Raw genomic sequence first — 109,989 nt, 5'->3', positions numbered from 1 at the left:
AGATGGCCCGGGACGTCCCGAATGCGGAGATCGGCCGGCTGCGGCAGGCGGCCGAGCATCAGGTCGATCTGGTGGAGGCGACGCACCTCGACCCCGGCATCAAGGACTTCCTGCGCGGCTTCCCGGTGGTGCAATCGGGCCCCGACGCGGGCAGCCACTACAGCGGCGGCGACAGCGTGACCATCGCGGTCGATGACCCGAAGGACGACCGCCCGGTGCTGCTGCACGAATACATGCATGTCTATCACTTCCGGCGCCTGCCCGGCGGCCGGGACAACCCGGATATCCTGACCTTCTACAGGCGCGCGAAGGCCGGGCACTTCTATCCCGCCGACGCCTACCTGCTGAGCAATCCGGGTGAATTCTTCGCCATGACGGCGAGCGCCTTCCTGCACGGCCGGCTGGCCCGCGAGCCCTTCACCCGCGCGGAACTGCGCCGGACGCAGCCGATCTATTACGGCTACCTCAAGGGACTGTTCGGCGCCCCGCACGCGGCGCAGCCGGGTCCGTCCCGCTTGGCCGAGACCGGGCCGCTGCCGCCGTGCGGTCCGCCTTCGACCGACCCAGGCGCAGGCCCGCCACCCACGGATAGACGGCCGGCAGCACCACGAGGGTGAGCAGGGTCGCCGAGATCAGCCCGCCGATCACCACGGTGGCGAGCGGCCGCTGCACCTCGGCCCCCGCGCTGGTGGACAGCGCCATCGGCAGGAAGCCCAGGGCCGCCACCAGGGCCGTCATCATCACCGGGCGCAGCCGCATCTCGGCCGCCTGCGTCGCCGCCGCCCGGGGATCGAGGCCGGCCCCCTCAAGGTCGCGGATGTAGCTCGTCAGCACGACGCCGTTCAGGATCGCGATGCCGAAGGTCGCGATGAAGCCGATCGCCGCCGAGATCGAGAACGGCATGTCGCGCAGCGTCAGTGCCAGGATGCCGCCGGTGGCCGCCATGGGCACGTTGAGGAAGATCAGCCCGGCGAGGCGGATGTCGCCGAACATCATCACCAGCAGCAGCAGGATCGCCGCGAGCGCGGCGGGCACCACCACGGTGAGCCGGGCGGTCGCCTCCTGCAGGTTCTGGAACTGCCCGCTCCAGACCAGCGAGTAGCGCGGCGGCAGCTTCACCTGCTGGTCGACGGCGGCCTTGGCGGCGTCCACGAAGCTCTGGACGTCGCGGCCACGGACATTCGCCTGCACGGAGATCCGCCGCTGCAGGCGCTCGCGGCTGATCTGCGCGGGGCCGGAGGCCACGTCCACGCTGGCGACCATCGACAGCGGCACCATCATGCGGCTGCCCGCCTCCCGGCCGGGATCGCCGGTGCCGGACCGGCCGACCGGCAGGGCGCGGATCCGCTCGATGTCGCTGCGGTCGGCGGGATCGAGCCGCACCACGATCTCGGTGATCGAATTGTCGTCGCCGTAGACGACGCCGCTGGTGCGGCCGCCGATGCTCTCGACCATGTCGAGCACGTCCGAGACGTTGATGCCGTAGCGGGCCGCCTTGGCGCGGTCGACCTGGATCGTGAGCGCCGGCATGCCGGCCTGCGCCTCGGCCTTCACGTCGGCCGCCCCATCGACCCCCGAGACCGTGCGCACGATGGCGTCGGCCGTGTCCTTGAGGGTCTTCAGGTCGTCGCCGTAGAGGCTGATGGCCACGTCGCCGCGCACGCCCTCCAGCAGGTCGTCCATGCGCATCTGGATCGGCTGGGAGAAGGCGTAGGCCACCCCCGGCACCTCCTCCTTGAGGCGCTTGTCGAAGGCCGCCACGAGGCCCTCCTGCGTGTCGGCGGTCTTCCACGTGTCGGGATCGGTGAGGGTGATGAAGCTGTCGGTCGATTCGACGCCCATCGGGTCGGTCGGGATCTCGGCGCTGCCGGTGAGCGAGACGACGCGCTTCACCTCCGGGAACGACTTCAGCACCTGCTCGATGCGGGTCACCGTGGCGAGCGAGGCGGAGAGATCGATGCCCGGCAGCTTCTCGGAGGTGACGACGATCGAGCCCTCCGACAGCTTCGGCAGGAACTCGCCGCCGAGGCGCGTCGCCAGCACGCAGGAGCCGGCGAACAGGGCGAGCGTCGCCAGCACGGTCGTGAGGGCGTGCCGCTCGGCGGCCTTCAGCAGCGGCGTGTAGGCGGCGCGCAGCCAGTGCACGAGGCGCGTCTCGCGCTCGCCGACGCCCCGGCCGGCGAGGAAGATCGCGGCGAGCGCCGGCATCAGCGTCATGGTGACGACGAGCGAGCCCGAAAGCGCCAGGATGACGGTCAGCGCCATCGGCACGAACATCTTGCCGGCCACGCCCTCCAGCGCGAGGATCGGCACGTAGACCAGGATGATGATCGCCACCGCGAACATCACGGGCTTGGCCACCTCGGCGGCGGCGTCCCGGATCAGGTCCTGGGGCGGACGGTCCGGGTGCTCGCCGCGGGCGCGCAGGACGTTCTCGACCATCACCACCGCGCCGTCGACGATCAGGCCGAAATCGATGGCGCCGAGGCTCATCAGGTTGCCCGAGAGGCCGAGCAGCCGCATGCCGGCAAACGCCATCAGCATCGCGAGGGGGATCGCGGCCGCCACGATCAGGCCGGCCCGGAGGTTGCCCAGCAGCAGCAGCAGGACCACGATGACGAGGACCGCACCTTCGAGGAGGTTGTGCTCCACGGTGTGGATCGTGCGGTCCACGAGCGCGCTGCGGTCGTAATAGGGCACGATCTCCATGCCCGGCGGCAGTTGCGGGCGAAGATCCTCGATGGTCTTCTTGACCCCGCCCACCACCGCGCTGGCATTGTCGCCGTACTGCATCAGCGCGATGCCGACGACCGTCTCGCCCTCGGCATCGTGCGTCACGGCCCCGAGCCGGACCTTGGGGGCCTCGACCACCTGGCCCAGGGTCGCCATGGTCACCGGCACGCCGCCCGGACCGGTGGCGACCACGATGTTGGCGATGTCGTCCGGCCCCTTGGCGAGGCCGAGGCCGCGGATCACCTCCTGCTGGTCGTTGTGCGCGATATAGGCGCCGCCCCTGGCCGCGTTGTTGTCGGCGAGCGCGGTGAAGACCTGGGCGAGGCTCACGCCGTAGCGGCGCAAGGCGTCGGCCGAGACCCGGACCTCGTAGGTCGGCATCTGGCCGCCGTAGATGTTCACGTCGACGATGCCCGGCGTCAGCTTCAGCTTCGGCGCGATCGTCCATTGCAGGGTGCGGCGGAGCTGCATCGGCGTGTAGGCGGGCCCGCGCAGCTCGAACTGGTAGATCTCGCCGAGGCCCGTCGCCATCGGGCCCATCTGCGGGTCGCCGACGCCCGCCGGCATCATGCCCTTGGCGGCCGGCAGGCGCTGGAACACCTGACTGCGCGCCTCCGTGATCGGCACGCCGTCCGCGAAGGTGACGTAGACCGCCGAGACGCCGGCCCGCGACGTCGAGCGGATCCCGGTCAGGCCCGGCGCCCCCGCCATGGCGTTCTCCACCGGGAAGGTGACGAGGCGCTCGACCTCCAGCGGACCCAGGCCCGGCGACAGGGTCAGGATCATCACCTGCTTGGGCGAGATGTCGGGCACCGCGTCGATCGACAGGCCTTCGAGATTGGCCACGCCCCCCGCCGCCGCCGCGAGGGCGATCATCAGCACCAGGAACCGGCGGCGGACTAGGAGGGCGAACCACGACCGCATCGGAGGCCTCAATCCGTCGAGCCGAGCAGGCTGCGCAGCAGGATCGCCTTGAGCCCGAAGCTGCCCTTCGTCGCCACGGTGTCCCCGGCCGCGACGCCGCTGCGCACCTCGACCCAGTCGGAGCGCTGGATCCCGAGCTGAAGGGCGCGCCGCTCGAACCGGTCCTCGGCCACCCGCACGAAGGCGATCGGCCCCTGCTCGGTCTGCTGCACCGAGGCCGCCGGCACGGTGACGCCGTCGCGGCCGAGATCCGCCGCGATCATCACCGACACGAACATGTTGGCCCGCAGCAGGTCGCCCGGGTTCTCGAGCTCGATCCGGGCGGGGGCCGTGTTGGTGCCCGGATCCAGGGCGGCGTTGACCGAGCGGACATGGCCGTCGAGGGCGGCCTGACCCGGAATCGGGTTCTCCACGGTGGCGGCATCGCCGGCCTTCACCCGCCCGATATCGGGCCCGTAGAGGCTGGCCAGCACGACGATGCGCGTCGGATCGGCGACCGTGACGGCGTCGCGGGTGGTGTCCACCACCTCGCCCAGGGTCACGCCGACGCTGGTCACGACCCCGGCGATCGGGGTCACGACCGCGCTGGTTCCGGGGGCGCCGCCCTCGGTCGGGGCGAGGCGCTGGTATTGCGCCCGGTACATCTCGGTGTTGGCCTCGGCCGATTTCACCGCCGCCTGAGCCTTGGCGAGATCGACCTGCCGGCGCTCCACCTCGGCCTGGGCGACGCCGCCGAACTTGAGCTGCTCGATGCCACGCTTGAGCTGCAGCGCGGCGACCGCCTCGGAGGCCCTCGCCTCGCCGAGGGTCGCCTGTGCGGCGAGGTAGCCGTTGCGGGCGTCGAGGAGACCGGCGGCGTCGAGGGTTACCAGGGTCTCGCCGGCCTGGACCCGGTCGCCGGGCTGGACCGCGAGGCTCAGCACCCGGCCCTGGGTGCGGGGCTTGAGGTGCGTCACCCGCCGCTCGTCGAAGGCGACGGTGCCGGGGACGCGCACCGGCAGGACGATCCGGCGGGTCTCCGCCGTCCCGAAGGCGAGGTCGATCCGCTTCTGCCCGGCCGCGTCGAGGGTGACGCGGTCGGGATCGGCCGGCGCGGCGTCGGCCTTGTCGGTCTCCGCCGCCGGTGTGCTCGGCGCGAGCGGTGCGAAGCCGAGGGCGGACAGGATGGGCGCGCGCTCGAACCAGCCCGCCGCAGCGAGGCCCGCCAGGACCAGCAGGAGGAGCACGCGGACGCCGCGGCGGCGCGGCGCGACCGGGGCGGGCGGCGCGGTCACCGCGTCGTCCGAACTCTCCGGCTCGACGGCTTCGGTTTCCGTGGCGCGGGGATGTGTCTCCGCGTTCAGCGTCATCGGCGTGCGCACCGATCGCCGGAGAGGGACGGGCTCATGCGTCGAACCCCGGACGCAGCACCTCGTCGCTCACGAAGCGCCCGGTCTCGACCTCGCGGACCACCACCTCGTAGCCCTCGCTGCGGAGTTCCTTCAGCCGATCCACCGAGACGTAGCTCCGCGTCTCCACGTCGTAGAGACGGGTTCGGGCGTACCGGTTGATGAGACGCCGGGGGCGCTTCTTCCTAGGCATGCGTGAAGCCCGCGGGATGGCGGCGGGCCGGGCGATGACGGCTCGGCTTCGAGGTTGGCCAACGAAGCCTACGGCAGAGCGCGACAGGCCCCCTCTCCCGTGCGGGAGAGGGTTGGGGTGAGGGATGAGAAGCTTCAGGATCGAGCACGCCGGCAGACCGCCGACAGGGCGCACTTCGTTCTGACAGTTCTCGACCCTCACCCTGTCCCTCTCCCGCACGGGAGAGGGGACCCACGCCCCATCCTGCTGCAGCGACACGAGCTGCGACTTTCCAATCCTGCGAAGGCGCGACGGAGGGATGCAGAGGGCTCTGCCTCTCCCCGCGGACGGCGATGCAGAGATCCGCAACGCGAGCCCATCGGGTCGCACGCATTCTGCGGGGCGGGGTCGGCATGAAGGCGATCCGGTGAGACAAAGCGGGCCGTGAAACCGGCGCCGGTACGCGCTAGAGTCATTCTAATAAGTTGGGCGAAGCCGATGGGGCGCCACTAAATTCGGGTTCATTGTTGCGTCGGCACGGGATCGCCCGGCTGAGTTAAGGCATAGGGACTTCAGCCAGGGGTGCGGGCGTGGCGCGGGTGCTGCTGATCGAGGATGATGCGGAGACGGCAGGCGTCGTGCTCGCCGATCTGCGCGGGCGCGGCCACGTGGTAACCTGGGCGGCGACCGGGCCCGAGGGCGCGCGGGCGGCCCGGGAGGGCGCCTGGGGGGCGATCATCGTCGACCGGATGCTGCCCGGCCAGGATGGGCTCGGCGTCCTCCAGGACCTCCGCCGGGACGGGGATCGGACGCCGGCTCTGGTCCTCAGCGCCCTCGGCGACGTGGATGAGCGGATCCGCGGCCTGCGGGCGGGCGGGGACGACTACCTCGCCAAGCCCTTCGCGCTCGGGGAACTCGCCGCACGGATCGAGGCGCTGCTCCGGCGCCCGGTGGACAGCCGCGAGACGCTGCTGCGGGTCGGCAGCCTGGAGATCGACCTGATATCCGGGACCGGCCGGCGCGGGACGCGCGACCTCGCATTGCTGCCGCGCGAACTCAAGCTCCTCGCCTATCTGATGCGCGCGCCCGGCCAGATCGTCACCCGGGCGATGCTGTTCGAGGAGGTCTGGAACTACCGGTTCACCCCCAAGTCGAACCTGATCGACGTCCATCTCGGGCGCCTGCGCCGCAAGCTCGAGGCCCATGGCGAGCCGCCCCTGATCCAGAACGTGCGCGGCCTCGGCTTCACCTTCACGCCCGATGCCTGATCTCCTGCGCTCCACAACCGTACGCTGGGCGCTCGGGATCGCCCTTTGGTCGGTGCTGCTGGCGCTGACGATGTTCGCCTTCATCTACTGGCAGACGGCCGCCTACCTCCGCGAGGAACTGGCCGAGACGCTGCGGCTCGAAGTCCGCGCCGTCGTCGCAGATCCCGCCTCGGCGGTCCTGCGGGTCGACACCTGGACCGCCATGGACCCGCACGCCAATCACTACGGCGGCCTGTTCGGTCCCGATGGGGCGCTCCGGGCCGGCAATCTCGACGCGATGCCCAAGCACCTCCCCCGCGACGGGGACGCCTACCGCGTGAGTGCCGTCGTGCAGGTCGCCTGGCGCCGGCTCGACGACGAGATCTGGGCGGCCGCCCTGCCCCTGCCCGACGGCAGCACCGTGGTGATCGCCCACGATTCCGACGAGATCGACCGCGTGCGGGTGACGACCCTGCGGGCGCTCGGCCTCGGCCTCGTGCCGACGCTGGCCCTGTCGGGCCTCGGCGGCCTGCTGCTGGCGCGACGGGGTCGCCGACGGCTGGCCGCCACCGAGGCGGCCTTGGCCGAAGTGATGCGCGGCGACCTGCGCCGGCGCCTGCCGGTCGGCAACCGGGGCGACGAATTCGACCGGCTGGCCGCGAACGTGAACCGGATGCTCGACGAGATCGAGCACCTGATGGGCGAGGTCCGCAGCGTCGGCGACGCGGTCGCCCACGACCTGCGCACGCCGCTGACCCGCCTGCGCGCCCGGCTGGAACGCAGCCGGACGCAGGCCAGGACGGTGGAGGAGTTCCACGAGACGATCGACCAGGGACTGGCCTGGATCGATCAGACGCTCGCCATGGTCACCGCGGTGCTGCGGCTCGGTGCGATGGAAGAGGGCCGCCGGACCGCCTTCGCGCCGATCGATCTCGGCGAGGTGGCCGCGGCGGCGGTGGATCTCTTCGAGCCCTCGGCCGAGGAGAAGGACGTGCGCCTCACCCTCGCGGTCGCGGCCGGCCTCCCCGCCATCCAGGGCGACCGCGACCTCTGCTTCGAGGCCCTGTCGAACCTCCTCGACAACGCGTTGAAGTTCACGCCGCAGGGGGGTGCCGTGAGCGTGCGCCTCACCCGCTTGGGCGGCACGGTCAGCCTCACCGTCGAGGATACGGGCCCGGGCCTGCCCGCGACGGAGCGCGGCAAGATCTTCCAGCGCTTCTACCGCTCGGAAATCGCCCGCCAGACCCAGGGCAACGGCCTCGGGCTGAGCCTCGTGGCCGCCATCGCCAAGCTCCACGACGCGACCGTGAGCGTCCACCCGGCCGCGACCGGCGGCTGCCGCTTCGACCTGTCCTTCCCCGTCGCGACGAACGGCTGAGGCGCGTCCCATCACGGTCGCGGCGATCAAGTCGCGCGACCGTGATGGGGCGTGCCGGCATGCACCCGCAGCGATCCCGGCCCACATGGCCGAATTTTAATCCAATGGACACGCGACCAACAAAGCCGATGAATATTATCTGAACATGCGAAGGACGGGACCGATACAGACAAAGGTCTTGGCCCAAGCGCTCAGATGGAGATCGACAAATGGCTTATCGCACATCCATGGCCGCGGCGCTCGTGCTGACCACCATCCTCGGGGGAACCGCCTTCGCCGCCGAGCAGGCCGCCCAGCAGCCCGCCACGCAGCAGACGGCGGTCGACAAGGACGTGGGCAAGCTGTCGAAGGACGGCGCACAGGCGTTCCGTGACCTCCAGCTCACGCGGCTCGCCATCTTCGAGGCGGATCCCGCGCAGGCCAAGGATCTGATCGGCAAGACGCAGGCCGCCTTCACGAAGGCGAAGACCGACGACGCCGTGTTCACCAAGGCCGAGGCCGAATTGAAGACACCCGCCGATATGGCCGGCCACACGGGCATGACCGCATCCACGAAGGCGCAGCCGGCGACGACCGCTGCCAAGCCCGCCTCCAAGGATCAGGTCGCCTGGGTTCCGGTCGACGCGCAGCTGACGCTCGGCGACGACTTCGTGGCCACACCCGAGAAGGCCTCGGCGGTGACCGAGGCGAACAAGAACCTCGCCAAGGGCGACCAGAAGGGGGCGATCGAGAAGCTCAAGCTCGCCCATGTCGACGTGAACTTCACGATGGCGGTGCTGCCGCTCGACAAGACCATCGCCGACGTCAATCAGGCGGCGACGCTGATCGGGCAGGGCAAGTATTACGAGGCGAACGCGGCCCTGAAGTCGGCGCAGGACGGGATGCGCTTCGACGTGATCGACGCGGTCGCCCTGCCGCAGACGGGCAAGGCCACGGCCGGCAATACCGCGTCCCCGCAGGCCACCGGCACGGCCACGAGCACCAAGGCCGGCAAGTAAGCCGCGGCGGCCCGGCGGCCGGGCTCAGGCCCGGCCAGCCCCGCGGAATGACGGGCGCCGCGACCCCGACGACGAGGCAGAGATGATCAGGATCAGCTCCGGCGCCCGGCTCACGCTGGGCCTGCTCGTCTGCGGATCAATGCCGGCCCCTGCGTGGGCCGGCAGGCTCCCGAACTTCGATATCCACGCGGTGTGCACGCTGGAGCACGACGCGGGGCCCGGTCCGGTCGACCGGGCGAGCTACCGCGGCTGCTTGTCCAACGAACGCGCGGCGCGGCGCACCCTACAGACGCGATGGCGCGTCTTCGGAGCACGGGAACGCCGGATCTGCCGGGAGGAGAGCGAGATCGGCGGCGCGCCGTCCTACGTGGCGCTGCTGACCTGCCTCCAGCTCGGCAGCGACGACCTGCCGATGCAGCCTTCGTGGCACCCCTCCAAGGGCACGCGTCCCCGATGAGATCGGGCCTCGGGACCAGTCCGCCGCGATGAGCGCAGTGTTCTTGGGCGTCCCGAAGACAATGCCATATTCGTGATCGATCAACGAGGAACGGGAGATCGCATCAAGACTTCGTGCCAGGCCAAATCAATGGAGGTTGATCATGCTCAAGACAACGGTGAGCGCCGCCCTGTGCTCGGCCTTTCTTCTGACCGCCGTCCCCGCCATGGCTGCGCCGCACGAGATGCCGCAAGGCAAGCGCGACGAGATGTCGATGAAGGACACCAAGAATCAGGTCACCAGTCAGAGGAAGGAAAACAAGGAAGCCAACAAGAACGTCGACAGCCTGATCACCAACAGGAAGTGACGGCGTCAGCCGGCGCGACGAACGGCGATAGCCAGGGCACCCGCGCTCAAGCGCTGCCCTGGCCTTTTCTCGAGCGGATCCTCAGCGGACTGGACGGCTGGCGCGCGTTGCGCCGCGATTGGACGGCGTTCAGTGGCCGGCATCGGAACGCCGGCCCTCGTATTCACCACCCGTAGTGCCAAGCGGCCCGGCGCCAGCCCCAATGGTGATGCCAGCCCCAGGGACGGTGCCAGCCATAGACCACCGGCCGGGCATAGTAGACCGGGCGATAGGCATAGGGCCGCCAGTTGGGCCTGCACCAGCCGTAGTAGCCCCGGTGGAAACCGGGCCCGCAGCCCTGGGCGGCCTCGGCCGTCCCCACGGACGCGGTGAGCGTGCCGAGCGCGAGGAGTGCCGCGCCTGCAAGTTTCATTCGCATTGTCGTCCTCCTTTCAAACCATGAGGTCTTCGAACCTGGCCTCGTCCCAAGACAAGTCCGACCGGATCCCGTCGGTTTCCCGCTCCGGGCCAGGAACCGGCATGAAACAGCCGCACCCCAGAAAGCGTTTCTTCACGAAAGAGTGCGTGCGCCGAAGCACAGGTCCAGGATCGGCGCCTTCCGGGACGGAGCCGCGACCTTGCGGAGGTCGCCCGTCGACTTCGAACAACGCTCATCCTGCGGCCGGAACCACAGGGAGAACCGGAGGAGATGCGGACGTCCGGCCTTCGCGTCTTCCCGGACGACGCACATCCGTGCCGTCATGGGCGGCCGCGCCGATGGCGGAGACGGCCAGGGCGAGGCCGTGAGACGCCCGCGCGCGCGCCGCACGACGCGCTTGGATTCGGCGGGAGGCGAACGGCCCGCCAATACCAGTACGAACCTGCGGCCAAGCCTGCGACAGCGGCGGGCTCGACCACGCTCTGTTGAATCCGGGCGTTCACGGTAAAAGCAACCATCGATCCGCAACCCCCCGAAGCGCGGATCCACCTTCGCCCGCCCGGTTCGCCGGTGCGGGCATTTTCATGCGCACAGGGTACGATCGGAGGCCCGCTGCGCCGACGGTGGCCGCCGTGCGTGAGTCGCCTCAAGCGCAGGTCCCCTCTCCTGAGCGGACTGCGATGTTCGCACTTCTTCTATCGGAAAGGCGATGAACGGGTCCGCGGCTCCCCTCCCCCTCTGCGGGGGAGGGTGGCCCCCGAAGCGGGTCGGGAGAGGGGAGCGACGCTGCAGAACACAGCACTTGGCCGTCATAAGGGCCGAGACACATTCTGAACCCGGGTTCCCCCCTTGCGGGACTTCGTCCCGACCCGACCCCTGCTTCGCAGGGGCCACCCTCCCCCGCAGAGGGGGGGAGGGTGGGCGCGCGGGGAATCTGAATCGCCATAACCGTCGACCTGACGACGATTCCAAACCCGAAGTGTGGGTTCGGCAGCCCACTCGGGAGAGGGGGCAGGTCGCGTTCTGTCGCGAACGTCAAGGCGCATCAGACCGTGCCGGCCACCAGACCCTCCGCGATGGTCCGCAGGGCTTGGTGGTTGCAGATCGTGCAGGCCCCGGGCGCGAGCGCGATGTAGCCCTTGCGTTGCCACGCCGAGAGTTGCCGGTTGGTCCCCTCGCGCGAGAGGCCGATCATGTGGCCGAGTTCACGCTGCGTGGTCAGCACCCGGATGCCGTCGCGCTCCGCGCCGCCGGCCAGCGTGATCAGCGCCTTGGCCAGACGCTGCTCCGCGCAGACGAAGGCATGGTCCGACAGCTGCTGGCTGGTCCGCCGCAAGCGCCCGCTCAAAATCGCGAGCAGCCGGACGGCGAGGATCGGAAATTCGTCGAGCAGGGGCATCAGATCGCGCCGCTCCAGTCGCAGCAGCAGGCAGCGGGTGGCCGCGAAGGCGTCGGCCGTCCGGGGGCCGTCATCGAGCAGGGCGATCTCGCCGAAGACCTCGTCCGGGCCGATCAGATTCATCACGAGCTCCGATCGGTCGTCCGGACCGGCCGCCGAGATCCGGACGTAGCCGCTCACGACCGCGAGCAGCCCGTGGCTCTCGTCGCCGCGCCGGAAGATGCGTTGACCGGAGCGGAACGTGAGGGGCTGGGCCCGGAGCGCGAGGCGCTCGATGACGCGCGGCGGGGCTTCGTGGAACAGGTTGTGCCGCGCCAGCACGGCCCGCTTGTCGAGCGCCGAGCCGACCTTATCGGACCGCATGGCGCGCGCTCACGATCGCGATCCGGCGGTGATCTGCGGATCCCCTCGCCCGCTGCGGCATGCCCTGTCGCGGCGCGACGGCGATCGATCCCTCCCGGATTGACGCATGTTTCAACGCACCCGATAGATACCGCCGGCGAACGCTGCCGTATTCAAAGCCGCCGATCGCCCTACGATTGGTAACGCAGTGTGCGAATGCTGTAAAACGATATCAAGCCGTCGCGTACAGGCCGCGAACAGCTGCCCGCGCTGCGGCGGTGCCGTCCACTCGGCCGTGTGAGGGCCGTCACACGTTCCGGGCGCCGACCACCGCTAGGGTAAGCACTCCGGAGGTTCCTCATCCCGAGCCTGAGGAGAGGGTCAGATGCGAGTGGCCGAACACCGAAACCCCGTCTCCCGCGATGCGTCACCGGCCGGGTTCCGGGATGCCGGCCGCCCTCTCCCCTATCGCGGCGACCCGACCGGGGACCATCGGTGCCCCGCCGCGTTCCCGGCCACCGTCGACGGGGCCCTCCGCCGCTTCGTCGAGCAGCTGGACGAGGGCTTGGCCATCGTCGACCGGCGCGGGCGCGTCCTGTTCCTCAATGCGGCAGCGAGACGGATGGTCAACGGCGACCATCTCGTCCTGACGGATGGCATCGTACGGGCGCACGAACGCAGCGCCGGCATGGAGCTCCACAGGATCCTCACCGACTGCGTGTCGCGGGGCTGCGAGATCTCCAGTCGGCTCGTCTTCGAGACCGCGACCCTGCTGATCGCCGCGAGCGCGCTTCCGCCCGAGGGGGGGCATTCGGAGACGTTCGTGCTCCTGCGCCTGATCAACCCCGCGACGGCCCCCCTGCCGAGCGCGCATGCCCTGCGGGCACAGTTCGGGTTCACGTCGACCGAGGCTGCGTTCGCCCTCGATCTGCTGGCCGGAAACGACCTGGCGGCCTGCGCGATCCGCCGGGGGATCACGCTGAACACGGCCCGCGCCCACCTGCGCAGCCTGTTCGACAAGACCGACACGCGCCGTCAGGCCGCCCTGGTCCGCCTCCTGCTGCTCTGCCCGCGGCCCATCCTGGGCTGAGGCTGCCCCGGGCGCCGGGCGAACCCCGCCTCACGGGATGAGCCCGAGACTGCGGCCGGCGTCGACGGGCTGCAGGATGCCGTAGCCGCGTTCGGCGTTCCACCCCGGGGGGCCGGATTGCAGGGCGGTCGCGCGCAGGGCCTGCACCATCGCGGCGGCGGATGTGGGGGCCGGCGTCGCGCGCGTGCGGAGTGCCGCGACGCAGCCGGCCGCGACCGCGCAGGCCGCCGAGGTTCCGCCATCCGGCGTGGACCGAGTCCGGCTCTGCGAGCCCAGGAAGTGGCTGTAGGCCATCAGGTCCGGCTTCCGCGGCATCATGCCGGCGATCGACGGCCCGGTCGCGGAATACCCGAGCCGCTCGCCCGCGACCGTGCAGGCGGCGAGGGTCAACACCTCCGGATAGGTGTTGGCCCCCATGATCGCCCCCTGCACCCGCTGGAGGCACGGCGCGGCGGGGCATTCGGGCCCGCAATTCGAGCCCGCGAACACCACGTCGATGCCGGCCAGCGTCAGGGCGCGGACATAGGCGCGGAACGGATGATCCGGGTTGTCGACGTAGCGGCCCGGATGCCCCTCCGGAAAGTCGAGGCTCGGGTGGTAGATGCCCCAGCTGTTGCTGACCACGAGGGCCCGGAGGCCGGCGGGCGGTCCCGAGAGCACCCAGCGGGTGATCAGGAACCAGTAGGCCTGGATGGCGGCCCCGATCGTTCCGGCCGCCCCGTGATCACCGGCCGCGCGGGCACCGAGCGCCGGGATGTCGAGCAGGGTCGCCCTCGGGGCCGCGATCAGCGCGTCGTAGGCGCACATCGTCCCGTGCCCGACCCGGTGCAGGCCCGGCACGGAGACCCGGGTCGGCGGCGACCAGGACTGGCCGGCGTCGAGACGCGGCGGCGTGCCGAGCCGTGCGCCGAGCCGCGCCAGGGCGATGCCGCCATCCACGATGGCGATCGCGACCCCCGTCCCGTCCAGGCCGTTCCGGGCGAGCACGTCGGTCCCGAGCCGCGCCTGCACGTCGACTGAGGTTCCGACAGCGCGGCTGCTGCCGCAGGTCAGGGTCGTGCCGATCTCGGCGTCGGAATAGATCGCGCCGCCGTCGAGTTCGGCGGGGATCTCGCCGGAGGCCGGCACCGGAATGGTGGCGCGGACCAGAAACCGGTCCGCGCGGCGCAGGTCGAAGGTCACGGGTGCGATCTCGCGTGCCCCCGCCCCGCCGCCGATCGGGACCGCCCCGAACGGATGGTGCAGCCGCACCCCCTCGGGGACCCGGTGCGCGCCGAGCCGCTCATGGGGCGGCTCGCCCGCGGCGACACGCTCGGCGGCCCCGATCAGGGCGGGGTCGCGGGGCCTCTCCCAGAGCACGCGCCGGAACGCGGATTGCGGACTCTTGCGTACCACGGGCGCCTCCCTGTTGCGCCGGAAAAGCCTGCCGCGCGCGGGCGGCGGTTCAGGCCCACTCCGCCTGCGCGGCCGCCAGCGTGTCCTTGTAGAGCCGGCACTGCTGGACGAAGGGCTTGAGCTGCCGGCCCACATCCAGGCCGACATCGACGTCCTGGCGGAAGTGCAGGCCCGCCAGGACGCGGTTGAAGCCGACCCGGGCAGCCAGCACCTCCAGAGCCTGGGCGTGGGCGGGGACGAGCTCCGCCAAGCAGGCGGAGGTCAGGCTGCCGATCAGCGCGTGCCCGGCGGGATAGGAGGCGTGGCCGGGCACCGGGACCGGCGGATACAGCATCGGGCACACCTGGGACGGACGCGGGCGTGCCGGGTTGCGCCGCTTCAGCATCATCATGGCCAGCTCGCCGCACCGGGCGATCAGCTTCATCAGCAGGTAGGTGTGCGGATGCGACGTCCTGCCGACGTTCAGCAGCTGCAGCCAGCAGACCTGAAAATTCTGGTTCTGCTGGACGATCTCGCCGAGTGCGTCCGGCCGCTCCGTGATCGCCAGGATCAGCATATCGTCGATCATCGGCTGGGTGATGGCGGCCGGCGCCGGCAGGGTGGTCGCCGTCTCCCAGGTCTTGGTGCCCACCTTCGCCTTCATGAACTGCGGCAGGATGGTGAGGGCGAGGAGATCGGGATCCCAGTCGGAGGCCCGGAAGGTCGCGGCCAGGTTCGCGGGGACCGGGATCTCTGCGAGCGGATGGTCCGTGCGCATCGCGAAGACCTGGGGACCGGACGCGCCTGCCGAGTCGGCCCAGTTGCCGCCCATCGGGCTCGCGCCGTTGCCGCCCACGGCGTCGATCCAGTTGCCGCCCATCGCACGCTCCCCGATTTGACATTCGGTCAGCTTGGGGCCGGCTGGGGCCATTATTGCGGCAATCCAGCCCGCTCCAACTTGTCGATAAAGCTCTCTAGCAAATTTTTTGAGAACGGACACCGTGTAGAATAAGCTTTCAGCCGAAAATCCGGCTGGATCGATTGAATTTCTCGGGCAACCAGCTTTGCTTCAGAAATTCGATCCAGAGACACCAGTGTCGCCGCCAGGATCCGCAACGTTGCGCATAATCTCGGATTGAGAAGAAACGCCTTTTGCGACCAAACCAGGGCCTCTTCATACTGTCCTTTCAGATAATGAGCCTGCGCCAGAAACATGAGATAGAAATAGGCTTGCACATCGACGGGGGACAGGCGCAGACCTTGCTCGGCCCGCGAGACGGCCGCATCGCCCTGCCCGACATAGCCGTGAACACCGCTGCTGAGCGTCCAGGCCATCGCGTTGCCGGGCGACGCTTCGAGCGCACGCTCGAAGATCAGCATCGCCTTGTCGTATGCGCGGAAGAACAACGCCTGCGTATGACCGTAGACCGCCAGCGCGAAGCCGTCGGCCGGATCGCGCTCGACGGCCGCCATCGCGAGGCGTGTCGCCTCCTCGGCCTCGGCACCCACGTCCGCGGCCCAGCCCTGCGCCATGTTGTGGATGTGCCAGAGCGCGGCATACGCGAAGGACGTCGCGTAGCCGTCATCCGCCAGCATCGCGCCCTGGAGCAGTTCGCGCGCCTTCGGAAATTCGGGGCTGCGCATGAGATACATGGCGTCGACCGCCTGGAGCACGAGCTCGTAGGCGTTCCGATTGTCGGATCGCTTGCGCAGCGCCCGCTTCAGCTCGGCTTCGCGGACATGGGGGGCGATGCTCCACAGGATGCGGGTGGCGATGCGGCTCTGCAGATCGAAGATGTCGACCCGCGATCCGTCGTAGCGGTCGGCCCAGATCACCGCGCCCGTCTCCTGATCGACCAGGCTGGCGCTGATCCTGAGCTTGTCCGCGCTGGCCGCCACCGATCCGCTCAACACGTAGCGCACGCCGAGGTCCCGGCTGACGCGCCTGCGGTCGATGTTCCGGCCCTGGTAGGGCAGCGTCGAACTGCGCGCGATGACCAGCAGCCCGCGCACGCTCTGCAGCGCCACGATCAGATCGTTCGCCAGCCCCATGCCGATATAGCCGGAGCCGCCCTTGCGGCCCTCCGTGCGGAAGGGGAGCACCGCGATCGACGGGACCTTGGCTTTCAGCCGGCGCAACGGGCGCGGGGTCGTACTGGATTCGGGCGGGTCGCCGTGGACCAGATAGGCCCGCACCGGTACGGCCATGTTCTTGAGGTGGGTCGGACCGAGATCGACCACGTTGATCCGCGCCCGCGATGCGATCGTGTCGAAGACCGGCTTGGAGATGATGATGCCGTCCGGCGGCGCGATCTCCTGCAGGCGCGCCGCGATGTTGACGCCCCGGCCGAACACATCCCCCGAATCGATGATCGTGGAGGCGACGTTGACGCCGATCCGGAACCTGATCTTGCGCTCGCCCGGCTGAATCCGTTCGGTTGAGGTGACTTCGCCCTGCAGCTGAATCGCGCATTCGACGGCATCCAGGGGGGAATCGAAGGACGCGATCAGGCCGTCGCCGGTGTTCTTGACGATATGACCGCGGAAACTGACCACGCAGGGGTCGATGGTGCGCACCCGGAGGGCCTGGAGCCGCGTATGCGTATCCTCCTCGGCGATCTCGGTCAGGCGCGCGTAGCCCACCACGTCGGCCGCCAGGATCGCGAGCGTGCTCCGGACGATCTTGTCGACCGGGCCGGCCAGCGCGCCCTCGTCTGCCATCCGTGGGTCCTCGTCGGCCATTCGTCGCGCGCGATCCCGAAGAAGCAGGGCTCACATATACAGATGATTATATCATACTCAAAACCGCCCAGGACGCCAATACGACGAACATACTTTCCGTGAAATGATTAGTACTTTATGCATTGCACGGCAGACGAATAATCGTTCAGGATCGTCGCTCGATGATCAGCATCAATTTGCGATGCAGCCGCGATGCTTCGAAGCCGCCCATGGTCTGTCGTTTTATGGCGTCCGATACAGTTTAGTATCGAATGCCTTGAGTGATACAGCCTTTCGCGCGCATCCTGGCTCGATCGTGGGCGTGCCGCTGGCTGCATAGCCAGGGACGAGAGCGCTTCGGCGCGAGCCTGGCCGATGGAAGCGCCGCCGACGGAGTGGAGACGTTCGCGATCTCAGACGTGCAAACCAGGCGCGATCACGCGGAGCGCCTGGCGGACATGCCGCTTGAGGCGCTGCACGCCGGAATCGTATTCGCGGTTATCCCAGCCCCGGATGCCGACGATATGGGGTTCGAAGGGGAGGCGCGTCGCGATGCGGAGAGACCGCTCCCGCATGAGCGTCTCGATGACGAAGTACATGGTCCGCTCGGTGATCGTTTCCTCGCCGGTCTCCTTGAAGCGATCGATGTTCGCGATCAGCTTCGTCCAGGCCGCATGGTCGAATCCGTAGAGGTAGAGATCCGACCATTTCTTCGGCAGTCGACGGATGTTGATGACGAGATCCAGATCCGAATAATCGTACCGGAGGATCTTCTCGAGATTGGCGATGCGGTAACGGCCCGTGAGCTTCCAGAACAGGTGCCCACGCCGCATCTCGTCGGCGGCACGCGGATGCCGGAGACCCTCGTCGATCAACAGCATCTCCGAGTAGCCGCGGCCGAAGAAGTCGTTCGAGGCGTCGGGCGGGATCCTGACGAACTCGACATGGCAGCGCGCAGCATGCGCTGGAAGGCCTTCATGTCGTTGCCGCTGTTCTCGCACAGATAGATCGTCTCGAGGGCCTCGGTCGCGCCCGATGCGACAAGGGCTTTGAAGGCATCGCAATACTGGCCGAGCCGGTCGTTAGGGCTCGTGACTCGTAGAGTTCGCATATCGACATGCGGTGTCACCGTCGCGGTCAGGATCAGAGACTGTTTCCGCATGGGTTCTCACGAGGGGGCAAGAGGTTCGAACGCGAAGGATCTACGCTCTGTCCGACGCGTCTCGTCCGGTTGCACACCCCAATCCCGTATCGTGCGAAAGTTGTCATCCTCGGGGACACTACAGCGGTGGATACTGGTCCTGACCGGCAGACGGCGACCTTCGTTCAGGTGAAGCCGTAGAGCCCCGCGGGATTGTCGACCAGGATCCGCGTCCGCATCCCGGCGTCGGGCACCCAGTCGGCCAGCAGGTCCAGCAATTGCGCATCGTCCGGCTTGGCGTCGGCCGGCGCGGTCGGATGCGGCCAGTCGGTACCCCACACGAGGCGCTCGGGGGCGAGCGCCACGTAGGCGCGGGCGAGGCGGCCGCGGTCCGCGTAGGTCGGCGGCCCGACCTTCGAGGCGATGTAGGCGCCGGTGAGCTTGACCCAGGCACCGTGCTTGTCGATCAACTCGGCGATGACCCGGAAGCCCGGATGATCGGGCCCGGCGGGCTCCGGCAGGTGGCCCATATGGTCGAACACCACCGGCACCGGCATGCCCTTCAGGGTGTCGGACAGCTCCACGATCTTGTCGCCGTCCGAGACGAGCTGGATGTGCCAGCCGAGATCGGCGATCTTGCGGGCGACCGGGACCATGTCGGTGATCGGCGCGCCGCCGGGCAGGCGCGTCCCGAACCGCACGCCGCGGATCCCGGCCGCGTCGAGGCGCTTCAGCGCGTCGGGCGTCACCGCGGCATCGAGCATCGCGATCCCCCGGGCGGTCGGCCCGAAAGCCTTCACGGACTCGACGAGGAGGCTGTTGTCGGTGCCGTAGGTCGAGGGCTGCACCACGACATGCCGGGTGATGCCGAGGCGGCGCATCAGGAGGCGATAATCGGCGACGCTCGCATCCGGCGGGCGGAGGGTGGCGCCGGGCGCGGCCGGGAAGCGCGCATCGTAGATGTGGTGGTGACAGTCGGTGGCGTCCGGCGGCACGGTGAGGGTCGGCCGTTCCGTGCCCGAGGACCAGGGCACGGTCTGCGCCGCGGCCGGTCGCAGACCGGCGGCGAGGGCCGCGCCGGCCATCAGGGTCGCGAGGTGGTGGCGGCGGGTCGTCGAGGGGGTCATCCGTCCGGTCCGGTCAGTGATGCGAGAAGAGGGTCTGGCCGGCAGCCGGCATCCGAACTGTGAGGATGCTGCCGGTCTGGGATTCGGTGATGAACAGGGTCGCCCCGTCGGGGCCGCCATAGGCGACGTTCGTGGTCGAGATGCCGGCGGGGGATTTCACCCGCAGCAGCGGCTCGGCGACGGGGGACAGACGCCAGATCGACCCGAACCCGGTATGGGCGACGATCAGGCAGCCCTCGGCATCGAGCGCGATGCCGTCCGGGCCGCCGAGACCGCCGTGCAGCTGCGCGAACACACCGACCTTGGCGACGAGGCCGCTGGCGTTCAGGGGGATGCGCCAGATCTGCTGGGCCCGGGTCACGGCCACGAACAGGCTGCCCATGGTGTCGTCGATGACGATGCCGTTCGGGCTCGGCACCGTGTCGACGAGGCAGGTCAGCTCGCCGGAGGGGCGCAGGCGGTAGACCCGGCCGGTCGGGTCCTGCAGCCCGGTCTGGCCCTGATCGGTGAAGTAGAGATCGCCGTTCGCCGCGAAGGTGAGGTCGTTGACGCCCCGGAAGCCCTCCGAGCCCGCGGTCTCCAGAAACGGCGTCACCGCCCCCGTGGCGGGGTCGAGGCGCATCAGGCCGCGCTTGTAGCAGGTGATGAAGATCCGCCCGTCCTGGTGGATCTTCATCCCGTTCGGCCAGCCATCGTATTCGGCGACGAGCTCCCACGACCCGGCCCGATCGATGCGGAAGATCCGGCCGAAGGGGATGTCGGTGACGTAGAGCCGCCCGGCCCGGTCGAAGACGGGGCCTTCGAGGAACGAGTCGATCGCGTGGCCGCCCCGGTTGGCGTCCGCCCAGGCGGTCGGCCGGGCCTTGCGGAAGCGGTCGGGCAGGCGCGTGAACAGTTCGGCCGTCACGGTCGGCGGGGGAGCGAAGAACGACATCGCGGAGCCTCGGGGTTCGATCGCGGGCGGCGGCTCAGGCGGGCAGCGCCGCCCCTTGCGTCTCGCGGGCATGGGCGCGGCTGATCAGGATCACGCTGAGCGCCGCGGCGGCGTCGAGGGCGGCGACGGGGAGCATGCCGAGGGGGAAGCTGCCGGTGGCGTCCCTCACGAGGCCGACCACGTTCACCATCAGGCCGCCGCCGATCAGGTTCGAGATGGCGTTGATCCCGGCGAGACCGGCCGCGAGCGTCCCCGGCGACAGCCAGCCGGCCGAGAGCGCCCAGAACGGCCCCTTGAAGGCATAGGCGCCCACGAGGGCGAAGGAGACCGCGACGACGGCGGTGGCGATCCCGCCGGTCAGGTTCAGATACGACAGGCCGAAGGCGGCGAGCAGCAGCGGGATCGCCGTGTGCCAGCGCCGCTCGCTGTGGCGGTCGGAATGGCGGCCCCAGACCACCATCAGCACCGTGGCGATGCCGTAGGGGATCGCGTTGACGAAGCCGGCCTGGAGATTGGTCAGCCCGAATGCCTTGATCATCTGCGGCTGCCAGACCGACAGGACGCTGCCCGTCGCCGAGGCCCCGGAGCAGACGAGCGCCATGGCCAGGAAGTACTTATTGCGGGCGAGCTGCCACAGGGAGATGTGGCCGATCGGCTTACGCCGCGCGGCTTCATCGTCGAGGCGCCCGATGAGCCAGGCGCGCTGGTCGTCGCCGAGCCAGCGCGCGTCGCGGGGCCGGTCGGTCAGGACGAACAGGCAGGCGATGCCGAGGCAGACGGTCGGCAGCCCCTCCAGCACGAACAGCCACTGCCAGCCCCTGAGGCCGAGGGCGCCGTCGAGTTCGAGGAGCAGGACCGAGAGGGGCGAGCCGAGGAAGGTCGCGAGCGGGATCGAGACCGTGAAGGTCGCCATGATCCGCGCCCGGTATGCGCCCGGCAGCCAGTAGGTCAGGTAGAGGATCGCGCCGGGGAAGAACCCGGCCTCGGCCGCCCCGAGGATGAAGCGCATCCCGTAGAGGGAATGGGGACCGGTCACGAGGGCCATGCCCATGGTGACGAAGCCCCAGGTGATCATGATCCGGGCGATCCAGCGCCGGGCGCCGACCTTCTGCAGGGCGAGGTTGCTCGGCACCTCGACCAGAAAGTACGCGACGAAGAACAGGCTCGCCCCGAAGCCGAACATCGCGGGGGTGAGCCCGAGGTCCTTGTTCATCTGCAGGGCGGCGAAGCCCACGTTCACCCGGTCGAGCAGGGCGCAGAAGTAGCAAAGCATCAGGAACGGGACGAGCCGGACGATGACCCGGCGCATGGTCGCCGCTTCGAGCGGATGCTTGGTGTCCTCGGAAACGCTCACGTCCCAACCTCCCCGTCCTGTGAGATGTGGCTCGCGTGACGTCCCGCGCCCTTGAGCCCTGGTGGTGCGGCCCTGCCGTGGGATCAGACCCCCTCGCAGCCCGCCTCCGCGAGGGCGCGCTCGACCCAGGAGCGGTCCACGGTGCCGGCCTGGATGGCCGCCATGGTCTTCGCCTCGCCCTGCTGCTTCGCGTCGGCCGCGGCGAAGACCGCCTCGGCCTGGTCGAAGGGCACGCAGACGAAGCCGTCGTCGTCGCCGACGATGAGATCGCCGGGCTCGATCACCATGCCGTCGATGGCGATGGTGGCGTTCACCTCGCCCGGCCCGTTCTTGTAGGGGCCGCGGTGGGTGACGCCGGCGGCGTAGACCGGGAAGGCCCCGGAGCGGATCCAGCCGTAATCGCGCACGGCGCCATTCACGACGACGCCGGCCACGCCGACCTGCTGCGCGTGCGACAGCATGAGCTCGCCGACGATCGCGTTGGTCAGGTCGCCGCCGGCATCGACGACGAGGACGTCGCCGGCCTTCGCGCGGTTGAGGGCGGCATGCACCATCAGGTTGTCGCCGGGCCGCGTCCGGACGGTGAGGGCGACGCCCGCCATCACGCCGCCGGCATGGAGCGGCCTGAGCCGGGGGCCGCCGTGGCCCATGCGGTTCATGGAATCGCTGATGTTGGCGACCGCGATGGCCTTGAACTTGTCGACGGTGGCGGGCTCGACCGTGCGGGCGCGGGGGTGGATCTTGAAACCGATGGCCATGGGTGTTCGTCCTTCGATGCGGAGCGCGATGCGGCGTCAGGCGATCGGCTTGAGGCCGGCCTTGAGCGCCATGGCGTCGAGGGCCTCCTGGTAGGTCCGGGGGACGACGCCCTTAAAGTGGTCCTTCAGGCCGAGGCTGTCCTTCCAGCGCAGGCGCTGGGCGACGGCGCGGGCCATGATCGGCTCGACCCCGGCATCCGCGACGGCGTCGGCCGACATCTCCAACTCCTCGGCCCGGCGCTTGGCGTGGATCACCCCCGACGGGGTCAGGCTCTGCACCGTATCCATCCACGGCCGGGCGAGGGTCTTGGACGCCGAGGCGAGGACGACCTCGTCGATCCCGTATTGCCGGGCGGCGAGCAGCATCTCGTCGGTGAGCGCCTCGATCCCCTTGATCAGGACCGAGCGGATGATCTTGATCCCCGAGGCGGTGCCGAGCACCGGGCCGGTGAACGCGATCTGCATGCCCCACGGCACCAGGAGATCGCACACCCGCTCGCCGGCCGGGCCGCTCGACAGCATCCGCATGGAATATCCGTGCAGCGGCGTGCCCTCGATCGAGCCGTCGCCGAGCAGCGCGCCGGTCGCTTCGAGCTTGCGGGCGACCCCCTGCTTGATCTTCGGCGTGGCCGAGGCGAAGTCGAGGAAGGTGTGGCGGCTCGTCAGCACCGGCGCGAAGGCGTCGGCGCTGTCCAGCGAGGCGGCGCCGGGGGTGACGCTGACGATGAGGTCGGCGGCCTCGGCGAGCTCGCCGTTCGAGCGCACGAGCGTGACACCGGCCTTCTCGGCCCGGTCCTGGATCAGGTCCGCGTAGGGACCCGCGAACGCGTATTTGTCGTAGCAGGCGATCGATGCGAGTCCGGCGCCGCGCAGGCCCGCGCCGAGCGTGCTGCCGATCTCGCCATAGCCCACGAGGCCGAGGCGGAATTGCGTGCGGTCTGCCATGGTGTGCTCCTGTCGGGCTGTGGGCTGATGTGCGGGGTCCGCCGATCCGGGCGGGCGATGCGGGATGATGGCGGTCAGGCCGGAAGCGCGGCCGGGATGGCATCCCGCCGGATCTGCCGCCACAGGGCCAGCATCATCAGGGCGCCGAGCAGGAGGATGCCGCCCACCGCCAGCAGCGGAGCGGTGAAGCCCCCGGAGATCTCGCGGGTCACACCGATCAGGTATGGGCCGGCGAAGCCCCCGAGGTTGCCGATGGAGACGATCATCGCGATCCCGCCCGCCGCGGCGCGTCCGGTGAGGAAGCCCGAGGGCACGGCCCAGAAGGTCGCCGTGTACGCGTTGATGCCCATCACCGCCACGCAGAGCGCCACGATGGTCAGCACCGGCGTCGGGGTCAGGGCGCTCGCGGTCAGGGCGGCGGCACCGACCGCCAGGGCCAGAGCCGGATAGATCGTGCGGTCGCTGCCGCGGTCGGACAGGCGACCCCACACCACCATCGCCACGGCGCCGCAGACATAGGGAATGGCCGCGACGAACCCGACCACCGAACTTGCGAGACCGAGCTGCTTGATCATCTGCGGCAGCCACAGGCCGATGCCGAGCGAGCCGACAATCGCGCAGAAGTTGATCGCCGCCAGCATCAGGACCCGCCAGTTCCGCAGGGCCTGGGCCAGGGTCATCGGGTGCTTCTTCTCGATGGCCGCCCTCTCGGCGGCGAGCGTGGCGACGAGGACCTCCCGCTCGGCGGGCGTGAGCCAGTGCGCCTCCCCGGGACGGTCGGTGAGGACGAAGAGGCAGATGACGCCGAGGATCACCGCCGGGAGGGCTTCGAGGATCAGCAGCCACTGCCATCCCGCGAGGCCGAACCCCTCGACCTGCACCAGCGCACCGGAGATCGGCGATCCGATGATGTTGGCGACCGGGATCCCGAGCAGGAAGAGGGAGGTCGCCCGCGCCCGCACCGCGGAGGGGAACCACAGGCTGAGGTAGAGGAACACGCCGGGCACGAACCCGGCTTCGCCGAGGCCGAGGAGGAACCGCGCGATGCCGAACTGGATCGGGCCGGTCACGAACGCGGTGGCGGCCGAGACCAGGCCCCAGGTGATCATGATCCGGGCGATCCAGAGCCGGGCCCCGACGCGCATCATGATCAGGTTGCTGGGGATCTCGGCGAGGAAATAGCCGAGGAAGAACAGCCCCGCGCCGATGCCGAACGCGGTCGCGGTGAGCCCGATATGGGCGTTCATCGTGAGCGCGGCGAAGCCGACATTCACGCGGTCCAGATAGCTCACCACGTAGCACACGAAGAGAAACGGCAGGATCCGCCGCATCGTCTTCCGGTGGATGCCCTGCTCGTCGACCCCGTGGGCCGGAGCCTGGGCCTGATGCCCGCGCGCCATGACGTCCACTCCCGAATCGCCAATTTTGAAACGGCGTTTCGTTTTTGATCTATCAAACGGCCGGCGCTGTCAACGATGGCCCCGGCGAGGCGGCATCACGGCCTAGCGAGCGGACGGTTCAGGGGGCGAGCGCTCTGCGACGAAGCGGAGACCGGTCCGGCGCAAGAGAGCGCGCACGGCAAGACCTTGAAGCCACGCATTATTGCAACGCGATCGGGCACCGCTCTAAGGATCGCGCAGCCCCGCGGAACCGGAACGAGTGCAACGACATGGCGAAGGAGGCGCGCACCCGGCCCAAGCTCGACGGGGTGGCATCGGCCGACCGGGTGCTGACGGTGCTGACGGCGTTCCGGCGCGGCGACGACGCCCTGGAATTGTCCGAACTCGCCCGCCGCACGTCGCTCGTGAAGAGCACGATCATGCGGCTCTGCATCTCGCTGGAGAAGTTCGACCTGATCGAGCGCCTGGATGACGGGCGCTACCGCCTCGGCGTCGAGGCGGCCCGGATCGGCTCGGTCTACCAGCAATCCTTCGCCCTGGAGGAACGGATCCTGCCCGTCCTGGAGCGGCTCGCCGCGGAGTCCCTGGAGACCGCCTCGTTCTACATCCGGCGCGGCAACCAGCGCCTCTGCCTGTTCCGGGCGGATTCACCGTCGCCGCTGCGGATGAATGTCCGCCCGGGCGACATGCGGCCGATGGACGAATCCGCCATCGCCCAGATCCTGCGGACCTTCAGCGACCGGCGCGCCTCGGAGAGAGCCGCGATCACGGTTCCGCTCTACACGTCGGGCATCACCGATCCGCACGTGGCCTCGGTGGCGATGCCGGTGTTCGGCACCGAGCGGCGCCTGATTGGTGCCCTCGCCCTATCGGGCCCTTCATCCCGGCTGACCTCGGAACGGGCCGAGATCCTGAAGCCGCGCCTCCGCGAGGCCGGCGAGCGGCTCTCGTCCGAACTCGGCGCACAAGCCTCGTGATCGTCAGGCGCGCCGAGCCGGCCGGCGACGAGCGGCCCCGCGGCTCCCGGTGAGCGCCGTCGCGTGAACGGCCGGCGCCGGGCCGCTCACCGAAGCGTGTACGGGCCGGTTCGCCGTCGAAACCAGCGCTTTACCACCCCCATGGTGCCGTATCGGTGCGATCCCATCGCCCGGAGACTTCCCAAGCGTGTCACAGAGCTGCGCACCGGCGCGTCCATCTCGAGATGTTCACCTGGGACCGTTGAGCGAGCCTCGCTCCGGTCGACCCGTGACGCGTGACGACCTCGCATGTCGCTCCTCGCACGCCTCTTGCTGATCGCCGTCCTCGCCGGCCTCGCCGTGCACACGGTCCGCACGACAGCGCCCGCCGGCCCCGCGGCCATGACCCTGCAGAACCAGCTTCGATCGGCTCCCGAGGCCGGTCACGCTTAGGGTGATCCGCCCGGATCATCCCCCTCGATGATCTCGCCGCGCGCGTGGTGCCGGGTACGCTATCTGGGCAAGAGCCGTCCGGGGTCCGACGCGGTTTGGACACCGGACGGCGCTACCCTAAGTGAGCGCTTGCCGAGACTCATCCCGCCGCCATCGTCGAACGGATCCCGTATGCGCCCGGTTGTCCGAAGCTTGGCCTGCGCGGCACTCGGTGTGGTCGCGGCGTCGGCCGTGCAGGCGCAGTCCATGGTCCAGCCGCTGCCGCAGGCCCCGAGCCCCGATCTCGATCCCCGGGCCTGGCCCCTCAGCGCCGTGGGCAAGCTGAACGTGGTCACGGGGCCCGGAAGCCGGAAATACTGCACGGCGACGCTCATCGGACCGCGCCACGCCCTCACCGCCGCCCACTGCCTCTGGGACGGCGCGCGGCAGCGTTGGGTCGATCCGGCCAACGTCCACTTCGTCGCCGGCTACGAGCAGGGGCGCTACACCGCGCATTCCATCGCGCGGGCCTACACGAAGCCGGACGCCTACCGGTTCGGGACGAGCCGCCAGGATCTCAGCCGCGACTGGGCCGTCATCGAGCTGGCCGAGCCGATCCCCCTGAAGCCGCTTGGCCTCAGCCCGGCCCTCGGCCCGGAAGCCAAGGCGACCACGCTGACCGGCATCGTCCACGCGGGCTACAAATCCTACGCGAACCAGATCATCAGCGTGGAGCGCGGCTGCCAGGCCCGGTACGAACCCTCCGCCCTGCCGCTGCTCGACCATTTCTGCCGGGTCGTGCCGGGGGAATCCGGGTCGGCGCTGATCCTGCGCGACGGCGAGCCCGGGATCGTCGGCATCCTCGTGGCCGCTTCGTCGAACGGAACCTCGATCGCGGTCCCGGTCAGCAGCTTCCGGGCCGCCGTCGAGGCCGCCCTGACGAGCACGGCCGGGGCTGCGGCCGCGAGGCCCGCCCGGGTGCCGACGCCATGACGGCGACCCCGACCAGCGCGGTCGTGATCGGCGCGTCCGGCGGCATCGGCCGGGCGCTGATCGACAGGCTCGCGGCCGACGAAACCTACGCGCCGATCTTCGCGCTCTCCCGCGCGCAGCCGCCGGCCCCGCCGGGCGTCCGCACCCAGGCGATCGACCTCGGCGACGAGGCGTCGATCGCGGCCGCCGCGGTCACGGTCGGCGCGGCCGGACCGGTCGGGCTGATCATCGTCGCCACCGGCATCCTGCATCAGGATGGCGTCTCGCCCGAGAAGACGTTCCGGACGCTCGATCCCGCCACGATGGCCGCCGTCTTCGCGGTCAACACGATCGGCCCCGCCCTCGTCGCCAAGCATTTCGTGCCGTTGCTGGCGCGGCAGGGACGCTGCGTGTTCGCGGCCCTGTCGGCCCGGGTCGGATCGATCGAGGACAATCGACTCGGCGGCTGGTACGCCTACCGCGCCTCGAAGGCGGCGTTGAACCAGATCCTGCGGACCCTCTCGATCGAGGTCGCCCGCACCCGGCCGGACGCCCTCGTGGTCGGCCTGCATCCCGGCACGGTCGCCTCCAACCTGTCGCGCCCGTTCCGGCCGGACCCGAAGGCCGAGGGCATCCTGCAGCCCGAGGAAAGCGCGGCGCATCTCCTGCGCGTACTCGGCGCCCTCGACGCCAAGGACACCGGCGGCGTCTTCGCCTGGGACGGGGCGCGCGTGCCGGCCTGAACGGGGGAGCGCCGGTTTGCCAACGCGACCCGGTCGGGATGCCGGCTTGTACTGCGGGCAGGCCGACGCGCGCCTGCGCAGCGGATAAAGCCGCCCGGCATCGCGGTCCCGGCAGAAACCTACCACCAGCCGGCGCGCACCTCGGCGGCCGGGTCGCGGCGCGCGACGGGGGGATGCAGGGACCGGTCGAGGGCGGCCATGACCCGCCGCACCGCCTCCTCGTAGCGCGCCGAAACGGGATCGCGGGGCCGGGGCAGCCGGATCGCGACGGTCTCGTCGAGCCGGCCCGGCCGCGGCCGCATCACCACCACCCGGTCGGCCAGCGTCACGGCCTCGCCCACGTCGTGCGTGACGATCAGGATCGTGGGCTTCGATTCCGCCCAGAGGTCGAGCAGCTGCTCGTGCAGGCCCCGGCGCGTGAAGGCATCGAGCGCCGAGAACGGTTCGTCGAGGAGCAGCACGCGGGGCTGCGGGACGAAGGCCCGGGCGATGGCGACGCGCTGCTGCTGGCCGCCCGACAGCTCCCGGGGCCAGCGCCGGCCGTGCTCGGCGAGACCGACCCGCTCCAGGGCCCGGTCGACGCGCGCGCGGTAGTCGGACCGGCCGATGCCGGCGAGGCCGAAGCCGACATTGTCGGCGACGGAGAGCCACGGCAGCAGCCGGGGCTCCTGGAAGACGACGCCGATCCGGGGATGGGGCTCGCGGACCGTCTCGCCGTCGACCGCGACGGTGCCAGCGCTGGCCCGGTCGAGCCCCGCGATCAGCCGCAGCAACGTCGTCTTGCCGCAGCCGGACCCGCCGATCAGCGCGACGATCTCGCCGGGCGCCACCGACAGGCCGATGCCTGAGAGCGCCTGCGTGCCGTCCGCGTAGGTCTTCGAGAGGGCATCGACGGTGAGCACGGGGACCTGACCTTGGGCAAGCGGGCGGGCGGGCTTCCGGGGACAGGCCCGGCCTTCACAAGCTCTCCCGCACCGTATCCTGCCAGCGCGTCAAGGGCCGCGTCATCACGACGAAGAGCGTATCGGCCAGCTTGCCGGCCAGCGCGAAGGCGATGATCGCCGCCAGGATCTGGTCGGGCTTGCCGAGCTGCTGGCCGTCGACCAGCAGGTAGCCCAGCCCCTCGGAGGCCCCCATCAGCTCGGCCGCCACCACGAACAGGAAGCCGAGGCCGAGGCCCGTGCGCAGCCCGACCAGCGTCGCCGGCAGGATCGCGGGCAGCAGGATCCGGCGCGCCATGGCGCCCCGCGACAGGCGATAGATCCGCCCGACCTCGACGAGCTTGCGATCGACCGAGGCGATCGCCCCGGACACCCCGACATAGACCGGGAAGAACACCCCCACGGCGATCAGCAGGATTTTCGGCGTCTCCAGGATGCCGAACCAGAGGATGAAGAGCGGGACCCAGGCGAGCGACGGCACCGCGCGCAGCGCCTGCAGGCTCGGGTCGCAGATCCGGCGCACGAGCGGCAGCATCGCGACCGCGGTGCCCATCAGGATCCCGGCGGCGGCGCCGAACAGGAAGCCGAGGCCGACCCGGATCAGCGTCGCCTCGACATGGGTCAGGAGGTCGCCCGACGCGGCGAGCTCCCAGAGCGTGGCGCCGATCCGGCTCGGCGGCGGCAGGAGACGCCCGGAGGCCGCCCCGGTATCGACCGCGATCTCCCAGCCGGCGGCGAGGGCCAGGGGAAGCGCGAGCGCGAGGGCGAGCGCAACGCCGGCCCGACCACCCTGTCGCAGCAACGGCATCGCCGCCTCAACGGGCGGCGACGGGATTGAAGCGCGTGTCGAGCAGGCCGTCGACCGCGGCCGCCACGTCCGTTCCGGCCGCGATCACGCCGGCCTGCTGGAGCGCGAGCCCGGCCGCCTTGATGGCCTCGGCCTGGGCCGGGCCGATCGCCGGCTGGGTGAGGTCGGTGCGCTCCAGCTGGCGGGCGATCACCGGCTCGGGCAGCTTGGTGGCGGCCACCAGGGCCGCGCCGAGGGCCTGGGGGTTGGCCAGCGCGTAGGCGCGGGCGCGCTCGTAGGCCGCGATCACCGCCCGGACCAGATCGGGATGGGCCTGCGCGAAGTCCTCGCGCACGTCGAGCAGGCCCCAGGTGTTGGCGGCCGCGTCCCGATAGAACAGCACGTCGCCGTTCTCGATCTCGGCCGCCGCCATCATCGGGTCGAGCCCCGCCCAGGCATCGACGTCCCCGCGGTCGAGGGCCGTACGCCCGTCAGGATGCTGGAGCAGGACGAGCTTGGCGTCCTTCTCGGTGAGGCCCGCGCCCTGGAGCGCGCGGATCAGGAAGATGTGCGGATCGGTGCCCCGGGTGACGGCGACGCGCTTCCCCTTCAAATCGGCGGGCTTGGCGATGCCCGTGTCCTTGCGGGTGACGAGGGCGGTCCATTCGGGCCGGGAGAAGGCGTAGATGGCCCGGATCGGGTTGCCGTTGATCCGCGCCACAAGGGCCGCGGCGCCCGCCGCCGAGCCGATATCGATCGCGCCCGCGTTCAGGAACTCGAGCGCCTTGTTGGATCCGAGGGACTGGACCCAGCGGACCTTGATGCCCTTCGGCGCCAGGGCCTCCTCCAGAAACCCCTTCTCCTTCAGGAGCAGGCCGACCGGATTGTAGGTCGCCCAGTCCAGGCGGATCTCCTTGGGATCCTCGGCGAATGCCCCGTGCCCGAGCGGTCCCGTCAGGGTCGCCAGGGCGAGGCCGGCGGCCAGGAGGACTCGGCGGGTCACGGACATGGACAAGACCTTGGTGTGCATCGCCCTGCAGAGACGGCGTATTCGGGAGAACTCAGGAAACCTGTGCTTGGTCAAGTCTGCCGGCCGAGGATTCCGGGGATCTCCCGTCGAAGACACAGGATCCCGGGGTCTGTCCGGCCGGACGGACAGGGCGCGGGCGCGGGCCGAGGCGATCCGCGACCCGAGCGCCTCGCAAACCGGCGCCGCCGTGCCATGATGGCGCCGGAGGACCCGACATGCACGACCACGGCGACGACCACGGCGACGACCACGGCCACGCGCACGACCATACCCATGACCACGCGCATGGCGCATCCGAGCGCTGGAAGCACGACGGCGTGCGGGTGATCCCGGGCGACCGGCTCGATGCCAACACGGCCCAGACGCCCGGCATGTTCCGGCAGGCGGCGATCAACGCCGCCCGGGTCGGCGCCCAGAAGATCTGGGCCGGCACGGTGGCGATCCAGCCCGATGCCAAGACCGGCGTCCACCACCACGGCGAACTGGAGAGCGTGATCTACGTGGTCTCCGGCCGGGCGCGGATGCGCTGGGGCGACAGGCTCGAATACGTCGCGGAGGCCGGCCCCGGCGACTTCATCTTCGTGCCGCCCTTCGTGCCCCACCAAGAGATCAACGCCTCGACCGACGAGCCCCTGCACTGCGTGCTGGTCCGCTCCGACAACGAGGCCGTGGTGGTCAACCTGCCCGACGTCGCGGCCGCCGAGGCACCCGAGACGGTCTACTGGGTCGATCCGATCCACAAGCATCCATAGGCCGCGCACCCGCGGGGAGCGCACCCCCGGGATCGGGATATCGGAGACGGCCCCGATGGGCCGGGACCGTCCGTTGCATCCCGGCGCTTTCGAGCGGCCGGTCGGGATCCAGACCGGGTGGCGGCGCGGACCGGCGTATCGCGCCGGCCTCGAGCGGTCTCAGGCCTCGACGCGGATCGCAGCCGGGCCGGCCTCGAACCGTCCGACCATTGCGGCCTGCGCGAAGCCCGCCGCATGGCATTGGGCGAGGATCGCCTCCGCCCGCGCGGGCGCGCAGGTGACGAGCAGGCCCCCGGAGGTCTGGGGGTCGGTGAGGATGTGCCGGCGCCAGTCCGGCAGGCCCTCGGGCAGGCTCACCTGGCCCCCGAAGCTCGCCCAGTTCCGATGCGAGGCGCCGGTGACGAAACCCTCCTGCGCCAGGGCCTCGGCCCGGGGCAGGAGCGGGATGCCGTCCCCGGCGATCACGAAGGTCAGGCCGGCGCCGCGCGCGAGTTCGAGGCCGTGGCCCAGCAGGCCGAAGCCGGTGATGTCGGTGATGGCGTGGACCTCCGGATCGCGCGCCAGATCCGCCCCGATCCTGTTGAGGCGTGTCGTGGTGGCGATGAAATCGGCGTGGCCGGCGGCGTCGAGGGCCTCCCGCTTGATGGCCGCCGAGTAGATCCCGACGCCCAGCGGCTTGGTCAGGATCGCGACGTCGCCGGCGCGGGCGTCGGCGTTGCGCCGGAGATGCGCGCGGTCGCACGAGCCGATCACCGCCAGGCCGTAGATCGGCTCGGGCGTGTCGATCGAGTGGCCGCCCGCGATGGGAATGCCCGCCTCGGCGCAGGTGGCCGCGCCGCCCTTCAGGATCTCGGCGACGATCTCGGGGGCGATCTTGCCCACCGGCATGCCCAGGATGGCCAGCGCCAGCATCGGCTTGCCGCCCATCGCGTAGACGTCGGAGATGGCGTTGGTGGCGGCGATCCGGCCGAAAGCGTGGGGATCGTCCACCATCGGCGTGAAGAAGTCCGTGGTGGCGATCAGGCAGGTGCCGTCATCCAGGGCCCAGACCGCCGCGTCGTCGGCGGTCTCGTTGCCGACCAGCAGGCGCTCGAAGGGACCCGCGACCGGCTGGTCGGCCAGCAGCGTGCGCAGCACCGCGGGATCGAGCTTGCAGCCGCACCCGCCGCCATGGGCGAGGCTGGTCAGGCGAACCGGGGGCGTATCCATCGATCAATCCTCTCGTGTCGCGATCCGGGATGGACCGTGCCGGGCCCCCTGTCACCAGACAAGGGCGGGCATCCGGTACAGACGGGCGGACGCCTCCGTCGGCGGGGGCTGCGCGGTGCCGATCTGGAGCGCCGCGAAGCCGTTTCCCAGCGCCCCCGCCACGTCGAGGGCGACGGTGTCGCCGATCCCGAGGACCCGCGCGGGCTCGACGGGCCGGCCGCGCAGGCGCTCGGCCCTGTCGAGGGCGGCGCGATAGATCAGGGCGCCGGGCTTGCCCGTCTCGACGACGCGGCCCCCGCGGGCGCGGTAGCGTTCGGCGACGAGGCCGGCGAAGCGCAGGCGCGTCGTGCCCACCGTCAGGCTCGTGTCCGGGTTGGTGCAGAGCAGGCGCAGGGCGCGCCGGAGGGCGGTCGCCAGGCTCGCGTCGAGGTCGTCATCGCACTCCGGATAGCCCGTGCAGACGATCTCTTCGGCCGCGTCCACCGCAACCGGCGTGACCGGCAGCCCCGCGAACAGGACCCGGTCGCGCGCCGGCCCGATGTGATGGACGCGCCGGACACCCGCCGCGTCGAGGAGGCTGCGGGCGATGTCGGCTCCGGTCACGAGGTCGTCGTACGCGTCGGGGATCCCGCGGGCCCGGAGGGCGTCCGCCAGGCGCGGACCGGGCTCGGCCGCGTTCGAGACGAGGATCACCGTGCCCCCGCGGGCCCGGAAAGCGGCCAGCGCCCCGGTGGCGGCGGGAAAGACCCGCGTCGCGTCGTGGAGCACGCCGAAGACGTCGCACAGGATGACCGCGTAGGCTTCCGCGAGCCGGCTCAGGCCGATGAGCGCGGCGGGCGCGTCAGCCACGGGCGGCCCGCGCCTGGACGATCGTCGTGCAGGCGCTCTCGAGCTTCGGCAGTTCGCGGGACGGCGCCATGACGACCGACAGGGGCCGGACCTCGCCGCGCACGACCGGGCAGTAGGGATCGACCTGATCGAGCCGTTCCATCAGCCGCCGCCGCCCGGCGCAGCCGCCGTGGCAGGATGCCTCGTAGGCGCAGCCCCGGCAGGGCTCCGGCAGGGCCCGGACCGCCGCGAAGGGGGCCGTGGCGACGATCGCGCTGCCGGCCTGACGCAGGGTGTCGAGGCTCTGGCCGGTGTCGCCCCAGTACACGCAAGGCTGCACGGTCGCCCGGGGCGTGACGCGCACCGTGCCGACCCCGCATCCGCCCCGGCGCGCCGGAAGGCCGGCCATGGCCCGGACGAGGGGCTCGCCGATGGCGATCACGTCGGTCTCGGCGAAGAGCCGCGCGAACCCGTCCCAGTATTCCTCGTAGGTGAGCGCGAAGGCGTCGGTCCGCACCGCCTGATAGACGTTGATGCGCAGCGGCGCATCGAAGCCGCGGGCCAGGGCGGCGATCTCGTGCAGCCGGTCGAAGTTGGTCCGCATCATCACGGCGATGAAGGTGACGCCGACCCCCAGCGCCCGGCAGCGGGCGGCCTGCGCCATCACGAGGTCCCAATTGCCGGGCCCGCGCTGCGCGTCCTGCTCCGCGCGGGTGGGGTAGTCGATCGAGAATTCCACGTCGGCGAAGGCCTGCACCGCCGCGTCGTCCATCACGGCGATCGAGTGCCCGTTCGACGTGATCGTGAGCTTGATCGGCTCGGCCCGGAGCAGATCGAGGAGCTGTGGGAACTGGGGGTGCATGCCGTTCTCGCCGGTCCCCAGATTGACGGACCGCACCGGCAGGCTGTCGAGCACGGTCCGCAGCTGGTCGGGCCCGAGCCGGTCCAGCCGGTCGGGGTCGCGGTAGCAGAAGGAGCAGGCCAGGTTGCACGCGTTGGTGAGCCCGATGCCCAGGGCGAACGACGGCGCCGGGGCGGCACTGTCCGGCTCCGAAGGCGGCATCCCGACATCCATGGCCATGCGGATCCTCTCGCCTGATCCCGACGGGCATCATCGGGTGCGGTGCCCGCGTGCGGGACCTCGTGGCCTGCTTCGCACGACGGGCGGCTTCGGTAACATCACATCTTCAGCACGATTGATCACCGCGCCCGGACTTTACATTCGACACCCGAACAATCGCCGGGATTGAAGTCGAGACGGCGGGCGGATTGCCGCAGCCTCGGGACTTTGCGATGGGTAACCGTCCGGTGCGGCGCCGCGAAGGAAAGCCGTCAACGGGCACCGCCGGGCGCTTCCCGCAACCTGCGATAGCTGTCAGTTGATTGGACATCGATGCCGACCTGGCGTCGTTCACGATTGAGATCCGAACGGGAGCGCTCGATGCTGAGACGGACACTGGGTCGGGTGCTGCTGGGCGGGTTGGCTGGCCTTGCCCTGTCCCAGGGCGCCGGCGCGCAGGGCGGCGCCAAGCCGACCTTCGTGTTCACCGGCATCCCCGATCAGGACGAGAGTCGCCTCGTCGAGCGCTTCGGCAAGGTCGCGGCCTATCTGGAGGACAAGCTCGGCGTGCCGGTGAAGTATCTCCCGGTGAAGAACTACCCGGCGGCGGTCACGGCCTTCACCAACGGGCAGGTCCAGCTCGCGTGGTTCGGCGGCTTCACCGGCGTCCAGGCCCGCAAGGCCGCGCCCGGGGCCCAGGCGATCGCGCAGGGGGCGGAGGATGCGGCCTTCAAGACCTACTTCATCGCCAACGCCAAGACCGGCCTGACGCGCACCGCCGACTTCCCCAAGGCGATTGCGGGCAAGACCTTCACGTTCGGCTCCCGGGCCTCGACCTCGGGCCGGCTGATGCCGGAATACTTCATCCGCGAGGCCTTCCCGGGCAAGACCCCCGAGGAGGTGTTCTCCCGCGTGGGCTTCTCCGGGGACCACAGCCGGACGATCCAGCTGGTCCAGTCCGGCGCCTTCGAGGTCGGAGCGGTGGATTACTCGGTCTGGGACCTCGACAACAAAGCCGGCAAGGTCGACGGACAAGCCGTCTCGGTGATCTGGGAGAGCCCGCCCTTCCCCGATTACCAATGGACCGTGCGCGGCGATGTCGACGCGATCTACGGCGCCGGGTTCACGCAGCGGCTGAAGGCGGCGCTCATCGGCATCACCGATCCGGCGATCCTCGCCCCCTTCGCGCGCTCCAAGTTCATCCCGGTCGACAACGCCGCCTATGAGCCGGTGGAGCGCGTGGCGAAATCCACGGGCCTGCTGGATTGAACGGCGCGCCGCCGTGAGCCCGTCCGCAGGCGAAGCCGAAATCGTCCTGTCCGGCGCGACGGCGGCCTATGACGGCAAGCCCGTCCTGTTCGGCGTGGACCTCACCCTCCGGGCCGGCGAGCGCGTCGCGCTGATGGGGCGCTCGGGGGCCGGGAAATCCACCCTGCTCGGTTTGGTCCACGCCCAGGCGCGCGCCCGCGTGGCGCTGATCCCGCAGGCGGCCGCCCTGGTGCGGACGCTCTCGGTCTTCCACAACGTCTACATGGGCCGCCTCGACCGGCGCTCGACCCTGCACAACCTGCGCACCCTGGCCTTCCCGACCCGGGCCGACCTCGCGGAGGTCCGGGCGATCCTCGGGGAGGTCGGCCTCGCCGACGCGCTGCACGCCAAGGCCGGCGCCCTGTCGGGGGGGCAGCAGCAGCGCGTCTCCGTGGCGCGGGCGCTCTACAACGGGCGTCCGATCCTGATCGGCGACGAGCCGGTCTCGGCCCTCGACCGCAGGCAGGGCGGCCTGATCCTGGAGCGGATGGCCGCCCGCCACCAGACCCTCGTGCTGGCGCTCCACGACATCGCCCTCGCGCTGGCGCACACGGACCGGATCGTCGTCCTCGAAGCGGGCCGGATCGTCCTCGACGCGCCCGCCCGCGACCTGGACGAGGCGGCCCTGGCCCCGTTCTACGGGCAGGCCGCGTGAGGGCCGCGCGCCTGATGCCCGGCGCGGGCTACGCGACGGCGACCCGCTGGTTCGTCGGGGGTGCGGCGGCGGCACTGCTGCTGGCCGACCTCGCCATCACCAGCCTCCATCCCTGGGCCGACCTGCAGCGCCTGCTCGCCGGCCTGATCCACCCGGATTTCCCGGCGGTGGAGATCTGGAGCGTCGTCTACACCGTCGCCTTCGCGATCCTCGGGGTCACGCTCGGGGCTGGGGCCGGCTTCGTCCTCGCCATCCCGTTCGCGAAGGTCCGGGCCGTGCGGCTCGTCTGCGCGGGCCTGCGCTCGGTCCACGAGCTGTTCTGGGCGCTGCTGCTCACGCAGGTGTTCGGCCTGTCGGCGACCACCGGCATCCTGGCGATCGCGCTGCCCTACGCGGGCATCTGCGCCAAGGTCTATTCCGAGATCATCGAGGAGGCGGATCTCTCGGCCGTGCGGGTCCTGCCGGAGGGCACCGGCGCCCTCTCGGCTTTCGCCTATGCCCGCCTGCCGGATGTCGCATCGGCGTTCCGGCACTACACGCTCTACCGGTTCGAATGCGCGATGCGCTCGACCCTGGTTCTCGGCTTCATCGGCCTGCCCACGATGGGCTTCTACCTCGAATCCGCCTTCCGCCAGGGCCGCTACGCCGAGGCCGGGGCCCTGCTCCTCGTCTTCTACCTCCTGATCGGCTCCCGCCGCCTCTGGATGCGGCTCTCGACCCTGCCGGTCCTGCTCGTTGCAAGCGTCCTCGCCCTGCCCCGCACCATCGGGACGACCGACTGGCTCGCGAGCCTCGGCCGCTTCCTCGGCCACGACATCGTCCCGAGCCCGCTCCGGTCCGGCGCCCTCCTCGACCCGGCGACCTGGAGCCGCTTCGGGCTCTGGCTCCGGCCGATCGTCACGGAGCAGATCCTGCCCGGCGCCTTTCAGACCCTGGTGCTCGCGCAGATCGCGCTGGTCGCGACCGGGCTCGGCGCGCTCGTCCTGTTCCCCCTCGCCTCGCGCCGCTTCGCCGGGCCGATCGGGCAGCCCTTCGGGCGCGTCCTGCTGGTGGTGGTGCGCTCGACGCCCGAATACATGCTGGCCTACGTGCTGCTGCAGCTGCTCGGGCCCTCGATGCTGCCGGCGATCCTGGCGCTGACGATCCACAATGCCGGCATCGTCGGCTACCTCATGGGGCGCCACGCCGACGGCCTCGCCTACCGCGCCGACGCGCCGACCGGCCTGAACCTCTACAGCTACGAGACCGTACCCCGGCTCTACGGGCAGTTCCTGGCCTACCTGCTGTATCGCTGGGAGCTGATCCTGCGCGAGAGCGCGATCTTCGGCATCCTCGGGGTCGCGACGCTCGGCTTCTACGTCGATGCCGCGATCTCCGAGCTGCGCCTGGACGTGGCCGTGCTGCTGATCGTCGCCACGGCGCTCCTGACCGCGCTGATCGACGCCCTGTCGCGGGCCCTGCGCCGCGCGCTGCGCCTCACCGATCTGCCGACCCGCCTGTCCACCAAGGCCCTGCCCGAATCCAAGGCCCTGCCCGAATCCAAGGCCGACCCGGCGCTGCGGGCAGCCTCCACCTGATGCGCGGCTTCTGAGAGGATCGATGCGATGCGGACGGACCCGTTCACCGACACGTGGCTGTTCCTGATCGGGCAGCAGGCCGACGAGGTCGCGCTCGGCTACGGGCGCTGGCTGGTCGCCGCCGGCTTCGCGCTGCTGGTGTTGGCCAGCCTCGGCATCGCGATCCGGGAATGGATCGAGGATCCGGCCCAGCGGACCGGCCGCGACGTCACCCTGTGGGCGCTGCGCGCGCTGATCGGCGGCATGTGGTTCCAGGGCATGCTCTGGAAGCTGCCGCTCTTCACCACCGATAACGGGCTGTACTACTGGACCGGCCAGGAGGTGACCAACGCCGCCTTCGCGATCCACCGGGACATCGTGAAGAGCGTGCTGCTGCCGACGCCGAACTTCTACATCCTGAACGTGCTGGTCTTCCTCACGGAGCTGACCTTCGCGATCGCGCTGCTGCTCGGGCTCGGCGTCCGGCTCGTCGGGGCCATCGGTGTCGTGTTCGTCGCCCAGCTCTGGCTCGGCCTGTACCTGCAACCGCAGGAATGGCCGTGGACCTACGTCTTCCTCGGCGGCCTCATGGCCCTGTTCAGCGTCTTCGCGGCGGGCCGCAGCCTCGGCCTCGACGCCGAGTTGCGCCGCCGGTACCCGCCCGGGCTGACATTCGGATGGGTCGCCGGCCTCGTCCGCGTCGCGACCTGAGTGCTCCGAGGGGGGCGGGCCGTCACCCGGCCGGGCGCCCCTCGCGGGACAGGACGCGGGCGAGGCGCAGGAAGGTCGTGCCGATCACCCAGGCGGCGCGAATCCCCACCCGCCAGTCCCCCGAGACCTTGGAGGCGCCGCCCTGCCGCGGCCGCTGGCCGACGGCGACCTCCTCGCAGCGCAGGCCCGCCGCCGAGGCGCGCATCAGCATCTCGAGATTCCAGCCGTAGGTCTCGTCCCGCATGCCGAGGCGCGCCAGCGCGTCGCGGCGGATCGCCCGGAACGGGGACATGTCGGTGAAGCGGGCCCCGTAGGTGAGCCGCAGCAGCCAGCCGGCGAGGTGACCGGCGACGATCTGCTGCGGGCTCATGGCGCCGGGCTCCCGGTCGCCCAGGATCCGGGAGCCGTGCACGAACGCCGCCCGGCCCGCGCGGATCGGATCGAGGAGGGCCGGCACGCGGTCGAGCCGGTCGCTGCCGTCACCGTCGACGAACAGGACGATGCCGGTCTCCGGCGGCAGCGCGGCGATCCCGGCCTGGATCGCCCGGCCGTAGCCGCGGCGGCGCTCCACGATGACGTGCGCCCCCGACGCGGCGGCCCGCTCCCGGGTCGCGTCCCGCGAGCCGCCATCGACGACGAGGACCGCGTCGGCCCCGTTCGCCAGGAGACCCGCCACGACGGCGCCGATCGCCGCCGCCTCGTCGAGGCAGGGCACGATGGCGGTGACGAAGGCCGACGCGGTCACAGGCTCCAGCGCAGCCCGCAATTGCCGCAAGCCTGCGGCGGCGTGTCGGACAGCAGGGCCGCCCGGAAATCCGCATAGGCCGGGCCGTTCCAGATCGCCCGCAGGGTGTCCTGCGTGGCGTCGCCGAGGGTGTAGTTCTCGTAGCCGCGCTGCGAGAACGGCGCGATGCAGCACGGCAGCGCCCGGCCGTTGGCGGTGACGTACATGACGTTCCAGGGCCGGCGGCACAGCGACCAGGGCGAGCCGTCGGTGTCGCGACGGAGGCTCATCCCCGGCTCGCTCGCCGCCCCCGAGGCCGAGAAGGTGAGCCCGAGTTCGCGCGCGACCGCCTCGGCTTCGCACAGGTAATGGGCCTCGTCCGCCGCCATGCGCTCGTAGAGGGCCTGATCCGGCCGCGCCAGGCCGAGGGCGTCATCCGCGAAGTAGACCAGCCGCTGGAGGTAGACTTCCCTGACGCCGGCCTCGGCCGCCACCCGCACGAAGGCGGGCAGCTCCGGCAGGGTCTCCTTGAGGCCGGTGAGCCAAGCCGAGACCCGCGGCTTGGCGTGGCCCTCACGTTCCTGCAGCGACCGGAACGCCCGGACATTCTTCAGGATCCGCTCGAAATAATCCTTGCCGCGCACCGTGATGTAGGAGGCGCGGGTCGAGGCATCGAGCGAGACGCGCAGCTCGTCCAGCCCGGCCTCGATCAGGGCCCGCCCGTTCTTCTCCGACAGCACCGTGCCGTTGGTGTTGAACAGGACGTAGGTCCCGCGATCCTTGAGGTAGCGGACCATCCGGGGCAGGTCCTTGACCAGCATCGGCTCGCCGACCCCGTGGAGCACGGCGCGGCTGAGATCCGGCACCTGATCGACGATGGAGGTGAACAGCGCCCAGCTCATATCGGCGGGCGGCTCCAGCTCGACATAGGTGCGCGGGCAGGTGGTGCAGAGCAGGTTGCAGCGGTTCGTCACCTCCAGATAGAGGCAGACCGGCATGCGCTCGACGACGGTCTCGACCGTCCGCGGCGCCGCCTCATGGTAGCGGCGCGGATCGACGGCCGGCGCGACGGGGGCCGCGACCGTCATCGGACGGCCCCGGACCGGCCGACCCGCACGACCCCGGCGGCGACCACGCGGGCGGCGCGGATCGCCGAACGGGCGTCGTGGGCGTGTTGCGGATCGCCGGGAACGACGTCGTCGAACATGAAGCCTCCCACCGTCAGACCCCGCCCCGGAAGCGCCGCAGCGACGTCCAGGAATGGCACGGCCCATAACAGATACCAGGGGAATTCGGTCGCGCGCGGAAAGAGTAACATCACGATCGGAAGATTGATGTCGCGCAGGCGCTCCGATCAGTTCGGATTGGCCTTCTGCGCCGCCAGGAAGCGGTAGGCGGTCACATCCTCCTGGAGATCGAGAAGCGCACCCATCCGGTCGCCCGCTTTGTACGCCGCTTCCATGACCAGGATGTCCACGAGGCGCTGCGCGCTTTCCACGATGCGGGGAACGGGGTCGGTCGTGACCGGGAATTGATCCTGATCCAGCCGCATCAGGCGGACCAGCAGAGTCTCCTCGGCGGCCAAGTGGACCAGTTCGTGCTGCGCGGGCGTGCGCTGATCCGGCGCGGTGCGGATCGCCTTGCCCAGCCGGTCGGCCTCCTGCCTGGCCCTGTCCATGCGCGTCATCGGCGGCTCCGCCTCAGGCCTGCCGGGGGTCGATGCCGGTCTGCTGCGGGATCGTCGGCTCGGGAACGGCCTCGGCCTTCTGCAACAGGTGACCGGTGTATTCCACGAACTGCCCGAACTGCTTCCGCCGGTTGCGGACATACCGATGGGTCCGGTCATCGAACCACTGCCATACGCCCGTCGAGAGCGACACGGCGGCGTCGAACAGGCTGGACCGGTAGAGGCATTGCACGATCACGTCCGGGGTCACCCCGGACAGCCGGGCCATGCGATGCACGGTGAGCGCCTCGCGGGTCGTCAGTTCGACGGTGAAGGTTCGGCGCATGGCTCGTCCTCGGTGAGCAGGTCGGCATAGCGGAGCAGCTTGGCATTCTGCTGCGCGCGGTCGGTACGCCACTGCCCGGTTTCACCGTCGAGCCAGTCCCATTCCCCGGTCGCCAGCGCGACGGCGGCGGCGAACAGAACCTCGTGGCGCGGCGTGCGGGTTGCGGCGCGGGACACCGCGTCGATCGACCGCCCGGTGAGCCGGGCGAGTTGCCGGATCGTCTCGGCCTCCTCGGCCGTCATGCGCGCGCGCGTCATCGGGTGGGGCTCGGCCTCCGCTGCGGGCGGATCGACTATAGCCGGGTCGAAGGCCGAAGGAATCCCCCGTGATGCTTCACGAGGTAAGTCATCGCGCCTGGGCGATGGCCTCGAGTACATCCCGAGAGCGGTAAGGCTTCGAGACGAAGAGGCCGTGATCCGGCACCTCGGCGTCGGCCAGGCGATGGCGTCCGGATGTCAGAACCAGCCGGATCTCGGGCCAGGATGCGTGGACATGTTCGGCCAGCGTCTTTCCGCACATGGATCCGGGCATGTCGATATCGGTGAACAGAACCCCGATATCGGTGCGGCGCTCGAGGATACGCCACGCCTCATCGGCATCGCAGGCCTCCGTCACGGCAAGCCCGGCATCTTCCAGCAGCGCGACGGCGCTCATGCGCACGAGTTCGTCATCCTCGACGACGAGGACGACAGTGGCATCCAGAGGGCGCTTCGCGGACATGGCCGTTCAACCTGCCGGTGCAGTATTGGTTGCCAGCGGATCTTGCCCGGACGAAAGCGTCGCGCGTCCGAGACCCCGGAGGATGGCGGTCCGCCGCGCCGGAACGGCCGCCTGCGGCTCTGTCCCGGGACGGTCCGGGCGCTACGTCCCGGCAGAGGGACGCAACCTGGGACGAGCATGGCTGAAGGCCTCGACATGACAGGCGCCGGATGGACCCTGGCGAACTTCACGGCCGCGATCCACCGGGGCGGTGTTGCCCTGTGGGCGTGGTCACCGACCTGTCGTGTCGCCCAGCTCGACGCGCTCTGTCGCGAGTTCTGGGGGGTGAGCGAGAGCACCGTCGGCATCGATGCGCTGTTCGCGCGCGTGAACGCCGAGGACCGGGCGCGGATGATCGAGGACTGGTGGGCCAGCGAGCGGGAGCCGCACGCCTACAGCTTCGACTTCCGCATCGACGAGGGTCCCTCCGCCCGCTGGATCTCCGCGCGGGGCGTCGGCGGTGAGGCGGGCCGGGTCGGCGAGTGGGTCCAGGCCATCTTCATGGACGTCACGGACCGCAAGCGCGCCGAGGAGGCCGAACGGCTGTTGACGGCCGAGCTGGCCCACCGGGTCTCGAACATGTTCACGGTGGCCCGGGCCCTCACCTCCATCGTCGCCCGTGACGCGAAATCGACGCCGCTGTTGGCCGAGGATCTGTCGCGGCGGTTCGGCGTGCTGCACGAGGCGACCGCCCTCGCGATGCGATCGCGGGCCGAGAATCCCGGCTCCGTCGCGCTGGGCACGCTCGCGGACCGCATCCTGGCGCCCTACCGGGACGGCGGAAATATCGACATCGCCATCGCGGAAGCGGTGATGGCGCCTCCGGGCAAGGTCAACGACTACGCGATGATCTTTCACGAGCTTGCCACGAACTCGGCCAAGTACGGGGCCCTGTCCGGCGGCGGTACGATCCGGCTTCGCGGATGGCTGGAGAATGGCGCGTCCCGGCTGACCTGGGAGGAAGGCGCCGCCCCGCCGCAGGCCGCGAAGGCCGAGGGCACGGGGTTCGGCTCCCGCCTCCTGAGGCAGACCATCGAGCGCAGCCTCGGCGGTCGCTTCGCGCGCACCATCGATGCCAGCGGGTTACGCTTCGAGATGGTCGTCCCCGCGGCTTGAGGCCGGCTTCGCGTCAGCGTCAGTCTGAGGAGGTTCCCCTGCCGAGCCGGTCGCGCCAGCGTCGCGCACCTCCACCCTGCTGCCCGGGCCCAGCAACGACCGACAACAATCGACGATCGCAAGCGGGATGCACCCTAACAAAAGTCCCCCCGCCAATGCCGGCGCAACCGTCCAGCGGACACCTGAAGGGCTGGTTTGTCCCTGGCGGGAGCGAGCAAGGTTCGCTGTTGAGACGGGCCCACTCGCTCCCCTTCGAAGCCAGACCTTGGGAAGGACTTGATCTCCGGGACGCCGATTGTTGAACCCGGCTTGCGACGAGTCAAGCCGCAAGCGTGACAACACGCAATCCGTGCGGACCCGCGGTGCCGGGACCGGCGAGGCGGACGGGCGAGGCCTCGCTCCTGGCGGTCGGGTCGGCGGTGATGGTCCAGCCCGCGCCGGTGTCGCCGCCGGCGCCCCCGTTTGCGCCCTCGCGAGCCGCCGCACCCGGCAAGGGGCGGCGACTCGCAAGGCCGGGCGGTTCAGAATTCGCCGGCCAGGCCCGCACGGGCGCCGAGCGCGTTATTGCCGCCATAGGCCACGCCGGCCGTGATCGCGATCGGCACGCAGCAGGTGGGCAGCCTATGCGCCACCGCCACGCCCCCCGCCCATTCGCCGCGATAGGTCGCCCCGTTCGTGGCCCAGGTGGTCTTGCCCGGCGCGGAGGGCATCGGCGCCGTCGCCATGGCGATCGCCATCGCGACGCCCTGTCGAGCCTCCCGGCGCGTCTGGATGGCGTAGCGTTGCATCGCGTCGGTCTTGGCCTCCAGGGTGTTGACCTGCGACTGGACCGCGTCGACCCGGCTGCCCAAGTTCGCGATCGACGACGGTCCGTAGGCCGACGCCGCGAGATTGCCGCTGGCGTCGGTCGTCACGAAGCTCGTCGGACCGCTCTGCGCCGCCGTACTCGCCTGCGAGCCGATGCCGGCGAGCGTATAGGTGTTGCCCGCCGTGCCGATCGCGACCTGATTGGGCCGCGTCGTCTGGACACCGGCGCCGATGGCGACCGCATTCGCCTGATCGGCCCGCGCGCCGCGGCCCAGCGCGACGCTGCCGTCGCCCCCCGCCGCGGCGGTCGCACCGATCGCCGTGGATCCGGACCCGGCCGCCCCGGCGGCGAAGCCCAGGGCGGTACTCCCATCTCCCCCAGCGGTCGACGCCGTGCCCACCGCCGTGCTGCCCACACCCTGGGCGTTGGCCGCGTAACCCAGGGCGACGGCCCCGGTCTGGGCGGCGCGCGCACCGGTGCCCACGGCCGTCGATGCGGCCCCCTCTGCACGCGCGCCGTAGCCAACCGCCAGCGCATCGTCCCCGGTGGCGGTCGGACCGGGCAAGCGGCTCGTGTTGTTGGCCGCGATGCCCGCCATCTCCGAGAACGACGAGAGCCGAAGATCGGTGAGGATCAGTTGCCCCTGCGACTGGGTGACGGTGCCCATCACCACGTAGCTACCCTGGCCACCACCACCACCGGCCCCTGTGCCACCGGCGCCGTTATTGCCGCCCGTACCGCCGGTGCCACCCGTACCGCCCGTACCGCCGGGGGTGGACGTCCCGAGCGTGAGGCCTGTCCCCAGCAGCCCATCCCCCGGCCCCGTCGTGCCGATGATCACCCCGGTCCCGAGAACCCCCGTCCCGGACGTACCGACATTCAGGCCCGTTCCGAGCACCCCGCTACCGGGTGCGCTGGTGCTGACCCCGAGCCCGGTCCCGAGAACCCCCGTCCCGGACGTACCGACCGTCAGGCCAGTACCGATGAGTCCGCCGCCGGGGGTTGTGGTGCCCAGGGACACGCCAGTCCCCAAAATGCCTCCTCCAGTTGTATCCAGCGTACCCCTGAGCAGCTGTGCGCTGGCCGGCGTGGCGGCCAGCAAGCCGAGACAACCGCTGGCGATGAGGAAGGTCCGGACGCTGACGCGCCGGAGAATGCAGTCATTGTTTCCGTCGAGGCTCGACATCACCAGAGATCCCCAGGCATAAGCAATCCATCTCGAATCCGACTCCTGAAGCTTTCGGCGACTGGAGCACCCTCGATATCAACAGCCTGTGGTTGAATAGTTGATTTCGCCTTAAGGTTGCATAATCGTGCGATACAACCGGACAGCGTCCGCCGTCGCACCGCATGCGGCGCGTCCATCGGCCTGCGCGGGCGTTCCGATTGGGCTGACGGCCGCATCATCGGGGCGGCCCGGAGTGGTGCGGCGGGATCAGACCGCCGCGGGCGTGCGGATCATCGAAGCGCTGCGCCGTCTGGCCAGCCTGGCGCAGGCGCAAGCGCCGGCGCGGCGCAGCGTACGGGCTGCGCGGCGACGCGCTCGATCTCGAGTCGGACACGCATTGCGCGGCTGGGCCGGCGCGGGGCTGAAGCACAGCGTTCGCGCCACGCACGCCGCTTTATACCAACCCTCATTGATCAGAACTCAAGAGCCCACGCGCGTAGTCCGATGGACATGATGCACCAAGGTCGGTCGATGAGGGTGTTCCAGGCGTGGCAGCAGTAGTCGAGGATGTCGACGTAGGATCTGAAGACACGGTTGCCGAGCCAGTTGTCGCGCATGGACTACCGCAAGTTCTCCACGGGGTTGAGTTCAGGGGAGCGGGCCGGCAGGGACAGCAAGGTGATGTTGGCGGGTACGACGAGTTTCCTGGTCGTGTGCCAGCCGGCCTGATCGCGCGGCAGCGCGGCGTGCGCACCGGGGGCACCGGCCTGGGCGATCTCTTCGAGGTGCAGCCCCATCGCCTCGGTGGTGCAGCGGGGTATGACGAAGCCGGCCCCTTTACCGAGGGCGGGGCAAATCGCCCCGTCCTTCGACCGGCTCAGGATGAGGGATGGAGGCGGTGCGCTGGTCCGTCGGCGCCGAAGGGCGGGTGCTACGCCTGGCCCAGCGCGGGGGATCGTGTTCTTCTGGCCGACCCAGGCCTCGTCGGAAAACCAGACCTCTATCGGCTTGCCGCCTGTGGCCTGCGCGATCTCCGCCAGGCGGGCGGGAAAGCTTTTTAAAAGCCGGGATGTCGTCCGGGTCCTGGGCGTGGTGGCGCGGACGGGCGGAGAGCTTGCTGTAGCCCATGCCCCGCAGGACTCGGCTCAGCGTCTGCTCGGACACCGACACGCCGTGATCCTCGAACAGGATCTGGGCGAGGTCGAGCAGCCGCCGGCGCACCACCCGTGGGCGGCCGGCATCGGACCCTGCTCGACCAGCGTGCGCAGCGCCTCCCGCTGCTCGGCGTTCAGGCGCGGACGGGCCCTGGGCGCCTTGCCGCCGATCAGCCCGTCTGGACCGTGCGCGTTGAACGCCACGACCCAGTCCCGAACCATCTGAAGCCCGACCCCGCCCAGCGCGGCCGCCTGCGTCCGCGTAGATCGCCGACACAGCCAACAGGCGCCGCGTCTGGCCCGGATCGCGCGAACCCTTGGCCAGGGCAGGCAGGCCTTCGGCATCAAAGTCCGGCCGCAGCGGCACCGAAGCGGCCATGACATCCTCGTTGGTCTCCAAACTCGAAGATAGAATCACCCTTCAGACGCCGAGGCTACCCCGTAAGTCCCGATCAACAAGGGTTGGTATCACCACTCGGATCCGGAAGACGGACGTCCCACCGTTACGGGTCAAACGGCGGCTGGGCACGCACGTACATTCACATGTACTTCGCACGTTGAAGCGTGTTCCTCGATCGGATCAGCACGCGAGGGATCAACGTGGCGGAGAGGGGGGGATTCGAACCCCCGATGCCCTTGCAGGCATGCCGCATTTCGAGTGCGGTGCATTCAACCGCTCTGCCACCTCTCCGCGAGGTGCCTCGATGAGACCGGCGCTGCCTAGCACGCGCAGTGGCGCTTCACAAGCGAGGGGAAGACCGCCACAGCTCACACCACCACGGTGATCGCCTGCGCGGCGCGGGTCAGGCCGGTGTAGAGCCAGCGGGCCCGGTGCTCGCGGAACGCGTAGGATTCATCGAACAGGGTCACCCGGTCCCACTGCGAGCCCTGCGCCTTGTGCACCGTCAGCGCGTAGCCGTAGGTGAACTCGTCGGTCTCCCGGCGCAGGAACAGCGGGATCTCCTCGTCGCTGCCGGTGATCATCGCGCGCAGCACCTTGATGTCGGTGGGCTTCCGGCGCAGGCCCGGATCGTCCTCCGGTACCACGTCGAGGCGAATCAGGTCCGGCCGCGGCGGCGCGCGCAGGGCCTGCACCGTCCAGGTCGAGCCGTTGAGCAGGCCCTTCACCCGGTCGTTGCGCAGGCAGACCAGCTTCTCGCCGATCGCCGGCATCGGATCGGTGTGGCCGGCGAGTTCCCGGAGGCGGGCGTTGTAGAGCCGGCGCGTCTTGTTGAGCCCCACCAGAACCTGGTCGCATTCCAGCACCTCGGCCGGGTCGAGGGCGCGGCGCGAGACCACCCGGCTCTGGCCGTAGGTGCCGAGCTCCAGCCGGCCGCCCTCGCGGATCGTCATCGCCATGCGGACGATCGGATCGTCCTTGGCCTGCCGGTGGACCTCGGTGAGCATCACGTCGGGCTCGGCCTCGGTGAAGAAGCCGCCGCCGCGCACCGGCGGCAACTGCGCCGGGTCGCCCAGAACCAGCACCGGCCGCTCGAAGGACAGGAGGTCGTTGCCGAGGTCGGAATCGACCATCGAGCACTCGTCGATGATGATCAGATCCGCCTTGGCGGCGGGGCCGGAGCGGTTCAGCGTGAAGGTCGGCCCGCCCTCCTCCGCCTCCTTGGTGCGGTAGATCAGCGAGTGGATCGTGGCGGCGTCGTAGCAGCCCTTCTGGCGCATCACCGAGGCGGCCTTGCCGGTGAAGGCGCCGTACACCACCGTGCCGTCGACATCCTCGGCGATCCGCCGGGCGAGCGTGGTCTTGCCGGTACCGGCATAGCCGAACAGCCGGAACACCTGCGATCCGCCGTCCCGCCGCCACGCGGCGATCGCCTTGAGCGCCGCGTCCTGCTGGGGGGCGTAGGCTGCGGGCAGGCCCGCGCTCATGACAGCCCCGTCACGGCCAGCGCACGGTGGGCGGCATCGACGACAGGATCGACGCGACGTTGCCGCCGGTCTTCAGCCCGAAGATCGTGCCCCGGTCGTAGAGCAGGTTGAACTCGACGTAGCGCCCGCGCCGCACCTGCTGCTCGGTGCGGTCGGCCTCGGTCCAGGCCGTGCCGAGATTGTCGCGGACGATCTTGGGGTACGCCTCCAAGAAGGCCTGCCCCACGTCGCGGGTGAAGGCGAGGTCGGCCTGCGGGTCGCCGGTCCAGCGATAGTCGTAGAAGATGCCGCCGATGCCGCGCGGCTCGTTCCGGTGCTTCAGGTGGAAGTATTCGTCGCACCACGCCTTGTAGCGCGCATAGTCGACGCCGTGGGCCGCGCAGGCGCGCTCCAGGCAGGCGTGGAAATGGCGGCTGTCCGGGTCGTCCTGGGTGCGGCGGCGCTCGAGCACCGGGGTGAGGTCGGCCCCGCCGCCGAACCACGCCCGCGTGGTCGCGACGAAGCGGGTGTTCATGTGCACGGTCGGCACGTGCGGGTTCCAGGGATGGACGATCAGCGAGAGGCCGGTGGCGAAGAAGCGCGGGTCCTCGGCGGCGCCCGGCATCTGCGCGCGGAACTCGGGGGCGAACTCGCCGTGCACGGTCGAGATGTGGACGCCGGCCTTCTCGAACACCCGGCCCTTGAGCATCGCCATGACGCCGCCGCCGCCGGGCTGGCCGGTATGGTCGGTGCGGCTCCAGGGGGTCTTCACGAAGGTGCCGGGCCCGTCGGGCGCATCCGGATGGAACGGCCCCTCGGCCTCCGCCTCGATGGCCTCGAGGGCCGCGAGGATGCGATCGCGCAGGGTCGCGAACCACGCGGCGGCCTCGGATTTCATGGCCGTGACATCGGCCTCGGAGGGAGGCGCAGCCAGGGCTGCGCGCGCGTCGTCCGGCATCGTCATGACCGAGGCTTTCCCACCCCGCCGGGCCGCCGTCAATTCGATCGTGACGGGATGCGCCGCGCTAAACCGCGCTTCGTTCGCTCACCGGCTTGAGCAACCCGGTCGCACTCGCCACCGGCGCCCCGTCCGCGTCGCGGATCTCGGCCTCGCAGAAGATCACCGCGCGCCCCGGCCGGGTCACGCGGCCCTCCGCGAGCAGGACGCCGCGCCCGGGGTTGAGGAACCGGGTCTGCATGTCGAGGGTCACCACCGGGCGCCCGACGCTGAGGCGCGCCGCCGTGCCGAGGGCGACGTCGAGCAGGGTGCAGAGCACGCCTCCGTGGGCGATCCCGAGATTGTTGGCGTGCTCCGGGCGCAGGGTAAGCCGCAGCCGCGTCCGGCCGTCGCGCACGTCCAGCGCCTCGATCCCGCAGAACTGCACGAACGGAATATGCGCGCCGAAGACGGTGCCCGGCTCCCAATCCTGATCCACGCTCACCGTCCCGGGTTCGCCCTGCCGCGCTCCTTATGGCGCAGGCCCCGGCCAGCCCCAAGGTTCTTTTCGGGCGCCTCAATGCCTGCGGCCGTCACACCCGCGGATCTTCGAGTCGTCCGGATTCCACCGTGCCCCGCCGTGGCCGACATCACGAACCCCGCCGAGATCTTCCCGAAGGCACGGCGTACACAACCATAGCGCCACAGGATGCGCCGCGAGCTTTCACCGATCTCGTCAGGCAGGGGACCGATCTTCGCAAGCGGAGCGACCGGCTTGCCCTCGATCGGAGGCAGGCCGGCACGACGGCGGCGGCCTGGAACTGGTGAAACGGACCATCCCGCCAATCGGGTTTCACCGCCAACGATTTCAGCTCGACCGGGCAGTTGAATAATATGCGTGTTAACGGCCACCGCGTTGTGTATGGAAATCCTCGACGACGACTTGATTTTGCTGCAGAGACGTTAGAACCGTCTCACCACCACCACATAGAGGGAATCATCGATGGACGACAACGCCCCTGAACAGCAGCAGACCTTTATCGAGCAGGCCTCGGACATCGTCTCGGCGTATGTCTCGAACAATTCCGTGCCGATCAGCGAGCTGCCCGGCCTCCTCGCCGGCGTCCACGCCGCGCTGGCCAAGCTGTCCGCCCCGGCGGCGGCTACCACCGAGGCGGCCGACAAGCCGACGCCGGCGCAGATCCGCAAGTCGGTGACCCCCGACGCGCTGGTCTCCTTCATCGACGGCAAGCCCTACAAGACGCTCAAGCGCCATCTCTCGCGCAACGGCCTGACGATCGAGCAGTATCGCGAGCGGTTCGGGCTGCCGCGGGATTACCCGTCGACGGCCGCGAGCTATTCCGCGCAGCGCTCCGAGCTCGCCCGCAGCCTGGGCCTCGGCCAGCAGCGTCGCAAGTCCGCGGCTGTCGAGGAGCCGGCCGAGGAGATCGTCGAGAAGCCGAAGCGCGCCAGCCGCCCGCGCAAGGCCAAGGAAACGGCCTGAGCGCGCACATCCGGGCGCCCCGCCGGGCCGCAGACGGTCCGGCGCGTGGGCCCGGATGTTGAGAACTGGTTTGACCGGGAATTTCGGGTTTTTCGAAGGGCGTCAGCCTTTTGGCGGGCTCCCGGGGCAGCGCCGTGAGGTGTTCTCCAGGGCTCCGCCCTGGACCCGCGAAAGGTCTCGACCTTTAGAAACCACGACATCAATCGGCGCGACGCGGATGACCCGGCGAGGCCGCTCCGTCAGGCGAAGTCGGCGAGATCGTCGGCAACGTCGCCCGCGGCGATCTCCGTCTCGGCCTTCCGGCGCTCCGGGTCCGCGCCCCCGTCATCGGTGCCGCGAACCGGCCGCTTCGGTGGCTGGATTTCGCGTGGATCTCCGGCGCCCTGACCGTCCGGGACGTGATCCCGCGTTTGATCCGCCATGCCGTGCGCTCCCACCGATCCGGCGAGGCAATGCCGCTCCGGCCCCCTGCGTTCCGCCGCGGCTTGCCCCCTGATACGTCCAGCCGTTTGAAACATCACAGGGCTCCGCCCCGGGAGAGAAACCGGGATGTCGGCGTTGCATGACCGGATGCCGCCGGGCAGGCCGCCGGCACCAGGGATGGACCCCACGATGACGGACACGCACACCCGGCCGGAGGCGAGCCGGCGCGACCTGCTGGCGGCCTCGCTCCTCGGCGCGATTCCGCTGCTCCTGGCGAACGCGGCCGAAGGCAGCCCGCTCAACCCGGATCAGACCATCATCCAGGCGCCCGACGCCCTGCCGTGGGTGCCGTCGAAGGGCTACCCGGAGCGCAGCGTCGACCGATGCAACCTCACCGGCGACATTAACGGCACCGGCCTATACTATACCCTGATCCGCTGGTGGCCGGGCTACATGAGCGCGCCGCACACCTACACGTCGGACCGGTTCTGCATGGTCGTGTCGGGCACGTGGTGGTGCAACAGCGGAGCCGATTTCGACCCCGCCGCCTGCGTGCCCGTGAAGGCCGGCAGCTTCGTCCGGCGGGTCGCGGGGACGCCGCACTACGACGGGGTGGTCCGCGATGGGACGGAACCCGCGGTCATCGCCATATGCGGCTTGGCACCGGTCAATTACCGGCTGGTCGACCCCTCGCAGCCCGGCTGGCGCCGGGTCTGAGGAACGACCGTTCGAGGACGTTCGTGCCATCGGTCAGGAGTGCGGATTGAGCAATCGGTACGGGCTGGAGATCCGGGCGGCGGCGGCCTCCGACGCCGCCGGCCTCGCGGCCCTGCTGAGCGAGACCGGCGCGCCGGTCGGCACGGCAGACGTGGCGGTCCGGCTCGAAGCCCTGCAGCGGGATGGCGGGACCATCCTCGTCGCGGTGGAATGGGGACCGCCGAGCGGCCTCATCGCCCTCAGTCCCGTCCGCACCCTCGATGCGCCGCGGCCCTTCGGCCTGATCACGACCCTCGTGGTCGCGGCCGAGTCCCGGCGCCGGGGCATCGGGCGGGTCCTGCTGAAGGCGGCCGGGCGGGCGGCCCGGCAAGCCGGATGCGACCGGCTGCACGTTCGGGTCGGCCCGGATCAGCGCGCCTTGCATGCCTTCTGCGCCGCGGCAGGCTTCACCGAAGCGGATCACCTGTTCGAGCGCCCCTTGCTGAAGCGTGGTTCCGGGGAGGGTTGAGCCCCGCGACATCCTGACCGCAGCCGACGGCGTTTCCAGGCGTTGATCGAGTCAAGCTGGAGCCCTGCCCATGACCCTGCGTTCCGAGACCCCGCCGCCGCCCGCCAACCTGACCATCGATCCGCCGCCGGATTCGGACGCACCGACCGCCGCGCAGCTCAAGGGCGACATCGACAGCGGGCGCACCGCCGACAAGACCCCGCACATGGATGTCGGGGCGGCGCCGCTCGGGACCTGCGAGGAAGCGGGTGGAACGCCGCCGAGCTCGCAGGAGGTTCGGCTGGCCCGGCAGAACGAGCGGGCCCCGTCGGAGAAGACGAAGACCGGCTACGTTCACCAGAAGCAGCCCTGGGTCGTGCCCGCCTTCGTCGGCTTCATCGTCTTCGCGGCGGTCGCACTCGGCGGCGGGCTCTGGCTGACGCACTGAGCCCGGCGGGCCGCCGCCGGCCCGCGGTGATGCAGGACGGCACGGCCCCGCGGGGGGCGTCTTAAAGGTCGATTCACGTCGATGCGGTTAGCGTGAGCTTACTGCAGTCCTGCGTAAACCGATCGTCCATGCCCCCATCCGTCGATGCTCCGCCGGACCTGTCCGGGCTCCTCGAACTCTCGCGCATCGAGAATCTCGATCTGAAGCCCGTGATCCTGCGGGTGCAGACCGATCTGTTCGTTCGAGCGCCGGGGCGTGACCGGGCCGCGACCGAGATCTTCGAATCCCTGGCCTGCGGTCTGATCCCCACGGTGGACGAGGAGACGGCCCGGGTGGTCGCCCGGAAGCTCGCCCCCTGCCCCGAGACGCCGCCGGCGATCCTGGAAGCCCTCGCGCTGCGCGGCGGCGGCGCCCGCGATGCCGTGGTGGAACTGGCGCCCACGCTGAGCCGCGGCCTGATCGACGCGGCCCTCGCCGACGGGGCCGACGTCGCCGACCGCATCGCCGCCCGGGCCGGGCTCAGCCGCGAGGCGGCGGACGAACTGTCCCGCGAGGGCCGCCCCGAGATCGACCGGGCGCTCGCCGCCAACCTCGGCATCACCCTGCGCGGCGCGACGCTCGCCCGGCTCGTCACCCGCGGCCGCAGCGACGCCGAGCTCGCCCGGCTGCTGCTGGTGCGCCCCGACGTCTCCGCCGCCGACCTCGTGCCCCTCTACCTGCACGCCGACCCGATGCGCCGGGCGGTGATCGGCCGGAGCGTCGAGGCGACCGCGGCCCTGCGCCCCTGCCCGCCCCCGCCCCGGGACCTCGGCGACGCCCTGACCCGTCTCTCGGCGGCGCACGACGTCGCGGCCTTCGTGACCGCGCTGGCGGACGGGCTCGGCCTGCCCCACGATTTCCTCGCCGTGGTCGCCGATCCGGGCGCCCGCTACGACCTCCTCACCCTCGGCCTGCGCGCGGCCGGCCTGCACGAGGAGGAGGCGGTCTACATCTTCCTCACCCTCAACCAGGGCGTGGCGCGTTCGGCCGAGCGCGTGGCCGACCTCGTGCGCCTGTTCCGGACGGTGAGCCGGCCGGCGGCGCGCGATCTCGTGGCGGCGATCCTCGACCGGCCCCTGGTCGAGCGCGGGCGCGGCGAGGCGCACCAGCCGCTCCACGGCCCGGAAGCCAAGCTGCGCCAGGGGACAGCCGCGCCGCGCGCGTCCCTGCCGGCGCGCACCCGCCCGGCCTCGAAGGCGGAGGCGGGCTGACGGCGCGCTGTCAGCGGGGCGCGATGCCCCGCCAGGCGGGCTGCCGGTCGGCCGCCTCGAGGGTATCGGTCGTGAGGGTCTCGGTGGCGGCCGGCGGCTCACCGGCCCGGCGGCTCAGCTCCGCCAGCAGGCCCCGGGCCAGCACCGCCCGGGTGGCGCGCTCGCGGGTCTCGGGCGGAACGGCCTCCAGGGCCGCCGGCAGCACCGTCGAGGCGCTTGGCAGGCCGCCCGCGAGCTTGCGGGCCTCCGCGGCCGGATCCGCGCCGCCGCGCATCAGCGCGAGATACGAGAGCACGGCGATCGCCAGCGCGGCGCGCAGCAGGACGGTCATGGTTCGAACTCTCCGCTGAGTGCAGATTTCGGCGTCGCACCGCGCGCCGGGGGACACGGCGACAGGATGGAGCGCAGGTCCCCTCTCCCGTGCGGGAGAGGGACAGGGTGAGGGAGAAGACCTCTCAGAACGAGGCGCTCCCTGTTGGCGCGTCGACGACAGGCTTGATCCTGAAGCGTCTCGTCCCTCACCCCTGCCCTCTCCCGCACGGGAGAGGGAACCTGTCGCGCCGCGTCGCCAAAGTCGGTGTCAGACACAGACATGGGACTATCGTGGCTCGGCGTGGCGCGCATAGCTTCCTTCCGGCGGCCAAACGCTACCGTGCCGTCGATGAGCGACGCGAAGATTTCGACGGGTTTCGTGAACCGGGCCTCAACCGCGCCGGGCTTTCGCGCGCGATGGTGAACGAAGCTTATCGGCATGCGCTTGGTTACCTTGCGGAAAGCATCCTGACCGTTCCGACCAGTTGCGCAACACTCGTTTAAGCCGCCTCTGCGACCGTCCGGAAGTCGTTCGAAAGTCGAACCGGAGGCGCGAGGGACGCGGAAACGCGTACTCGCGGCGTGTGCCAGCCTTGCGTATTAAAAAAGTCCTGACTTCCTTGATCGACGACCGTCTCGCGGGGCTGGTTCACGCCTCCGCGGCCGACGATGCCGCGGCCCGATGCCGCCATCAGCGGTTCCTCGTGTCGCGCCTCGCCACGGGCGCCGTGATGATGGTCGGGCTGCCGCCCTACCTGCTCTGGCGCGGCGTGCCCTCGGGCATCGAGGTTCTGGCGATCGCGAGCCTGCTGCTGCCGGTCTTCGCCGCGGTGCTGCTCGTCCGGACCGGATCCCTGTGGCTCGCCCATGCGATCTCCTCCGCGGGGCTGACCGGCATCGTGATCGCGCTGGCGAGCGTCACGGGGGGCGTCGCGTCCCCGGCCGCGGTCTGGCTTGTGGCGATCCCCGTGGAGGCGCTGATCTCCGGCTCGCTGCGCGCGACGCTGGCGGCCGCCGCCGTGGCGGTGCTCGGCGTGCTGGCGGTGGCCGGCCTCGACGGCGTCGCGACCGCCCTGCCGATGATGGACATCTCCGCCGGCCTCGCCCTGCCGGCCTTCGCCCTCACGGCGATCGGCCACGTCGCCGCCCAGGCCGTGGAGCACAAGCGCAACGAGGCCGCGTGGCGCGAACGGCTGCGCGACAACGAGGCCCGGGACCGCCTGCTGCTCTCGGCGATCGACGACCTCGTGACCTGGCACGACCGCAACGGCCGCGTGGTGGAAGCCTCCGTGTCGGCGACCCGGCTGCTGGGCAGCGATCCCGAGCGCCTGCACGGCCACGGCCTCCTGGAGCGGGTCCATGTGGCCGACCGGCCGGCCTTCCTCAAGGCGGTGAGCGACGTGGCGGCCACCGGCCGTGCCGCCACCCTGCCCCTGCGCCTCCATGTCGAGGCCGGACGGGCCGACGGCGCGCGCCTGATCCACGCCGAGATGCGCGCCCACCGGATCGCGAGCGGGCCGCATGACGCCGCCACCGCGGTGGTGGCGGTGACCCGCGACATGACGGAGCACCACCGTTACGCCGAGGAGCTGGAGCGCGCCCGCGCCGAGGCCGAGCGGGCCGACGCCATCAAGGGCCGGTTCCTGGCCAACGTCACCCACGAGCTGCGCACGCCGCTCAACGCGATCATCGGCTTCTCCGAGGTGCTGGCCGGCGAAGGTGCGCCCAGCCTCAGCGCGGATCAGGCGCGGGACTATGCCGGGATCATCGGCGCCTCCGGTCACCATCTGCTCGGCGTCGTCAACACGCTCCTCGACATGAGCCGGATCCAGAGCGGCAATTTCGACTACGCGCCGGAGGCGTTCGACATCGCGGGCCTGCTGCAATCCTGCTGCGACCTGATCCGCCTCCGGGCCGAGGCCGCCGGCGTGACCCTGGCGGTGTCCGCCTCCGGCCCGGTCGAGATCACCGCCGATCCCGGCGCGTGCCGGCAGATCCTGATCAACCTCATCTCGAACGCCGTGAAGTTCACCCCGCGCGGCGGCCGGGTCGAGATGGCCCTGCGCCGCGGGGTCGACGGCCTCGACATCGTGGTCGCCGACACGGGCTGCGGGATCGGCGCGGAGGACCTGTCGAAGCTCGGCACGCCGTTCTTCCAGGCTGGGGCCGGCGACTACAAGCGCCAGCACGAGGGAACCGGACTCGGCCTCTCGGTGGTGCAGGGGCTGGTCGGCCTCCACGGCGGCACGCTGCGGATCGACAGCGCGCCGCAGGCCGGCACCGTCGTGACGGTGACGCTGCCCCATCAGTGCCGGGCGCCCGAAGCCGCCAGCAGCCCGGCCCCGATCCGCACCGCCGTGCGGGGCGTCCCCGCGCCGCGCCGGGTCGTGCGCCTGCCGCTCGGCCTGTTCGACGCGGAGCCGAACGCCGAGCCGAGCACCCGATCGGGTTCGGCTTTGCGCCGCGCCGGCTGAGACGATCCCCCGGAAGGAGACCCGATGTCAGGCTACCGCGAGATCACCGTACCGGGCGAAACCGGCCGGGCGCGCCGCCCGGCCGTGCGGCGCCAAGCCGTTCAGGGCGACTGGCGCTCCGTGCTGGTCGGCGCGCTGAAGGCGACAGGGCACTCCTGTCGGAACAGCCCCGGCACCGTCCTCGGCAGCCTCGCGGGTCTGGGGGCGGCAGGCTTCATCTGCGTCAACGCCCTCGGCTACCAGGCCCACCGCCATCCGGCCCCGATCCTGCCCAAGCTCGCCCAGAAGGCGCCGCCCGCGCGCGAGGCGGCTCCGCCCGCCAGAGAGGCCGCCCGGGAGCCGGTCCGCGAGATCCCGCGGGATCCGGTCCGCACCGAAGCCGAGAAGGCCCCCGCCAAGCCGGCAACCCGGGACACGATCGGCGAGCTGATCCGCGCCGACGAGACCACGGCCTCGGTGACCCCGAAGGCCGCCCCGGCCCGGCTCGCCGCGAAGCCGGCCGCCAGGGAGCCTGCAAAGGAAGCGCCCAAGGAACCTGCCAAGGAATCTGCCAAGAAGGCCGAGGCGGAATCCGACCCGGTCCTGCGGGCCCAGAAGGCGCTGTCGAAGCTCGGCTATCCGGTCAAGCCCGACGGCGCGATGGGCCCCGATACCCGCGCGGCGATCGAGAAGTTCGAGCGCAGCGCCAAGCTGCCGGTGACCGGCGAGGCCACGGGCCGGACCCTGCGCGCGCTGATGACCCGGGCGGGCCACGGCTGAGACGCGGCTTGAGTAGGACCCACGCCGGATACGCTCCGGCGCGGGTAGGGATCAGGCGGCTCAGTCTTGCGTACCGGTGAAGCGGCAGATCGTCTTGCAGCGCGGCCCGCCATTGGCCTGCCAGGACTTCGCGTGGCCGATGGAGCCGGTCATGTCCTGGGTCGGGTTTCCGCCCGGTCGGTGGACCACGATGTTGCACGGATCGCGCGGGGTCCGCTGGTAGCGCGGGCAGGATGCGGCGGGCCGCCCCACCATCAGGTCCATGAGTGTCTGCGCAGCGACGGGCGACGACACGGTCAGCATACACAAGCAGGCGGCGATCTTCGTGAGGCATGAGGTTCGTCTCTGCATAGGCCTGCTTCTTGAAGCGTCGGATAATGCTTCCCCTTTCGGCTTTTTGCCCAGTTAACCAGCATTCAATACTATGAATTTGCGATAGAACACAGCGTCAATGGCAGATTTAATCCCGAAAAATCCGAACTTTACCGAAGGATTATTTGGGGCGTCGAACCGTGTGGCGCCTTGGGACCGCGCGCGTTGCCAGGGCGCGCTGGATCGCGCATCCCGGGCGTGTTCCCGAGAGGCTCCTTCGATGCGCCTGCGTTCCGATTTCTGGATTTCGGCCCACCTGCGCCGCCTCGACGTCGCCGGCATCCCGGCGGTGCTGCGTCGACGGGGGGCGGCCGAGGCGGGCGCGATCTTCGTGAAGGTCGACCGCCTCGACGGCAGCGCCGATCTCTACGGGCCGGCGCCGCAGGCCCTGTTCGAGGCCGAGGAGAGCGGCGACCGCCGCTTCGCCGCCATCGTCACCGGCGGCAGCCCCCTCGACGTGGAGGAGCGGCTCACCAAGGAGATCCGGTTCGATTCCGACCTCTGGATCATCGAGATCGACGACCGGCAGGGCCGGCATTTCTTGGATCTGGCGGAGTGATTCGCGGCCGGCCGATCGGCTTCGCGCACGGGACGCGAGACAACTGGGCACGGGTCGGATCGCCTCTCCAACCCACCCCCCTCATCCTGAGGCGCCGGAGCGCAGCGGAGGCCTTGAAGGAGGCTTCCAGCCAGCCGTGCGATCCCTGGAGCCCTCCTTCGAGGCCCGCTCAGGCGGGCACCTCAGGATGAGGTCGTGGGGTGGATCCCTCGATCGTCTTGCCACGCGGTGCTGTCGCACACCCTGGTCCGTGCGCACAGCGAAGCAAGCCGGGGCCCCACGCCTCCGGCCTGCTTCGCCGCCTTCGCGACGACGCGAGCGTCAGCCCTCGATGATACGCTCGTCGAGCTTCCGGTCGACGGTCTGGACCGTGCGGTCGATCTCGGCGTTCGGCGCGCCGAGCTGGTGCGAGATCAGCTTCACCAGCAGGTCGACGCGCTCGATGTAGGGCGCACCGTTCGCCACCGCGCGCGCCGCCGAGGAGGGCTTCAGCAGGCTCTCGGCCGCCTTGGCGTATTTCTCGAACGGCACCTGATCGGCCGGATCGGCGCCGAGCTTCCGGGCGATCCCGTCGACGTGGTCGTAGATCGCCCGGGAGCGGGCGAGATCGCCGTGCACCGCGTCGTGGATCGATTGGGGCTCGCCGGGCGTGATGCAGCGGTAATTGCCGGTGAGCAGCATCGACCACTTGGCGAGCGGCACGAACAGCGAATCGAACACCTTGAGCTTCACCGGCACGTCGTGCCCGTCGAGGCGCACGGCGTCGATATCGGCCTCCAGCTCGCGAAGCAGGGTGTTGTGCGCCTCATCGGCGAAGGTCGCGGCCTTGAAGTTCGTCGGCAGGCCGACATGGAGGACGTTGGCCTCCTCCTCGGGCGGCCGGAAGGCCTGCGGATCGGGGGAGCACAGCGACACAAGCCCCGGCTCGAACCGGTCCCACACGCCGGCATTGGTGTAGGCGTCCTCGAGATCCATGGCGGCCAGCGCCGGGATCCGCTTGAGGTAGGGCAGCGGCGGCATGTTCATGATCGACAGGCACGGCAGATTCGCTGCCGCGATCTTGATCATCAGCACGCGGATCGTGTGGTTGTTGTACTGCGGCTCCTGCATGGCGAGGCCGACGAGGTCGTAGCGCGAGACGTCGACATCCTCCGGGGGCATCGCGTCGACCTTGCCGGGCAGGTCGCGGGAGAAGATCGCCCGATGCTCCTTCTCGTCGCGGAGCTTGATGCGGACTTCGGTGCCCTCGCGGTTGATCAGGTCGGCGGTCTTGCGCCGGCAGACCAGGGTCACGTTGTGACCGGCCATCAGGAGCTTGGTGCCCAGGAGCGAGCCATAGGAGGCCCCCAGGATCAGGATGTTCTTGGCCACGTCGTTCCTCCCCAGCATTGAGACTTGCTGTGTGTTGTCTGGCTGCTGGGAACAGCGCGTGCACGCCACGGCCCCCATCGCACCCGCGATGGATGGCAGCCGGACGAGAGGAAGGCAAGTCTTCTGGTATACCTAATCCCAAAGGTGTTGTGACGCCCTGCAAGTGACAGGCGCGGCGAATCCTATCCCCACAGATCCGGCGTGGGCGGATACATGAGGCTTCCCTCGTAGCGCAGCGGCGTGTCGCGGTCGCGGGCAAGCAGCAGCGGCCCGTCGAGGTCGACGAAATCGGCGTCGTTCGCCAGCAGGGCCGCCGGCGCCATGCCGAGCGAGGTGCCGAGCATGCAGCCGACCATGATCGAGAGCCCCCGCGCCTTCGCCTCCCGGGCGAGCAGCACCGCCTCGGTCAGGCCGCCGGTCTTGTCGAGCTTGATGTTGATCGCGTCGTAGCGTCCGGCCAGTGCGTCGAGGCCGGCGCGGTCGTGCAGGCTCTCGTCGGCGCAGATCGGCACGGGATGCGGGATCTCGGCGAGCAGGGAATCGGCGTCGGCCGGCAGTGGCTGCTCGATCAGCGCGACGCCGGCCTTCAGGCAGGCGGCGAGGTTGGCCTCTACGTTTTCTGGCCGCCAGGCCTCGTTGGCATCGACGATCAGCCGCGCGTCCGGCGCCCCCGCCCGGACGGCGGCGATGCGCTCCGGGTCCCCTGCCCCGCCGAGCTTCACCTTCAGGAGCGGTCGGTGGGCGGCCTTGCGGGCGGCCTCCTCCATGCTCTCCGGCGCGCCGAGGCTCAGCGTGTAGGCGGTGATGGCCGGCTTCGGCTCGGGGAGCCCGGCGATGGTCCAGGCGGGGCGGCCCTGGAGCTTGGCTTGGAGGTCGAACAGCGCGCAATCGAGGGCGTTGCGCGCCGCCCCGGCCTTCATGCGGGTCATGAGTTCGTCGCGCCCGATCCCGGCCGCGATCGCCTCCCCCTGCCCCTCGATCAGGGCGCTGACGCTCTCGACGCTCTCGCCGTAGCGCGGATAGGGCACGCACTCGCCGCGCCCGACTCCGTTCGCGTCCGTGATGGTGGCCACCACGACGGCGATCTCCGTGCGGCTGCCGCGGGAGATCGTGAAGGCCCCCGCGATGGGGAAGCGCTCGACGGTCAGCGTCAGGCGGCGGGCCATGTCAGGCTCCCGGGAAGTCGGCGACGATCCGGTCCACCAGCCCGTCGACGCCGAAGCGCACCGGGTCGGTGGCGGGCAGGCCGTGCTCGGACCCAAGCTTTTCGAGGAGCGCCCTCGCCTCGCCCTCGGCCAGCGCCTGGGTGTTCACCGCGATGCCCACCGGCTTGATGGCGGGATTGGTCAGGCTGCCGAGCTGCACGGTGAGGTCGATGACCTGCTGAATGCTCGGCAGCGGATGCTTCACGCCGCGCATGTTGGTGCGGGTCGGCTCGTGGCAGATCACGAAGGCGTCGGCCTGGGCCCCGTGCAGCAGGCCGAGGCTGACCCCCGCGAAGGACGGGTGATAGAGAGAGCCCTGGCCCTCGATCAGGTCCCAGTGGTTCGGCGCCGCGTCGGGCGAGATCGTCTCGACGGCGCCGGAGATGAAGTCGGCCACCACGGCGTCGATCGCGACGCCCTTGCCGGAGATGAACACGCCGGTCTGGCCGGTGGCGCAGAAATCGGCATCGAGGCCCCGCGCGCGCATGGCCTGCTCCAGGGCCAGCACGGTGTACTTCTTGCCGACCGAGCAATCGGTGCCGACGGTCAGCAGGCGCCGGCCCGTCCGCTTGGTGCCCTTGCCGGTGGGAAAGCGCTCGTCGGTGTGGCGCACGTCGTGGAGCTGGCGGCCGCGCCGGGCGGCGGCTTCCGCGATGGCCGGCACGGCGCCGAGCTTCACGTGCAGGCCGCTCGCCACGTCGAGGCCGGCCTCGATCCCCGCCACGATCTCCTTCACCCAGTGATCGGGCAGCACGCCGCCGGCGTTCACGACGCCGATCACCAGGGTCCGGCAGCCCTTCGCCAGGGCTTCGGGCAGGGTCATGTCGGGGATGCCGAGATCGGCGGCGCAGCCGGGCAGGCGCATCTGGCCGATGCACCATTCGGGGCGCCAGTCCTTGATCCCGTAGGCGGTCTTGGCCGCCAGCGTGTCGGGCACGTCGCCCAGGAACATCAGGTAGGGCGTGGCGATCTGCATCGGTCTTGCAACCTTCTCCGGAGGCCGGCGGACCGTCTATGCGGGATCGCGACCGTTCGGCGCAATGCATGAGGCCGGCCAGGACGGTGGACGTCGTGCCGAGTCCGGGTTTCGAAAGGTCGAGACCTTTCGCGGGTCCAGGGCGGAGCCCTGGTGCCGGACTTCGTCCGGTATCGGGCTCCGCCCGCTCGCAGGGTTCCACCCTGAGCACCCGCCCAAGGGTTTCAGCCCTTGGGAAACCCGGTGTTCTCGGTCAAGGATACCCCCGCTCAGGCAGCGCGTCGTCGCGCGACCTGCGCCTCGTTCGCCACCGCATCGACGGGCGACAGCACGCCGGTCGCCCGAACGAGACCCTCGGCGCCCGCCAGCGCCCCGGCACGCAGTTCCAGGCCGAGGAAGCGCGCGCGCTCGAACGGGCCCGGCAGGGTCAGGCCCTCCGCGAGCGCCCGGTCGAAGCCGAAGCGGGCGTAATAGGGCGCGTCGCCGACCAGCAGCACGGCGCCGTGGCCGAGCGATTCGGCCCGGCCGAGGGCCGCCTGCATCATCACCGAACCGAGGCCCTGGCCCTGGATCGCCGGATCGACCGCAAGCGGCCCGAGCAGCAGCGCCGGGCGGGCGTCGCCGGTCTCGACGTGCCACAGCCGCAGGGTGCCGACGAGGCGGCCGCGCCGGGTCGCCGCGAAGGCGAGGCCGCGGGCGGGCAGACGGCCCTCGCGCAGGCGCTCCGAGGTCTTGGCGCGTCGATGGCCGGGAAAGCACGCGTCGAGCAGGCGCTCGCGCGCCGGGACGTCATGCAGGTGCTCCGCGCGGATCTCGATCATGACAGGGCCCTCCCCGGGGCCGACATGCGGGAGAAGCGAAGGATCGTCCCGGTGGGCGATCAGGGCTGGCCAGCGCTTCCGGAGAAACGACAGCGGCCCTTAACGCCGCATGACCGCAGACGGGTTCCGGACCAACGGCGTCCGTGCGTCCCCATCATGCCGCCAGCGACCCACCGGAAGCGGTCTCGGACAAGCGCCGCCCGGAGCATCCCGGGCGGCGCGCGCGATCAGATCACGATCTGCTGAAGGGGCGGGAAGCCGTTGAACGCCACCGCTGCGTAGGTGGTGGTGTAGGCCCCCGCGCCCTCGATCAGCACCTTGTCGCCGATCGAGAGCGAGACCGGCAGCGGGTAGAGCTGCCGCTCGTAGAGCACGTCGACTGAATCGCAGGTCGGGCCGGCGATGACGCAGGGCTCGGTCGCCTCCCCGTCCCGCGCGGTGCGGATCGGGTAGCGGATCGCCTCGTCCATGGTCTCGGCGAGACCGCCGAACTTGCCGATGTCGAGATAGACCCATCGGACCTCGTCCGCGGCGGCCGACTTCTTGGACACCAGCACCACTTCCGCCTCGATCAGGCCGGCATTGCCGACCATGCCGCGGCCCGGCTCGATGATCGTCTCGGGGATCCGGTTGCCGAAATGCTTGGTGAGCCCCCGGAAGATCGCCTCGCCGTAGCTCTCCACGCCCGGCACCGCCTTGAGGTACTGGGTCGGGAAGCCGCCGCCGAGATTGACCATCGACAGGCCGATGCCGCGCTCCGCGCACTCGTGGAAGACCGCCGCCGCGGAGCCGAGCGCCCCGTCCCAGGCCTCGGTGTTGCCCTGCTGCGAGCCGACATGGAACGAGATGCCGTAGGCCTCCAGCCCCTGGCGGTGGGCGTGCTCCAGCACGTCCGCGGCCATCTCGGGCACGCAGCCGAACTTACGCGAGAGCGGCCAATCGGCGCCCGCGCCGTCGCACAGGATGCGGCAGAACACCCGGATCTCGCCGGTCGGCACACCCACGGACTCCGCGGCCCGGGCGATCTTCTCCACCTCGGCCTGGCAATCGACCGCGAACAGGCGGATGCCGAGGGCGAGGGCGCGGCCGATGCAGCGCTCCTTCTTGATCGTGTTGCCGAAGGAGATCCGGTCGGCGGTGGCGCCGGCGGCCAGCACCATCTCCATCTCGGCGACCGACGCCGTGTCGAAGCACGAGCCCATCTCGGCGAGCAGGCGCAGCACCTCCGGGGCCGGGTTCGCCTTCACGGCGTAGAACACCCGGGTGTCCGGCAGGGACCGCGCGAAGGCGGTGTAGTTGTCGCGCACGACGTCGAGATCGAGGACCATCACGGGGCCCTCGTCCTGACCGAGGTCGCGGCGCACGCGCAGGTAGTCACGGATGCGGTCGGTCATAGTCGTCTCCCGGCACGGGTTCGCGGGCGCCCTACGCGGGGCGCGCTGTCGAAGATGACGGCCAGGACCGGCCGTCGGCGTCAGGGGGCGGTGCGTCGCGCGGACCCACGCGTGTTGGAGACGCGTGCGTTCGAGCGGGCGCAGAGCACCCGGAAGCTGCCGTGGATTGGAAGGGAGGACCCCCACCGCACGCCGGGCAAAGAGAAACAAGCCTCTTCGGTGCCGGCCTGTGGAGGGCCGACGAGACCAAAAAAGCCCGTTCGTCGTTGCTTTAAGCTGCGTCCCCCGTGGAGAGCGGGGTTCGCCGGTTTCGCCTCCGGCTGCCGGTTGTTGTCGGGGTCCGGTGTTGCCACCTGGATGCCGGCCGTAGGGATCCACCCTTGCGACCATCGATCCTTTAAGACCCCTGGCGGCTGTCCGGCAGTTGACCGGATGCCCACCAACCGACACGCGGCCACAGGCACGTGCGAAATTGGGCAAGGCGCGTATATGGGGAACACCCCGCGCGGGCAAGGCCGATACAACCTGCGGGGCGGGGTTTTTCGCCCGTCATCCACACCCGGCACCGGACGTTGCAAAAACAGCGCAGGCCGGGTGCCCGGGCGGGCTTCCCAAGGGCGACGGAAGCAGGCATCTGACGGCAGGGTGGCGTATCCGGGCGGGTGAGCGATGGGCGGGCCGAGCAGATCCACCGTGACGGCGCCGGCGTGAGCGCTCCCCTCCGCAACCCGGTCGGCGCCGGGCTTCCCGAGCCGACGATCCGCACCGCGACGCTCGCCGATCTCGACGCCCTCGTCGCCCTGGAACACGCCGCCTTCGCCACCGACCGGGCCGAGCGCCGGGCAATCCGCCACGCGATCCTGTCGCCCACCATGGACGTGCTGGCCGCGCTGATCGACCCGCCGGACGGGGATCCCACGTCGGTTCTGGTCGGCGCCGCGGTGCTGGAGCGACGGCGCAGCACCCGGATCGCCCGCCTCGCCTCGATCGCGGTGGCGCCGAATCGCGGCGGCCTCGGGCTCGGCGGCAAGCTCCTCGACGCCGCGGAGGACCGGGCGCGGGCCAACGGCTGCGACCGCCTGCGGCTCGAGGTTCGCTCCGACAACGGGGCCGGGATCCGGCTCTACGAGCGCCGGGGCTACACCCGCTTCGCGGTTCGGCCCGATTACTATGAGGACGGCATGGAGGCGTGGCGCTACGAGCGCGCGCTGTAACGCGTCGCCGCCGCGTCAGGCCGTCGCCCGGGCGCGGCGCCGCTCCGGCCCCGGATGGTTCGTGTCCGGCTGCCGGCGCCGGTCCATCGGGCCCTGCCGCAGCGTGAAGACGAAGTCGCGGACCCGCACGTCGATCTCCGTCGATTGGGTGCGCAGGGTCCGGGCAACCCTCAGCACGCTGCCGGCCGTGGACTCCGTCTGGGCCGCCACGGTGCGGACGCCGGTGACGGTCGCGGCCAGCTGACCCGTTCCGTCGGCGGCCATCTGGACGGAGCGGGCGATCGCGCGGGTCGCGGCCTCCTGCCGGCCGACCGCCGCCGCCACGCTCGCCGCGGCCTTCAGGATCGCCTCCATCAGGCCGGACACCGCCTCGTTGGCGACCACGGCGCGGCGCGTCCCCTCCTGGATCTCGGCGACCCGCGCGGCGATGTCCTGGGTGGCCCTGGCGGTCTGCTCGGCCAGCGCCTTCACCTCGCCCGCCACCACGGCGAACCCCTTGCCGGCCTCCCCGGCCCGGGCCGCCTCGATGGTCGCGTTGAGGGCGAGCAGGTTGGTCTGCTCGGCGATCGCCTGCACGGCGGCCACCACGGTCCCGATCCGCTCCCCCGTGACCGCGAGCTCGCGCACCTGCGCGGCCGTCTCCTGCGACGTCGTGCTGCCCTGGCGGACGGTCTGCGACATCCCCTCGATCTCGCGCCCGATCTCCTGGATCGAACCCGAGAGCTCGTCGGTGGCGGTCGACACGGCCGACACGTGCTCCGAGGTCTCGGCCGACACCGTCGAGGCGACGTCGGCCTCGCCGGCCGTCCGGGTCGAGACGGCCGCCAGCGCCTCGGCCATCTCGTCGAGCTGCGCGGTATCGCGCGACACCGCCGCCACCACGTCCCGGATCTTCTCCTGGAAATCGGCCAAAGCGGCCTCGATATGCGCCGTATTCCGTGCCTTCTCGGCGGCGGCGGCCTTGGCCTCCTCCTCCAGACGCTGGCGGGCCAGGGCCTCCTCCCGCAGGGACTGGACCGCACGCGCCATGGCGCCGATCTCATCGCGCCGATCGAGGGCCGGAACCTCGCGATCGAGCCGGTGCCGCCCGAGGTCGATCAGCACGCTGGTCAGGGTGGCGGCTGGCCCGGTCGCCCGCCGCAGGACGATCCAGCAGAACGCCACGCTCAGCGCCATGGCGACGGCTGCGATGACCAGGACGCGCTCGAACAGCGTGTCGAGCGAGGCGAGGAAATCCGCCTTCTTCACGCCGACATACAGAATCCCGATCGCTTGGCCGTCGATGTCCCGGATCGGCTCGTAGCGCGTCATGTAGGTCGTCCCGAGGATGTCGGCCTCGCCGCGATAGCCCTTCCCCTGCCCGATGACAGCCGCGTAGGCCGGACCCTGGCCGAGCTTGGTCCCGATCGCCCGGCTCCCGGTCGCCGTCATCACGTTGGTGGCCACCCGCGTGTCGCCGAGGAACACCGTCGCGGTGCCGCCGAGGACGTCCTTCACGCGGTCCACCGCCGGATCGTCGGCGCCGATCGCGTGCGTGCCGAGATGGAGCTTGCCGTCCTGAACCGAGAAGAACGCGCCGGGCCCGCCCTCGTCGGCGAGTTTCTGCTCCAGCAGGCGGAGATTGGCATCGAGCGCTTGACCGGCGCGCCGCATGATTTCCGCGCGGATCTCCACGTACAGCAGCCCGGTCACGACCCCCATCGAGACGACCAGCAGAACGGTCACCAACATGCCGATCCGGAACGACAACGATTCCGTGAATCGCATCCAGCGTTTCAGGCCCATGCTGACGGTTCTCCGACGAGACCGCCAAGGCATAGCCGCAGGAAACACAAATAACAAATTCCTTCGCCCGACGATAAATTTGCTTCTATTATTTAATATTACTGTTCAAAAGCAGACGTTATAATGATGTCCGGACCGGATTTCAGCTTTCCTTGGCATGATCCGACGGCAAGACGCCCCACCCATGGTCCATGCGCCGCCTACAATTCGGCGCCTGTGCATCGCGGCCGGGCGACATGCCAAGCGATCGGTCAGATCCGGCCTGGACCTGTCGCGGTCCGGCGGATCCGACGATGCCGCCCGCGGCCGGCCACCAGGAGTGGTCTCTGCCGCGCTGTTGCCCCGTTAAAGGAGTTTTACGGCCGCCGCGCTACATTCCGCGCACTGCCCGGGGGTCCCCGCCGCCCATGTCTTGCCGCTCCAAGTTCTGCCGCTCCAAGTTCTGCCGGTCATGGCCGTAATCGCCGCCTTCATCATCAATGCGGGGCTCAACTTCGTCCTGGGCCTGCTGATCGCCAAGCTGCTCGGCCCGGCCGATTTCGGGCGGTTCGCCCTGGCCACCACCGGGGCGACCGTGCTCAACACGGTGCTGTTCGAGTGGCTGCGCCTCTCGGCGACGCGCTTCTATTCCGGGCGGGTGCGGGTCGACGAGCCGTGGATCCGCCACGGGCTCGACCGGGCCTACCTGCGCGTCGGCCTGCTGCTGCTGGCCGCCGCCGCCCTGTGCGGCGCCTTCGGCTTCGCGGACGGTGCCGACGGGCGTGAGGCGGTCCTGTGCGGCACGGCGCTCGCCGCCCTCGGGATCGGCGTGTTCGACTATCACGCCGCGCTGGCGCGCGCCCGATTCGACGGCAAGCTCTATCTCGGCCTCGTGGCGGTGAAGAACGTCCTCGCCTTCGGGTTGATGGCGGCGGCGGCGTGGTGGCTGCCGCAGCCGGCCTGGGTTCTGGCGGCGGCGGGCGTGAGCCAGTTCCTGGCGGTCGTCCTGCTGCGCCGGCCCCTGCGCGACCCGCACGCCCCGTTCGAGCGGCCGCGCCTCTCGGCGACCTGGCGGGTCTTCGCCCGCTACGGCCTGCCGCTGATCGCCGCCAACACCGCCTATCTGAGCGTCGCCTTCATCAACCGGGGCGCGATCGCGGGCCATGCCGGCTTCGCGGAGGCCGGCTATTTCGCCCTCGCCGCCGACGTGACGTCGCGGGCGCTGATGACGCTGGGCACCGCCCTCGACCTGCTGCTGTTCCAGCTCGCCGTCCGGGCCGAGGAGCAGCAAGGCCGCGCCGCCGCCGAGGCGCAGGTCGCCGCGAATGCCGGCATGGTGTTCGCGCTGCTGGCGCCCTGCGCGGTCGGCTTCTGGGCCGTGCTGCCGGCGCTCCAGGCGCTGGTGGTGCCCGATGCCTATCGCGGGCCGTTCGAGAGCTACAGCGTCGCGCTGATGCCGGGCCTGTTCTGCCTGACCATGATGTTCTACGCCCTCAACCCAGTCTTCCAGATCCGCCGCCGGACCCTGCCGGTGATCGCCTCGGCGCTGATCGGGCTCGCGGTCAACGGCGTGGGCCTGCTGGTCCTGCCGGATCGCCTGGGCGGGATCGGGGTCGCGGTGGCGCAGAGCACAGGGCTCGCCGCCGCCGGGCTGTGGCTCGGCTGGCGCGCCCTCACGGGCCCGGAGCGCGTGCACCTGCCCTGGGGCTCGATCGGGGCGGCCGCGTTGGCCTGCGCCGCCATGGGCCTGACGCTGGCGCCGTTCCGCCACCTCCCGCCGGCCACCGCCCTGGCGGTGCTGGTCCCGGCCGGCATGGCGCTCTACGGGGCCCTGGTCTGGATCTTCGACATCGCGGGGCTGCGCCGGCAGGTCGGCGCCCGGCTGCGCCCGGCGCGGGTGGCGGCGGCGGAGTAGATCAGCCGCAGCCACGAGGAATACGAGCCGCTGAAACCCCGCGACGCCACCTCCGCTTGAATCCGATGCCGGTTAAGGCGACACCCGTCCTGGAATAGGTCCAAGATACACCAGGGCGGAAACGATGGGCGTCTACGAGCCCGGCACCGAGGCCGAGGCCGCCGAGATCGTGCGGGCAGCGGCGGAACGCGGCGAGCGGCTGCGACTCGAGGGCGGCGGCACGGCCGCGGGCCTCGGGCGTCCAGCACAGGACACCGCGACGCTCTCGGCCAGGAAGCTCACCGGAATCACGCTCTACGAGCCCGCCGAGATGGTGGTGGCGGCCCGGGCCGGGACGCCCCTCGCCGAGGTCGAGGCGCTGCTCGCCACGAAGGGCCAGATGCTGCCCTTCGAGCCGATGGATTTTCGCGGCCTCTACGGCACCACCGGCGCGCCGACCTTCGGGGCGGTCGCGGCGATCAACAATGCCGGCCCCCGGCGGATCAATGCCGGCGCGGCCCGGGACAGCCTGATCGGCGTGCGCTTCGTCAACGGGCGGGGCGAGGCGATCAAGTCTGGCGGGCGGGTGATGAAGAACGTCACCGGGCTCGACCTCGTGAAGCTGATGGCCGGCGCGCACGGCACCCTCGGGCTCCTCACCGAGGTGACCTTCAAGGTCCTGCCGGCGAGCGAGCGCGTCGCCACCCTGGTCTTCTCCGGCCTCGACGATGCCCGGGCGGTGACCGCCCTGTCGGAGGCCCTGGGCTCGCCCTTCGAGCTGACCGGCGCCGCGCACCTGCCGGCCGGGATCGGCGCCCCGGAGGCGCGCACGCTCATGCGCTGCGAAGGGTTTTCGGAGTCGATCGACTACCGGACGGGCGAGTTGCGCCGCCTGCTGAAGCGCTACGGCCAGCCGGAGATCGTCGACGGCGCGGCCGGTGCCGTCCTCTGGCGGGGCGTGCGCGATGCCACGCCCCTCGCCGAGCCCCGGAACACGGCGCTCTGGCGGATCTCCACGGCGCCGGGCCACGGGCCGGCCCTGGCGGCCGCGGTGGCGGTCGAGCGGGACGCGCGCTGGTTCTTCGACTGGGGCGGCGGCCTGATCTGGCTCGCCACCGGTGCCGAGGGCGATGCCGGCGCGGATGCAATCCGCCGGGCCGTGCGGGCCCGGGGCGGCCACGCGACTCTGGTGCGCGCCCCCGACGCCGTGCGGGCCGCCGTTCCGGTGTTCGAGCCCCTGGCCGAGCCGCTGATGCGGCTCTCCGCGGGCATCAAGGCGGCGCACGATCCGGCCGGGGTGCTGAACCCGGGGCGGATGTACGCGCAGGTTTGAGGTTCATCCCCTCCCCCTTGCGGGAGGGGTCAGGGGTGGGGGTGGTGCAGAAGGCACCGCGTCGCCCCACCCTGCACCGCCCCCACGCGGGATCTGCGATCCCCAAACTCCTCCCCGCAAGGGGGAGGAAAGCGGGCAGGACGAGAGAGTAGGCAGGAAGAGACCGTGCAAACCAACTTCGCCCCCGCCCAGCTCGCCGATCCCGCCATGGCGGCCTCGGAGAAGATCCTGCGGACCTGCGTGCATTGCGGCTTCTGCACGGCGACCTGCCCGACCTACCTGCTGCTGGGCGACGAGCTCGATTCCCCGCGGGGCCGCATCTACCTGATCAAGGACATGCTGGAGGGCGGCAAGCCGGCCTCGCCGGAGGTGGTCAAGCACGTCGACCGCTGCCTCTCCTGCTTGTCCTGCATGACGACCTGCCCGTCGGGCGTGCACTACATGCACCTCGTCGATCACGCCCGGACGCATATCGAAGAGACCTACGCGCGCCCCGCCGGCGACCGGTTCCTGCGGGCGCTGCTGGCGCAGGTCCTGCCCTATCCGAACCGCTTCCGCCTCGCGCTCGCGGCCGCCAAGCTCGGCGCCCCGTTCCGCGGCTTGGTGGCCCGGCTGCCGCGGGTCGGCAACCGCCTCGCCGCCATGCTCGACCTCGCACCGGCCGGGATGCCGCCCCGGGAGCCGACCAACCGGCCCGGCCGGTTCCCGGCGGCGACCGGGACAGCCTCCAAGCGCGTCGCCCTGCTGCGCGGCTGCGCCCAGAGCGTGCTGCGGCCCGACTTCAACGCGGCGGCGATCCGCTTGCTCAACCGGCACGGGGTCGAGGTCGTCCACGCCCAGGAGGGCTGCTGCGGGGCGCTGACCCACCACATGGGCAAGGCGGAGTCGGCCCACGCGCTGGCCAAGCAGGCGATCGACGCCTGGGACGCCGAGATCGCCAAGGGGCTCGACGCCATCCTGGTCACGGCCTCGGGCTGCGGCACGACCATCAAGGATTACGGCTTCATGTTCCGCGACGACCCGGCCTATACCGAGAAGGCGAAGCGGGTCTCGGCGCTGGCCAAGGACGTCACCGAGTACCTCGCGCTGCTCGATCTCGCCCCCGTCGCCGAGAACGACCTCGTGGTAGCGTACCATTCGGCCTGCTCGATGCAGCACGGCCAGGGCATCCGCCTGGAGCCCAAGACCTTGCTCAAGCGCGCGGGCTTCACCGTGAAGGACGTGCCCGAGGGCCATATCTGCTGCGGCTCGGCGGGGACCTACAACATCCTGCAGCCGGAGCTCGCCGCGAAGCTGCGCGCCCGGAAGGTCGCCAACATCGAGCGCGTGCGCCCCGACGTGATCGCCACCGGCAACATCGGCTGCGCCACGCAGATCGGGAAGGGCACCGGCATCCCGATCGTCCACACGGTGGAGCTGCTCGACTGGGCGACCGGCGGCCCGAAGCCCGCCGCGCTCGCCGGGATGGCGCCGCGGCTGGAGGCGGCGGAGTGATCCCACCCTCCACCTCATCCTGAGGCGCGAGCGCAGCGAGCCTCGAAGGAGCCCTCCGGCCGGCCGCGCGATCCCTGGAGGGCTCCTTCGAGGCCTCCGCTCCGCTGCGGCGCCTCAGGATGAGGGAATGGGTTGGATGACCCGTCCACGCGCAGACGCATCCCGTGACAGCCCCGTGACATCTATTCACGGTTGACCCTTGCCAAATCCGCGCGGCGGTCTGTAATGATGTCGACCCCTTTCCGGTCCCGCCGGCCGCCGCAACGGCCCGCGGACGCAGCCGAATTCCTCGCGAAAGCGGCGGCGGTGTCGCGGCGGGCCCTGTCGGTCCGTCTGGCGGCGACGGGTGTCGTCCCCGATCGGACAGGTGTCGCACGTCGCGGCGGATCTCCCGTCGCACCCCAGGAATTCACGGCCGGTCCGATCCGGCCGAGAGCATTTCGCGAGGTCGGGACCACGATGAACGGACGCACGGCCCAGCATAAAGCTGCGCGTGCCCCGGCGGCGCAAGAGGTGCGTCGCGCCGGTCCGTTCGTCGACCCGGCCAAGTTCAACCCCAGGCGCCCTTTGCGCCGACCGGCGGTTGACGGCAATTTCCCCTCGAACCCATCCGCCTCGGCGACGAGGCCGGCACCCTGCCCGACAGCATTGACGTCGGGCGAGGCGCCGCCGGGACCACGGGCACGGAGAACGACGTCGGCCGCCATGCCGAGAGTCCGACATGGCCAACAAAATGCTGATCGACGCGATGCACCCGGAGGAGACCCGGGTCGTCACGGTCCAAGGGTCTAGGGTCGAGGAGTTCGACTTCGAAGCCGCCAACCGGCGCCAGCTGCGCGGCAACATCTACCTCGCCAAGGTCACCCGGGTGGAGCCCTCGCTCCAGGCGGCCTTCGTGGAGTACGGCGGTAACCGCCACGGCTTCCTGGCCTTCAACGAGATCCACCCCGACTACTACCAGATCCCGCTCGCCGACCGGCAGGCCCTCCTGGAGGAGGAGGCCCGCGACGCCGAGGAGCATCGCGAGCGCGAGGAGCGCCGCCGCCGCTCGCCCCGCCGCTCCCGCGGCCGCCGCGCCGAGGCCCGCGCCCGCACCACCGACGAGACGGTGAGCGGCGAGGACGCGCATGGGGACGCGCATGGGGACGCGCACGAGGCCGGGCCGATCGCGGGTCAGGTCGAGGGCGAAGAGGGTCGGGTCGCCGATCACGCCGAGACGTCCCCGGAGGCCGGGATCGCGCCGGCCGGCATGCCCGACACGCTCGACGAGAACCCCGAGGCGGTGCAGGAGGCCCTCGCCTCCGAAGCTGAGGCCGGGGATATTTCCAAGCCGCAGGCCGCCGAGACGCACGCCGAGCCGGCAGCCGAAGCCGTGGAATCCGCCCCGGTGGCGGCGCAGGCCGACGAGGCCGCCACCGACCAGGATGACCCGGCCGAGCCCGAGGCCCGGATCGCCGTGGCCGAGGCCCTGACCGTGGCCGAGGAGCCGGCCGAGACCGTCGCGGAGGATGTCGCGGAGGCGTCCAGCCGCAGCGGCCCGGCCGTCGGCGAGCTCGACGAGCTGTCGGACGAGGACGAGTCCGAGGAGGACGACTCCGACGACGACGAGGAGGATGAGGACGAGGCGGAGGACGACGAGGACGAGTCCGACGAGGATGACGATTCGGACGAGGAGTCGGACGACCCCGACGCCGAGCCCAAGATCGCCCAGGTCGGCGGCAACGGCGACGCGCTGGCCGAGATCCCCGAGCGGCCCCGCCACTACCGCCGCCAGTACAAGATCCAGGAGGTGATCAAGCGCCGCCAGATCATCCTGGTGCAGGTGGTCAAGGAGGAGCGCGGCACGAAGGGCGCGGCGCTCACCACCTACCTGTCGCTGGCCGGCCGCTACTCGGTGCTGATGCCCAACACGGGCCGAGGCGGCGGCATCTCGCGCAAGATCACCTCGGCGGCCGATCGCAAGCGCCTCAAGGAGGTCGTGCAGGATCTGGAGGTGCCCGAGGGGATGGGCGTCATCCTGCGCACCGCCGGCGCCTCGCGCTCCAAGCCCGAGATCGCCCGGGACTTCGAGTACCTGATGCGCCTGTGGGAATCGGTCCGCGAGCTGACGCTGACCTCGATGGCCCCGGCCCTGGTCTACGAGGAGGGCTCGCTGATCAAGCGCGCCATCCGCGACCTCTACAACAAGGATCTGGACGAGGTTCTGGTCGCCGGCGATGACGCCTACCGCGAGGCCAAGGACTTCATGCGGATGCTGATGCCCGGCCAGTCCAAGGTCGTGAAGCCCTACCGCGACCCGACGCCGATCTTCGCCCGCTTCGGGGTCGAGCAGCAGCTCGACGCGATGTTCTCGACCCACGTCTCGCTGAAGTCCGGCGGCTATCTGGTGATCAACCCGACCGAGGCGCTGGTCTCGATCGACGTGAACTCAGGGAGAGCCACCCGCGAGCACGATATCGAGGACACCGCCCTCAAGACCAACATGGAGGCCGCCGAGGAGGTCGCCCGCCAGCTGCGCCTGCGCGACCTCGCGGGCCTGATCGTCATCGACTTCATCGACATGGAGGAGAAGCGCAACAACCGCGCCGTCGAGAAGAAGCTCAACGAGTGCCTGAAGAACGACCGCGCCCGCATCCAGGTCGGCCGGATCTCGCCCTTCGGCCTCCTGGAGATGAGCCGCCAGCGCATCCGCACGGGCGTGCTCGAATCCTCCTCGATCCCCTGCGCGCATTGCGGCGGTTCGGGCTTCGTGCGGGCGACCTCCTCGGTGGCGCTGCACATCCTGCGGTCGATCGAGGAGGCACTGCTCAAGTCCGCCTCCCACAACCTCGTCCTGCGCACCCGCACCGAGGTCGCCCTCTACATCCTCAACCAGAAGCGCGGGCATCTGCGCGAGCTGGAGGTGCGGTTCGGCGTGACCATCACGATCGCGGCCGACGAGCGGCTGGCGGCGACCGCCGCCTTCCAGCTCGACCGCGGTGAGCCGGCCCAGCGCGCCGAAGGCCCGGTGACGGGCGTGCGCGCCCAGGCGATCTCGCCCACCACGGAGTTCGACGACGAGGACGAGGAGATCGAAGAGGCCGAAGCCGAGGTCGAGGCGGATGCCGAGGGCGAGGCCGAGGGCGAGGAGACCCGCGCCGAGGCCCGGGAGGACGGCACGCGCGACGAGGGCGACGGCCGCCGCCGCCGCCGTCGCCGCCGCCGTCGGGGTGGCCGCGCGGAGGGGCGGTCCGATGAGGAGCGCCAGGGCGCCGCGCAATCCGACCCGGACGGTCGGGACGAGGAATGGGACGGCGACGAGCCGGCCAACGCCAACGAGGCGAGCGTCGATGCGGCCAGCGTCGATGCGGTGACCGGCGAGCCCGTGGAGGCAGCCGTCGCGGCCGAGAGCGACGGGGCCGACGCGGCTGTGGCAGGCCCGGACGAGGCCGTCCAGGCTGAGGACGAGGGCGGCCGCCGCCGTCGCCGCGGACGCCGGGGCGGACGCGGACGCGGCGAGGGCCGCACCCGCGAGGGTGGCGAGGCGGAGGAGGCTGCGGCCTCCGACGCGGCGGTCGCCCTGCCGGCGGAGGAGCCGGTGAGCGGCGAGGCCGTGGCCGAAATCGTCGAGGCCGCGCCTGAGGCCGCCCGTAGCGAGACGGCGGTGGACCTGCCGGTCGCCGCTGAGCCGGCGACGGAAGCCGCCGAGCCTCATGCGTCGAACGGCGCCGCAGAGCCGGCCCCCGCGTCGAACGCCGAGCCGGCCCCCGAACCCGTCGCGGTCGTGCTGACGCCCCCGTCCGACCCGGACCGGCCCAAGCGCGCCGGCTGGTGGTCACGCACCAAGGCCGCGCTGACCGGCGAGTGAGACGCCGCGCCCCCGGCCCCCGGCGGCCGGGGGCGCGGAACCGCGAAGGGTCAATCGTTTCCTACCGAGGCGCGAAGTCTCGGCTCGATTGGAAACAGACCCGATTAGCCTTCATCATTGATTGAAGGATCCATGCGAGGGTCTGCTCCGAATCGTTGATCGGAGAACCCGCATGTTCGGCCTTAACCGCAAGCGCTCGGAGAAGGGCGCATCCGGCGCCCTGCAGATGGCCGCTGCGCCGGTGCAGGCACCCGTTGTCGTTGAAGCCGCGCCGAATCCGCAGCCCGCCGCCGCCCCGGCCTTCGATCGGGAATGGCAGTCGCTGCTGGCGCGCATGTCGGCCGCGGCCTCGGATGCCGGGACCTCGATCGGCTGGATGACCCATGACGCCTCGGGCACCGCCGAGCAGGCCCGGCTGATCGCGGCCGCGAGCGAGGAACTCGCCGCCACCACGGGGGAGATCGCGGCCCGGTCCGCCTCGGCCGCCGAGACCGCCGAGACCGCCCGCTCCGGCATCGCCACCTGCGTCGGCGACCTCCAGCGCGCCGCCGATGGCATGCGCGGCATCGAGGAGGGCACCGAGGAGATCGGCAACCGGCTCGACAGCTTCTCGACCGCGGCCCTGCGGATCGAGGAGATGGCCGGCACCATCGCGGCGATCTCCGCCCAGACCAACCTGCTGGCGCTGAACGCCACGATCGAGGCGGCGCGCGCCGGCGAGGCCGGCCGGGGCTTCGCCGTGGTGGCCGCCGAGGTGAAGACCCTGTCGGCTCAGACCGCCAAGGCGACCGACGAGATCCGCGCCCGCGTGGCGGGCCTGCGCGAGGAGATGGCGGCCATGCAGGCGGCGGTCACGCGCAGCCGCGGCGCGGTCGAGACCGGGGCCGCCGCCATGGTGCGGGCCAATGCCCGCGTCGAGGCCGAGAGCGGCGCCGTCGCGAACGTCGCGTCGCAGATGCGCGAGGCCTCCGAGATCCTGAACCAGCAGATCCAGGCCACCGGCGACATCGCCAACAATGTCGGCCGGATCGCGGAGGGCACCGACAAGGCGCGCCGGGAGATCGGGGACGCCATGGCCGAACTCGAGCGGATCGAGTCGCTCGGCCGCAACCTGCTCGACCGGCAGGACGGCGGGCAGGCGGCGGAGGCGCATACGGCACGCCTTCCGGCCGACCTCGCCGCCTGGCGGCGCGGCATCGCGGCGACCCTGGTCGGCATGCGCTCGGCCGACAATCCGCCCGTGGCGGTGGCCGCCAATCCGGAGCGACCGGCCGCCGTGGAGGCGCCCCTGGCGCAGGCGCGCGAGCAGGCGGCGGCGATGCTCCGCCATGTCCGCGCCCAGGCCTGGGACGAGGCGACCACCGCCTTCGTGGCCTTCGAGGCGGCCATCAAGGACACGCGGGCGGCCGTCGCCTGAACGGCCGCGGTCGTTCAGGGGTCGATCAGGCGCTCCAGCCGCATGCGGGTGATCTGCGCGACCTCCGCCAGCGCGGTCTCCCGCTCGGCCGCCGGATCCCGGCCGAGCCGGGCCTCGAACACCGACAGGATCTCGGCCCGGCCGCGCCCGCGCACCGCGATGATGAACGGGAAACCGAACCGGGCCCGGTAGGCCGCGTTCAGCCGCGCGAAGGCCGCCGCCTCGGCCTCCGCCATGCGGTCGAGCCCGGCGCTGCCCTGTTCGCTCTCCGAGTCGGCCGTCAGGGCCCGCGCGCGCGCCTCGGATCCAGCGAGTTCCGGATGGCCGTCGAGGAAGGTCAACTGCACGGCGTCGGGCGCTGAGCGCAGGGCCCGCATCATCGCGGCGTGCAGGGCAGCGCGGCTGGCGAAGGGGCGCTCCGGCGCGACGGCCTCGGCCACCCAGGCGGCGTGCTCGAACACGCCCCCGAGCAGGGCCACGAAGGCGCCCGCCTCCATCCGGTTGACGGCGGCGAGGTCGGGCACGGCCCCTAGCTGCCGCGGTAGGTGGTGAAGCTGCCGGGGGCGCAGAGCATCGGCACGTGGTAGTGCTGCGCCGGGTCGAAAATCGCGAAGCGCACCACCGAGTTGTCGATGAAGATGTCGGCCTCCGCGGTGCCGGGCCGGTCGCGGAAATAGTCATCGACGTGGAAGGTCAGCTGATACTGGCCGACCTTCGCCTCGCTCGCCGCCAGGATCGGCTGGTCGGTCCGCCCGTCCGCGTTCGTGACCACGCTCTTCACGAGCCGCCAAGTCCCGCCTTCAGATGTCCCGCCTTCAGATGTCCCGCCCTCCAGCACCGAGAACTCGATGCGAATACCGGCTGCGGGGCGGCCGCGGTCGGTGTCGAGGACGTGGGTCGAGATGCCGGCCATGGCGCGTCGATGCTCTAGCTGCCGCGATAGTAGGAGTAGCCCCAGGGCGTGAACAGCACCGGCAGGTGGTGGCGCTGGCCCGCATCGCGGATCCGGAAGCGGATCGGCACCCGGTCGAGGAAGTTCGGGCTCGGCAGGCTCACTCCGCGGGCGGCGAAATAGGCCCCGAGATGCAACAGCAGCTCGTAATGGCCGGGCCGCAGGGCGGCATCCGTCAGCAGCGGCTCGGCCGGCCGGCCGTTGGCCCCCGTGGTGACGGTCTTGATCGGCGTGAGCGTGTCGCCCTCGCGCCACGCGAGGGCGCAGACCATGCCGGCGGCCGGGGTGCCGTGGAAATTGTCGATGGCGTGCAGCGTCAGGCGCGGACCGAGGCCCGCCTGCGAGACCGGGGCGCTGGTGAGGGGGGCGGGCTTGTCGGGCGCTGTCGAGGGCCCCGGACCTGCCTGCGCCAGGGCACCACCGGATGCCGCGACCGCGGCGCCCCCAAGACCGAGACCGGTGAAGCTGCGGCGGGTCAGGGCAGATGTCTCCAGGGCGGCCTCCCGTCACGCGATCGGTCGAACGATCGCGGACGGCGCCGGCGATCGCGCACGACGCCACGCAAGGTACACGCCAGAGACGCGGAGACGCTACTGCGACGGCGGCTCAGGCGCAGCCGGCGCATCATGTCCCTTCCGGCGCTCGCGCTCCTTGCGCAGCTCCCGCTCGGCCAGAAGCCAGAACTCGATCTCGAATCCCTCCGGCCGGTGATTGCGCTCCCACAACTCGTAGGCGCGCTCGCGGATCTGCTCGAACGTGAGGGCATCCGGCGCCGGGGCGGTGGGGGACGGCACCTTGTCGTCGGACATGGCCAAGGGCTCGAAGGTGTGCGGCGGGCTCTCCGGGGCCGTCGCTCCCGGAGGCGAATAGGGGTCGGTTTTCATGGCGTGTCGGCCCCGCTCAGCTGGCCGGCCTTTCGAGATAGGCCGCCACGCTGGTGATCCGGCTCCCCACCATCGTGACGGCCTTGCGCAGCCGGTCCTCGGTCACGCCGAAGCGCTGGGCCCAGACCTCGCGGGTGGCGCGGTCGTAGATATCGATATGCGTCTTGCCTCTGGCTTCGGTGGACATGGTGTGCCCGCTCCGGTCTCTGGCTGTGCCGCGGCGGTGCCGGGCTGTCTGCTGGGACAACCGGGCGTCCCCGTCTTAAGTTGCCGGACCGCGGCGCACCCGCGGACGGATCAGGGCCGGGGTGTCGCGGGCCGCACCGCAGGGTCGAGCCGCGGCTCGGACGGCGCCTCGTCCTGCCGCACCCGGGCCGCCACGAAGGCGGTGAGCAGCGGCACCAGCAGGGCGCTCACCACGACGCTCGCCGCCACCAGCACCGTGGCGGGGCCGGCGGCCTCCGCGTAGGCCGGGTTGGCGGCCGCGATGATCGCCGGCACGGCGGCGGCGTTGCCCGCCGTGGAGGCGGCAGCCACCCCGGCGACGCCGTTGCCCCCGGTCAGCCGGTCGGCCACGAACAGGGCCGCCCCCGTCACCGCCACCACGGCGACGCCGAGCCCGATCCCGAGGAGGCCCGCCTGCCAGATCTTGGCGAGGTCGAGCCCGAAGCCCAGCGCGAAGGCGAAGAACGGGATCATCACCGGGGCGGCCCCCGACAGGAAGGCGCGCATGTCCCGGTCGAGGTTGCCCAGGATCATGCCGATCACGAGGGGCAGGATGCTGCCCACCAGCGTCGGCCACGGGAAGGCGGAGAGGCCCGCGAGCCCGAGCGTCACCATGGTGAGGAACGGGCCGGATTCGAGGCTCATGATCGCGTAGGCGCCCGCATCCTTCGGGCGGCCGAACTGACCCATCAAGGCGAGGTAGAGCCCGCCATTGGTGTCGTTCATGGCGGCGACGATCGCGAGGGTCGAGAGCCCGGCGAAGGCCCCGGCCGTGATCGGCGCCTCGCCCAGGAGGTGGCCGAACACCACGCCCAGGATCGCCGCGACGCCGACCTTGGTGGCCAGCAGGACGCCGCCCTTGCGGGCGATCGCCGGGGTGGCGCGGAAATCGATGCCCGCCCCCATGCAGACGAAGAACACCGCCAGGATCGGGAGCGCCCCGTTGAACAGCGCCCCGGTGAACGAGCCGAAGAAGGTCGCGGTGTTCGGGAACAGGGTGTGGAGGATCGCGCCGAGGAACAGCGGCACGACCATCAGGCCGCCCGGGACGCGCTCCAGCGAGCGCTTGATCGGAATCTGCATGGGTCGTCCTCCGGTGCGGCCGCTGTCCCGGGCCTGTCACCTGAAACCGCTCCCCCCGGGGCGCTGCTACAACCTTTCGACAAGCGGGTGCAACTTGGCGGTAGAAGCGCCCTCTCTTGACTCGGCGGCCACCGATTGCCGATGAGGCCGACTTGGCGTGCGGGGGCGGCGCGGCGCAGATCTCCGATGGACACCGATCTCACGGCCATGACCCGCCTGCGCCTCATCGCCGACGACCTGACCGGCACCCTCGACACCGCCGCCGGCTTCACCGGCCTGTGCGGGCCGATCCCGGTGGCGTGGCCGGAGATCCTGCCGGAGGATGGTTCCGGGTGCTTGGCGATCGATTCCGGCACCCGGGAAGTCGCGTCCGCGGAGGCCGACCGGATCGTCGGGGCGCTCGCGCCGCGGCTTCAAAATGCCGACATCGCCTTCAAGAAGGTCGATAGCCTGCTGCGCGGCCCCTGGGCGGCGGAACTCGCCGCCGTCATGCGGCTGGGCACCTGGGCGCGCTGCATCGTGGCGCCGGCCTTCCCGTATCAGGGCCGCCGCACCAGCGATGGACGGCAGCTCGCCCGGCGGGACGGCGGCTGGGCACCGGTCTCGGGCGACATCGCCGAGGCCCTGCGGGCGGCGGGCCTGCCGGCGCGGCGGGCCGCCCTCGCCGACGGCCCCATGCCGGGGGTGGCGGTCTATGACGCGGCGGAGGACGACGACCTCGCCCGCATCGCCGAGCTTGGCCGGGACGGTCCGGTGCTCTGGTGCGGCAGCGGCGGCCTCGCGGCGGCCCTGGCGCGGGGCGTGGCGGCCCCCGGGGACGCCCGCCTCGTCGGCCCGGTGCTCGGCCTGTTCGGCTCCGACCGGCCGGAAACCGCGGCCCAGCTCGACGCCTGCGGCCCCCATCGCCTCGTCCTCGCGCCGGAGGCGGCGGACCATACCGGACCGATCGGCGAACGCCTCACCCGGGACGGCGTCGTGCTGGCCAGCCTCGCCCTGCCCGAAGGCACCGCCCGGGAGGAAGCCGCCGCGCGGATCGCCGCGGCCTTCGCGGGCGTGGTCGCGGGGATCCCGAGGCCCGGGACCCTGCTGGTCGCCGGCGGCGAGACCCTCAAGGCGCTCTGCCTCGCGCTCCAGGTCGAGCGCCTCGACGTCACCGGCCAGATCGCCCCCGGCCTACCCCGCTCGACCCTGCGGGGCGGGCGCTGGGACGGGCTCGCGGTGATCTCGAAATCCGGCGCCTTCGGAACAGAGGGCGTCTGGCGCGATCTACTCCATCGAAACGGTTTCACGCCCGACAGGAGCGACCCATGACGCAGCATCTCGCCATCACCATGGGCGACCCGGCCGGCATCGGCCCGGAGATCATCGTCAAGGCCGCCGCCCGGCTGAAGGACCGGATCGACGCGGGCGACCTGAAGCTCGTGGTCATCGGCAGCGCCCCGGCTCTGCACCGGGCGGAAGCCGCGCTCGGGCTCCTGCCCGAACAAATTCCCGAGGTCGCCGAGGACGGCGACTGGCCGGCGCTGTGCTGCCTCCAGGCGGATGCGGAGGGCGCGCCGATCGAGCCGGGCCGGCTCTCGGCCGATGGCGGGCGCTTCGCCTACAAGGCGATCGAGGCCGGGGTGCGCCTCGCCCTGGCGGACAAGATCGGCGGGATCGTCACGGCGCCGCTGAACAAGGAAGCGCTCAACAAGGCCGGCTATCATTATGCCGGCCATACCGAGATGCTGGCGGAGCTGACCGGCGTGCGGGGCTCGGTGATGATGCTGGCCCACGGCAACATGCGGGTCTCGCACGTCACCACCCACGTCGCCCTGGAGGATGTGCCCAAGCGCCTCACGCCGGAGCGCCTGCGCCTCGTCCTCGACCTCACCGACAAGGCGCTGAAGGGTCTGGGGCTCGCCCGGCCGAAGATCGCGGTGGCGGCGCTCAATCCGCATGCCGGCGAGGGCGGCCTGTTCGGGCGCCAGGATATCGACGTCAGCACGCCGGTGATCGCCAAGGCCAATGCCGACGGGCTCGACGTGCACGGGCCGGTTCCGGGCGACACGGTGTTCGTGAAGCTGCGCGCCGGCCAGTACGACGCCGTGGTGGCGATGTATCACGACCAGGGACACATCCCGGTGAAGCTGCTGGGGTTCGAGATCGACCCGGCGACGGGAAAGTGGATGGACCTGTCGGGGGTGAACATCACCCTGGGGCTGCCGATCATCCGCACCTCGGTCGATCACGGCACCGCCTTCGACATCGCGGGGACGGGCATCGCCAACGAGCGCAGCCTGATCGAGGCGATCGAATTCGCGGAACGGCTGGCGGCCAATCGTCAGGCTGCCTGAGCGAGCGATCAAGGATCAAGCGCGTTTTCCCCTCCCCCTTGTGGGGAGGGGCCAGGGGTGGGGGTGGTGCAGGATCGAGTGGTCCGGTGCCTCCTGAACCACCCCCACCTCCAACTCCTCCCCACAAGGGCGAGGAGAGTGCGCAAGCGGATGCGAACGGCGATCCAGAAAAGAACCCGTGTTGTCAGCCGTGTTTCACGTGAAACAAACCAAGAACACGACCCCTCACCGCCCGTCGCCCGCAGCACCCTCCCCCACGGCCTCGCACGCAAACGGCGAAGGCGGCGCCTCGACGCCGCGCCAGCGGGCATAGGCCCAGGGGCGATACCACGCCGCCCCCGCGGGCAGCCGCTCCGGCACGAGGTCGATTCCGTGGGTGCCGAACGGACCGCACCGGCAGATCCGGGCGAAACCCATCCAGCCCCCCGGCCACAACCCGTGCCGGGTGATGGCGGTGTCGGTGTATTCGGAGCAGCTCGGCCAGTGGCGGCACTGGCGGCCGATCAGCCCCGACAGGGTGAGCTGATAGGCGCGGATGCCCCAATGCGCCGCCCGCCGGACCATGCGGTCAGGCAGCCTGCCGCTTGGCGGCGATCTGGTCGAGGGCGTCCACCACCGCGTCGAAGGTCAGGAGCGTCGAGGCGTGGCGCGCCTTGAAGTCCCGCACGGGCTCCAGCACCGCGAGGTCCGCCCAGGCGCCGTCGGGGGCCGGGCCGTTCTCCTTGAGCATCGCCCGCATGGTCTCGCGCACGCCCCGCAGCTCCTCGGCACTGGCGCCGACGACGTGGCGGCCCATCAGCGACGAGGACGCTTGGCCGAGCGCGCAGGCCCGGACCTCCTGGGCGAAGTCCGTCACCCGTCCGTCCTCGCCCAGCACGAGATCCACCGTCACGGTCGAGCCGCACAGGCGGGAATGCGCGGTGGCGCTGGCATCTGGGTTCTCCAGCCGGCCGAGCCGGGGGATATCGGCGGCGAGTTCGAGGATGCGGCGGTTGTAGATATCGTCGAGCATCGGGTCCTCGGCCGTGGGTACAGGTCCCGTCGGGACACTGCCGCGCGGTTCGCGCATTGCGCGTTGCCCCGCGAACGATGATATAGGCGCCTGACGGTCGCTTCGCGAGGAGGCAGGCCGTCGACCAGGGTCGCGCCCACGGCCACGGTGGCATCCACGGCTCTGGCCATCCCGGGCGCCGGCCTGAAACCTTTTCAGGCCCGGGATCTTCCCTCACACGCCCGACGCGATTCCGACGATGTACGCCAAGCCCGACAGCACCCCGATGAAGTCCCGCATCGCCCGGGCCGGAGATGCCATGGATGCCGCGCTCAAGTCCCTGTCGTATCCGAGCGACGGCCAAGTCATTCACCGGAACGGCATCGACGGGCAAGGTCTGGACGGCATGCGCAATGACAATCGGCCGGTGGATGAGGCGCGCCCCGTCGAGGTCGCGCCGGAGCCGGCCTCCGCCACCCGCGTCCCCGACGGGATCGAGACCGGCCGCCCGAGCCGCGCCGAGGCGGAGGCCGCCGTGCGCACGCTGCTCCGCTGGGCCGGCGACGACCCGACCCGCGAGGGCCTGCTGGATACCCCCGCCCGGGTCACCAAGGCCTACGAGCAGCTGTTCGGCGGCTACGGTGTCGATGCCGAGAAGCTGCTGGAGCGGGTGTTCGAGGAGGTCGAGGGCTATTCGGACATCGTGCTGGTGCGCGACATTCCGTTCCACTCCCATTGCGAACACCACATGGTGCCGTTCATGGGGCTCGCCCACATCGCCTATTACCCGACCCGGGGCGTGGTCGGCCTGTCGAAGCTCGCCCGGGTGGTCGACACCTTCGCCCGCCGGTTGCAGACGCAGGAGACCATGACGGCCCAGATCGCCGACGTGATCGAGAGCATCCTCAAGCCCCGCGGCGTCGCCGTGATGGTGGAGGCCGAGCACCTGTGCATGGCGATGCGCGGCGTCCAGAAATCCGGGGTCTCGACCATCACCAGTCAGTTCCGCGGCGTGTTCAAGGACAACGCCAACGAGCAGGTGCGCTTCCTGACCCTGGTGCGCGGCGGCGCCAAGTAGTCTACAGCACGCGCCGAGTCAGGGACCGCTTTATCACGCCATGACCGCGCGCGACATCGCCTTCGATCCCCCCGGCCCCCGCGCCGCGGTCGAGGAAGGCCAAGCCTTCACGCCCCGCTTCGACCGGGACGGGCTGATCACCTGCATCGCGGTCGATGCCCGGGACGGCCAAGTGCTGATGCTGGCGCACATGAACGCCGAATCGCTGGCGCGCACTCTCGAGACCGGCGAGGCGTGGTACTGGTCGCGCTCGCGGGCCGAGCTCTGGCACAAGGGCGCCACCAGCGGGCAGATCCAGCGCATCGTCGAGATGCGGGTCGATTGCGACCAGGACGCCCTGCTGATCCGCGTGGAGGTCGGCGGCGATGGCGGCTGCTGCCACACGGGCCGGCGGGATTGCTTCTACCGCACCGTCACCCGGCAATCCGACGGCCGCGTCACCCTGGACTTCGCCGGGACATGAGCGCGACTCTTGCCGCGACCGGGTGGCAAGACTGTCCCGCCGTTCCGTATTTCCTGCCCGGCGCCGTCGAGCCGATCCGCCCCCTGCCCAAGGCGGGTCCGCGGATCGGGCTGGCGCTCGGCGGCGGCTCGGCCCGGGGCTGGGCCCATATCGGCGTGCTGCGCGCCCTGGAGGAGGCCGGCATCCATCCGACCGTGGTGGCGGGCTGCTCGATCGGGGCTGTCGTCGGCGCCTGCTACGCGGCCGGGCGCCTCGACCGGCTGGAGGCCTTTGCCCGGGCCCTGACCCGGCGCCGGGTGGTCGGGCTGATCGATCCGCGGCTGCCGGGCTCGGGCCTGATCGCCGGCAACCGCCTGCGCCAGCGGCTCCACGCCGATCTCGGCGAGCGCCGGATCGAGCGCCTGCCGATCCGGTTCGGCTGCGTCGCCACGGAGTACGGCACCGGCCAGGAGGTCTGCCTGACCGAGGGGCCGGCGGTGGACGCGGTGCGCGCCTCCTACGCGATCCCCGGCCTGTTCCCGCCGGTGACCCATGAGGGCCGGGTGCTGATGGACGGCACGCTGGTCAACCCGGTGCCGGTGGCGCTCGCCCGGGCGCTGGGGGCCGACCTCGTGATCTGCGTGAACCTCAACGGCGATACCGGCGGCCCGGTGGTGCGCGAGGTGCCGGTCCGCCCGGCCCGCCGCGGCGTCCTGGACGCGCTGCGCACCCGCCTGTTCGGCTTCCGACGCCCGCAGCCGGACCTCGCCATGCCGGGCCTCGCCCGGGTGGTGCTCGACGCGTTCAACATCACGCAGGACCGGATCTCCCGTTCACGTCTGGAGCGCGACCCGCCGGACGTGGCGATCGGGCCGGACGTGGCCGGGATGGGCCTTTTCGATTTCCACCGGGCGGATGAGGGGATCGCCCTTGGGTATCGGGCCGCGCGGGCGGCGCTGCCGCGGATCCGGGCCGTGGTGGCGGGGGCCGAGGCGCGGGCCTGAGCCTGCAGGGACGATCCCACTCAACCCCCTCATCCTGAGGTGCCCGCGTCAGCGGGCCTCGAAGGAGGGCTCCAGGGATCGCGGTGCTGGCTGGATGGCTCCTTCGAGGCCTCCGCTTCGCTCCGGCACCTCAGGATGAGGGGGATGGGTGGGAGAACCTGGGAAGCCCTCCGCCCCTTCGGATATCTCCCGCCCGTCATCCCCCTGTCGCCCCCGCCTGCCATGGACGCCCCACCATTTGGAGGGGTTCCAATGTCCGCGAGTCGCCGTCAGATCCTGCTCACCGGAGGCGCTGGCCTCGTCGGGCTGGCCTCCGGCCTCGCCCGCCCCGGCCTGAGCCGCGCCGCCGACCGGCCGCTCCTGACCCACGGGCTCCAATCCGGCGATGTCGGCACCGACTCGGGCGTCGTCTGGGCGCGCGCCGACCGGCCAGCCCGGGCGATCATCGAGTGGGCGACCACCGAGAGCTTTTCCAACCTCCAGGGCGTCTTCGCCGATGCGCTGCCGGAGACCGACGGCACCGTGAAGGTGGCGCTGACCGGCCTGCCGGCGGGCCAGGACATCTTCTATCGCGTCCGCCTGCAGGACATCGCCGCGCCGACCATCGTCGGGCCGGCCCAGGTCGGGCGGTTCCGCACCGCGCCGGCGGATCGGCGCTCGGTCTCGTTCTGCTGGTCGGGCGACACGGCGGGCCAGGGCTGGGGCATCGACGAGGCCCGCGGCGGCATGACGATCTATTCCGCCATCCTGAAGAACCGGCCGGACTTCTTCATCCATTCCGGCGACACGATCTACGCCGACGGGCCGATCCAGTCCGAGGTCAAGCTTCCCGACGGCAGCCTCTGGCGCAACCGCGTGACCGAGGCGGTCTCCAAGCCGGCCGAGACGCTGGAAGAATTCCGCGGCCGGCACAAGTACAACCTCACCGACCGGAACGTGCTGGCGATGAACGCCGCCGTGCCGATCCTGGCGCAGTGGGACGACCACGAGGTCACCAACAACTGGTGGCCGGGCGAGCCGCTGACCCGCGCCGAGCACCTCAAGAAGAAGTACGCCGACCCGAACGTGCTGGCCCTCCAGCTGCGCGCCGCGAAGGCGTTCCACGAATACATGCCGATGCGCTTCGAGCCGTCCGAGCCCGGCCGGGTCTACCGCAAGATCGGCTACGGCCCGCTGGTCGACGTGTTCATGCTCGACATGCGCTCCTACCGGGGGCCGAACGGCGAGAACACGCAGACGGCCTACGGGCCGGATTCCTATTTCCTGGGGCCGCAGCAGACCGCGTGGCTTAAGCGGGCGCTGCTCGAATCCCGCGCCACCTGGAAGGTGATCGCCGCCGACATGCCGCTCGGCCTCGTGGTGACGTACGACGTCGACAAGAACTTCGGCTCGGAGGCGGTGGCGCAGGGCGACGGCCCGCCCCTCGGGCGCGAGTTGGAGATCGCCGACCTGCTGCGCTTCATCAAGAACGCGGGCATCCGCAACACGGTGTGGTTCACGGCCGACGTGCACTACACGGCCGCGCATTACTACGACCCCAACAAGGCGCAGTTCCAGGATTTCGAGCCGTTCTGGGAGTTCGTCTCCGGGCCGCTGCACGCCGGCACCTTCGGGCCGAACGCGCTGGACAACACCTTCGGGCCGCAGCTGCGGTTCGTGAAGGCCCCCGAGAAGGGCCAGGTGAACCTGTCACCGGCCTCCGGCTACCAGTTCTTCGGCCATGTGGCGGTCGACGGCCGGACCGAGCAGATGACGGTGACGCTCAAGGACGCGACCGATGCGGATCTGTGGCACGTGACGCTCGACCCCGCGAAGGCGTGAGGAGACGCTTTTCCCCTCCCCCTTGCGGGGAGGGGCCAGGGGTGGGGGTGGTGCAGGAGGCACCGCGGCGCCTCAGCCTGCACCACCCCCACCTCCAACTCCTCCCCGCAAGGGGGAGGAGAGAGCATCTCGGCGCACGAAGCGTGAATCCGCTTGGCCAAAGGGAGGGAGAGCCTATCCCTCCCTACGCCATCGTGATGTAATCCCGCAGCGCCTGATGCTCGGCCTCGACGCTGGCGATCTTGCGCGCCACCACGTCGCCGATCGAGACCAGACCGATCAGCCGCCCGTCCTCGCAGACCGGCACGTGGCGGAAGCGGCCGTCGGTCATCAGCGTCATGACCTCCTCGATCGTCGCGCTCCGCCCGCAGGTGGTGACGGCCGCGGTCATGTGGGCGGAGACCGGCGCGTCGAAGGCCGAGCCCCCGTGCCCGGCCAACGCCCGCATGATGTCCCGCTCGGAGATGATGCCGGCCACCGATCCGTCGTCATGGGCGACCACCAGGGCACCGATGCGCCGGTCGGCGAGGATCTGGATGACCTCCTCGAGGGTCTTGTCGGGGCTCACGGTGACGACGGAGCTGCCCTTCTCGGCCAGGATGCGTGCGACGGTCATGGCTCTCTCCCTTGTGACGCGTCCGGTGCGCCATCAGCCTGCGGCGCCCGGATTCCGCTGTCGGCCGGGTTGGCCCCGGCTCCTTCACAATGCGGCGAGTGTGTGGCCGTTTCGCCCGGTTGGCAAGGTGGTCAGGCCTTCACCCTCTCCCGCGGGTCGAGGAACGGGAACAGCAGGAAGCCCACGATGAACCCGCCGAGATGCGCGTCCCACGCGATGGCGGCGCTCTCGCCGACCAGCGGCACGCTGACGAGGCCGAACAGCAGGTTGGTCACCAGCCAGATCGCCAGGAACGAGACCGCCGTCCGGTTGCGCAGGAGTTCGGGGATGGTCTCGACCGGCCGGCGCGGCGGCAATTGCCAGGGGGGCCCGGCGTAGCCCGAGGCCGGCGGCTGGAACACGAACCGGGCGGCGGCGGCCATCAGGGCCGAGATCCCCGCCGAGGCGCCGACCAGCGGCCCGGCACTGAGGGGATCGACCAGCACGTGCAGCAGGCCGCCCGCCGCGGTGCCGGCGAGCGCCAGCAGCCCGTAGCGCCAGGGGCCGCAGCGTCGGGCGACCGGCGAGCCGAAGGCGGCGAGCCACACGCTGTTGAAGATCACGTGCATCCACGATCCGTGGAGCAGCGCGTAGGTGGCGAGCGTCCAGGGCTGGAACGCGTGCTCGCCCACGATGTAGCGGGCGAAGGCCTCCCGCGCCGCCTGCAGGCCGGGATCGCCCGAATCACCCGCCGCGCGGACCACCTCGGCGGCCTGGCCGGGATCGAACCACAGGGTCCAGCGGGCCGGCACCAGGGCGAGATCGAGGACGAGCCGGATGTCCCAGGTGTCGGGCAGCAGGAACTCGCGCACCCCCTGGATCGCCAGCAGCAGCCCGATCGAGAGCGTGACGACCCCCGGCATGTTGAACACCGGGACGCGGCTCTGCCGCGGAAATTCGGGGGAGGCATCCATCCCGGCACCATGTCGGGGCTCGGGGCGGGTGGGCAAGCCCCGGCGACGTTTTGAATTTGGTTAAGACGGTTCGTCCGATCGGCCGAAGTCCCCGCGGCGACTGGTCGTGACGCCGAAAGACCTGATCGAACACGCCCATTCGGCCCGCCCGCACAGTCCCGGCCGGCCGCGGCAGACGGCCAGCTTGGCCGGGCGGTCCGGCGTGTCGAGGGACCGGTCCCAGGGATGCGACGGCCGCGATTGTCTCGCCGGCGCCGACGCGGTACCGCCGGGCGCCGCGTCGGCACGGGGCGTGCGCTCGAAGGCCGTGAGTGCCCGGACCGGCCGGCTACAGCCTCGCGGATGTACCAGAACGATCCAGGGATGAACCACAGGCGTTTAGAGTCGGGACACCGATGAAGCATCCCACCAGCCGTATGCTCCACGCCTACTGGGAGCGCCTGCGCGGCGAGCGCGCCGCGCCGGAGCGGGGCGAGATCGAGCCCGGCGAGATCCGCCACCTCCTGGCCGACAGCCTGATCCTGGAACTCGACATGGCGGCCGGCTCCGCCACGATCCGGCTCGCAGGGACGCGGGTCTGCGCCCTGTACGGCCGGGAGTTGAAGGGGCAATCCTTCGGGGTGCTGTGGGGCGCCCAGGAGGCCGACCCGTGGCGGATCGTGGAGATCGTCGCCAGCGATACCCTGGGCGTCGTGGCGGGGCTGCGCGGCACCAATGCAGCCGGCGAGGCGGTGGACCTCGAACTCCTGCTCCTGCCCCTGCGCCACCGGGGCCGCACCCAGGTCCGGGCGCTCGGCGCCCTCAGCCTCGACGGGACGCCCCCCTGGATCGGCCTGCGCCCGCTCATGGAGGCGCAGACCACCTCGCTGCGCATCCTGCCGAGCCGCCGGCCGGATACCCTGCCGCCGCCGCGCCCGGTCGTCCGGTCGAGCACCACTTATCCGGGACCCGTGCGCCGCGGACACCTCCTCGTCCATGCCGGCGGCCGCAGCGCCTGAGCCGGCTGTTCGCCCTACGCGAGATAATAAAAGAGCAGTACAACGCTGAGGGGAAAAAAAGGGTTTCGTAACGGTCCCGCTCTAGTCTCTGATTCTGCTGATCGCGGAGGAGGATTAGTCCCGGGATGATCGCGGCCGACCTCACCGCCGAGATGGCGCCGCGCGTTGCGCCCGGCCCGGCGCGGAGCGCCACGGACGAGCGCCGGCACCAGCGCGTGCAGGTCTCCGTTCTCGGCCGCTTCATGCTGGCCGATCGGCGCGAATACCCCTGCCAGACCGTGGACATGTCGCCGGGGGGCGTCCGCCTGACCTGCGCGGTCCGGGGCGAGATCGGCGAGCGGGTGGTGCTCTATCTGGAGCATATCGGCCGGATCGAGGGACGGATCGCCCGTCACTGCGGGGATGGGTTCGCGGTTCAGCTGAACGCCACCCCGCGCAAGCGCGACAAGCTCGCCTCCCAGCTGACTTGGCTCGCCAATCGGGAAATGCTCGGCCTGCCGGAGGGGCGCTCCCACGAGCGCCTCGTGCCGACCCAGCCGGCGGTGACCCTGCGGATCGAGGGCAGCCGCGAGATCCAGGCCCGGCTGATCGACATCTCCATGTCGGGCGCCGCGATCGCCTGCCCGCTGTCGCTCCCGCTCGGAACCCCGGTGACGGTGGGCAGCACACCGGGGCGGCTGGTGCGCTACTTCGACGGCGGGTTCGGCGTGCAGTTCCTGCTGCCGCTCTCGGCCGACCGCTTCCACGCCGGCATGACGCTGTAGCAGGATCCCGGGTTTCCAGAGGGCTTCAGCCCTCTGGCGGGTGCTCAGGGTGGAACCCTGAGAAGTCTCCAGGGCCCTGCCCTGGACCCGCGAAAGGGCTCGCCCTTTCGAAACCCCGGTTCGAGCCGCGCGCTGCCGGACAGGCGCCGCGACTCAGATCCGCTTGGCGAGCTGCGCGGCGGTGTCGGCGGCGGGCCGGGACAGGTCGAGGGCGCCCAGGAAGCGGTTCTGCGCGTCCATCACGTACACGAGGGCGGTGTGCTCCATCGTGTAGTCGCCGTCCTTCCCGGGGACCTTGCGGGCAAAGGCGCGATACGCCTTCTCGGCGGCGGCGACCTGCTCGGGGCTGCCGGTCAGCCCGGTGATCCGCGGATCGAAGCTCGACAGATAGGTCTTCAGGCTCGCCGGGTCGTCGCGCTCCGGATCGACCGTAACGAAGGCGACCCGCATGTGCGCGGCCTTGGGCCCGAGGGCGGCCAGCACGTCCGAGACCTGCTGCAGGGTCGTCGGGCAGACGTCCGGGCAATGGGTGAAGCCGAAGAACACGAGGTGCGTCGCCCCCGCGAAATCGCGCTCAGTGACGGTGCGGCCGTCCTGATCAACCAGCGTGAACGGTCCGCCGACGCCGGGCACGCCCACCGGCGCCTTCTCGGGCATGAAGGCGAAGACCGCCGCCCCGGTGATGCCGACGAGGCCGAGACAGAAGGCGAGGAGCGGGATGAGGGCGCGGCGCATCGTGTCGGACTCCGACCTCGGGACGGAGGCTGGCACAGCACACAACGCCGCGTGGAGGCAAGCGGGCCCGGTGTCGCCGGCCCGCTTGCCAGGTCTCAGGGCTTCTGGGCCGGCTCGCCCGAGGGGCTGGCCGGGGCGGCGCCCTTCGGCGGCTCCTTGCCCAGGTAGATGTATTCCGGCGCGGCGCGGAGCTGGTCCTTGGTGGTGTCGATCCGGGCCTGGAGGGTCTTGTCGTCGGTCCGGTTGAGCGTGAGCACGGACGGGTCGACCGCGACGTATTTCGAGCCGATCCCCAGGAAGCCGCCGACCCCGATCACCCAGGACCGCACGGTGTTCTTCTCGTCGAGGACGATGTCGGCGATCTGCCCGATCGTCTCGTTGGCGCCGTTCACCACGCTGGTGCCGATTAGCTTGCTGGCGACCCGGTCGTCGGGATTCTGGGCCACAAAGGTCGGCCGCAGGTTGTCGGCCATGGTGGCGGGCTGCCCCGGCACCGGGGCCGCGGGGCTGGCGTTGCCGGCGTTCGGGCCGGCCGTCTGTGCCGAGGCGGTGGCGAGGCCGGCCAGCAGGAGGGCCGAGGCGAGGAGCGGAGTGCGCATCGGGTCAGGTCTTTCGAGGATGGCCGCGAACGGGGTGCGCCGCCTTAAGGCTCTGGCGGAGCTTAAGTTCCGCGCGATCTGCCCGGCACGCTCGAAAGCGCGGCGGTTTGCCGGCTGCGTGTTCCCCGGCGGACCTTTGACGGCGCTGCGTCCGGCCCCCACAAGACGCGGACCATGCTCCGCCTCGCCCTCTACCAGCCCGACATCCCCCAGAACACCGGCACGATGCTGCGCATGGCGGCCTGCCTGGGGCTCGCGGTGGAGATCATCGAGCCGGCGGGCTTCGACGTGTCGGACCGGCACCTGCGCCGCTCGGGGCTCGACTACCTCGACCACGTGGCGATCACCCGGCACCGCTCCTTCGCGGCCTTCGCGGCGTGGCGGGCCGAGGCCGGGATCCGGCTCGTGCTCGCCACCACGGCGGGCGCCGTACCCTACACCGCGTTCGCCTTCCGCCCGGACGATTGCCTGATGGTCGGGCGCGAATCCGCGGGCGTGCCGGAGGCGGTGCACGCGGCGGCCGAGGCCCGGATCGTGGTGCCGATCCGGCCGGGCCTGCGCTCCCTCAACGTGGCGGTGGCGGCCGCCATGATCGCCGGCGAGGCGCTGCGGCAGACGACAGGGCCCTAGCGTGGCGGGTCGCGGTCCGACGAAACAGCCCGACGGGCGCGATCAACATCCGCGGCCGACTATATGTTGTCCCGCGCGGCCTGCTCGGAGCAGGCCTTCGCCACCTCCGAGATCGGCAGATTGGCATGGCCGGCGGCCTTCGCGGTGTCGTCGAGGCAAGAGCGCACACCGGCGCGGGATGCAGAGCCACCGCCCGTCGCGTCCAGCTTTCGCAGCAGAGCGTCCTTGTCCACGGCCGATGCACCGGCCCATTCCCGCATCGTGTCGCCTGCACTCAGCGCGAAGGCTGGCGTCGTCAGGAGCACGAGCGCGAGGGCACCAGCGGGACGGTAGCGCATTGTCATGGCCTCGCACGACGGAGCATCTGCATCTGCCCGCGGGATCGGTACGCACAGTGGCCGCGGCAGAAGCCAGGCGACTGGAACTAGGTCGCCACGCGCTGCCGCGGACTGGCGGTGCCTTGGGGCAAAAACGCACAGTGCTCTTCCCTGGCGGACCGTCCCCGCCCCCCCCCTGCGACCCTCGACTCGGCCGCGCCGCGCACGCGCACCGCCGTGTCCGCTCGACGGGACGCGTCCGGGCGCGGCAACGGATCCCGTCTCGTACGCTTGGTAGGACGGGGCTCGTCCCCACCCCGTAGAGACGCGCGCATGGACGATCCCGCCTACAGGCCCGCCCGGCGCCACGCCGATCTCGGGTCGGCCTTCTTCGATCCCGTCACCCCGGCGCGGTTCCCGCAGACGATCCTGCGCTACCGCAACCAGTCCTGGGCGGAACGCGTCGGCCTGGGCGGGCTTTCGGAGGCGGACTGGATCGCCCATTTCGGCCGGTTCGAGCCGCTGCCCGGCAGCTTCGAGACCCCGCTGGCCTTGCGCTACCACGGCCACCAGTTCCGCGCGTACAACCCGGAGTTGGGGGACGGGCGCGGCTTCCTGTTCGCGCAGCTCCACGACCGCGTGGACGGGCGCCTGCTCGATCTCGGCACGAAGGGCAGCGGCACGACGCCCTATTCCCGCGGCGCCGACGGGCGGCTCACCCTGAAGGGCGGCGTGCGCGAGGTGCTGGCGACCGCGCTGCTGGAGGCGCAGGGCGTCTATACCGCGAAGAGCTTCAGCCTGATCGAGACCGGCGAGGATCTCGTGCGCGGCGACGAGCCGTCGCCTGCCCGCTCCGCGGTGCTGGTGCGCCTGTCCCACGGGCATATCCGCATCGGCAGCTTCCAGCGCTTCCTGGCCTTGGGCGAGCCGGACAACATCGCCCGGCTCCTCGACCACACCATCGAGACCCACCGGCCCGAGCTCTGGCGCGACGCGCTGGCGGACAGGGGCGTGGCCTTCCTGGACGATGTGGTGATGCGGGTCGCCCGGATGGGGGCGCAATGGGCCGCCGCCGGCTTCGCCCACGGGGTGCTCAACAGCGACAACATCAACGTCACCGGCGAGAGCTTCGATTACGGCCCCTGGCGCTTCCTGCCGCAGTTCGACCCGGACTTCACGGCCGCCTATTTCGACGCAACCGGGCTCTACAGCTTCGGCCGCCAGCCGGAGGCGCTGTTCTGGAACCTCTGCCGGCTGGCCGATTGCCTGCTGGTGCTGGCGCCTCAGGCGCGCCTGGAAGCGGCGCTCTCAGGGTTCGGGCCGGCCCTGCAGGAGGGATTTGCGCAGGCCCTCTTCCGCCGGCTCGGCCTCGCGCAGGCGCCGCAACCCGAGACCGACCGGCTGGTCGCCGCACTCTGGCGGTTCCTGGGGGAGAGCCGGGCGCCCTTCGAGCGGGTCTTCTTCGACTGGTATGGCGGGCTTGCGAGCGCCGAGCGGGCGCAGGCCAGCCCCTCCGCCGACCACTACGCGCGCGAAGCCTTCGCGCCGGTGCGGGCGGCGCTGGAGCCCCTCGCGGCCGCCCCCGGCGCGCGGCTCGACCACCCCTATTTCGCGGCGGCGCCCTGCACCCTGCTGATCGACGAGGTCGAGGCGCTGTGGGCGCCGATCGCGGAGGCCGACGACTGGTCCCTGTTCGACGCCAAGCTCGCCGGAATTGCCCGGATGGCGGAGGCCTGCGGCACGGCCCCGGCTTCGGCCTCGGCCTGAGCCGCCTCTTCCTCGGCGAGCCGCCGGCGCTCCTCTTCGTAGCCCCCCGCGATGGCGAGATCGACCAGCCGCCGGGTCAGCCGGAAAGCCAACCAGAACAGGGCGAGGCAGAGCAGCGTCGCAGCGGCGGCCTTGAGCGGATCCACGGAGTTCTCCGGCGGTGTCTCCTCGGGTGGAGCGATCCTCTTAAAGCCGGGGCCGGCCGCGGGGCAATTAGACTTGGCGCCATGATGGGATCCGGCCGGGCCGATCCGCCGCCTGGGCCGCGGCGCGGGTTCCACGGCGGCGTGCGATCAGGGCAGCGACGGGTCAGGCGAGGATGCGGCCTCGATCCGAAGCATCGCGTATCGGCCATTTTTCTGAGGTCGTGTAGCTAGAATGAAACATTGTCTTTGGCCATGAAAATAATATAGTCTTCATATTCATCGCTATTTGGCATCATAATCCATCGGTCAATCATATAAACTAAGAATTTGAACTTTGTATAGTAATATACAATGATCGATCCAGATTAACGTTGATCCTAAAATTGATCGATTGTAGATGTTCGGCAATCGCGCAAGCCGCCCGGCTGCCGCAAATCCACACGGCGCATGCAACCGTTCTTCTCCACCGACAAGCTTCACCCCCGGAACGCGTTTCGCCAATGGCGCGACATGATCTGCCAGCAGCTGGTCCCGGTGGAGTTGAAGACCGTCGACGAGGCCCGGTTCGAGGGCAGCATCGCCGCTAAGACTATCGGCTCCGTGCCGATCTCTCGCTTCGCACACACGGCCATGCGCAGCGAGAAGACGGCCGACACGATCCGGCGCGACGGCCGGCACGACCGGGTCTACGCGGTCCTGATCCTCTCCGGCCGGGCTATCGCCCACCAGGGCGACCAGGAGGCGGATTGTCGGATGGGCGACCTCGTCATCCTCGACGCACGCCCGGCCGTCGTCCAGACGGAGACGAGCAGCACCCTGATCCTGGATCTGCCGCGCGATCGGCTGGAAACCGCGCTGGGCCCGTCCCGGCTGTTCAGCGCCCTCAGAATCGGCGGGGATCACGCCTCGACGATCCTGGCGCGGACGTACATCCAGGAACTGGTCGCGGTGGCCGATCGGCTCGGTCCCGACGCGGCCGCCCGCATGGCGTCGATCGGGGTCGATCTGATCGTGGCGAGCCTCGCGGAGCGGCTGGCGCAGGAGGCGCCGCGCCCCACCCACGGCACCGTCACGGTCCAGCGCGCCAAGGCCTATATCGAGGCGCACCTGGGCGATCAGACCCTCGACCCGCCCCAGCTCGCCGCCGCGGTCGGCGTCTCCCTGCGCCGCCTTCAGGAACTGTTCCACGAGCGCGGCCGGCACATCTCCGACTACATCTGGGAACGCCGGCTGGAGGAGGCGGGCAAGCGGCTGATCGATCCGGCCTGCGCCCACCTGTCGATCGGCCTGCTGGCCTATGGCAGCGGCTTCGTCAGCCAAGCCCATTTCGCCCGCCGCTTCAAGGAGCGTCACGGCCTGACGCCGACGGAGTTCCGGCAGGCCGCCCGGCAGAGCCGGCGCGATGCGCCGTGCCGGGGCAGCCCGGCACCCCTCCACATGCCGGGCTGACGGCCGCGACGCCGGCGCGTCCCTCGGTCGCTTCGCGCTCGATCCGGAGAGGGTGTTCAAAGGGGCCGGCCACAACCGCGACCGGGACCGGATCGTGGTATGGCGCCTGCGACCGGCGCCTGCGGACCGGCGGCCGGATGACCCTCGATCAGGCGGATGCCCTTGCGCGAGACCTTCCACATCGAAGTCCTCGGCCCCGAGCCGGACGAGATCCAGACCCGGATCTCCGTGCGCGTCGGCAGCCTGGAGACCGCGCAGGAGCGGGCGCTGCGCCTGTTCGCCCGCGCCCGGGTGCCACAACGGTCCGGGGAGCCGGCCCAGGCCGTCCGGGTGATCGACGGCGCCGGCCGCGAGGTCTTCTACCGCACGCGGTTCGACGAGGGGGATTGATGGGATGCGGCTGCGGGTTCTGATCCTGCCGGGGTTGGCGCTGCTGGCCTGCGCCCTGGTCCTGCGCAGCTATACCCTGCCGCCGGCTCCCGATCGGCGGGGCGGCACGACGCTGCTGCTGACCTGGCCGAACCGTCCGGTCTTCGGCAGCCCCCGGGCCGATTGCCTCGCCGGTCCCGCGGATACCCCGGTGCTGCCCTGCCTGATCGCCTCGGTCGCCCGCGCCCGGGACGACGGGATCATCCTGGCCCAGTTCCCCTTCTGCGCGACCTGCTACGCTCTGTCCGGCCGCATGGCCGTCATGGGTCGCGACCCGGCGCAGACGCAGGCGCGGCTGGCGCAGATCGCCCGATTCGGCTGGTGAGGCGCCCGCCGGCGAGCCGGGCCCGGGCGACGTGCTCGCGGGCGCGCTCCAGGGCGCGGGCAACCGGGAACAGGGGATCGCGCCCCGCCGCAACCAGGAGATGGGCGATCTTTCGCCGCTCGGTCCAGAACAGCGAGCCCAGGGCGAAATCCGGCGGCGCGCAGGAATCGATCCGGTCGATCGCCCACCCGCCGGACACCACCGCCTCGGTCAGGCGGTGAACCAGCTGGATGCCGGGGGCGGTCTCGGGCTCGGTCTCGTCGTGGGCGATCTTCAGCACCCAGGCCTCGGCGCCGGTCACCGGCAGGATCAGGGAGGCGAGCGTCCGGTCCGCCCGGCGCAGGCGCGCGATCCGCACGCCGTCCCCCGCCGCCAGATCGGAAAGGGCGGCGCGCAGGAAGGCGACCTCCGCCGGCCGCTGGCCCAGCCCGGTGCCGGCCCGGCCCTTCCAGCCGGCCGCCTCGAGGGCGACGTGCTCGGTGAGCGCCCGGTCGAGATCGGCCGGCGCGGCGAGCATCTCGAACGCCACGGCGCCCGCCGCGTCCAGGCGCGCGTGGGCGCGGCGCAGCTTGCGCCGCCGCTGGCCCGAGAGGTGGCCGAGATAGCCGGCCCGCGCCGCCGGCGTGCAGGCGCTCACGTCGAGCAGCCCCCGGGCGTGCGGCCAGTAGGCGGCCGATGCGGCTCCCTGCGCCGCCAGGAGATCCGGCAGGAGCCCGTCCGCGGGGGCGTTCGGCAGCAGGAGCCGCGGCGGCAGGCCGAGCGCCCGCGGGGCTGCGCGGAGGGCCGCCAGCGCCCCCGCCGGATCGGCGCCGTCGAGGAGCGGGGCGCCGAAGGGGCAATAGCCGTGGGTCCAGCCCATCAGCAGCGGCAGCGGCAGGCCCCAGCGCCGCCGCGAGACGCGGAACGGCCACACGGCGTGGAACCGCGCGCCCGGCACCTCGGGGGGCCGGTCGGCCACGATCAGCAGGCGCACCCCGGCGCCGAAGGCCGCGCGGGCGGCCAGCGCGTAGCCCGCCTCGTAGAACGGATTCCGGATGGCGGAGACGGCTCTCAGCGCCCGCCAGGCCGGGATCCAGGGTGCACCCGGATCGAGGGGGCGGACCGCCGCGACGAGATCCTTCGGGAGCGTGGCGGTCTCCGGCATGGGTCTCCGTCAGGCCGCGAGCCGGTGGCGGATCGCGCCTGCGAAGCCGAGCACGTCGTAGCGCCACGCCGCCGCCCCCGCCCCGGCGGCGAGCAACACCATGCGCAGCACCTGCCCCGGCACCATGAAGCCCCCCGGCATCAACCCGACCCCGGCATTGACGGCCCCGCAGGCCGCCGCAATCCCCGCGATCCCGGCCATGTCGGCCAGCGGCAGCGGCATCGTCGTTCCCTCGCGCCGGGCGCCGAACACCAGCACGAGGCAGGCCGCGCTCTGGCCGCCCGCGAAGGCCAGCGCCGCCCCGGGGGCGCCGAAGGTCGGGATCAGCAGGAGCGAGAGCGCCGCCACGGTCGCAAGCGTCGCGAAGGCGGCGGCCGCCTCCAGGCCGCTGGTCCGGGTGAAGTAGATCACCTGCCCGAAGTAATAGGCGCGGAACATCATCAGGATGCTCGCCAGGATCAGAACCGGGGCGAGGTGGCGCGCCTCCGCCCGGTAATCGGGCCCGAGCAGCACCGTGACCACGAGGTCGTCGAAGCAGAGGAAGAACACGGCGCCGAACGCCGCGATCAGCGTCATGGCCCGCGCGGCATCGCTCAGCACGCCCTCGGCCGCCGGCATGCCGCCGGTCCGCGCCTCCCGCTTGGCGAGGGAGATCAGCGACAGGGCGATCGCCTCGCCGAACACGATGAAGCTCTGGCGCAGGAAATCCGCCAGCGCCCCGTAGGCGCCGAGGCCCGCCGGCCCCACCGTCTTGGCGATGATCAGCCGGTCGAGGCTCTGAGCCAGCGCCGCCGTCCCGAAGGACAGCACCAGCGGCCAGCCGTAGGTGAACAGGCGCAGGGCCTCGGCCCGGCTGCCGCGACCCGGCATCATCGGCGCGATGGTGGCGGCGGCCGGGAGCGAGGCGACCGCGTTGGCGGCGGCCACCGCGAAGGCGAGGTCGAGGGGATCGGCCGAGAGATGCAGAGCGAGGCTGCCGAGGCCGAGGATCAGCACCGCCCGGGTCATCACCGAGGCCGCCACCGGCCCGACCCGCAGGCGCGTGCGGGCGATCTCGGTCGCGCCCTCGAACAGGGTGGTGCCGCAGGCGAGGGCCAGGATCGCGGCGGCCATCCGGCCCGGGACGAGGCCGAGTTCGGCCGCCAGCACGCTGCCGAGCCCGGCGAGCAGCAGCGTCCCGCCCAGGATGCGCACCACGGTGCCGACCTGGGCCGGCTCGCGGGCCTCGTCGTATAGGGCGAAGAACGCGAATTTCGGCCACTGGCAGGTCGCCCCGTAGAGCACCAGAGCCCAGGACAGGACGTAGAGGTACGTGCCGTAGCTCGCCGCCGGCGCCAGCCGGGTGAACACCGCCACCGAGGCCATGTTCAGGGCGGCGGCGAAGCCGCGCGAGCCGACATAGATCAGGCTGTGCCGGGCGATCATATCTCAGATCGGGTCCAGTGCTCAGCGTCCGCCCCCCGGCGGGCGGGTGGCGTCGAAGGATTCCGCTCGATCGGAAGAAGCGCCGGATGCGCGACGCTCCCTCCCCCCGCAGAGGGGGGAGGGAGAGCGCGCGTGTTCGGACCGGGCCTGGATCTGCCCGATCCGACGCCGGAACGGGAAGCGTCCTGCCCCATCCGGGCACGGATCGGTCCCGCGGCGGGACGTATGGCAGGCGCCTGATACATGACGGCCTGAGCAGTGCAGCCGCCATGCCGTGCCATCAGCCCGCCCGGCGGATCAGGGACGTGCCGGTCATCTCGGCGGGCTGGTCGAGGCCCATCAGGTCGAGGAGCGTCGGCGCGACGTCGGCGAGGCGGCCGTCGGCCAGCGACACCCCCGCGACCCCGACCAGCGCCACCGGGACCGGGTTGAGGGTGTGAGCCGTGTGGGGCTCGCCGGTCTCCGGGTCGCGCATCGTCTCGCAATTGCCGTGGTCGGCGGTGACCAGGAGCGCCCCGCCCTGGGCGGTCACCGCTTCGACGACGCGGCCGAGGCAGGCATCGACGGCCTCGACCGCCTTCATGGCGGCGGCGAGGCTGCCGGTATGACCGACCATGTCGGGATTGGCGAAGTTCAGGATGATCAGGTCGTAGCGCCCGGAGCCGATCGCCGCGACGGCGCGGTCGGTGAGTTCCGGCGCCGACATCTCGGGCTGCAGATCGTAGGTCGCCACCTTCGGCGAGGGCACGAGGATCGCGTCCTGGCCCTCGAAGGGCGCCTCGCGGCCGCCGTTCATGAAGTAGGTGACGTGGGGATACTTCTCGGTCTCGGCCATGCGCAGCTGCGCGCGCCCGGCCCGCGCGACGGTCTCGCCGAGCCCGTTCGGCAGGTCGAGGGGGCCGAACAGGGTGTCGGCGAAGGCGTCGATCTCGACGCTGTACTGGACGATGCCGAGCGCCGCGGCGAAGCGGATTGTCCGCGCGCGGGAGAACCCGGAGAACGCCGGGTCGAGGAGCGCCTCCAGGATCTGCCGGGTCCGGTCCGCGCGGAAGTTGAAGCTCAGCAGGCCGTCGCCGTCGCGCATGCCGTCATAATCGCCGAGGATGGCGGGCTTCATGAACTCGTCCGAGACATCCTCCGCGTAGGAGGCCGCCACCGCCTGCCCGGCCCGGTCGAAGCGGGTGCCGCGTCCCTCGATCAGGGCGTCATAGGCGATCCGGACCCGCTCCCAGCGGTGGTCCCGGTCCATCCCGTAGTAGCGCCCGCACAGGGTGGCGAGGCGCGCGCCCCGCGGCAGGGCCTTCTCGACGGCGGCCACGCAGGTTGCGGCGGAGCGGGGCGGCATGTCGCGCCCGTCGGTGAAGCCGTGCAGCCGGACCGGGATGCCGGCCTCGACCAGCACCCGCGCCAGCGCCACCGCGTGGTCCTGATGGGCATGAACGCCCCCCGGCGACAGCAGGCCCATCAGGTGGCAGGTGCCCCCCGACGCCCGCAGGCCCTCGATGAACCGGACCAGGGCGGGGTTCGTGGCCAGCGAGCCGTCCGCGATCGCAGAGTCGATGCGGGGCAGGTCCTGCAGCACCACGCGGCCCGCGCCGATATTGAGGTGGCCGACCTCGGAATTGCCCATCTGCCCCTCGGGCAGGCCGACATCGGCGCCGAAGGTCTTGAGCCGCGCCCGGGGCCGCTCCCGCATCAGCCCGTCGAAGACCGGCGTCCGGGCCTGGAGGACGGCGTTGTCGGCGCGCTCCTCCCGAAGGCCCCAGCCGTCGAGGATCACGAGCATCACGGGACGCGGGGTACTGTCGGGCACGATCCTGACTCTCCTGGGCTTCCGGCGCGCGGCCGGATCCTGCAGGCCGGACGAGCCCGGCCCCTCGGGCGTGTCGATAGTCGGCTTGGCCGCGCGAGACCACCGCCCCGGGGACCGATCCGGCTACGCCCCCCTCAAAGCGTAGGGCTTTTGACGGTTTCGAATACGCAGCCGCGCGCCGGCGACCGAAATGAAGGTTCCGCGCGACAGGGGCGCCCTTCGGCCCGCCCCCGGGCCGCGACCGTGCCGGTGCCGGGGGGCCACAACTTGACGGTGACAGCACCCGGATCGGGATACGAAGATCTCCCGGGAAAACGGACCAGAGAACAACTTGAGTGATTGCATCGTTTTCACGTTGTGCTAGCCTTAGCCCATGTACTGAATAGGGATTCACCCGCCGTGGCCCCGACCGAGATCGTGAGTTCCGAGACGAGCGCGAATTTGGCACTCGACATGATGGGCCGCGCTTACTTGGCCCTCGCCCTTCTCTACGAGACGGCCCACCCAGGTGAATTCGACGATGTTCAGCGAAAGATCCGCGCGTTCGTCGAGGACAATTTCCGCATCGCCCAGGAAACGAGCCGGAGCGGAAGTCTCGCCGCCGGGACCATCGAAGACGCGTCTCACCTTGTAAACAGCGTCCTCAGCGAGGCGGAGAACAGGATCGCCACGATGATTCGGCCCTCCCGCCATAGAGCGGCCAGAGGATGACTTGATATCGCCTGCCAATATCGGCAACTGTTGCAGTCGAGCCATAAGCCGTCAATAAACGTTCCTGCGCCGCAACGCGCTGCAATCACTACAGCTCACAACGTCGACAGTCTTAACGGGGCGTGTTACCCGGCGCTTGGACAGCGATAAAACTACAAGCGCGACATGAACAGCGACGATAGTGAGGGGGCCGCAGCCATTGCGGATATCGCGCTGGAGATCCTGGCCCGGGCCTATCACGCACTCGCGGTCGCCTACGAACTGTCCAGCCCCGGCGCCTATATGGCGCTTCACGGCATGATGATGCCCTATCTGCGCGACGGCTTCGCCCATCCCGGCCGGGACCCGGCCGATCCCGACACGGCCGAACGGGTGTCCTCCGCGCTGGAGCGAGTCCGCGGCACGCTGGACGATATCGGGTCCGACGTCGCGGCCGTCCGGAGCCGGGCGGACACGGGACCACGCTGACCGGATGCGGTTGCAGCGCGTCCGCGAGAGGGCCCGGGACCGCGCACGGCTGCCACGTCACGGTACAGGAGACGGCCCCGCATGGCCCTCGAACTTGTGCGGCGCCCTGGTCTGCCGAGGCGCTCCCGGTGCCCCGAAGGACCGCGGCCCCGGATCCATGCGGTTACCGGAAGAGCGGCAACGCGGCGCCGATGATGACGAGGCCGAGCATGATCAGACCGCCGCCCGCGCCCTCGAACGTCGCCTGCCGGACCGAGCGCTGCGGGGCCATGCCGGCGAGCGTCACCCCGGAGAACAAGCAGATCGCGCTGAGAAAGGCCATGGGGTCTGAGGCTCCGGCGCCCACGGGACGCCCACGACGACATCGGGCTGCCTAGAATGCAGGCAGACCCTTAAGAAAGACTCTCCGGATTCGGTTGCGCCGGCCTCTAGGCGATGCATCCGGCGCGCTCAGCCACCGGTGGCGTCGAGCGGCGGCCCGCACGGCGGCCTCAGGCATCACGCGACGTGAGGCGTGGATTAACCCGTTGTTAACCACGTCCCGGTCCCTTGGCACGCGCGCCCCAAGTGGATGAGCCGATGTCCGATCTCGATATTCGCACTGCCTTCGCCCAATTGTGCGCTGAGACGCCGGCGGGCGATACCGAAGAGGCCGCCTACGAGGAGACGCTCCGGATCGCGGTTCAGCGCCTCGGTCGCCGGACCCGCGGCCATCGCGTCGATGTCGCGCCGCGGCCCTTGGCGGGCATCGGATCGGCGGAGCCGGACTGCCCCTTCATGATCTCGGTCACGGCCCTGCCCAGCGGGCGTCCGCAGCACAGCCTCTACTGAGCGTTCCTCACAGATCGCCCGAACGCGGGCAGCGCTCTCTAGTCGCAACCAAGCCGCAGGAGTCTCGCGAGAAGCTGCGGGATGGGCCACAGCCCACGGGGCCGGGCCCATCCGGCCCGGACCGCGGCCCCGGTGCGCCAGATCGCGTTGCGGCTGCGGTCCGGCGCCTCCGACCTGCAGCCTTCAGTTCAAGTTTCCGGCGATCGCGGTAAACTTCGTGCTCAGCGAGGAGCCGACAACTTGCAGCGACGCGATGATCGCGACCGCGATCAGTGCGGCGATCATTCCATATTCGATGGCGGTCGCACCGTTCTCTTCGGCCAGCAGACGAAGAATGGTATTTCGCATTGTTGAGCCCCTTGAGTTCTTGTTTTTATAAATCCCCCGCCGCTAAGGATTCCTTACTCTAGGCAATTCATGCCGAGCTGTACAAATAAATCGTTGCCGGAACTGAAGATAAAAATTGCGCACAATGAAGTTGATCATCTGAAGATCGAGCGCGTCCAAAACCATCGGGTAGATCCGTGCTCGCCACGATGCCCCCCCGCAATACGGCCCCAAGGGCTCCGTACCGCGCACGAAGCGCGGCACGGAACTCCGTTTCACGGCGTTTTGCGATACCGGACCCGCATCCTCTCGGCAGGGAGTGCCTCAGGCCGTCTCCCGCCGCGTGACGACGAGCGCCCAGATGGTCGCCGGGATCCAACCGATGATCGTCAGGTGGAGGATGATGCAGAGAATGCCCTGAAGCACCTTCCCGCGCAGGAACATGGCAAGCCATGGCGCCAGGAAGCAGATGATGATCATGATCATGGGTAGAACGGCTCCTTTGTCAGCGAGATAGGCGCCGGGCCGACATCCGGTAGCCCCTCACCGTCAGGCGCCGGAGGGCTGCCCGGGGGCCTATCCGGCCTCACCGCGCCGGCAGCCACCCCTCGCACGCCCCGCAGCCGCCGGAGCGCGTCGCGCCGCTGCGTAACATCTACGGAGATGGCCACGGCGGTGGACCTTGGCAGGAACCGTCCGATCGCGTCCGCCGTTCCTGCGGCGATGACCAACCACGCCGTCCTTGCCGGTTCAGTCCTCGCCGGCGTGGCGCTCTGGGCCGCAGTCTATGCCGCCCTGCTGCCGAAGCGCGGGACCGATCTCGCCGAGACCGGAACCGTGAGCGCGATCACGCGCGTCTCATCCCGGGATGACCCGCCGCCCGCGCCGCGCCGCTGGGCCGATTTGCCCCGCGAGACCGCCACGCGCTCAAGCGCCCTGCCGGCCGATCCCGACGCGCCGTCCACGGCGATCCTGTCGGATGCCGGCCCCCCGGACGCCGGCCACCCGCTGCGCCGGCACCGCCGCGCCCAGATTCGGGCGACGGCCCTGTCGGCCCCTCCCCTCGCCCGGCCCCGCCCCACTCAGGTCCGACCCTTCCACGCCCGGCGGCACTTCAGGCGCATCAGAGAGCCGATCCAGTTCAGCCTGGCCACGCGATCCTCCTCCTGATCCGCCGCCGGAGCCCCGTGGCCGCGGGGTGTGGAACCAGATCGGGAGCTGCGCCGTAACAGCCCGGCGGCGTTCCTGCGTGCTGTGTGCAATCTGCAAGAGGAGGGTCGATGCGTCGTCTCGTACGCGCGATCATGGCCGTCAGTCTGATCGCGGGCGATGCTGCCCAAGCCGCGTCCCTGACCGAGACACCCAGTGGCGTACGGGGCGCAACCAGACCGGTGGTGAGCGACCAGGCCCGGCTCCGGGATCTGGTCGAACGGGACGCGGAGACGTGGCGGCGCATCGCCGCCTCGATCTGCCGCGGCTGCGGTGCCCCGCCGCCGCCGCTGGAGATCACTCGATCTGCCCCGCTTCCCGCCCCGCTGCCCGCCCGGGAGGAGGTCGCGGCGGCGCCGGAGGCCAGACCAGCGCGCGCCACCCTGCGGCCGGTCTCGCTCCGCAGCGCCGGCCTGCAGACGCGTGACGGCGCGCGCTGGCGAGGCCCGCGCGCGGACCCAGCCCCGGTCCGCCTGACCGCGCGGGCACGGCGCTACGCCCGGACCGCGCATCTGCGCGCCCTCCGGCACCACCGCCGCCTGGCGCTACTCCGGGTCCAGCGCCGCAGGCACGCCCTGTTGGCGGCCGAGCGACGGAATGCGGCGCATCGGCTGAAGCTCGCGGGTCTGGGGTCCGGCTTCCTCAGGCCGGTGGAGGGGCGCGCCGGCGGGGACCATCGCCCGGTCCCGCTTCCGCCTCAGCGGCCGGACGCGCTGTGCGCCGAGGATCGCGCGCTGGCCCTGGCCAGGATCCGGCCAATCTCGGCCTGCACCAGCCTTCCATGACGATCAGCGCAGGGCTGCGCGGCCCGGCTCGCCGGAGCGGACGCGACCCATCGGTCGGATCCGCCGCGGCCCCTGCGTTCGGTCCATCGCATCAGTGAAACGCGGCCCAGGCCTGTCCCTGCTGCTCGGCGCGCGCGAGTTCGATGCCGACTTCGTGCAGCAGCCGCTCGACGAGGGGGCGCAGGTGTCCCACCGTCGCCGGCTCGACGAGGGCGTGGGCCATGAGCAGGTGATCCGCCATGGCCTCCAGCATGGACCCCGGCGGCGTCGCCGGCTGGGTCGGGGGCGGCACGAAGCTCCCGAGCGAACCGTAGGCCCGCAGATCCGCGGCCGGCTCTGTGCCGATCTGGGAGATCGATCCGAGGAAGCCCAGGAACGTCTGGTCCGGCGGCCCGAAGGAGGGAACCGCGCCGGCGGCGACCCACCGGGCCCGGCCGTCGGGCGCCAGCATCCGATAGCGCAGGTTGAAGGCGCTCCGCGCCTGGATGGCGGCCTCGACGGTTCTGCGGGCGAGGTCGCGATCCTCCGGATGCACGACCTGGGCCCAGCCGAACCCCGCGGCATCCCGCAGGGATTGGCCGGTGAACTCGGTCCATTCCGGGCTGACGAAGGTCGCCCGCCCGTCCGCATCGGTCACGAAGATCATGGGCAGCCCACGCCGGAGCGCTCCGAAGCCACGGCGCGCGCATAGGCCAGGATTCTCTGGCGGTCCGCGTGATCCGACAGGTTCTCCCAGATCCGCAGCAACTCGCCCTGATCGGCATATTCGGATCCCGGTGCGCCCGCATCGCGGAACGCGGCCTCCGGCCGGCCGAGCGCTGCGGCGATGCGCCGGATCATGCGCTCACGCGGCGGAGACGACGGGGCGATCCAGTCAGGGGAACTCTCCGGCATGGGACGCCTCTCCACGACCCAGGGTACACGCGCTCAGGCCCGCATACGCACGCTAGGGGTGTATTGCAGCGTGCCACCGACTTCAATGTTGAATGATATACACGCGATGATCGACATCGATGCGATGGGGGAGCCGTGTTCGTCGCGGGCGCGAGGACGCGCAACGTCCCCGCGAGGGCGAGGTTCGCGGGTCGAGACTTGGCCTGCGGACGATCCGCACCGCGCGATGACGCTCCGGTTCACAGTTCCGCGCGGGGTCCCGTTCCGGACGCGAAGACGCCCGCCCCGTCGGTTTCGCTTTGGATGGGACATCGGGCCCGCATCCCCGGTCCAGCGCCGGGAACCGACAACGCTCCCTGCACGCGCGGGCGCATCACCGGCGTTCCATCCGGCGCGATGCGCAAACCCCGGGTCAACCTGGGCCGGGCCGAAGATGGACGACCTCGATCACGGACCGACCCGGCACCGCGTCGTTCGGAGGGCGCCGACCCGTCACGTGGCGTAATTCATTTCCGGACATCGAGCAGCCGCTTGCCGTGCAGCACGCACAGCATCGCGAGATAGCTGCCCTGGAAGGTGGTGTTGATCTCCAGCCCTCGCTTCATGACCTTGAACAGCGTTCGCGCCTCGAGCGCGCCCTCGACTCCGACCGCTACAGCCAGGACGAGGGCCACGACGACGACACTCCCCCAGCCCAACCAGCGCGCCGCGATTATTCCCATCACTGCGGATAAGATAAAAACCATATCCCCTTTCCCCCCAAGGGCGACTCATTTTTGGATGAGACTACGTATCCCGAACGTGCCTGGGAAGAGGCAAATGAACCACGCTCAATTCGGTGCTTCGAACCGTCAAAGGTCGAGCGAATATTTTTAATTCAGAACGATGACCGCCAATGCATACGAGAACACGGTCATGATCAAGGTCCAAGCGATCAGCGCAACAGACCGCATGGTGAGCGGCACCGACGCCGGAGATGACATCGATACTTGCCAGAGCGTGCGCAGGATCATGCGCCGCTTGACCACGGGCATGCTCTTTTTGTCGATCATAACCGCAGCACCATTCTGGTGGGCGAGAGAAACGGGCCACCCGGGAACCAGTTACAGTCCAGGAACCGGCCCGGCATACCCTGAACGCATTAAATCGCGCGTCGCACAGGACCAAAAATGCAACGACCGGTGACAATCTTGGCGTGAATTGTACGCTGTAGGATTTTGTCGCCCCATATGTTACCGAGCGGCAACAGGGACGAATATAAACGTCGCAAGTCCACCGCAATCCCGATCGAACCCGGAACCTGTTTCCCGCCTCCCGCAACCGCGAACGCATGGCCTTGCTGCTGCGATCCCGTGTGAAACCGATCGCCTTGCCGGCCTCGAGCCAGATCGGACGCCCGGCCAAGCGCCCCGCTGCTGTTCGGACCGACACCGATTTTCGGAATCCTGATCAGAGACAGATCATTGTCTTGACCAGGGGGCCGGAATACCCTTATGCACTCATTTGACAAGCCTGACGCCTGTCGCAAATCTATATTCGTCGGAGATAAAGCGGAGCCGATCAATGCCGCTCTGTGTCTGCCAGGAATGCGGTCGCGCGAACGATAAGGGAACACCCCTATGTTTATCCTGCGGGCTCACAACAGTCCGCGACGTCACGGCAGACATACTGGATTGGCTGGCCGTTTGGGCGTCATACGGGCTCTTGTTCTTGTTCATAGCCCTCGTGGCCAGCCAATTCATCAATCTCGCCCTTTGGAAGATCTAGATTGTTGGCTTGGGTCGGAGGCTTCATCGCAGGCCGTCACGATCCAGCCGTGCCGGGCTGGCAATGGGCCGCGCGCGAAGCGCCGAGCGGCGGCCGCAACGTCTCCCATCGTTCGCGCATCGCATTGACGCCACAGCACGGACGTCGCGATCCAACAGGTTGAGCAGCAGGGGATCCTGACGCTCGCACGGGCCACCGGCGAATGACCCGGCGCGGGGCCGTGACGTGGGGAGGACCCGTCATACGCGGATCTGCGCCGGAGCTACGGATTGCGGCAGGTCCGCTGCCTATGCGCCCGCCGACCGGTGTACCGGTGACAGGCTTCCGCCGGCCTGCCGATGGCCAGCCGCAGCTGGCGGTCCCGATCGCTGGATGCGGGTGCGGATCGCGCGTGGGCGGCCCGCGGACCTGATCCCGCCCCTGACAGTTGTGGGGCGCCCGCAGTCACGCTCCGCGCTGCCCGTGCACCGCAAGCTGTTTGGCGAAGCGACGGTGAAGCCGACGTAGCGTGGTGGAAGATGATGGCGCGCCAGACAGAAACTGTGAACACCTATGTCATTAAGATCGCAAGATAAAAATCTTTGATTCTTCGTCGGCTATACAGCTCTTACCTCCGCTATGGAGACTCCAGTCAGCTTAAGTCCAACTGCTCATGCCGCCATTCCGCTGATAGATGTGCCCTCAGGGATCGAACGGGACGCGGCGGCGGCCGACAAGGCGCACGCGGGACGGATCAAGACTGGAGAAGAGGAAATTGCGATCCCACACATCCGCAGGTGGGTTCATCCGCATTTTCGGTGCTGGCGGGTGGCTCGGGCGTTGATCAGCGTTGTGGCCCGAGGGCAGCACGATGCCGATCTCCAACCCGTCGATGCCGTCGGTCCCGGACGGTGTTCACGTCGATGA

The 109,989-nt window shown here is 70.7% G+C and carries 112 protein-coding genes, 1 tRNA gene and 1 pseudogene; 48 read left to right on the top strand and 66 right to left on the bottom strand.

Features of this window, described 5'->3' with window-relative positions; translation table 11 throughout:
• Positions 1–465 precede the first annotated feature (465 nt).
• The 3 genes from AAHG09_RS24280 to AAHG09_RS24270 are packed head-to-tail and all read right to left on the bottom strand — an operon-like array spanning position 466 to position 5,238.
• Positions 466–3,657 (bottom strand): efflux RND transporter permease subunit, encoded by a 3,192-nt coding sequence (locus AAHG09_RS24280; RefSeq protein WP_342110080.1) that lies wholly within the window; start codon positions 3,655–3,657, stop codon positions 466–468.
• An 8-nt stretch (positions 3,658–3,665) separates the two neighbouring features.
• Complete coding sequence (locus AAHG09_RS24275; protein WP_342110079.1) at positions 3,666–5,006, bottom strand: efflux RND transporter periplasmic adaptor subunit; 1,341 nt, start codon at positions 5,004–5,006, stop codon at positions 3,666–3,668.
• Positions 5,007–5,040: 34 nt separating this feature from the next.
• Entirely contained in the window at positions 5,041–5,238 is a 198-nt protein-coding gene (locus AAHG09_RS24270; protein ID WP_342110078.1) for a polyhydroxyalkanoate synthesis regulator DNA-binding domain-containing protein, read from the bottom strand.
• 569 nt (positions 5,239–5,807) lie between these two features.
• On the opposite strand from AAHG09_RS24270, the gene AAHG09_RS24265 reads away from it, so the two are divergent.
• From AAHG09_RS24265 to AAHG09_RS24245, 5 genes are all read left to right on the top strand, one after another.
• The gene (locus tag AAHG09_RS24265; protein WP_342110077.1) at positions 5,808–6,485 is read left to right on the top strand and encodes a response regulator transcription factor; all 678 of its coding nucleotides are present in this window, start codon (positions 5,808–5,810) and stop codon (positions 6,483–6,485) included.
• The gene (locus AAHG09_RS24260; protein WP_342110076.1) at positions 6,478–7,842 is read left to right on the top strand and encodes a HAMP domain-containing sensor histidine kinase; all 1,365 of its coding nucleotides are present in this window, start codon (positions 6,478–6,480) and stop codon (positions 7,840–7,842) included. The genes AAHG09_RS24265 and AAHG09_RS24260 overlap by 8 nt, the downstream gene beginning before the upstream one ends.
• A gap of 209 nt (positions 7,843–8,051) precedes the next feature.
• Complete coding sequence (locus AAHG09_RS24255; protein WP_342110075.1) at positions 8,052–8,840, top strand: YfdX family protein; 789 nt, start codon at positions 8,052–8,054, stop codon at positions 8,838–8,840.
• Between the two features lie 82 nt (positions 8,841–8,922).
• Positions 8,923–9,297, top strand: a complete 375-nt coding sequence (locus AAHG09_RS24250) for a hypothetical protein (RefSeq protein WP_342110074.1) — start codon at positions 8,923–8,925, stop codon at positions 9,295–9,297.
• A 142-nt stretch (positions 9,298–9,439) separates the two neighbouring features.
• Positions 9,440–9,643, top strand: coding sequence for a hypothetical protein (locus AAHG09_RS24245; protein WP_342110073.1), 204 nt, complete (start codon positions 9,440–9,442; stop codon positions 9,641–9,643).
• 163 nt (positions 9,644–9,806) lie between these two features.
• Here AAHG09_RS24245 and AAHG09_RS24240 read toward each other — a convergent pair whose 3' ends face one another.
• Together AAHG09_RS24240 and AAHG09_RS24235 are read right to left on the bottom strand one after the other, a co-directional pair.
• Entirely contained in the window at positions 9,807–10,061 is a 255-nt protein-coding gene (locus AAHG09_RS24240) for a GCG_CRPN prefix-to-repeats domain-containing protein (RefSeq protein WP_412760082.1), read from the bottom strand.
• Between the two features lie 1,045 nt (positions 10,062–11,106).
• A complete protein-coding gene (locus AAHG09_RS24235) occupies positions 11,107–11,823 on the bottom strand; it encodes a Crp/Fnr family transcriptional regulator (RefSeq protein ID WP_342110071.1) in 717 nt (238 codons plus the stop codon).
• Positions 11,824–12,187: 364 nt separating this feature from the next.
• Here AAHG09_RS24235 and AAHG09_RS24230 point away from each other — a divergent pair, with 364 nt between their 5' ends.
• Positions 12,188–12,892 (top strand): helix-turn-helix transcriptional regulator, encoded by a 705-nt coding sequence (locus AAHG09_RS24230; RefSeq protein ID WP_342110070.1) that lies wholly within the window; start codon positions 12,188–12,190, stop codon positions 12,890–12,892.
• Positions 12,893–12,922: 30 nt separating this feature from the next.
• Here the strand turns inward: AAHG09_RS24230 and AAHG09_RS24225 are convergent, their stop codons facing one another.
• From AAHG09_RS24225 to AAHG09_RS24180, 10 genes are all read right to left on the bottom strand, one after another.
• On the bottom strand, positions 12,923–14,287 hold the full coding sequence (locus AAHG09_RS24225) for a S8 family serine peptidase (protein ID WP_342110069.1): 1,365 nt from the start codon (positions 14,285–14,287) through the stop codon (positions 12,923–12,925).
• A gap of 49 nt (positions 14,288–14,336) precedes the next feature.
• Positions 14,337–15,146 (bottom strand): phosphatase PAP2 family protein, encoded by an 810-nt coding sequence (locus AAHG09_RS24220; protein ID WP_342110068.1) that lies wholly within the window; start codon positions 15,144–15,146, stop codon positions 14,337–14,339.
• 50 nt (positions 15,147–15,196) lie between these two features.
• Positions 15,197–17,008, bottom strand: a complete 1,812-nt coding sequence (locus AAHG09_RS24215) for an adenylate/guanylate cyclase domain-containing protein (RefSeq protein ID WP_342110067.1) — start codon at positions 17,006–17,008, stop codon at positions 15,197–15,199.
• A gap of 392 nt (positions 17,009–17,400) precedes the next feature.
• Positions 17,401–17,862, bottom strand: a complete 462-nt coding sequence (locus AAHG09_RS24210) for a hypothetical protein (protein ID WP_342110066.1) — start codon at positions 17,860–17,862, stop codon at positions 17,401–17,403.
• Between the two features lie 451 nt (positions 17,863–18,313).
• Positions 18,314–19,255: an amidohydrolase family protein gene (locus AAHG09_RS24205; protein ID WP_342110065.1), complete on the bottom strand. Its 942-nt coding sequence runs from the start codon at positions 19,253–19,255 to the stop codon at positions 18,314–18,316.
• 13 nt (positions 19,256–19,268) lie between these two features.
• Entirely contained in the window at positions 19,269–20,189 is a 921-nt protein-coding gene (locus tag AAHG09_RS24200) for an SMP-30/gluconolactonase/LRE family protein (RefSeq protein WP_342110064.1), read from the bottom strand.
• A gap of 34 nt (positions 20,190–20,223) precedes the next feature.
• Positions 20,224–21,498: an MFS transporter gene (locus tag AAHG09_RS24195; protein ID WP_412760085.1), complete on the bottom strand. Its 1,275-nt coding sequence runs from the start codon at positions 21,496–21,498 to the stop codon at positions 20,224–20,226.
• Positions 21,499–21,626: 128 nt separating this feature from the next.
• On the bottom strand, positions 21,627–22,301 hold the full coding sequence (locus AAHG09_RS24190; protein ID WP_342110062.1) for an RraA family protein: 675 nt from the start codon (positions 22,299–22,301) through the stop codon (positions 21,627–21,629).
• A gap of 36 nt (positions 22,302–22,337) precedes the next feature.
• Positions 22,338–23,246 carry a DUF1932 domain-containing protein gene (locus AAHG09_RS24185; protein WP_342110061.1) on the bottom strand — a complete coding sequence of 303 codons (909 nt, stop codon included), beginning with the start codon at positions 23,244–23,246 and terminating at the stop codon, positions 22,338–22,340.
• Positions 23,247–23,320: 74 nt separating this feature from the next.
• On the bottom strand, positions 23,321–24,646 hold the full coding sequence (locus tag AAHG09_RS24180) for an MFS transporter (protein ID WP_342110060.1): 1,326 nt from the start codon (positions 24,644–24,646) through the stop codon (positions 23,321–23,323).
• Between the two features lie 269 nt (positions 24,647–24,915).
• Here AAHG09_RS24180 and AAHG09_RS24175 point away from each other — a divergent pair, with 269 nt between their 5' ends.
• From AAHG09_RS24175 to AAHG09_RS24160, 4 genes are all read left to right on the top strand, one after another.
• Complete coding sequence (locus tag AAHG09_RS24175) at positions 24,916–25,623, top strand: IclR family transcriptional regulator (RefSeq protein ID WP_342110059.1); 708 nt, start codon at positions 24,916–24,918, stop codon at positions 25,621–25,623.
• Positions 25,624–25,911: 288 nt separating this feature from the next.
• On the top strand, positions 25,912–26,055 hold the full coding sequence (locus tag AAHG09_RS24170) for a hypothetical protein (protein ID WP_342110058.1): 144 nt from the start codon (positions 25,912–25,914) through the stop codon (positions 26,053–26,055).
• A 171-nt stretch (positions 26,056–26,226) separates the two neighbouring features.
• A complete protein-coding gene (locus AAHG09_RS24165) occupies positions 26,227–27,027 on the top strand; it encodes a trypsin-like serine peptidase (RefSeq protein WP_342110057.1) in 801 nt (266 codons plus the stop codon).
• Complete coding sequence (locus tag AAHG09_RS24160) at positions 27,024–27,749, top strand: SDR family NAD(P)-dependent oxidoreductase (protein ID WP_342110056.1); 726 nt, start codon at positions 27,024–27,026, stop codon at positions 27,747–27,749. Before AAHG09_RS24165 ends, AAHG09_RS24160 begins: the two co-directional genes overlap by 4 nt.
• Positions 27,750–27,868: 119 nt before the next feature.
• Here AAHG09_RS24160 and AAHG09_RS24155 read toward each other — a convergent pair whose 3' ends face one another.
• From AAHG09_RS24155 to AAHG09_RS24145, 3 genes are read right to left on the bottom strand one after another with little or no spacing between them, the layout of a single operon-like run.
• Positions 27,869–28,651 (bottom strand): ABC transporter ATP-binding protein, encoded by a 783-nt coding sequence (locus AAHG09_RS24155; RefSeq protein WP_342110055.1) that lies wholly within the window; start codon positions 28,649–28,651, stop codon positions 27,869–27,871.
• 55 nt (positions 28,652–28,706) lie between these two features.
• Entirely contained in the window at positions 28,707–29,498 is a 792-nt protein-coding gene (locus AAHG09_RS24150; RefSeq protein WP_342110054.1) for an ABC transporter permease, read from the bottom strand.
• A 7-nt stretch (positions 29,499–29,505) separates the two neighbouring features.
• Complete coding sequence (locus tag AAHG09_RS24145; protein ID WP_342110053.1) at positions 29,506–30,486, bottom strand: aliphatic sulfonate ABC transporter substrate-binding protein; 981 nt, start codon at positions 30,484–30,486, stop codon at positions 29,506–29,508.
• Between the two features lie 236 nt (positions 30,487–30,722).
• Between AAHG09_RS24145 and AAHG09_RS24140 the strand changes: the two genes are divergently transcribed.
• Positions 30,723–31,259, top strand: a complete 537-nt coding sequence (locus AAHG09_RS24140; RefSeq protein WP_342110052.1) for a cupin domain-containing protein — start codon at positions 30,723–30,725, stop codon at positions 31,257–31,259.
• A gap of 159 nt (positions 31,260–31,418) precedes the next feature.
• On the opposite strand, the gene selD is transcribed toward AAHG09_RS24140, so the two are convergent.
• The 3 genes from selD to AAHG09_RS24125 are packed head-to-tail and all read right to left on the bottom strand — an operon-like array spanning position 31,419 to position 34,377.
• Positions 31,419–32,468 carry a selenide, water dikinase SelD gene (gene selD, locus AAHG09_RS24135; protein WP_342110051.1) on the bottom strand — a complete coding sequence of 350 codons (1,050 nt, stop codon included), beginning with the start codon at positions 32,466–32,468 and terminating at the stop codon, positions 31,419–31,421.
• A gap of 51 nt (positions 32,469–32,519) precedes the next feature.
• Complete coding sequence (locus AAHG09_RS24130; RefSeq protein WP_342110050.1) at positions 32,520–33,317, bottom strand: TIGR01459 family HAD-type hydrolase; 798 nt, start codon at positions 33,315–33,317, stop codon at positions 32,520–32,522.
• On the bottom strand, positions 33,310–34,377 hold the full coding sequence (locus AAHG09_RS24125) for a radical SAM/SPASM domain-containing protein (protein ID WP_342110049.1): 1,068 nt from the start codon (positions 34,375–34,377) through the stop codon (positions 33,310–33,312). Before AAHG09_RS24125 ends, AAHG09_RS24130 begins: the two co-directional genes overlap by 8 nt.
• Positions 34,378–34,737: 360 nt before the next feature.
• Between AAHG09_RS24125 and AAHG09_RS24120 the strand changes: the two genes are divergently transcribed.
• The 4 genes from AAHG09_RS24120 to AAHG09_RS24105 are packed head-to-tail and all read left to right on the top strand — an operon-like array spanning position 34,738 to position 38,586.
• Entirely contained in the window at positions 34,738–35,625 is an 888-nt protein-coding gene (locus tag AAHG09_RS24120; protein WP_342110048.1) for a putative selenate ABC transporter substrate-binding protein, read from the top strand.
• Between the two features lie 13 nt (positions 35,626–35,638).
• The gene (locus AAHG09_RS24115) at positions 35,639–36,319 is read left to right on the top strand and encodes an ATP-binding cassette domain-containing protein (protein WP_342110047.1); all 681 of its coding nucleotides are present in this window, start codon (positions 35,639–35,641) and stop codon (positions 36,317–36,319) included.
• Entirely contained in the window at positions 36,316–37,896 is a 1,581-nt protein-coding gene (locus AAHG09_RS24110; RefSeq protein WP_342110046.1) for a PhnE/PtxC family ABC transporter permease, read from the top strand. The genes AAHG09_RS24115 and AAHG09_RS24110 overlap by 4 nt, the downstream gene beginning before the upstream one ends.
• A gap of 27 nt (positions 37,897–37,923) precedes the next feature.
• Complete coding sequence (locus tag AAHG09_RS24105; RefSeq protein WP_342110045.1) at positions 37,924–38,586, top strand: DoxX family protein; 663 nt, start codon at positions 37,924–37,926, stop codon at positions 38,584–38,586.
• Between the two features lie 22 nt (positions 38,587–38,608).
• Here AAHG09_RS24105 and AAHG09_RS24100 read toward each other — a convergent pair whose 3' ends face one another.
• The 7 genes from AAHG09_RS24100 to AAHG09_RS24070 form a co-directional block, all read right to left on the bottom strand.
• Positions 38,609–39,331: a glycosyltransferase family 2 protein gene (locus AAHG09_RS24100; protein ID WP_342110044.1), complete on the bottom strand. Its 723-nt coding sequence runs from the start codon at positions 39,329–39,331 to the stop codon at positions 38,609–38,611.
• A complete protein-coding gene (locus AAHG09_RS24095; protein WP_342110043.1) occupies positions 39,328–40,398 on the bottom strand; it encodes a radical SAM protein in 1,071 nt (356 codons plus the stop codon). Before AAHG09_RS24095 ends, AAHG09_RS24100 begins: the two co-directional genes overlap by 4 nt.
• Positions 40,395–40,517, bottom strand: coding sequence for a hypothetical protein (locus AAHG09_RS24090; RefSeq protein ID WP_342110042.1), 123 nt, complete (start codon positions 40,515–40,517; stop codon positions 40,395–40,397). Before AAHG09_RS24090 ends, AAHG09_RS24095 begins: the two co-directional genes overlap by 4 nt.
• A gap of 147 nt (positions 40,518–40,664) precedes the next feature.
• Positions 40,665–40,997 (bottom strand): hypothetical protein, encoded by a 333-nt coding sequence (locus AAHG09_RS24085; RefSeq protein ID WP_342110041.1) that lies wholly within the window; start codon positions 40,995–40,997, stop codon positions 40,665–40,667.
• 13 nt (positions 40,998–41,010) lie between these two features.
• Entirely contained in the window at positions 41,011–41,322 is a 312-nt protein-coding gene (locus AAHG09_RS24080) for a hypothetical protein (protein WP_342110040.1), read from the bottom strand.
• Positions 41,295–41,579, bottom strand: a complete 285-nt coding sequence (locus AAHG09_RS24075; protein WP_342110039.1) for a hypothetical protein — start codon at positions 41,577–41,579, stop codon at positions 41,295–41,297. Before AAHG09_RS24075 ends, AAHG09_RS24080 begins: the two co-directional genes overlap by 28 nt.
• Before the next feature lie 88 nt (positions 41,580–41,667).
• Entirely contained in the window at positions 41,668–42,042 is a 375-nt protein-coding gene (locus tag AAHG09_RS24070; RefSeq protein ID WP_342110038.1) for a response regulator, read from the bottom strand.
• 177 nt (positions 42,043–42,219) lie between these two features.
• Between AAHG09_RS24070 and AAHG09_RS24065 the strand changes: the two genes are divergently transcribed.
• Positions 42,220–43,197 (top strand): sensor histidine kinase, encoded by a 978-nt coding sequence (locus AAHG09_RS24065; protein WP_342110037.1) that lies wholly within the window; start codon positions 42,220–42,222, stop codon positions 43,195–43,197.
• Between the two features lie 521 nt (positions 43,198–43,718).
• On the opposite strand, the gene AAHG09_RS24060 is transcribed toward AAHG09_RS24065, so the two are convergent.
• From AAHG09_RS24060 to AAHG09_RS24035, 6 genes and pseudogenes are all read right to left on the bottom strand, one after another.
• Complete coding sequence (locus AAHG09_RS24060) at positions 43,719–45,026, bottom strand: hypothetical protein (protein WP_342110036.1); 1,308 nt, start codon at positions 45,024–45,026, stop codon at positions 43,719–43,721.
• 620 nt (positions 45,027–45,646) lie between these two features.
• Positions 45,647–46,745, bottom strand: a pseudogene (locus AAHG09_RS24055) (IS630 family transposase).
• Between the two features lie 183 nt (positions 46,746–46,928).
• Positions 46,929–47,018: transfer RNA gene (locus AAHG09_RS24050), tRNA-Ser, on the bottom strand.
• A 77-nt stretch (positions 47,019–47,095) separates the two neighbouring features.
• A complete protein-coding gene (locus AAHG09_RS24045; RefSeq protein ID WP_342110035.1) occupies positions 47,096–48,214 on the bottom strand; it encodes an ATP-dependent DNA helicase in 1,119 nt (372 codons plus the stop codon).
• Positions 48,215–48,224: 10 nt separating this feature from the next.
• A complete protein-coding gene (gene hemF, locus AAHG09_RS24040) occupies positions 48,225–49,157 on the bottom strand; it encodes an oxygen-dependent coproporphyrinogen oxidase (RefSeq protein WP_342110034.1) in 933 nt (310 codons plus the stop codon).
• Between the two features lie 61 nt (positions 49,158–49,218).
• A complete protein-coding gene (locus AAHG09_RS24035; RefSeq protein WP_342110033.1) occupies positions 49,219–49,629 on the bottom strand; it encodes a PaaI family thioesterase in 411 nt (136 codons plus the stop codon).
• Between the two features lie 504 nt (positions 49,630–50,133).
• On the opposite strand from AAHG09_RS24035, the gene AAHG09_RS24030 reads away from it, so the two are divergent.
• Positions 50,134–50,634, top strand: coding sequence for a Ros/MucR family transcriptional regulator (locus tag AAHG09_RS24030; protein WP_342110032.1), 501 nt, complete (start codon positions 50,134–50,136; stop codon positions 50,632–50,634).
• 239 nt (positions 50,635–50,873) lie between these two features.
• Here AAHG09_RS24030 and AAHG09_RS24025 read toward each other — a convergent pair whose 3' ends face one another.
• Positions 50,874–51,056: a hypothetical protein gene (locus AAHG09_RS24025; protein WP_342110031.1), complete on the bottom strand. Its 183-nt coding sequence runs from the start codon at positions 51,054–51,056 to the stop codon at positions 50,874–50,876.
• A gap of 190 nt (positions 51,057–51,246) precedes the next feature.
• On the opposite strand from AAHG09_RS24025, the gene AAHG09_RS24020 reads away from it, so the two are divergent.
• The 4 genes from AAHG09_RS24020 (at position 51,247) to AAHG09_RS24005 (ending at position 53,959) form a co-directional block, all read left to right on the top strand.
• A complete protein-coding gene (locus tag AAHG09_RS24020) occupies positions 51,247–51,774 on the top strand; it encodes a cupin domain-containing protein (RefSeq protein ID WP_342110030.1) in 528 nt (175 codons plus the stop codon).
• Between the two features lie 46 nt (positions 51,775–51,820).
• Positions 51,821–52,282 (top strand): GNAT family N-acetyltransferase, encoded by a 462-nt coding sequence (locus AAHG09_RS24015; protein ID WP_342110029.1) that lies wholly within the window; start codon positions 51,821–51,823, stop codon positions 52,280–52,282.
• Between the two features lie 70 nt (positions 52,283–52,352).
• Positions 52,353–52,709, top strand: a complete 357-nt coding sequence (locus AAHG09_RS24010; protein WP_342110028.1) for a hypothetical protein — start codon at positions 52,353–52,355, stop codon at positions 52,707–52,709.
• Between the two features lie 128 nt (positions 52,710–52,837).
• Complete coding sequence (locus AAHG09_RS24005; protein ID WP_342110027.1) at positions 52,838–53,959, top strand: DUF2336 domain-containing protein; 1,122 nt, start codon at positions 52,838–52,840, stop codon at positions 53,957–53,959.
• Positions 53,960–53,969: 10 nt separating this feature from the next.
• Here the strand turns inward: AAHG09_RS24005 and AAHG09_RS24000 are convergent, their stop codons facing one another.
• Positions 53,970–54,290 carry a hypothetical protein gene (locus AAHG09_RS24000; RefSeq protein WP_342110026.1) on the bottom strand — a complete coding sequence of 107 codons (321 nt, stop codon included), beginning with the start codon at positions 54,288–54,290 and terminating at the stop codon, positions 53,970–53,972.
• A gap of 565 nt (positions 54,291–54,855) precedes the next feature.
• Between AAHG09_RS24000 and AAHG09_RS23995 the strand changes: the two genes are divergently transcribed.
• Entirely contained in the window at positions 54,856–56,745 is a 1,890-nt protein-coding gene (locus AAHG09_RS23995; RefSeq protein ID WP_342110025.1) for a PAS domain-containing sensor histidine kinase, read from the top strand.
• 24 nt (positions 56,746–56,769) lie between these two features.
• Complete coding sequence (locus tag AAHG09_RS23990; RefSeq protein ID WP_342110024.1) at positions 56,770–57,504, top strand: peptidoglycan-binding domain-containing protein; 735 nt, start codon at positions 56,770–56,772, stop codon at positions 57,502–57,504.
• Positions 57,505–57,564: 60 nt separating this feature from the next.
• Here AAHG09_RS23990 and AAHG09_RS23985 read toward each other — a convergent pair whose 3' ends face one another.
• Positions 57,565–57,855: a hypothetical protein gene (locus tag AAHG09_RS23985; protein WP_342110023.1), complete on the bottom strand. Its 291-nt coding sequence runs from the start codon at positions 57,853–57,855 to the stop codon at positions 57,565–57,567.
• Between the two features lie 241 nt (positions 57,856–58,096).
• Here AAHG09_RS23985 and AAHG09_RS23980 point away from each other — a divergent pair, with 241 nt between their 5' ends.
• Entirely contained in the window at positions 58,097–58,435 is a 339-nt protein-coding gene (locus AAHG09_RS23980; protein WP_342110022.1) for a DUF1491 family protein, read from the top strand.
• Positions 58,436–58,756: 321 nt separating this feature from the next.
• On the opposite strand, the gene AAHG09_RS23975 is transcribed toward AAHG09_RS23980, so the two are convergent.
• The 5 genes from AAHG09_RS23975 to AAHG09_RS23955 form a co-directional block, all read right to left on the bottom strand.
• Positions 58,757–59,806, bottom strand: a complete 1,050-nt coding sequence (locus AAHG09_RS23975; protein ID WP_342110021.1) for a ketopantoate reductase family protein — start codon at positions 59,804–59,806, stop codon at positions 58,757–58,759.
• A gap of 182 nt (positions 59,807–59,988) precedes the next feature.
• The gene (gene dgcA / locus AAHG09_RS23970; protein ID WP_342110020.1) at positions 59,989–60,972 is read right to left on the bottom strand and encodes an N-acetyl-D-Glu racemase DgcA; all 984 of its coding nucleotides are present in this window, start codon (positions 60,970–60,972) and stop codon (positions 59,989–59,991) included.
• A 1-nt stretch (position 60,973) separates the two neighbouring features.
• Positions 60,974–61,987, bottom strand: coding sequence for an N-acetyltransferase DgcN (gene dgcN, locus AAHG09_RS23965; protein ID WP_342110019.1), 1,014 nt, complete (start codon positions 61,985–61,987; stop codon positions 60,974–60,976).
• Between the two features lie 269 nt (positions 61,988–62,256).
• On the bottom strand, positions 62,257–62,808 hold the full coding sequence (locus AAHG09_RS23960; protein ID WP_342110018.1) for a GNAT family N-acetyltransferase: 552 nt from the start codon (positions 62,806–62,808) through the stop codon (positions 62,257–62,259).
• Positions 62,809–63,035: 227 nt separating this feature from the next.
• Positions 63,036–64,202 (bottom strand): type III PLP-dependent enzyme, encoded by a 1,167-nt coding sequence (locus AAHG09_RS23955; RefSeq protein ID WP_342110017.1) that lies wholly within the window; start codon positions 64,200–64,202, stop codon positions 63,036–63,038.
• 707 nt (positions 64,203–64,909) lie between these two features.
• Between AAHG09_RS23955 and AAHG09_RS23950 the strand changes: the two genes are divergently transcribed.
• Entirely contained in the window at positions 64,910–65,416 is a 507-nt protein-coding gene (locus AAHG09_RS23950; protein WP_342110016.1) for a GNAT family N-acetyltransferase, read from the top strand.
• Between the two features lie 15 nt (positions 65,417–65,431).
• Here the strand turns inward: AAHG09_RS23950 and AAHG09_RS23945 are convergent, their stop codons facing one another.
• Entirely contained in the window at positions 65,432–67,147 is a 1,716-nt protein-coding gene (locus AAHG09_RS23945; RefSeq protein WP_342110015.1) for a methyl-accepting chemotaxis protein, read from the bottom strand.
• Between the two features lie 505 nt (positions 67,148–67,652).
• Between AAHG09_RS23945 and AAHG09_RS23940 the strand changes: the two genes are divergently transcribed.
• The 5 genes from AAHG09_RS23940 (at position 67,653) to AAHG09_RS23920 (ending at position 77,165) form a co-directional block, all read left to right on the top strand.
• Entirely contained in the window at positions 67,653–69,095 is a 1,443-nt protein-coding gene (locus AAHG09_RS23940; RefSeq protein WP_342110014.1) for a lipopolysaccharide biosynthesis protein, read from the top strand.
• 124 nt (positions 69,096–69,219) lie between these two features.
• Positions 69,220–70,407, top strand: a complete 1,188-nt coding sequence (glcE, locus tag AAHG09_RS23935; RefSeq protein WP_342110013.1) for a glycolate oxidase subunit GlcE — start codon at positions 69,220–69,222, stop codon at positions 70,405–70,407.
• 165 nt (positions 70,408–70,572) lie between these two features.
• Positions 70,573–71,901 carry a glycolate oxidase subunit GlcF gene (gene glcF, locus AAHG09_RS23930; RefSeq protein WP_342110012.1) on the top strand — a complete coding sequence of 443 codons (1,329 nt, stop codon included), beginning with the start codon at positions 70,573–70,575 and terminating at the stop codon, positions 71,899–71,901.
• Positions 71,902–72,622: 721 nt separating this feature from the next.
• Positions 72,623–75,748, top strand: a complete 3,126-nt coding sequence (locus AAHG09_RS23925; protein WP_342110011.1) for a ribonuclease E/G — start codon at positions 72,623–72,625, stop codon at positions 75,746–75,748.
• Positions 75,749–75,920: 172 nt separating this feature from the next.
• Positions 75,921–77,165 carry a methyl-accepting chemotaxis protein gene (locus tag AAHG09_RS23920; protein WP_342110010.1) on the top strand — a complete coding sequence of 415 codons (1,245 nt, stop codon included), beginning with the start codon at positions 75,921–75,923 and terminating at the stop codon, positions 77,163–77,165.
• Between the two features lie 14 nt (positions 77,166–77,179).
• On the opposite strand, the gene uraD is transcribed toward AAHG09_RS23920, so the two are convergent.
• From uraD to AAHG09_RS23890, 6 genes are all read right to left on the bottom strand, one after another.
• Positions 77,180–77,689, bottom strand: a complete 510-nt coding sequence (uraD, locus tag AAHG09_RS23915; RefSeq protein ID WP_342110009.1) for a 2-oxo-4-hydroxy-4-carboxy-5-ureidoimidazoline decarboxylase — start codon at positions 77,687–77,689, stop codon at positions 77,180–77,182.
• A gap of 5 nt (positions 77,690–77,694) precedes the next feature.
• Positions 77,695–78,078: a hydroxyisourate hydrolase gene (gene uraH, locus AAHG09_RS23910; protein WP_342110008.1), complete on the bottom strand. Its 384-nt coding sequence runs from the start codon at positions 78,076–78,078 to the stop codon at positions 77,695–77,697.
• A gap of 14 nt (positions 78,079–78,092) precedes the next feature.
• Positions 78,093–78,431: a hydroxyisourate hydrolase gene (gene uraH, locus AAHG09_RS23905; RefSeq protein ID WP_342110098.1), complete on the bottom strand. Its 339-nt coding sequence runs from the start codon at positions 78,429–78,431 to the stop codon at positions 78,093–78,095.
• Positions 78,432–78,707: 276 nt separating this feature from the next.
• Positions 78,708–78,926, bottom strand: a complete 219-nt coding sequence (locus AAHG09_RS23900) for a DUF2934 domain-containing protein (RefSeq protein ID WP_342110007.1) — start codon at positions 78,924–78,926, stop codon at positions 78,708–78,710.
• A 91-nt stretch (positions 78,927–79,017) separates the two neighbouring features.
• Positions 79,018–79,188 (bottom strand): DUF3606 domain-containing protein, encoded by a 171-nt coding sequence (locus AAHG09_RS23895; RefSeq protein WP_342110006.1) that lies wholly within the window; start codon positions 79,186–79,188, stop codon positions 79,018–79,020.
• 110 nt (positions 79,189–79,298) lie between these two features.
• Complete coding sequence (locus tag AAHG09_RS23890; protein ID WP_342110005.1) at positions 79,299–80,309, bottom strand: 2-keto-3-deoxygluconate permease; 1,011 nt, start codon at positions 80,307–80,309, stop codon at positions 79,299–79,301.
• 207 nt (positions 80,310–80,516) lie between these two features.
• Here AAHG09_RS23890 and AAHG09_RS23885 point away from each other — a divergent pair, with 207 nt between their 5' ends.
• Positions 80,517–81,620, top strand: a complete 1,104-nt coding sequence (locus tag AAHG09_RS23885; protein WP_342110097.1) for a four-carbon acid sugar kinase family protein — start codon at positions 80,517–80,519, stop codon at positions 81,618–81,620.
• Positions 81,617–82,645, top strand: a complete 1,029-nt coding sequence (pdxA, locus tag AAHG09_RS23880; protein ID WP_342110004.1) for a 4-hydroxythreonine-4-phosphate dehydrogenase PdxA — start codon at positions 81,617–81,619, stop codon at positions 82,643–82,645. Before AAHG09_RS23885 ends, pdxA begins: the two co-directional genes overlap by 4 nt.
• A 225-nt stretch (positions 82,646–82,870) precedes the next feature.
• On the opposite strand, the gene yidD is transcribed toward pdxA, so the two are convergent.
• Together yidD and AAHG09_RS23870 are read right to left on the bottom strand one after the other, a co-directional pair.
• Positions 82,871–83,209 carry a membrane protein insertion efficiency factor YidD gene (yidD, locus tag AAHG09_RS23875; RefSeq protein ID WP_342110003.1) on the bottom strand — a complete coding sequence of 113 codons (339 nt, stop codon included), beginning with the start codon at positions 83,207–83,209 and terminating at the stop codon, positions 82,871–82,873.
• A 4-nt stretch (positions 83,210–83,213) separates the two neighbouring features.
• A complete protein-coding gene (locus AAHG09_RS23870; RefSeq protein ID WP_342110002.1) occupies positions 83,214–83,657 on the bottom strand; it encodes an iron-sulfur cluster assembly scaffold protein in 444 nt (147 codons plus the stop codon).
• 238 nt (positions 83,658–83,895) lie between these two features.
• On the opposite strand from AAHG09_RS23870, the gene folE reads away from it, so the two are divergent.
• From folE to AAHG09_RS23850, 4 genes are all read left to right on the top strand, one after another.
• A complete protein-coding gene (folE, locus tag AAHG09_RS23865; protein ID WP_342110001.1) occupies positions 83,896–84,714 on the top strand; it encodes a GTP cyclohydrolase I FolE in 819 nt (272 codons plus the stop codon).
• Positions 84,715–84,754: 40 nt separating this feature from the next.
• Positions 84,755–85,177: a phosphoribosyl-AMP cyclohydrolase gene (gene hisI, locus AAHG09_RS23860; RefSeq protein ID WP_342110000.1), complete on the top strand. Its 423-nt coding sequence runs from the start codon at positions 84,755–84,757 to the stop codon at positions 85,175–85,177.
• A complete protein-coding gene (locus AAHG09_RS23855) occupies positions 85,174–86,160 on the top strand; it encodes a patatin-like phospholipase family protein (RefSeq protein WP_342109999.1) in 987 nt (328 codons plus the stop codon). Before hisI ends, AAHG09_RS23855 begins: the two co-directional genes overlap by 4 nt.
• Positions 86,161–86,412: 252 nt before the next feature.
• Positions 86,413–87,981, top strand: coding sequence for an alkaline phosphatase D family protein (locus tag AAHG09_RS23850; protein ID WP_342109998.1), 1,569 nt, complete (start codon positions 86,413–86,415; stop codon positions 87,979–87,981).
• Positions 87,982–88,165: 184 nt separating this feature from the next.
• Here AAHG09_RS23850 and AAHG09_RS23845 read toward each other — a convergent pair whose 3' ends face one another.
• Complete coding sequence (locus AAHG09_RS23845; RefSeq protein WP_342109997.1) at positions 88,166–88,597, bottom strand: CBS domain-containing protein; 432 nt, start codon at positions 88,595–88,597, stop codon at positions 88,166–88,168.
• Between the two features lie 131 nt (positions 88,598–88,728).
• Positions 88,729–89,550 (bottom strand): rhomboid family intramembrane serine protease, encoded by an 822-nt coding sequence (locus tag AAHG09_RS23840; RefSeq protein WP_342109996.1) that lies wholly within the window; start codon positions 89,548–89,550, stop codon positions 88,729–88,731.
• A gap of 395 nt (positions 89,551–89,945) precedes the next feature.
• Between AAHG09_RS23840 and AAHG09_RS23835 the strand changes: the two genes are divergently transcribed.
• Positions 89,946–90,548, top strand: a complete 603-nt coding sequence (locus AAHG09_RS23835; RefSeq protein WP_342109995.1) for a PAS domain-containing protein — start codon at positions 89,946–89,948, stop codon at positions 90,546–90,548.
• A gap of 152 nt (positions 90,549–90,700) precedes the next feature.
• Positions 90,701–91,312, top strand: coding sequence for a PilZ domain-containing protein (locus tag AAHG09_RS23830; RefSeq protein WP_342110096.1), 612 nt, complete (start codon positions 90,701–90,703; stop codon positions 91,310–91,312).
• A 153-nt stretch (positions 91,313–91,465) separates the two neighbouring features.
• On the opposite strand, the gene AAHG09_RS23825 is transcribed toward AAHG09_RS23830, so the two are convergent.
• Positions 91,466–92,047 carry an SCO family protein gene (locus AAHG09_RS23825; RefSeq protein ID WP_342109994.1) on the bottom strand — a complete coding sequence of 194 codons (582 nt, stop codon included), beginning with the start codon at positions 92,045–92,047 and terminating at the stop codon, positions 91,466–91,468.
• Positions 92,048–92,142: 95 nt separating this feature from the next.
• On the bottom strand, positions 92,143–92,646 hold the full coding sequence (locus AAHG09_RS23820; protein ID WP_342109993.1) for a PRC-barrel domain-containing protein: 504 nt from the start codon (positions 92,644–92,646) through the stop codon (positions 92,143–92,145).
• 174 nt (positions 92,647–92,820) lie between these two features.
• Between AAHG09_RS23820 and AAHG09_RS23815 the strand changes: the two genes are divergently transcribed.
• Positions 92,821–93,276 (top strand): tRNA (cytidine(34)-2'-O)-methyltransferase, encoded by a 456-nt coding sequence (locus tag AAHG09_RS23815; protein ID WP_342109992.1) that lies wholly within the window; start codon positions 92,821–92,823, stop codon positions 93,274–93,276.
• 59 nt (positions 93,277–93,335) lie between these two features.
• Here AAHG09_RS23815 and AAHG09_RS23810 read toward each other — a convergent pair whose 3' ends face one another.
• Positions 93,336–93,614 carry a hypothetical protein gene (locus AAHG09_RS23810; protein ID WP_342109991.1) on the bottom strand — a complete coding sequence of 93 codons (279 nt, stop codon included), beginning with the start codon at positions 93,612–93,614 and terminating at the stop codon, positions 93,336–93,338.
• A 312-nt stretch (positions 93,615–93,926) separates the two neighbouring features.
• On the opposite strand from AAHG09_RS23810, the gene AAHG09_RS23805 reads away from it, so the two are divergent.
• From AAHG09_RS23805 to AAHG09_RS23790, 4 genes are all read left to right on the top strand, one after another.
• On the top strand, positions 93,927–95,360 hold the full coding sequence (locus tag AAHG09_RS23805; protein ID WP_342109990.1) for a protein adenylyltransferase SelO: 1,434 nt from the start codon (positions 93,927–93,929) through the stop codon (positions 95,358–95,360).
• Positions 95,361–95,953: 593 nt separating this feature from the next.
• Positions 95,954–96,955 carry a helix-turn-helix domain-containing protein gene (locus AAHG09_RS23800; RefSeq protein ID WP_342109989.1) on the top strand — a complete coding sequence of 334 codons (1,002 nt, stop codon included), beginning with the start codon at positions 95,954–95,956 and terminating at the stop codon, positions 96,953–96,955.
• Between the two features lie 162 nt (positions 96,956–97,117).
• Complete coding sequence (locus AAHG09_RS23795; protein WP_091718180.1) at positions 97,118–97,345, top strand: hypothetical protein; 228 nt, start codon at positions 97,118–97,120, stop codon at positions 97,343–97,345.
• A 4-nt stretch (positions 97,346–97,349) separates the two neighbouring features.
• Positions 97,350–97,709, top strand: a complete 360-nt coding sequence (locus AAHG09_RS23790) for a hypothetical protein (RefSeq protein ID WP_342109988.1) — start codon at positions 97,350–97,352, stop codon at positions 97,707–97,709.
• Here the strand turns inward: AAHG09_RS23790 and AAHG09_RS23785 are convergent.
• From AAHG09_RS23785 to gpmI, 3 genes are all read right to left on the bottom strand, one after another.
• A complete protein-coding gene (locus tag AAHG09_RS23785) occupies positions 97,645–98,853 on the bottom strand; it encodes a GNAT family N-acetyltransferase (protein WP_342109987.1) in 1,209 nt (402 codons plus the stop codon). The genes AAHG09_RS23790 and AAHG09_RS23785 overlap by 65 nt on opposite strands.
• A gap of 9 nt (positions 98,854–98,862) precedes the next feature.
• Complete coding sequence (locus AAHG09_RS23780) at positions 98,863–100,278, bottom strand: lipopolysaccharide biosynthesis protein (RefSeq protein WP_342109986.1); 1,416 nt, start codon at positions 100,276–100,278, stop codon at positions 98,863–98,865.
• A 280-nt stretch (positions 100,279–100,558) separates the two neighbouring features.
• On the bottom strand, positions 100,559–102,064 hold the full coding sequence (gpmI, locus tag AAHG09_RS23775; RefSeq protein WP_342110095.1) for a 2,3-bisphosphoglycerate-independent phosphoglycerate mutase: 1,506 nt from the start codon (positions 102,062–102,064) through the stop codon (positions 100,559–100,561).
• 426 nt (positions 102,065–102,490) lie between these two features.
• Between gpmI and AAHG09_RS23770 the strand changes: the two genes are divergently transcribed.
• Both AAHG09_RS23770 and AAHG09_RS23765 read left to right on the top strand, forming a co-directional pair.
• Entirely contained in the window at positions 102,491–102,802 is a 312-nt protein-coding gene (locus tag AAHG09_RS23770; protein ID WP_342109985.1) for a hypothetical protein, read from the top strand.
• Positions 102,803–102,967: 165 nt separating this feature from the next.
• Positions 102,968–103,270: a hypothetical protein gene (locus AAHG09_RS23765; RefSeq protein WP_342109984.1), complete on the top strand. Its 303-nt coding sequence runs from the start codon at positions 102,968–102,970 to the stop codon at positions 103,268–103,270.
• Positions 103,271–103,433: 163 nt separating this feature from the next.
• Here AAHG09_RS23765 and AAHG09_RS23760 read toward each other — a convergent pair whose 3' ends face one another.
• Positions 103,434–103,592 (bottom strand): hypothetical protein, encoded by a 159-nt coding sequence (locus AAHG09_RS23760; protein WP_342109983.1) that lies wholly within the window; start codon positions 103,590–103,592, stop codon positions 103,434–103,436.
• Positions 103,593–103,849: 257 nt separating this feature from the next.
• Here AAHG09_RS23760 and AAHG09_RS23755 point away from each other — a divergent pair, with 257 nt between their 5' ends.
• Positions 103,850–104,101 carry a hypothetical protein gene (locus AAHG09_RS23755; RefSeq protein WP_342109982.1) on the top strand — a complete coding sequence of 84 codons (252 nt, stop codon included), beginning with the start codon at positions 103,850–103,852 and terminating at the stop codon, positions 104,099–104,101.
• A 183-nt stretch (positions 104,102–104,284) separates the two neighbouring features.
• Here AAHG09_RS23755 and AAHG09_RS23750 read toward each other — a convergent pair whose 3' ends face one another.
• Both AAHG09_RS23750 and AAHG09_RS23745 read right to left on the bottom strand, forming a co-directional pair.
• On the bottom strand, positions 104,285–104,449 hold the full coding sequence (locus tag AAHG09_RS23750; RefSeq protein WP_342109981.1) for a Flp family type IVb pilin: 165 nt from the start codon (positions 104,447–104,449) through the stop codon (positions 104,285–104,287).
• A 303-nt stretch (positions 104,450–104,752) separates the two neighbouring features.
• A complete protein-coding gene (locus tag AAHG09_RS23745; RefSeq protein ID WP_342109980.1) occupies positions 104,753–104,914 on the bottom strand; it encodes a YqaE/Pmp3 family membrane protein in 162 nt (53 codons plus the stop codon).
• 237 nt (positions 104,915–105,151) lie between these two features.
• Here AAHG09_RS23745 and AAHG09_RS23740 point away from each other — a divergent pair, with 237 nt between their 5' ends.
• Together AAHG09_RS23740 and AAHG09_RS23735 are read left to right on the top strand one after the other, a co-directional pair.
• Positions 105,152–105,598: a hypothetical protein gene (locus tag AAHG09_RS23740; protein ID WP_342109979.1), complete on the top strand. Its 447-nt coding sequence runs from the start codon at positions 105,152–105,154 to the stop codon at positions 105,596–105,598.
• Between the two features lie 110 nt (positions 105,599–105,708).
• The gene (locus AAHG09_RS23735) at positions 105,709–106,422 is read left to right on the top strand and encodes a hypothetical protein (protein ID WP_342109976.1); all 714 of its coding nucleotides are present in this window, start codon (positions 105,709–105,711) and stop codon (positions 106,420–106,422) included.
• A gap of 91 nt (positions 106,423–106,513) precedes the next feature.
• Here AAHG09_RS23735 and AAHG09_RS23730 read toward each other — a convergent pair whose 3' ends face one another.
• From AAHG09_RS23730 to AAHG09_RS23715, 4 genes are all read right to left on the bottom strand, one after another.
• On the bottom strand, positions 106,514–107,068 hold the full coding sequence (locus AAHG09_RS23730) for a PAS domain-containing protein (RefSeq protein WP_342109975.1): 555 nt from the start codon (positions 107,066–107,068) through the stop codon (positions 106,514–106,516).
• On the bottom strand, positions 107,065–107,262 hold the full coding sequence (locus AAHG09_RS23725; RefSeq protein WP_342109974.1) for a hypothetical protein: 198 nt from the start codon (positions 107,260–107,262) through the stop codon (positions 107,065–107,067). The genes AAHG09_RS23730 and AAHG09_RS23725 overlap by 4 nt, the downstream gene beginning before the upstream one ends.
• 560 nt (positions 107,263–107,822) lie before the next feature.
• The gene (locus AAHG09_RS23720) at positions 107,823–107,990 is read right to left on the bottom strand and encodes a hypothetical protein (protein ID WP_342109973.1); all 168 of its coding nucleotides are present in this window, start codon (positions 107,988–107,990) and stop codon (positions 107,823–107,825) included.
• A 198-nt stretch (positions 107,991–108,188) separates the two neighbouring features.
• Positions 108,189–108,368 carry a hypothetical protein gene (locus AAHG09_RS23715; RefSeq protein ID WP_342109972.1) on the bottom strand — a complete coding sequence of 60 codons (180 nt, stop codon included), beginning with the start codon at positions 108,366–108,368 and terminating at the stop codon, positions 108,189–108,191.
• Positions 108,369–109,989 lie beyond the last annotated feature (1,621 nt).

It is taken from the genome of Methylobacterium guangdongense (genome assembly GCF_038442355.1).
In the GTDB taxonomy this organism is placed as follows: Bacteria; Pseudomonadota; Alphaproteobacteria; order Rhizobiales; family Beijerinckiaceae; genus Methylobacterium; species Methylobacterium guangdongense.
This window is presented reverse-complemented; position numbering and strand designations above follow the sequence as displayed.

Coding starts and splice junctions, on each gene's coding strand:
- AAHG09_RS24280 (WP_342110080.1), bottom strand. CDS start 3,657: ATGCGGTCGTGGTTCGCCCTCCTAGTCCGCCGCCGGTTCCTGGTGCTG.
- AAHG09_RS24275 (WP_342110079.1), bottom strand. CDS start 5,006: ATGACGCTGAACGCGGAGACACATCCCCGCGCCACGGAAACCGAAGCC.
- AAHG09_RS24270 (WP_342110078.1), bottom strand. CDS start 5,238: ATGCCTAGGAAGAAGCGCCCCCGGCGTCTCATCAACCGGTACGCCCGA.
- AAHG09_RS24260 (WP_342110076.1), top strand. CDS start 6,478: ATGCCTGATCTCCTGCGCTCCACAACCGTACGCTGGGCGCTCGGGATC.
- AAHG09_RS24255 (WP_342110075.1), top strand. CDS start 8,052: ATGGCTTATCGCACATCCATGGCCGCGGCGCTCGTGCTGACCACCATC.
- AAHG09_RS24250 (WP_342110074.1), top strand. CDS start 8,923: ATGATCAGGATCAGCTCCGGCGCCCGGCTCACGCTGGGCCTGCTCGTC.
- AAHG09_RS24245 (WP_342110073.1), top strand. CDS start 9,440: ATGCTCAAGACAACGGTGAGCGCCGCCCTGTGCTCGGCCTTTCTTCTG.
- AAHG09_RS24240 (WP_412760082.1), bottom strand. CDS start 10,061: ATGCGAATGAAACTTGCAGGCGCGGCACTCCTCGCGCTCGGCACGCTC.
- AAHG09_RS24235 (WP_342110071.1), bottom strand. CDS start 11,823: ATGCGGTCCGATAAGGTCGGCTCGGCGCTCGACAAGCGGGCCGTGCTG.
- AAHG09_RS24230 (WP_342110070.1), top strand. CDS start 12,188: ATGCGAGTGGCCGAACACCGAAACCCCGTCTCCCGCGATGCGTCACCG.
- AAHG09_RS24220 (WP_342110068.1), bottom strand. CDS start 15,146: ATGGGCGGCAACTGGATCGACGCCGTGGGCGGCAACGGCGCGAGCCCG.
- AAHG09_RS24215 (WP_342110067.1), bottom strand. CDS start 17,008: ATGGCCGACGAGGACCCACGGATGGCAGACGAGGGCGCGCTGGCCGGC.
- AAHG09_RS24205 (WP_342110065.1), bottom strand. CDS start 19,255: ATGACCCCCTCGACGACCCGCCGCCACCACCTCGCGACCCTGATGGCC.
- AAHG09_RS24200 (WP_342110064.1), bottom strand. CDS start 20,189: ATGTCGTTCTTCGCTCCCCCGCCGACCGTGACGGCCGAACTGTTCACG.
- AAHG09_RS24195 (WP_412760085.1), bottom strand. CDS start 21,498: ATGCGCCGGGTCATCGTCCGGCTCGTCCCGTTCCTGATGCTTTGCTAC.
- AAHG09_RS24190 (WP_342110062.1), bottom strand. CDS start 22,301: ATGGCCATCGGTTTCAAGATCCACCCCCGCGCCCGCACGGTCGAGCCC.
- AAHG09_RS24185 (WP_342110061.1), bottom strand. CDS start 23,246: ATGGCAGACCGCACGCAATTCCGCCTCGGCCTCGTGGGCTATGGCGAG.
- AAHG09_RS24180 (WP_342110060.1), bottom strand. CDS start 24,646: ATGGCGCGCGGGCATCAGGCCCAGGCTCCGGCCCACGGGGTCGACGAG.
- AAHG09_RS24175 (WP_342110059.1), top strand. CDS start 24,916: ATGGCGAAGGAGGCGCGCACCCGGCCCAAGCTCGACGGGGTGGCATCG.
- AAHG09_RS24170 (WP_342110058.1), top strand. CDS start 25,912: ATGTCGCTCCTCGCACGCCTCTTGCTGATCGCCGTCCTCGCCGGCCTC.
- AAHG09_RS24165 (WP_342110057.1), top strand. CDS start 26,227: ATGCGCCCGGTTGTCCGAAGCTTGGCCTGCGCGGCACTCGGTGTGGTC.
- AAHG09_RS24160 (WP_342110056.1), top strand. CDS start 27,024: ATGACGGCGACCCCGACCAGCGCGGTCGTGATCGGCGCGTCCGGCGGC.
- AAHG09_RS24150 (WP_342110054.1), bottom strand. CDS start 29,498: ATGCCGTTGCTGCGACAGGGTGGTCGGGCCGGCGTTGCGCTCGCCCTC.
- AAHG09_RS24145 (WP_342110053.1), bottom strand. CDS start 30,486: ATGTCCGTGACCCGCCGAGTCCTCCTGGCCGCCGGCCTCGCCCTGGCG.
- AAHG09_RS24140 (WP_342110052.1), top strand. CDS start 30,723: ATGCACGACCACGGCGACGACCACGGCGACGACCACGGCCACGCGCAC.
- selD (WP_342110051.1), bottom strand. CDS start 32,468: ATGGATACGCCCCCGGTTCGCCTGACCAGCCTCGCCCATGGCGGCGGG.
- AAHG09_RS24125 (WP_342110049.1), bottom strand. CDS start 34,377: ATGGCCATGGATGTCGGGATGCCGCCTTCGGAGCCGGACAGTGCCGCC.
- AAHG09_RS24120 (WP_342110048.1), top strand. CDS start 34,738: ATGCTGAGACGGACACTGGGTCGGGTGCTGCTGGGCGGGTTGGCTGGC.
- AAHG09_RS24105 (WP_342110045.1), top strand. CDS start 37,924: ATGCGGACGGACCCGTTCACCGACACGTGGCTGTTCCTGATCGGGCAG.
- AAHG09_RS24095 (WP_342110043.1), bottom strand. CDS start 40,398: ATGACGGTCGCGGCCCCCGTCGCGCCGGCCGTCGATCCGCGCCGCTAC.
- AAHG09_RS24090 (WP_342110042.1), bottom strand. CDS start 40,517: ATGTTCGACGACGTCGTTCCCGGCGATCCGCAACACGCCCACGACGCC.
- AAHG09_RS24085 (WP_342110041.1), bottom strand. CDS start 40,997: ATGACGCGCATGGACAGGGCCAGGCAGGAGGCCGACCGGCTGGGCAAG.
- AAHG09_RS24080 (WP_342110040.1), bottom strand. CDS start 41,322: ATGCGCCGAACCTTCACCGTCGAACTGACGACCCGCGAGGCGCTCACC.
- AAHG09_RS24075 (WP_342110039.1), bottom strand. CDS start 41,579: ATGACGCGCGCGCGCATGACGGCCGAGGAGGCCGAGACGATCCGGCAA.
- AAHG09_RS24070 (WP_342110038.1), bottom strand. CDS start 42,042: ATGTCCGCGAAGCGCCCTCTGGATGCCACTGTCGTCCTCGTCGTCGAG.
- AAHG09_RS24065 (WP_342110037.1), top strand. CDS start 42,220: ATGGCTGAAGGCCTCGACATGACAGGCGCCGGATGGACCCTGGCGAAC.
- AAHG09_RS24045 (WP_342110035.1), bottom strand. CDS start 48,214: ATGAGCGCGGGCCTGCCCGCAGCCTACGCCCCCCAGCAGGACGCGGCG.
- hemF (WP_342110034.1), bottom strand. CDS start 49,157: ATGACGATGCCGGACGACGCGCGCGCAGCCCTGGCTGCGCCTCCCTCC.
- AAHG09_RS24030 (WP_342110032.1), top strand. CDS start 50,134: ATGGACGACAACGCCCCTGAACAGCAGCAGACCTTTATCGAGCAGGCC.
- AAHG09_RS24025 (WP_342110031.1), bottom strand. CDS start 51,056: ATGGCGGATCAAACGCGGGATCACGTCCCGGACGGTCAGGGCGCCGGA.
- AAHG09_RS24020 (WP_342110030.1), top strand. CDS start 51,247: ATGACGGACACGCACACCCGGCCGGAGGCGAGCCGGCGCGACCTGCTG.
- AAHG09_RS24010 (WP_342110028.1), top strand. CDS start 52,353: ATGACCCTGCGTTCCGAGACCCCGCCGCCGCCCGCCAACCTGACCATC.
- AAHG09_RS24005 (WP_342110027.1), top strand. CDS start 52,838: ATGCCCCCATCCGTCGATGCTCCGCCGGACCTGTCCGGGCTCCTCGAA.
- AAHG09_RS24000 (WP_342110026.1), bottom strand. CDS start 54,290: ATGACCGTCCTGCTGCGCGCCGCGCTGGCGATCGCCGTGCTCTCGTAT.
- AAHG09_RS23990 (WP_342110024.1), top strand. CDS start 56,770: ATGTCAGGCTACCGCGAGATCACCGTACCGGGCGAAACCGGCCGGGCG.
- AAHG09_RS23985 (WP_342110023.1), bottom strand. CDS start 57,855: ATGCAGAGACGAACCTCATGCCTCACGAAGATCGCCGCCTGCTTGTGT.
- AAHG09_RS23980 (WP_342110022.1), top strand. CDS start 58,097: ATGCGCCTGCGTTCCGATTTCTGGATTTCGGCCCACCTGCGCCGCCTC.
- dgcA (WP_342110020.1), bottom strand. CDS start 60,972: ATGGCCCGCCGCCTGACGCTGACCGTCGAGCGCTTCCCCATCGCGGGG.
- dgcN (WP_342110019.1), bottom strand. CDS start 61,987: ATGCAGATCGCCACGCCCTACCTGATGTTCCTGGGCGACGTGCCCGAC.
- AAHG09_RS23960 (WP_342110018.1), bottom strand. CDS start 62,808: ATGATCGAGATCCGCGCGGAGCACCTGCATGACGTCCCGGCGCGCGAG.
- AAHG09_RS23955 (WP_342110017.1), bottom strand. CDS start 64,202: ATGACCGACCGCATCCGTGACTACCTGCGCGTGCGCCGCGACCTCGGT.
- AAHG09_RS23945 (WP_342110015.1), bottom strand. CDS start 67,147: ATGTTGGTGACCGTTCTGCTGGTCGTCTCGATGGGGGTCGTGACCGGG.
- AAHG09_RS23940 (WP_342110014.1), top strand. CDS start 67,653: ATGGCCGTAATCGCCGCCTTCATCATCAATGCGGGGCTCAACTTCGTC.
- glcE (WP_342110013.1), top strand. CDS start 69,220: ATGGGCGTCTACGAGCCCGGCACCGAGGCCGAGGCCGCCGAGATCGTG.
- AAHG09_RS23925 (WP_342110011.1), top strand. CDS start 72,623: ATGGCCAACAAAATGCTGATCGACGCGATGCACCCGGAGGAGACCCGG.
- AAHG09_RS23920 (WP_342110010.1), top strand. CDS start 75,921: ATGTTCGGCCTTAACCGCAAGCGCTCGGAGAAGGGCGCATCCGGCGCC.
- uraH (WP_342110008.1), bottom strand. CDS start 78,078: ATGGCCGGCATCTCGACCCACGTCCTCGACACCGACCGCGGCCGCCCC.
- AAHG09_RS23900 (WP_342110007.1), bottom strand. CDS start 78,926: ATGTCCGACGACAAGGTGCCGTCCCCCACCGCCCCGGCGCCGGATGCC.
- AAHG09_RS23895 (WP_342110006.1), bottom strand. CDS start 79,188: ATGTCCACCGAAGCCAGAGGCAAGACGCATATCGATATCTACGACCGC.
- AAHG09_RS23890 (WP_342110005.1), bottom strand. CDS start 80,309: ATGCAGATTCCGATCAAGCGCTCGCTGGAGCGCGTCCCGGGCGGCCTG.
- AAHG09_RS23885 (WP_342110097.1), top strand. CDS start 80,517: ATGACCCGCCTGCGCCTCATCGCCGACGACCTGACCGGCACCCTCGAC.
- pdxA (WP_342110004.1), top strand. CDS start 81,617: ATGACGCAGCATCTCGCCATCACCATGGGCGACCCGGCCGGCATCGGC.
- yidD (WP_342110003.1), bottom strand. CDS start 83,209: ATGGTCCGGCGGGCGGCGCATTGGGGCATCCGCGCCTATCAGCTCACC.
- AAHG09_RS23870 (WP_342110002.1), bottom strand. CDS start 83,657: ATGCTCGACGATATCTACAACCGCCGCATCCTCGAACTCGCCGCCGAT.
- folE (WP_342110001.1), top strand. CDS start 83,896: ATGTACGCCAAGCCCGACAGCACCCCGATGAAGTCCCGCATCGCCCGG.
- hisI (WP_342110000.1), top strand. CDS start 84,755: ATGACCGCGCGCGACATCGCCTTCGATCCCCCCGGCCCCCGCGCCGCG.
- AAHG09_RS23855 (WP_342109999.1), top strand. CDS start 85,174: ATGAGCGCGACTCTTGCCGCGACCGGGTGGCAAGACTGTCCCGCCGTT.
- AAHG09_RS23850 (WP_342109998.1), top strand. CDS start 86,413: ATGTCCGCGAGTCGCCGTCAGATCCTGCTCACCGGAGGCGCTGGCCTC.
- AAHG09_RS23845 (WP_342109997.1), bottom strand. CDS start 88,597: ATGACCGTCGCACGCATCCTGGCCGAGAAGGGCAGCTCCGTCGTCACC.
- AAHG09_RS23840 (WP_342109996.1), bottom strand. CDS start 89,550: ATGGATGCCTCCCCCGAATTTCCGCGGCAGAGCCGCGTCCCGGTGTTC.
- AAHG09_RS23835 (WP_342109995.1), top strand. CDS start 89,946: ATGAAGCATCCCACCAGCCGTATGCTCCACGCCTACTGGGAGCGCCTG.
- AAHG09_RS23830 (WP_342110096.1), top strand. CDS start 90,701: ATGGCGCCGCGCGTTGCGCCCGGCCCGGCGCGGAGCGCCACGGACGAG.
- AAHG09_RS23825 (WP_342109994.1), bottom strand. CDS start 92,047: ATGCGCCGCGCCCTCATCCCGCTCCTCGCCTTCTGTCTCGGCCTCGTC.
- AAHG09_RS23820 (WP_342109993.1), bottom strand. CDS start 92,646: ATGCGCACTCCGCTCCTCGCCTCGGCCCTCCTGCTGGCCGGCCTCGCC.
- AAHG09_RS23815 (WP_342109992.1), top strand. CDS start 92,821: ATGCTCCGCCTCGCCCTCTACCAGCCCGACATCCCCCAGAACACCGGC.
- AAHG09_RS23810 (WP_342109991.1), bottom strand. CDS start 93,614: ATGCGCTACCGTCCCGCTGGTGCCCTCGCGCTCGTGCTCCTGACGACG.
- AAHG09_RS23805 (WP_342109990.1), top strand. CDS start 93,927: ATGGACGATCCCGCCTACAGGCCCGCCCGGCGCCACGCCGATCTCGGG.
- AAHG09_RS23800 (WP_342109989.1), top strand. CDS start 95,954: ATGCAACCGTTCTTCTCCACCGACAAGCTTCACCCCCGGAACGCGTTT.
- AAHG09_RS23790 (WP_342109988.1), top strand. CDS start 97,350: ATGCGGCTGCGGGTTCTGATCCTGCCGGGGTTGGCGCTGCTGGCCTGC.
- AAHG09_RS23785 (WP_342109987.1), bottom strand. CDS start 98,853: ATGCCGGAGACCGCCACGCTCCCGAAGGATCTCGTCGCGGCGGTCCGC.
- AAHG09_RS23780 (WP_342109986.1), bottom strand. CDS start 100,278: ATGATCGCCCGGCACAGCCTGATCTATGTCGGCTCGCGCGGCTTCGCC.
- gpmI (WP_342110095.1), bottom strand. CDS start 102,064: ATGCTCGTGATCCTCGACGGCTGGGGCCTTCGGGAGGAGCGCGCCGAC.
- AAHG09_RS23765 (WP_342109984.1), top strand. CDS start 102,968: ATGAACAGCGACGATAGTGAGGGGGCCGCAGCCATTGCGGATATCGCG.
- AAHG09_RS23760 (WP_342109983.1), bottom strand. CDS start 103,592: ATGGCCTTTCTCAGCGCGATCTGCTTGTTCTCCGGGGTGACGCTCGCC.
- AAHG09_RS23755 (WP_342109982.1), top strand. CDS start 103,850: ATGTCCGATCTCGATATTCGCACTGCCTTCGCCCAATTGTGCGCTGAG.
- AAHG09_RS23750 (WP_342109981.1), bottom strand. CDS start 104,449: ATGCGAAATACCATTCTTCGTCTGCTGGCCGAAGAGAACGGTGCGACC.
- AAHG09_RS23745 (WP_342109980.1), bottom strand. CDS start 104,914: ATGATCATGATCATCATCTGCTTCCTGGCGCCATGGCTTGCCATGTTC.
- AAHG09_RS23740 (WP_342109979.1), top strand. CDS start 105,152: ATGACCAACCACGCCGTCCTTGCCGGTTCAGTCCTCGCCGGCGTGGCG.
- AAHG09_RS23735 (WP_342109976.1), top strand. CDS start 105,709: ATGCGTCGTCTCGTACGCGCGATCATGGCCGTCAGTCTGATCGCGGGC.
- AAHG09_RS23730 (WP_342109975.1), bottom strand. CDS start 107,068: ATGATCTTCGTGACCGATGCGGACGGGCGGGCGACCTTCGTCAGCCCG.
- AAHG09_RS23725 (WP_342109974.1), bottom strand. CDS start 107,262: ATGATCCGGCGCATCGCCGCAGCGCTCGGCCGGCCGGAGGCCGCGTTC.
- AAHG09_RS23715 (WP_342109972.1), bottom strand. CDS start 108,368: ATGATCGACAAAAAGAGCATGCCCGTGGTCAAGCGGCGCATGATCCTG.